A 113615-nucleotide genomic window follows, 5' to 3' on the forward strand; every position below is an offset into this window, starting at 1 on the left:
AACATGGAGCAACTCCCCAGCGGGTTCACCTTCACGGCGAAGCCGCCGAACAGATTCAGGCGCCAGCGCGTTTCGTCACCGCGTTGATATTCGTGGCGCGGGTCGCACTTGTTCGCGTAGAACAGCGCCGGATCGAAGATCAATTCGTCGTAGCGACGGCGGTCCGGGTGCCGCAGCCACCACTTTGCAGCGTCCTCCCACTTGCCACAATTGTTCAGGACGTAGCGCCCCGCGTGATCTGCGATGAAGTTGGCGCGCGTTCGAAACGCCATCTCCGGCCGCTGGAGCATATCGGCGTAGCGAAGATCATTGCCGACGCTGACCTGACCCGAGATGGTGTTGAAGAAGTTGAGGTTATCCTTCTGCGACTGAATAATTTCGCGTTCGGTCGGCTTGTTCTTGTCCTTTTGGACGTTCGTGTTAGTATTCTTTGACATACGTTAGCCTTCGCCCGTCGCCGTTTCCTCCGGCGGCGGGCGTTCTTGTTTTGGGATTAAAGGGCTAATGCTAATTGGACGCCCGGCGTCATCTCGACGTTGGGGCGTCATCTAACGCGCGGCTAAAAAGATACACCGCGTCTTCTAACTGGCGACCGTCGTAACCGCCGCTGGGGGCGTCGTGGGCGCCCTTGGGGTAATCCTCTCACAGATCGGGAAGCCTGCAAGAACTGCCTGAAAGAATCCCCTGGGGGTTGATGTCGGCGGCTGGCCCCCGTGTCAGGGAGCGGGCTGGGCGGGGGTGCCCCAGGGCGCGGCGGGCTCGCCGTCGAAGGTTTCAATCAGCGGCACCGGCGGCGGCCGGTGCGGCGTAGGTATCGACAGCGGGCGCGGCGTCGGGATGGTCAAGCCAGCGCCAGGGAAGCGGCGGCGCGGGAACCGCCGCTTCCGGCCGGTCGGGGTGGGCGCGCGCTCACACATTAGGCGGCCTCCATCGCGGCACCGCCGTCCAGCGACACCACCGCCACCGCGATCATCTGGCTCATGGCGGCGGTCAACGCCTCGCCCGCGTCGGACGCGCCCAGCAGGATCGTCATCGGCCGGATACCCAGCGACGCCGGGGGATGCAGTCGGAGAGTCTTCAACCCGCGCGCGGGCCAGCCCAGGCCAATCGTGACCGGCTCGCGGCCCTGCCTCGCCACGATCAAAGCGGACGGGCGCAGGGTGTCCAAGTCGGCGTCGTCGTCGGCGGGGTAGTCCAACCATACGTCGGCGTTGTGTCCGCCGATCCTCAGGGCGTCAGCAGCATGAAGTTCGACCAGCAGGCGCAGGCGGCTCTCGAAGCTTCGGGGAGCCGGGCCATTTTGGCGGCCCTGGAGGGCACCGTAGCCGAAGACGAAACGGCCGTGGAGGGCCACCACCGCATCCTCCAAGTAGGCCGCTAGGGCCTCGATGGGGGCAGTCACGACATGGACTCCGACACGGCCTGCTTAGCCACCTCGCGCCGCGCCTCTTCCCAGCGCTGACCGATCCAGAAATTCACCTGATCGGCGGACCAGCGGAGGCCGCGCTGACCAATTCGAAGGATCGGCTTGGGAGCGTCGTCCAGGCGGCCGAACGCCTGCGGCGTCAGACCCAGAGGCTTGAGGCGCCGCGCCAACTCGCGCGAGGCGATCAAGTTCAAGGACTCACTCACTTCGCGGCCCCCTTCCGAAAATCGCGAACCCAACCCGCCGTCACGCCCGCTTCGGCGTTGTTCGCGGCCTCCAGCCGCACCGCCGCCGGAAGCGCCGCCAGCTTGGCCCGAGTCGCGGCGGCGGCTTCCTGGGCGCTCGGCTCGGGCGCGTCGAACAGGTGGGGCGCCTGACCCCGCAAGGAGTCCAGCAGCGTGTTGAGGTCGGAGCCCGACGCCCAACGAAGCCCCCCGACGCTGGCGCCGGATTCGATGATCTCAGGCGCGTCGTCCTGAGCGATAATCCGTCGCGCGATGTCGCTGATTTGGCTGTCCGAGGCCGCCGGACAGGCGCGGGCCACGGCCGCACTTACGGCCGCGCGCAATACGGCGGCCTGGGTGGTGATGGTCATTTAAAGGGTGGACTCAGAAGGCGTCGCGGCCCGCAGGCGAAGCCTAGTAGATGAAGAAAACCGGGGGCGATGACTCGACAAAGTCGAGGGGGCGTCATCGCCCCCGGCCGCATCGGTCAGGCCCCCCAACCGACGCTCAGACCCTAAACGAAAATGCCTGAAAAGTCAAGATTTTATTCAATATAAACAAAATCCTACAGAGTCGATAAGGGAACAACAGTCGGAAAGAGTCACCTAAACGGCGGCCTTCACTTGATCGAATGTCGGACCACCAGCGGCGAATTCCCAGCGGATTACAGACCCGTCGCCACCGTAATACAGGCGAGGGCGGTCGGTGGGGGAAGACTCGTTGAAATTCGCGAATAAGAGGCCGTCCCGGAACTCGAATCCGAGGGGAACCGCGACCGCGATAAGGGCGGACATAGCGGCCCGCGCCTCATAGAGGGCGTCGCCCTGGGCGGTTTCCATCTGGACCTTGATTTCCGCCAGGCGGTCGCGCCAGTCGGGGGCGGCGGCTTGGGCGCGCTCTATTGCCGCTTCGCGCTCCAGGCGTGCGATTTCACGATCCAGGGCGTCGGCTTCGGCCTCGCGCTCAGTGAGTCGACCACTGACCCCGCGCCCCTCCTCCAGGGCGTCTAGGAGGGCGTCAATCCGCGTCTGTAGGGCTGCGCGCTCCAGCCGCGCCCGCGCGAGAGCCTGCACCGCCACCGCCTGGGCCGGGATTGCCGCCTGGGCCGCCGACAGGGCGGCAAGGAACGGCATAAGGTCGCGCTCTACGTCGCGGTTTCGCAGGCGGTGGCGGTTATCGCAGGCCCCACGGTTGATGTTGTTACACCGTAGGGCGCCGGTGGTGCGGTGTTCCTGGCCCGGCGGCGGCGTGAACGACTGATGATAGCCCACCGTCCCGCCGCAGGCGCCGCAAACGACCTGACCTATCAGCAGGTTTCGGAAGTGGCGCGAACGCGGCTGGGCGTTGGGATTCTGGCGTGACCGGACCACCGCCTGGGCGCGTTCAAAAAGGCCCGGCTCCACGATCTCAGGAAAGTAGCCTGGGATTGGCGGACCATCGGGAACGCTGGGCCAGCGTTCGCCTTGGGGCGGCGGGATGATCTCGCCGGACGCGGTGCGCCGGATACGCGTGTGCGGCTGGAACTCGCCCAGCACGGCCCGGTTGGCAATGATCTCCTTGACCGTCGTTTCGCTCCAGATGGCCGAACGTGGCTTCTCGCGCCCGGCCGCGTTCATGCGTCGGGCGATGGTGGCGTTGCCGAGTCCGGCGGCCTTCATCTCAAAAACCTCGACCACCGTTGCCGCCCTTTTCTCAATGATCTTCCACTTCTGATCTGCGCCCAGGGTCAGCCAATGGGGGCCGGTTTTAGTCGTCGGGCGTAGTGTTTCGCGTGCCAGTGTGCGCCCCGTGCGGCGTGCATCTGCGACCTTGCGGCCCTTCTCCTCCGACTCGCGTCTCGACCGTCCAGACTCGAACACAGCCCATATGAGATCAGTCTCAGAGGATTGTTTTCCGAAGACCTTTCCGCTACTTACGAAGATGACAACAACCCCAAGCCGGGTCAGGTCTAACAGAAGCCCAACCGCCTCTGTCGGCTCCTCCCGGCTGAATCTGTCGAAGGAATCGATAAGGAGTCGGCTACCCTCTGGGATCAGGCCAGCTTTCGCTTTCTGGACGAAGCCCGCCAGGGCGCCCTTGCGGCGATGGGTGCCGACGTAGGCCGAAATCCCTTCGTCACGAAGCTGGGTGTCGAGGGTCAGGCCGTGGGCGGCGGCGTAGGCTTCCGCATTCTCGACCTGACGCCGTAGGGAGTCGCCGCGCGCCTGGGGGGCGCTGCTGAAACGGGCGTAGCTGTAGGCTAGGACGGTCATATCCGCCCAATAGTGTATTAGGCGAGGCACGTCACGACAGCGGCGTCCCACAGGCGCTGGTCCAGCACAAAGGTCACTCGGCGGTCTGCGTCGTTGATCAGGCCCAGCGCCGTGACCGAGCCGGGGCGGACGCCCAGTGTCTCCCACAGCAGGGTCTCGTTTCCGAACGACAGCCGTCCCGACCCCATGGCGCCCGCCGCGCGCTTCAGGTCGATCACCGTGTCCTGGCGCGCGGAGATCAGCCACAGCCGGCCCTTGTGGTCCTTCAGGAACAGGTTCTTGGTGTGGGCGCCGGGCAGGTTAGCCTTGAGGTCCATCCCCTCCTCGACGCGGAAGACGGCCGGGTGGTCGTGGGTCACATGGTCCACGCCGGTGTCGGCCAGCCAGGCGGTCAGTCGGTCGCGGTCGAAAGCCGGCGTGGGCGCGGGTGCGTCAGTCATGGTTGAGCCATTGGATTTCGGACGTTAGGAAATGTCCATGGTCGATACCGTCAATACGCGCCCGCTGGAACTGGAATGCTATCCGATGTCGGCCCGGCCGCCGGACCTTGTGCCCGGCCGCCAGTCGCGCAACTGGATGGACGCCTTCATCAGCCGCCACCCCTATCGCTGCCTGCCGCTGAACATGGCCAACACCACGGGGTGGGAGATCCTGTGCCCGTTCGGCTTCTCGGCCGAGTGGAATGGCGGCCCGCGCCAGGAAGACATCGTCATCACGCCGGACCGGCCCCAGCACGACCTGGACCATTTCGTCACCTCGCACTTCTCGCGCGGGGTCATGACCATGCATCCCCAATATCTGTTCCGCACGCCGCCGGGCTGGGGGATGATGTGTTCGGGATCGCCGAACCATGTGAAGGACGGCATCCAGCCTCTGGTCGGCCTGATCGAGACCGACTGGCTGCCCTTCCCCTTCACGATGAACTGGATTTTCACCCGGCCGGGCCGGATCACCTTCGAGAAGGCCGAGCCCTTCTGCTTCATCAATCTGATCGAGCACAAGAAGGTCGAGCAGTTCCAGCCCATCATCCGCACCCTGGAATCCAACCCGGTGATGAAGGGGCAGTTCGAGGCCTGGAACCGCGCACGGACGGACTTCAACCAGCGGCTGGCTGGCGGCGATCCCGACGCGGCCAAGGAGGCGTGGCAGCGCTATTACTTCAAGGGCGAGGTGCCGGAGAACCTGGGCGCCGCCCCGGCCACCCACTCCAACAAGCGTCGGCTCAAGTCGCCGCGTGTCGGATAGACAAAAGCCCTCTCCCGTCGAGGAGAGGGCTTGATCATACGGCCGCGAAAGCCGTGGCTTACGAGGTCGGGCGCGTGACCTGCGGACCCAGGTTCTGGATCACCTCGCGCGCGTTGAAGGCGTTGGGGTCGTTGGCGGGCTTGGCGCCCCGACCCATGACGATCTCGGCGTTGGCCTCGAAACGGTCGACCTGGCGAACGTCGAAGTCGCTGGCGCCCCAGCCCCAACGATCCCACGGGCTCCAGAAGCCGCCGCGATAGTAGCGCCACGATGGACCCCAATAGGGGCCGTAGAAGCTGTTGTAGCGCGAGTAAAAGGGATCGGGCGTGCCGACGAAGCGGGTGTCGCGGTCGGTGGCGCGGTTGACGGTGGCGAACCAGTCATAACCGCTTTCGGCCGTCAGTTCGGCCGAGCGAAGCAGCAGGCCCATCTCGACCTGATCTCGCGAGGTGACGGAATTGCCAGAGAAGCTGACGCGGAAGCGGTTGTTCTCCAGCCGCTGTTCGGCATAGCCGCCGCGCTGGCCGTTCAGGCCGGCGGGTTGATACGGCGTGGCGGTGGCGCAGGCGGCGAGGGCCAGCCCTGCAGCCACCGTCATCGCCAGGGTCTTTAAGGGTAGGGCTTTCATGAAATCAAACTCCTTGATCGCCCATTCGGGCGCGCTGACGGCTGAACGGAGCATGAACGGCGGCGTTCCCGATCCAATCTAGGCCGAAGCGTCGCCATTTCTAGAGCCTTGCGACGATCAGCACCGCCGCGGTCATCAACAGCACGCCGACGAAGACGCCGAACCCCTTGCGAAAGCGGGGCTGCTGCATCCGCCGCGAGAGGGCCGCGCCGGACAGGGCATAGGCGCTCATCGACATCATATCCATCCCGATGGCGGCGACGGCGAACAGCGCCATCTGGGGCGCGACCGGCCGGCTGACGTCCACGAAGGGCGGCAGGACGGCGGTGAAGAACAGGATGGCCTTGGGGTTGGCGATCTGGACCGCGAAACCGTCGACCAGGGCGCTGCGCCCCCGGCGAACCACGACATGGTCGGGCTGGGCGGCGGTGGCGAAGGCGCCGCGCAACGCCTTGATCCCCAGCCAGGCGACATAGAGGGCGCCCAACACGGCGATGACCTTGAACGCCGCCGGAAAAGCCTTGACCAGGGCTCCCAGGCCCAGCGCCGCCGCGCCGAACCAGACCAGGGTCGCCGCATTCATGCCCAGCACCCCGACCAGGGCGGAGGCGCGGCCCTTCTCCACCCCCGTCGCCACCGCGAACAGATTGGCCGGACCCGGCGTGACGGCCATCACCGCCATGACGCCCAAGAAGGTCGAATACAGGTGCGGATCGACGGGCAGGGCGGACATGTGGCGCGATGTCGCTGGTCCGCCGTGCGCGGTCAAGCCGTGCGCGTCAGCCGCCCCCGGAAATCAGGCGCGCGGACGACGGGGCGTTTGGGGCGGTGCGGGCGGTTCTGGCGGCGCGGGGGCCTCAACCGCCTCGGGCGCTTCGACCGCTTCAGGGCCGACGGCGTCGGCGGCCTGGTCCAGCGCATACTGGGCGATCAGTCCATAGGTGACCATCTGTTCGGGGTCGGGATTGGCCCAGGTTCCGTTCTGCGCGATGCCGGTTCCGACAACCGAGCCATAGCGTGCGCCATCCTCGATCGCTTGTTTGACCTCCGGGTCGTTCAGGGCGTCGGCGACCAGGGTGTCGACGTCGATGTTCTTGAGCGCTTCGGCCGCCATTTCGCCGGCGTGTTTGGCTGTCTCAGTGGTGAAGGCGGCGACGTCCGGCGCGTATTCGCTCCACAGTGCGGCGATGCGGCTGCCCCGCTGCGTCTCGCTGAGACTGGGGTCTTCGGAAAGCGCCTCGGCTCGTTTGCCGAACTCCTCCATCCGCGCCTCGAAGGCGCTGGAGGCGGCCTCCAGACGGGCTTCGGCCGCCGAAGGCGGCGTGTCCTGAACGCGGGCTGCGGCGGGCGAGGCGAGGCTTATCAGCACCAGAGGCAGGGCGGCGCCGAGGCCGAGAAGACGGATCATGGGACAGCTCCCCCAAACATGACCCGCGCAAACTCCGCTCTCGGCGGCCCTGTCTCAAGTGAAATCGCGGTAAGGCGGCCTTACTGCGGTTGGGCCGGAGCGGCCGCCGCTTCCTCCGCCTTGGCGCGGACCATGGCGGGGATGGATTTGATCTGGGTGGCGGCCATGGCCATCTGATCGGCCGGGGCGCCCTGCGCGACCGCATAGGTCTGCAGTTCATTGGCGAAGGTGTCGGCCTGGCTCTGATAGCGCGCCTGCAGGGCGTCCAGATCGGTCTTGGCCTTGGCCTTGTCGGCCTGGGCCGCGGCCGCCTGCATTTCCGTCGCCATGGTTTCCATGCTGGTTTCGAAAGCCTCGCCTTTGGCTTCGAAGGCGGCGGCTTCCGGGCTTTCGGCGGCCTCGGCCGGGGCGGGAGCGGCGGGCTGGGCGGCGGGGGCCGGGGCGGTCGCCGTCTGGGCGAGGGCCAGGGTCGGGCCGCTCAGGACCAGGGCCGCGACGGCGGCGGTGCAGGACAGAAGACGCATGGAAGAACTCCGGGGCGAGGCCGAAAGCGGCCGCAAGGGGCCTGTGGTCAGGCCCAAGAGCGCTTACCGTGGACCACAAGTGTCAGATTTCAAAGACCCGATAGGGCGTGTCGCCCAGGGTTTTCAGCACCGGCAGGGCGACGTTGTAGACCGGAACGCCCCGGTTGGTCCGCCCCTCCGGCCCGCCGCGATGGGCGTGGCCGTGGACCACCAGGCTGACGTTGTCATAACGGTCGATGGTTTCGGCCAGGCGCGAAGACCCCAAGAAGGCATGGATTTCTGGCGGTTCGCCCATTACCGTCTCGACCACGGGCGCATAGTGCAGCAGGACGACCGAACGCTCGGTGCGCAGCTTGCGGATCGAGTTTTCCAGCAGATTGGCGTCCTCGACCGCCTCCTGCACGAACCGCTTGATCGAAGCCTCGCCGAAAGAGGACAGCATATAGCGGCCGAAGCCGCCGACGAACCCCTTGCCGCCGGCAAATCCCACGCCGTCGATCTCATACGCCTCGCCGTTCAGCATCCTGACCCCGGCGTCTGTCAGCATCCGTTCGACCTCTTCCGGCTGGCCGCATTCGTGCTCGTGATTGCCCATGACGCCGACCATGGGGATGGTGCAGAGCTTCAGATCCTCCAGCAGCCGCTCCACCTCGGGCGTCTTGCCGTAGTTGGTCAGGTCGCCGCACAGGCACAGGACGTCGGCGTCGTCCGCGACCCGCTGGAACAGGTCGCGATAAGGGCGTTCGCTGGTCTCCCCGACGTGCAGGTCGCCGACGGCCGCGACGCGCATCTTCTTGGCCGGGCCGGGTTCCAGGCCCGGCTGGGGCGTCTGCGGATCGACGGTCGCGTCGGTCATGGCGGCTCTCTCTCTTTCAGTGGCCCAGATTGACCGGGTCGTGGCGTTCCTCCAGCCCCTTGCCGACCACGTCGCCAAAGCCCCATTCGGCGACGTCGGCGACATAGTCGCGCGGACTGAAAAGCCGGCCGCGACACACCTTCACGCGCGGCGCCGGCAGGTCGATCTGAGCCGTCAGCCGCTCGACCAACTCCTCCATCAACCAGCGCGGAATGCGGTCGCGCTCGGTCGGATAGGCGAAGCGGAAGTTCAGCAGATGGGCCGCCAGAACCTCCCAATAGAGGTCCATCTGATCCAGCAGGCTCTTCCAGTCGATGGCGTCGGACTGTTTCAGGATGACGTGGTTCACGTCCGCCCCGTCATAGCGATAGCGGTCCTGGATGAAGACCTTGGACAGGATCAGGGCCGTGGGCGGGGTGATCTGGACCTGATGGCCATAGACGGTGATCCTATCTTCGCTGAACCAGCTGTCGGACACGGCGATGGTGCCGTTCGACATGGCGAATATGACATCGAAGAAATGTTTCTCGTCCTTCCAGACCTTGGCGATCCAGCGCTCGTCCTCGACGTCGGTGCGATAGCCGTGCTTCTGGAAGAAGGCCAGGATGCGGGGATAGTCGCCGGGCTTGCAGAAGACATCCAGATCCTTGGTTGGACGACGGATGCCCGTATAGGCCGTCACCGCATAGGTGCCGGACAGCAGGAAGGGGATGCCGCTTTCCTTCAGCAGGCCCAGGCTTTCCGCGTAGAAGGCCAGGGCGTCGGCTGGCGGTTCGAACGTCGGTTCGGCGATCACGTCGGACATCGGCTGCGCCCTCCCTGGCGAGGGCAAGGGAACGACGACGCCCCGCCCCGGTTCCGGGAAAATACCTAAGTCGGCGGCGCCGGGATCATTAAGACCTGCGTGCGATGTTCATTGCATGACCAGCACGACGCGCTTCATGAAACCCGTCCCGTGGCGCCTGTTTCGCCATGAAGCCGGCCGTGTCGCTGGCCCGCCCGCCTGGGCCTATCTGGCCCTGTTCGGCGTTTGCCAGTTGGCCGGTTTCTGGATGGCGCAGACCTTTTCCGTGACCATCCTATGGCCGGCCAATGCCGTGCTGGTGGCGGCCTTGCTGCAGTTGCCCCGCAAGCAGGCGGTTCAGGTGATGGGGGCGGCGGTCGCCGTGAATCTTCTGGGCAACCTGGTGCGAGGCGACCCAGGCGTGTTTCTGTGGGCCAACGCCCTGTTCAACCTTATCCAGGTTGTAGTCACGACCCTGCTGGCGCGTCGATTCGGCGGCGCGGCGCTGGACATGCGCCGCCCGCGCCGGCTGCTGCGGTTCGCCTTAGCCCTGATTCCCGCCGTCGCCCTCAGCACGGCGCTTTCGGGCCTTCTGATCCTGGTCATGGGGCACACGCCCTTTGGCGGACTGGCCTATCGGCTGCGTTATCTGTTCGAGATGGAGGCCTTGGCCATGCTGATCGTGGCCCCCTCTCTGTTGCTGATGGCGCGACAGCACAGGTTCCGCGCCGACGGCGTGGCGCGTCTGCCCGAGATTGCGCTGCTGGCTGGTCTGGTCGTCGGCTTGACGGCGGCTGTATTCAGCCAGAGCCAGGCGCCTGTGCTGTTCCTGGTCTTCCCGCCGCTCATTCTGCTGGCCTTCCGCCTGTCGCCGCCCTGGACGGCGACCGCGGTGATTCTGATCTCCGTCTGGGCGGCCGCTGCGACCCTGACAGGGCATGGGCCGATCACCCTGACAAGACTGGCGCCCACGCCCGAGATGCAGGGCGTTCCCATCGCGATGCGGCAGATGGGCGTTTTCCATCTGTTTCTGTTGGCGCTGCTGGGCACGGCCTTGCCCATCACCACCTTGTCCAGTGAACGGCGGCGTTTGGTCGAGCGCCTGAAGACGCGCACCGAGGTCGCACTGGCTGCGCGAAAGCGCGCCGAAGCGGATCGGGCCGCCAAAAGCCGGTTCCTGGCGATGATGAGCCACGAAATGCGTACGCCCCTGACCGGCGTCACGGGTTATGCCGACCTGCTGTCGCGCAACGCCAGCCTGGATGCCGAGGGCGTCCGTCAGGTCGACGCCGTTCGCCATTGCGGCGAGGCGATGCTGCGTCTGGTCGAGGATCTGCTTGAGGTGTCGCGCGGCGGGGTCGAGGTGGCGCCCAGGGTCAATGACCTGCGAGAGGTCATCGAGGAGGCCGTCGGACCCGCCCGCGAATGGGCCAGGGTCAAGGGGTTGGAGTTCGACGTCCGCATCGCGCCGGAAGCCGAGGGGCGCATCCTGATCGACGCTCGGCGGTTGCGTCAGACCCTGCACCATCTGGCGCAGAACGCGGTCAAGTTCACGGCGCGCGGTCGGGTGGGCCTGACGGTGCGCCGGACCGAAGACCGGCTGATCCTGGACGTGTCCGACACAGGCTGCGGCATGGACGAGGAGACGCGCGCGGGCGTGTTCCGTCTGTTCGAACAGGCCGACGCCACGACCAGTCGCGCCCATGAAGGCGCAGGGGTGGGGCTGGCCCTCGCCAAGACCCATATCGACTGTCTAGGCGGGACCGTGACGGTTGAAAGCGTCCTCTGGCAAGGTTCGACCATCACCCTGACCGTGCCGGCGCCGAGCGTCGCCACCGAGGAGGATGAGGCGATGGAGCCGCTCCACAGCCGGCGTACGCGGGTTCTGATCGTCGACGACCATCCCGCCAATCGCGATCTGCTGTGGATCATGCTTCAGGCGGCGGACTGCGAAACGGCCGAGGCCAGCGACGGCGAGCAGGCCCTGGAGGCGCTCCAGGACCAGGCTTTCGACCTTGTGCTGATGGACGTGCGGATGCCGGTGATGGACGGTCTGACCGCCACCCGCGCCCTGCGCGCTATGGACGCTCCGACCTGCGATGTGCCCGTTCTGGCGGTGACCGCCGAGGCCATGCCCGAGGATGCGGCCCGATGCCTTGCCGCCGGCATGGACGGCCATCTGGCCAAGCCCGTCACCCAGGCCAAGCTCTACGCCGCCATCGAGGCGGTGTTCGACACAGTCTCCAAGCGGGCGGATGCGGCGCGGGCGGCTTGACGCCTCAGCCTTCCCAACCGTCCTCGAATGGAAAGCGCGCGGCCCAGAAGTCGGCCAGTTCGGGCAGGGCGTCGATCCGCCGGACCACCTCGGACATTCGCGGCGCTTCGGCGTAGAAGCGCCGCCGCATCGGCCGCCAGCGGCTGACCACGGTCACATAGAGGTCCAGCATCGTCATCCGCTCGCCCAGCAGAAAACGGCCGGGCGACAACTGGTCCTCCATCGTGCGCCAGCATTCGGCGATCCGATCCGCCGTCCGCTCGAGGATGCGCGACTGATCGTCAGGGTCGTCGCCGGCCAGCCGCGCGGGAATGTCGCGCACCCAGTACATCGAATAGATCGAGGCCGGGATGAAGGTCATCCAGCGCAGGAACTGGCCGCGCTCAGGATCGCCCGCCGCCGGCGCCAGCCCCGCCTGCGGATGCCGTTCGGCCAGCCAGATCAGGATGGCCGCGCTCTCTGTCATGACTTCGCCGTCCGGCGCGATAACGGCCGGCAACTGTCGCATCGGATTGACGGGCGCCACGCGGTCGCGCTGATGATCCCCTTCCCAAGTGGGGGCGTCCACGACCACGTCATAGGGCGCGCCGATCAGGGTCAGCGCCGCTTCCACCGGGACAGAACCGGAACCGGCCGCGCCGTAGATGCGATATTTCATCCCCAGACCTCTCCCCAGTTTGCTGTGGCCAATCTACTATATGTAGCGGGTCGAACGAAATGTGATCGCAACATAGACCAATTTCGGCTTGGCGCCGAAGCGTGGGAGTCGCATGGTGAATGCGTCTTCAGAATCGCTCTCAGGTCCAGTTCGATGAACGCCATCACCCCGATCATCCATCCCGACCGCGCCGGTCTTCTGACCCCATCCGCCGCCTACAAGCCGTTCCGCTATCCTTGGGCGTTCGACATGTGGAAGAAGCAGCAGCAGGTCCACTGGATGCCCGAAGAGGTGCCTCTGGGCGAGGACGTCAAGGACTGGGCCTCGACCCTGAACGACAATGAACGCAATCTGCTGACCCAGATCTTCCGCTTCTTCACCCAGGCGGACATCGAGGTTCAGGACAACTACATGGAGCGCTACGGCCGGGTGTTCAAACCCACCGAGGTGAAGATGATGCTGGCCGCCTTCGCCAATATGGAGACCATCCATATCGCGGCCTACGCCCTGCTGCTCGAAACCATCGGCATGCCCGAGAGCGAGTTCGGCGCCTTCATGGAATACGAGGCCATGCGGGACAAGCACGACTATATGGGCCAGTTCGGAGTCGATTCCGACGCCGACATCTGCCGCACCCTGGCCATGTTCGGCGGCTTCTCGGAAGGGGTTCAGCTGTTCGCGTCGTTCGCCATGCTGATGAACTTCCCGCGCCAGAACAAGATGAAGGGCATGGGCCAGATCGTGTCCTGGTCGGTGCGCGACGAGAGCCTGCACTGCGAGGGCATCATCAAGCTCTATCACGCCTTCAACAAGGAGACGGGCGCCGTCACCAAGACCGTCGCCGACGACATCGTCGACTGCTGCAAGACGGTGGTGAACATGGAGGACAAGTTCATCGACCTGGCCTTCGAAATGGGTTCGGTCCAGGGCATGACGCCCGACGACATCAAGCAATACATCCGCTTCATCGCCGACTGGCGCCTGCGCCAGTTGAAGCTGCCGGAAGTCTATGGGGTGACGGAAAATCCGCTGCCGTGGCTGCAGTCCCTGCTGTCGGGGGTTGAGCACGCCAACTTCTTCGAGGCCCGCGCCACCGAATATTCCAAGGCGGCGACGCAGGGAAACTGGCACGGCGCCGACGGCGTCTGGACCGAGTTCGACCGCATGATGGCCCGGCGCGACATGAGCCTGGTCGCGGGCTGACACCCGTCGTCTTTCGGGCGTAGGCTGTCCTGAAAAGGGAGCCTGCGCCATGAACGATGCGTCGACCCTAGCGCGCCGGTCCGACCGGCGTGCAGCAGGCCGCGCGGACGCCGGACTGGCACAGGCGGACCCGTTCGCGCCAGGCGGCGTAGTCGCGGTCGTACTGGTCCTGGGCGGCGCGGGTCGCCTCGGCGGCGGCGCGAGCCTGCTCCTCGCCCTGGCGCACCGCGATCTCGTGACGCGCCAGGGCGGCGTCGTAGTCCAGGCGGGCGTCGGCGTCGGCCTTGTCGGCCAGGGCGTTCCGGGCGGCGATCTCGTCGTTCAGGGCGCGGGTGGCGCGCAGTTCCTCTTCGGTCTGCTTGTCGTCGCCCGCGCGGTGATAGGCCTCGCCGCGCGCCTTCAACAGGGCGTCGCGATCCGCCGGATCGGGCAGGGCGCGCTGGTCGCGATAGGCGTCCGCTCCGGCATAGGGGCGGGGCTGTGACGCGGTTTGGGCCAAGGTCGGCGACGCTGCGACCGCCAGGGCCAGAACCAGAAGCGGGGGGCGAAGGGTCATCGATCTACTCCTTGATGGAAGGCCGCTGCGGCATACAGCTTGGCCATATCCTGTCTGGTGGGACAACGCCGCACGCACGAAAAGGTGGCGCGCCGCGCCGCTTCGCGGCATGGTCGGTCCAGAGCCCTTCCGACATCCGATCAGAGACGACGCATGATCCTGAGCACCTCGTCCGGCGACTTCCCCATTCCCGCCGAAGTCGCGCGCCAGCTGCCCAATGTGCCGGCCCTGCCGGATTCGTCGGCGGCCGACGCCCGACTGCAGATCGAGGATTTCCGCCACTGGCTGGACGCCTCGCCCGAACACGCCATCGACTATGAGCGGCTGCGGCGCTGGCATCTGGTGCAGGAGGAGCTGGCCGCCCAGGCCAAGGCCGAGAACCGCGCCTTCGTCGTGTCCGACGACGGACTGGAATAGGCGCAACCGGCGCTCAGGACGGCAGGCGCAGTTCGAAGACCGCGCCTGCCCCGTCCGCCTCGACCAGCCTCAAATCCCCGCCGTGCAGGGCCGCCAGCTCGCGAGAGATGGTCAGGCCTAGGCCCGTGCCGTCCGAGGTCTTGGAGCTGACGAACGGCTCGAACAGGCGTTCGGCCAAACGCGGCGGAATGCCCGGCCCGTCGTCGGCTATGCGGACCACGCAGAAGCCGTCGTCGCCGAAGGCGCTGACTGTGATGGCGCCCCGGCCACGTCGCTCGGGCGGGCGGGCGGGATCGGCCTCGATGGCCTGACGGGCGTTGCGCATCAGATTGACCAGGATGCGATACAGCTGGTCAGGGTCGGCCTCCACCGCGAACCGCGCCGGCAGTTGTTTGACCAGACGCACGCCGTCGGGGTCCAGCCCTGCGTCCTCGGCCGCCAGGGTCAGGGCCTTGGTCAGGACGACGCGGGTCTTCTGCGGCGCCGGCTCTTCGCTCTTGCCGTATTCCAGCACGTTGCGCGACAGGCTGGCGGCGCGACTGAGGGCCCGCTCCAGTCGGGGCAGGGCCTTGGCGACCTGGGGATCGGCGGACGACGCCAGCCGGTCCGACGCCATCTGGGCCGAGGTCAACATGTTGCGCAGGTCGTGGTTGATCTTGGCCACCGCCTCGCCCAGAGCCACCAGACGCGCGCGTGAGCGCAGGGAATGGCGCACCTCCTCCTGCATCCGGCTCAGTTCGCGCTCGACCCGGCCGATCTCGTCGTGCCGGTCGGAAGGGGTTTCGGCCTCGCTTTCGGGATCGGCGGCGAACCGCTCCATCGACCGGGTCACGCGCCGCAGGGGGCGCAGCACCAGAAGCGCCAGACCACCATAGAGAAGCGCCCCCGCCGTCGCCGAGATCAGCAGCGACACCAGAAGGCTGTTCAGCAGAAAGGCCTTCAGCTCCAGCTTCAGCGGCTGGGCCGGGGTGACGATCTCGATGAAGTCGCCCGAGCGATAGCGCGGCTTGGCCTGGACCCGCAGCGAACGGTCGGGATGACCGAACAGGGTGCGCCAGGGGTCGGTCAGCCGCGCCCAGCTGTCCTGCTGACGCAGGTCGATCAGTTCGGGCGCGCGGGGCAGGTTGGGGGCCTGCAGCAGCAGGCGCCGCACCCCCTGTTCAGTCAGGGCCACGGCCTGGACCCCGCCGATCCGCATCAACTCGGCCGCCGTGTCGTCCTCCACCGCGCTATAGGGCAGGGCCTCGACCCCGACCGAGGCCAGTTCGGCGGCCTGCAAGCGGTCGCGCAGCCAGCGTTCGTGGAAGGCCGCCAGGTTCGGCCCCATGATCAGCGCCTCCACCGCCAGGGTGAAGGCGACCGTCAGCAGCAGCAGCCGCGCCGACAGGCCGTCGGGCGCGCGCGGTGTAAGGCGCTCGCGCCAGGTCGCCGCCTGTTCGGGCGACAGGTTCAGCCGCGCGGCGATCCGGTCGAACAGGGCGCTCATGCCGGCGTCTCCGCGATCCGCCGTGCACGGATCATCTGGAAAAGCTTGATGCCGATGGGCAGCAGCAGCGACAGGAAGACCACCCCCATCAACGGCCAGAAGAACTGGTGCAGCAGCAGCGGCAGGTCCGGCCGCACGCCCGCGCGCAACAGATCGCCCAGCTGCGATCCGATCCAGGTGTAGATGAAGGTCGATGGCAACAGGCCGATGAAGGTGGCGATCACATAGGGCCGCAAGGGCACGGCCATCATTCCCGCCGTGGCGTTGACCAGGACGAAGGGCACGCTGGGGATCACCCGCAGGGTGAACAGGGTGGTGAAGGCGTTGCTGTCGATCCCCTTGGCCAGCCGATCCATGAAGCCGGCGTCCGCCTCGAACTTGGCGCGCAGCCAGGTTCCGATCGAGGTGCGATAGACATAATAGATGACGACCGAGCCGATCGTCGCCCCCGTCGACTGGGCCAGGGCGCCGACATAGGGGCCGAACATCATCCCGCCCAGCAGGGTCAGGAAGACCGGCCCCGGAATGGTCGAGGCGGTCGCCAGGGCGTAGACGGCGACGAAGGCCGCCAGCGCGATCCACAAGTGATCCCGAGCATAGGCCTGAAGGTTCAATCCGTGTTCGCGGATCAGATCCATCGACAGATAGCGGTTCCAGCCCAGGACGAAGAAGGCGACCACAAGGCCGGCGATGGCCATGAGCGGCGCCAGCCGCAGGGCCCACTCCTTCGCCGTTCGTTTCGCCATAGGTCCGTCATTCCCGAATTGCCGACCGAGCGTTGACTCGCGCGATCATGCGACTTATACGCCCGCCCTTCCTGCGGCGGACGCCTCTTGCCCCGTCGCCCAACCTTTTAACGTCAGGAGCCGACCGTGAAGCGGACCTATCAGCCGTCGCGACTCGTGCGCAAGCGCCGTCACGGCTTCCGCAGCCGGATGGCCACCAAGAACGGCCAGAAGATCGTTGCGCGCCGTCGCGCCAAGGGCCGCAAGCGCCTGACGGCGTAAGCGGCTTATCGCGTCCCGGTCTCTGGACGCATGAGCGACCCTTTACAGATCAAGCGTCTGTTGCGGCGGCCCCAGTTCCTGGCGGCCGCCAAAGGCGTTTCCGAGGCGCGCGGCGCCGTGGTGATCCAGAGGCTGGATCGCGGCGACGGTTCGCCGCACATCGGCCTGGGCTTCACCGCCACCAAGAAGATCGGCGGGGCGGTTGTTCGCAACCGCGCCAAACGCCGTCTGCGCGAGGCCGCGCGGGCCATGCTGGCCCGTCACGGCGTGCCCGGCAGCGATTATGTCTTCATCGCCCGCATGGGCACGACGGAGCGCGCGTGGGACCGTTTGCTTGACGACGTGAAATCCACCCTTACAAGGCTGGCGACACCCAAGGCTGACAAGCCTTCGCCCGCCCGCGCCCCTTCCGGCCAGGACCGCCAGATTCCATGAAAAACGAGAACACGCGCAACACGATCACCTTCATCGTGTGCTCGGCCCTGATCATGGGGATCTATTATTTCGCCGTCCTGCGTCCGCAGGCCGAGCGTCGGGCGGTGCAGCAGCAGGCGCACGCCGAACAGTCGCAGACGGCCGAGAACGCCGCGCGCACGGCGCTGAGCCCGCAAGGCCCCACCTTCGTCACCGACCGCAGCCAGGCGCTGAGCAGCGCCGCGCGGGTGCCGATCCAGTCGGGCACGCTGAAGGGCTCGCTGTCGCTGCAGGGCGGGCGGATCGACGACCTTTTCCTGACCGACTACCGCGAGGTCCAGGACAAGCCACAGCCGGTGGAGCTGTTCCGCCCGCAGGGAATGCAGAACGCCTATTTCGCCCAGTTCGGCTGGACCGGCCCGAACGTGGCCGGCGGCGTGCCGGGGCCGAACACGGTCTGGCGCCTGACCAACGGCTCGACCCTGACGCCGACCACGCCGATCACCCTGACCTGGGACAACGGCCAGGGCCTGCGCTTCACCCGCGTCATGTCGGTGGACGACAGATACGTCTTCTCGATCCAGGACACGGTCCAGAACCTGGGAACCCAGGCCATAACCATCGCCCCCTACGGCAGCGTCCAGCGCCAGGGCGTGCCGCCGGCAGCCGGCTCCTCCCATATCGTCCACGAGGGCGCCATCGGCACCTTCGGCAAGCCCGGCGACTATCGGACCGAGCAGAAGAAGTACAAGGACTGGCTGAAGGAGCCCCGGATCGAGAACGCCTCGACCGGCGGCTGGCTGGGCATCACCGACAAATACTGGCTGGCGGCCCTGCTGCCCCAGCAGAACGAGGCGGTTGAAACCGAGTTCCGCGTGCGCGGCGAAGGCGCCGGCCAGCAGCTGGAAGCCAATCTGCTGGGCACGACCCGCACCGTCCAGCCCGGCTCCACCGCGACCGAGACCCAGCGCCTGTTCGCCGGGGTCAAGCGCGCCGAGGTGCTGAAATCCTATGAGCAGAGCCTGAACCTGCCGCGCTTCGTCTATGCGATCGACTGGGGCATGTTCTGGTTCCTGACGCGCCCGATCTTCTGGATCCTGGAGAACGTCTATGGCCTGGTCGGCAGCTTCGGCGTCGCCATTCTTGCCCTGACCGTCATCGTCAAACTGGTCATGTTCCCGCTGGCCAACAACGCCTACGCCTCGATGTCCAAGATGCGGAACCTCCAGCCCAAGATGGAGGAGATCAAGAAGAAGTTCAAAGACGACCCGCAGAAGCAGCAGCAGGAAACCATGGCGCTGTATCAGCGCGAGAAGATCAATCCGGTCGCCGGCTGTCTTCCGCTGGTGCTCCAGATTCCGGTCTTCTACGCCCTGTACAAGGTGCTGACCGTCACCATCGAGATGCGCCACCAACCGTTCCTGGGCTTCATTCACGACCTGTCGGCGCGCGATCCGTCGTCGATCTGGAACCTGTTCGGCCTGATTCCGTGGGATCCTTCGATGGCGCCGCTGATCGGCGGCCTCTTGGCCGGGCCGCTGCACCTGGGCCTGTTGGCCATCGCCTATGGCCTGACCATGTGGCTGCAGACGGCGATGAATCCGCCGGCGGCCGATCCGGTCCAGCGTCAGATCTTCCAGTTCATGCCGCTGATCTTCACCTTCATCATGGCGCCGTTCGCGGCGGGCCTGTTGATCTACTGGGCCTGGTCCAACGTCCTGACCATCCTGCAGCAGTACGTCATCATGCATCGCTACAAGGCCGAGAACCCCATCGACGCCTTCCTCGCCCGCTTCAAGAAATCGCCGGCGTGATCGACGAGACCGAGTTCACCCCTGAGGAGATCGAGGTCGCGCGCATCCTGTTTGCGCGGCCCGCGACCTTCGTCATGGGCGCAGCCAAGATCGAGCAACTGCCCGATCCCGACCTGCCCGAAATCGCCTTCGCCGGCCGATCCAATGTCGGCAAGTCCAGCCTGATCAACGGCCTAGTCGGCATGCACAAGCTGGCCCGCGCCTCCAACGAGCCGGGCCGCACGCGCGAGGTCAATTTCTTCGATCTGGACGGCAAGCTGCGTCTGGTCGACCTGCCGGGCTATGGCTGGGCCAAGGCGTCCAAGACCACGGTCAAGAAGTTCCAGGATCTGGGTCGCGACTATCTGCGCGGCCGGGTGACGCTGAAGCGGGTCTATCTTCTGATCGACAGCCGCCACGGGCTGAAGAGCGTGGACACGGAGGCGCTGGACGCCCTGGACCTGGCCGCGGTCAGCTATCAGATCGTCCTGACCAAGGCCGACAAGCTGAAGAAGGGCGAAGGCGAGAAGGTTCAGGAGGCCACGCTGAAGGCCATCTCCAAACGCCCCGCCGCCTTCCCGGTCGTGGCCCTGACCTCGTCCGAGAAGGGCCTGGGCCTGCCCGAACTGCGCGCCGAGATCATGCGCACGACCGGCGCGACGCTGGATTGAACGCCCCCGTCACCCTCGGGTCTAGCCCGAGGATGACGGGAACAGAGGGAAGCATGGAAAAAAGGCCCGGAGATCGCTCTCCGGGCCTTCGCCGTTTCGGTCTGCCGTCGTCTTTACTGGGCGGCGGGCGCCGCCGAGCGGACTTCGACCGGAATGCCCAGGGCATCCAGCTGCGGCTTGACCACCGAGGCGTCGCCGACCACGATCCAGACGAACTTGGACGGGTCGATTGCGGCCTTGGCGGCGGCGTCCAGCTGGGCCGCCGTCAGGGCGTTGGTGCGCGCCGCGACCGTCTCGGGATAGTTGTCGGGCCGACCCAGCAGATCGTTCTGACGCATGGCCGCCAGCACCGCCGACGACGTCTCGTAGCTGCCGGCCAGACGGCGGGTGTTGCCGTTGATGGTGCGTTGCAGCTCTTCGGCCGTCACACCCTTGCCGCCCGACAGGAAGTCTTTGAACTGCTGGTTCAAGGCTTCGATGGCGGGGCCGGTCTTGTCGGCCTGGACCGGGGCGGTCACCAGATAGGGCACGCGCCCGGCGAACGGATTGACCGAGGCGTTGACGCCGTAGGACCAGCTCTTGGTCTCGCGCAGGTCGGTGTTGATGCGCGACAGGAAATCGTTGCCCAACACATTGTTGGCCGCGTTCAGCACCAGAAGATCATCCTTGCCCGAGACGCCCAGAACCTCGCCGCCCATGATGTAGGACTGGGGCGACTGTGGACGGTCGATCAGCACGATCTTGGGTGTCGCGGCCGGGATGGGGGCCGAGAAATCCTTGACCGGCTTGGCGGACGCCGGCGGCACCCACTGGCCGAAGGCGGCGTCCAGGATCGGGGTCACTTCGGACAGCGGCTTGTCCGAGACGATGAAGATCTTGGCGTTGTCCGGCCGGATCCACCTGGCGTAGTCGGTGCGGATGTCCGCCTCGGTGATCGCCTTGACGCTGGTTTCGTCGCCCGCGCCGCTGAACGGACGGCCGTAGGGGCTGTCGGCGCCATAGATCAGTTCGGGCAGGGCGCGGCTGGCCAGCGCCGCCGGCTGGGTGCGCTCTGCGGCGATGCGCGACAGGCGGGTGGCGCGCAGCCGCTCCAGCTCGGCCGGGGCGAAGGCGGGGCGGCGCACGACGTCGGCCATCAGGGCCACCGACGGCTGAAGGTTGGGCGTCAGGGCCGACAACTGGATCAGCGAGCTGTCCATGGTCGCGCCGGTGGTGATGGTGGCGCCCAGGGCCTCCTGCGCCTCGGCCAGCTGGGTGGCGTTCAGCGTCTGGGTGCCCTCGTCCATCAGGTCCAGCATCAGGGTCTGCAGACCCAGTTTGGCCCGGTCGTCGGCGGCCAGGCCCGCGTCGAAGTCGATGGCGATCTTGGTGGTCGGGGTGGCGTCGCGATGGGCGTAGATCACCTCCATGCCGTTCGACAGACGGGTGCGCTCGACCGCCGGGAAGTCGACGTTGGCGACTTGGCCGATCTCGGGCTTGGCCATGCGCGCCTTGCGCTGGATTTCCGGCGCCGGGATATGGTTGGCACCGGACGGCGAGGCGGCCGCCTCCTGATAGGCTTCGCGCTGGCCGGGCAGGGTGGTCAGCGTATAGGCCGGACGGGTCAGCCACTTCTGCATGGCGGCTTGAACCTGGGCCGGCGTGACGGCGGCGTAGGCGGCCAGCTGCTTCTTGTAGAACTCGGGATCGCCGGCATAGAGCTGGCCCTCGGCGAGCGCCGTGGCCTTGCCGCCAAAGCCGCCCACCTGTTCCAGGCCCTGGATGCGGCGCGAGGCGTATTGGGTGACAACGCGGTTGATCTCGTCCTGGGTCGGACCGTTGGCGATCAGCCCGTTCAGGATCTCGCGCATGCGCGCCTCGACAGCCGCGGGATCTTCGCCGGGCTTCACCATGGCGCTCATCTCGAAGATGCCGACCCGGTGGAAGTCGCTGTTGTTGGCGCTGACCGAGACGGCGGTCTGTTCGCCGCGCACCAGTTCGTTATCAAGGCGCGAGGAGGCCAGGCCGCCCAGCACTTCGGCGCCGACGCTCAGAGGCACGGAGTCGGGGTCCAGCATGCCCGGCACCGCCCAGTTCACCCAGACACGGGCGTTGGAGACGCGATCGTGAGAGGTCTCGTTGATCGGCGCCGCCAGGGTCGGCACCGATGCTTGAGCCGGATTGTTGACCGGGCCGCGCGCGATAGGGCCGAAATATTTCTCGGTCAGTTCGCGCGCCTTGGCGGGCGTGATGTCGCCGGCGAGCACCAGGACCGCATTGTTCGGGCCGTAGTTGGAGGTGAACCAGTCGCGGACCGTCTGCATCGAGGCGGCGTCCAGGTCGGCCATCGACCCGATGGTGGTGTGTCGATACGGGTGGCCTTCGGGGAACAGGGCCTCCAGCCGCTTGTATTGGCTCAGGCCATAGGGCTGGTTGTCGCCCTGACGCTTTTCGTTCTGGACGACGCCGCGCTGCAGATCCAGCGTCTCCTGGCTGATGGCGCCCAGCATATAGCCCATGCGGTCGCTTTCCATGAACAGGGCCTGTTCCAGCGCCGGGGTCGGGACCGTCTCGAAATAGTTGGTGCGGTCGAAATAGGTGGTCCCGTTCATGTCGGTCGCGCCCATGTTGCGCATCGGCGTGAAATAGCTGCCCGGGGCATTCTCCGACCCGCCGAACATCAGGTGTTCGAACAGGTGGGCGAAGCCGGTCTTGCCCGCCGGTTCGTCCTTGGAGCCGACATTGTACCAGACGGACACGGCGACGACGGGCGCCTTGTGGTCCTCGTGAACCAAGACGGTCAGGCCGTTGTCCAGCGTGAACCTGGTGTAGGGAATGTCCACGGCGGCGACCAGGTCGGCGACCGGCGCGGCGCGCGGGGCGGGCGCGGCGGCCTGGACGGCGGGCGCGGGCGCGACGGAGGCCCAGACGGGGGTGGACACCGCCAGAAGGGCGGCGGCGGCGACGAGAGAGCCGGTGCGGCGCATAGATCATCCTCGGATTTCAGGTGAACGGACCATAACGCGGGTCGATCGGCTGGCAACGCGACGGAATGAAACATGACCAAAGCTTCATGTTCGACGTCCGACCTTGCTTGGAAAAGGTTGCATCGCCGGACCCCCGGTCTTATGCGCGCGTCAACTCCCCGACTGACCGCCCCTTGCTGAAAGAGCCGCCATGTCCGCACCCGCCGACAAGCCCGTCAAGAAAGTCGTCCTCGCCTATTCGGGCGGTCTGGACACCTCGATCATCCTGAAGTGGCTGCAGACCGAATATAACGCCGAGGTCGTGACCTTCACCGCCGACCTGGGCCAAGGCGAGGAACTGGGCCCGGCGCGAGAGAAGGCGCTGAAGCTGGGCATCAAGCCCGAGAACATCTTCATCGACGACCTGCGTGAAGAGTTCGTGCGCGACTTCGTCTTCCCCATGTTCCGCGCCAATGCGCAGTACGAAGGCGACTATCTGCTGGGCACCTCCATCGCCCGCCCGCTGATCTCCAAGCGCCAGATCGAGATCGCGCGTCAGGTCGGGGCCGACGCCGTCTGTCACGGCGCGACCGGGAAGGGCAACGACCAGGTCCGGTTCGAGCTGGGCTACTATGCGCTGGAGCCCGACATCCGCGTCATCGCCCCATGGCGCGAGTGGGAGTTCCGCAGCCGCGAGGCTCTGCTGGACTTCGCAGAAAAGAACCAGATTCCGATTTCCAAGGACAAGCGCGGCGAGGCGCCCTTCAGCGTCGACGCCAACCTTCTGCACTCCTCGTCCGAGGGCAAGGTGCTGGAAGACCCGGCGGTCGAGGCCCCCGAGTTCGTCCACCAGCGCACCATAAGCCCTGAAGACGCGCCGGACGTGGCGACCGTCATCGAGATCGGCTTCGAAAAGGGCGATCCCGTCTCGATCAATGGCGAGGCCATGTCGCCCGCGACGATCCTGACCGCGCTGAACCAGTACGGTCACGACAACGGCGTCGGCCGTCTGGACCTGGTCGAGAACCGTTTCGTCGGCATGAAGTCGCGCGGCGTCTATGAGACCCCCGGCGGGACCATACTGATCGCGGCGCACCGCGGCATCGAAAGCATCACCCTGGACGGCGGCTCCATGCACCTGAAGGATCAGCTGATGCCGAAATACGCCGAGCTGATCTACAACGGCTTCTGGTTCTCGCCTGAGCGCGAGATGCTGCAGGCCGCCATCGACAAGAGCCAGGAAAAGGTCTCCGGCTCGGTCAAGGTCAAGCTGTACAAGGGCAATGTCTCGGTCATCGGCCGCGAAAGCCCCAACAGCCTTTACGACCAGGATCTGGTGACCTTCGAGGAAGGCGTCCAGGCCTATGACCACAAGGACGCGGCGGGCTTCATCAAGCTGAATGCGCTGCGTCTTCGTGTCCTGGCCAAGCGCGAGGCGCGCGAGGGCTAGGGTCTCAATCGGCCCGGGCGATCCTGAGGATCGCCCGGCTGCGGTCGTCGGCGATGCAGATCGACCCGTCGGCCGCGACCGCTAGGGCGACAGGCGAGCCGCGCGGCTGACGGCCCGCGACCGCGTCCCAGCCCGGCGTCAGCACCTTGCCGCGTATGCTGGGCGCGCCGGCCGGATAGGACAGGGCGCCGCGCGGATAGATGGCGTAGCGGCCGCCGATGTCGGTCAGGGGCCGCCCCTCGCCGTCCGTCTCGGCCGCCACGATCCGTCCGCCCGTGCGGCGATAGCCATGCCAGCTCATCAACAGCCGGCCGCGCAGTTCAGGGAACATCGCCCCGTCGTAATAGATCAGGTCCAGCGGCGCGGCGTGCGGCGGCAGCAGGGCCAACGGCCGATCCCTCTGGCCGCACCGCGCCTGCGCCGCGCTCCATCCCGGCAGGGGCGTCGCCAGGTCCATGCAGTAGGGCCAGCCGTAATGGCCGCCTGGGCGCAGCACATTGATCTCGTCATAGGGATGATCCGGCGTGGTCAGGTCGACCGAATTCTCGCCCTGCAGGATCGTGCCCGACGAATGCCGGACCAGGGCGATGGAGTTCCTCAGGCCCGAGGCGAAGACCGCGCCGGCCTCGTCCCACCGGCCGTTCCCCAGATAGGCGTGACGCCGAACCTGGGCCGTCTCGGCGCTGTCGGCGCAGGCGCCCGAGGTCGTCGTGCGCGGCCGGCCCCTGTCGTCCAAGCACCTATCGCTGGGCGCGCCGACATTGACCAGCAGCGCCCCGTCGCCATCGAAAACGAAGCTGGACAGCGGGTGGCGGTTGTCGTGCAGCCGGTTGTCCGGCAGGCCGCCGATCACGGTCCGCACCGTCGCCGCCGGATCGGCCGCCTCCGGGTCCAGCGTCAGGATGCGGTTCATTTCGGACACATAGATGCGGCCGTCCGGCCCGCGCGCCACGGTGTGGGGCATGGACAGACCCTGGGCCAATCTGCGCCAACGCGGCGATCCGTCCGGTGTGAACGCCAGGCGCCAGACGGAGCCCCGCCCGGCCTGCCAACCGCCCAGGTCGGTGACCAGCCAGTCGCCGCCGGACAGGGCCAGCAGCCCGCGCGGCATTCGCGGCCCGTCCGCCCCGTCGCCCTGCCACACCAGGCCCAGGCAATAGCCCGGCGCCATCCGCACCGTGGTCATCGGCCGCCCGGCGCAGTCGCCTTGCGTCGCATAGGCTCTCTGGGCCGCGCCCGCGCCGACTGGCGTGGCGATCAGAGCCAGGATCAGAAGGAAGGGGCGCAGCATGAAGTTTCCAGCTTCTCCCTTTCGTCCTCCTCCGGCAAGCCGCCGCAGGACGCTCCGCTTCAATCCAGATGCGCCCAGAACCAGTCGCCGCGTCGTTCGACCGTGGTCGGCAGGCCGAAGAGGTCGCTGAGGACCGGACGGGTCAGCAGGTCGTCCTTGGCGCCGTCCGCCAGCACCTGGCCATCGCGCAGCAGGACGAGATGGTCGATCTCGGGCAGGATTTCTTCGATGTGGTGGGTGACCAGCACCAGGGTCACGCCCGACCGCCCCACGTCGCGCAGAGCCTCCAGAAACTGTCGCCGCGTCGCCGGGTCCAGCCCGCTGCAGGGTTCGTCCAGCAGCAGGGCGCGGGGCTGGTGGACCAGGGCGCGGGCGATCAGCACGCGGCGCGCCTCGCCGGTCGACAGGGTGGCCATCGTCCGCCCGGTCAGGTGGCCAGCGCCCATCCGCTCCAGCGCCTCGCGGCTGGCCCGACGCATCGGCTCCGTCACCTTGTGCTTCCACACCCCCCGTGCGGCGAAGAAGCCGGACACCACCGCATCGAACACCTCCAGCCCCTCGTCGCTGGTGAAGTCGGACTGGACGGCGGGCGACACGACGCCCAGCAGGCTGCGCAGCTCGAAGACGTCCCAATGGGCGCGGCCCAGAATGCGGACCTCGCCCAGACCGCCGTCGCCGCCCACGCCGGCGGTGGGATAGAGCTGTCGGGTGATCAGTTTGACCAGGGTCGACTTGCCCGACCCATTGCGGCCCAGGATGGCGGTGTGGCGGCCTTCGGGGAGGATCAGGCTGACGCCGTTCAGCAGTGTGCGGTCTCCGCGTGCGACGCTGACGTGGTCCATCGACAGAAGCGGTTGGGTCATGGCCGAAAGCCTAGCCGTCGTCGGCAAGAAGTGGAACCCAAGGGCGCGAGCTCAGATCAGGCCCTGAGCCTGGGCCTCGCGCGCCAGGCCCTCGCGGAACTCGGGCGCCGCCAGGGCGATGAGGGCGCGCGCCCGTTCGCTGGTCGACCTGCCCTTCAGATTGGTCCAGCCGTGTTCGGTGACGACGATGTGTGTGTCGTTGCGCGGCGTCGTCACCGGCCCGTCCAGACGCGCCACGATGCGCGACGCCGCGCCCTTCGCCGCCGTGGAATGGCAAGCGATGATCGACTTGCCGCGCTCCGACCCATAGGCGCCGCGCACGAAGTCCAGCTGGCCGCCCGCCGCCGTGAACTGGCGACCGTTCAGGAACTCCGAACAGCAGGCGCCGGACAGGTCGATCTGAAGCGTGGCGTTGACCGAAATCATCCTGGCGTTTCGGGCGATCACCGCCGGATCGTTCACATAGGAGACCGGATGGGCCTCCATCTCGCGATTGCCGTCCAGGAAGTCGTAGGTGTTCTGGTCGCCCATCGAGAAGGCGAAGACGCCGACGCCGGGGTGCAGGGTCTTTCGGCCGTGATTGGCCGCTCCCGCCTGCATCAGCTCGACCAGGCCGGGCGTCAGCATTTCGGTATGGACGCCCAGGTCACGGTGGTCCTTCAGGGCGTCGCAGACGGCGTTGGGCAGGGCGCCGATGCCCATCTGCAGCGTGGAGCCATCCTCGACCAGATCGGCGATGATCCGGCCGATGATGCGGTCGGCGGGCAAGGGCTGGGCCTTGGGCACGACCAGCAGCGGAGCGGCGTGTTCGACAATGCCCGCGACCTTCGACACATGGACGGTGCAGTCGCCGAACACGCGCGGCATGTGCGGATTGACCTCGACGATCACCGTCCGGGCCGTCTCTGACACCGGCTTGGAATAGTCGGTGTTCGTGCCGAACGAGAAGAAGCCGTCCTCGTCCATCGGCGACACGGCGCAGATCAGCGTATCCACCCCCACCTCATGACACAGCAGGCGCGGCGACTGCTGAAACCCTGTGGGGATGAACTGGACCGGATTGGGTCTGCCCGCGTCGCGCGCCCGCTGCTCCAGCCCGCGCTCGATGGCAGTGTGGAACAGGCTCCAGGGACGGATGCGGCCCATCAGTTCGTCGCGCAGCACCGTCTGGCCGGCGATGGCGGTGCTGAGCAGATAGTAGAGGTTGACGTCCTCGACCTCGCCGCGCTCGGCCCGGTCGGCCAGGGCCTGGAGCAAGGCCGGCGGCTGGGACACGCCCAGGCCCATGGCCACCTTGGCCCCCGAAGCGATCAGGGCGGCGGCCTGATCGGGGGTTTTCAACCGTTCGGCGTAGAGGCGGGCGGCGTCGTCCATGGCGTGTCTCCGTCTGCGCCCCTCTCGTGACCCTTGCGGGGGCGTCCAGGCCCAATATCCTCTGTCGTGGAGGGAGAGGGGCCTTAGACTTTGGTCGGGGCCTCGGTTCGGTCCAGCATCTCGTGGTCCTGCAGCGCGGCGTGACGCCCCCGCTGCAGCCGGGCCACGCCATAAGCGATCAGCCACAGCGCCATGGCCCAGGCCGCGCCCACAGCCCATCCGGCTAGCACGTCCGACGCCCAGTGCGCCCCCAGATAGATGCGGGTCAGCCCGACCAGCAGGGCCATCAGTATGCCCACGCCCAGGACGAAGGCCTTGAACCGCCGCTTGGGAAAGGCGCGGGTCAGCATGACCGCAACCGACAGATAAAACACGGTGGAAAGCAGGGCATGGCCCGAGGGGAAGCTGGCGTTGATCGTCTCCACCGCCTGCATGGCCGCGGGCGGCCGTTCGCGCTCGAACACCGCCTTCAAGCCTTCGCTCAGCCCTACCCCGCCGGCGAGCCCCAACACCAGTAGAAGCGACGACAGCCATTTCCTCTGGCTCAGCAGAAAGACGATCACGATCAGGGCGAACAGACCCAGCACCGATATGCCGCCCAGGGAGGTGATGTCGGCCGCCGCCTCCTTCAGCCACCACGGACCCCACGGCCGGCCGGGATCGTCGGCATAGGGTCGCATCAGCGCCAGGACGTGCTGGTCGAAGGCCTGGCCGTCCGTCTCACTCATGTCGTCGGCGATCTCGACGAAACTCCACACCCCGCCCGCCATGACCAAAAGGGCGGTCAGGGCCGCGACCTCGGTGCGAGCGACTGTCAGGATACGTCTCAAAACGGCGCGAACGTCTGCGAGTGTCATGGGCAGGCGAACGGCCAAGCTGGCGGGATGTTCCGATCACGCGGTCGTGATCTCGCTGTCGCGAGGATGCAAAAGGGGCGTGCTGGCTTGCTTGCTGGCTTTTCCACATGCCTGCGCGACTTGTTCGACCGATTCGCTCATAAACCGACCGTCAAGCCCGTTGACGGGTCATTAGGCATATGCGCCCTATATGTGGGCTCAGGGAGCGCCGAACCCACAAGATGATGTGGTTATGGCGCAGGTGGCTCTAGGCGATTTCTGTTCAGGACGCGGATGATCATGGCTGGCGGCGAGGCATTGAAGACGACGGAATTCCAAGGCGTTGCGGCGACGCCGACGCCTGAACGCCCCCATCTGACCGTCGTGAAATCGGTGCAGGTGGACCGTTCGCGCGACGCCCTGCTGACCGACTTCGGCAAGAAGACGCTGGAAGACCGCTACCTTCTGGCGGGCGAAAGCTATCAGGACATGTTCGCCCGCGTCTCGACCGCCTTTTCGGACGACGCCGAACACGCCCAGCGGCTGTATGACTATATGAGCCGCCTGTGGTTCATGCCCGCCACACCCGTCCTGTCGAACGGCGGCGCGGATCGCGGCCTGCCCATCTCCTGCTTCCTGAACGCGGTGGGGGACAGTCTGGACGGCATCCAGAACGTCTGGAACGAGAACGTGGCCCTGGCCTCGAACGGCGGCGGCATCGGCACCTACTGGGGCGGCGTCCGTTCCATCGGCGAGAAGGTCAAGGGTGCGGGCAAGACCTCGGGCATCATCCCCTTCATCCGCGTGATGGACTCGCTGACCCTGGCGATTTCGCAAGGCTCGCTGCGCCGTGGTTCGGCCGCTGTGTACCTCGACATCCACCACCCTGAGATCGAAGAGTTCCTGGAAATCCGCAAACCCTCGGGCGACTTCAACCGCAAGTCCCTGAACCTGCACCACGGCATCAACGTCACCGATGAGTTCATGGAGGCGGTCAAGGTCGGCGGAACCTTCGATCTGAAATCGCCCAAGGACGGCGCGGTTCTGAAGACCGTAGACGCCCGCTCGCTGTGGACCAAGCTGCTCGACATCCGCATGCAGACCGGCGAGCCCTATCTGATCTTCTCCGACACCGTGAACCGCCAGATGGCGCCGCACCAGCGCGACCTGGGCCTGAAGGTCAAACAGTCGAACCTGTGCGCCGAAATCATGTTGCACACCGGCAAGGATCATCTGGGCGTGGACCGCACCGCCGTCTGCTGCCTGTCGTCGGTCAACGCCGAGACCTTCCTGGAGTGGCGCGAGGAGCCCCGCTTCATCGAGGACCTGATGCGGTTCCTGGACAATGTGCTTGAGGACTTCATCCGCCGCGCCCCGCCCGCCATGGCCGCCGCCGTCTATTCGGCCAAGCGCGAGCGTTCGGTGGGTCTGGGTCTGATGGGCTTCCACTCCTTCCTGCAAGGTCAGGGCGTCGCCTTCGAAAGCGCCATGGCCAAGTCGTGGAACATGCGCCTGTTCAAGCATCTGCGCCGCGAGGCCGACAAGGCCAGCCGCACCCTGGCCGAAGAGAAAGGCCCCTGCCTGGATGCTCAGGACCGTGGCGTCATGGAGCGGTTCAGCCACAAGCTGGCCATCGCCCCGACCGCCTCGATCTCGATCATCTGCGGCGGCACGTCGGCGGGCATCGAGCCGATCCCCGCCAACATCTATACGCACAAGACCCTGTCCGGCTCGTTCGCGGTCAAGAACCCCTATCTGGAGCGTCTGCTGGACGAGAAGGGCATCAATACCGAGGCCGTCTGGAACTCGATCCTGGAGCATGAAGGTTCGGTCCAGCACATCGACGACCTGAACGAGGACGAGAAGGGTGTGTTCAAGACCGCCTTCGAACTGGACCAGCGCTGGGTGGTCGAACTGGCCGCCGACCGCGCGCCGGAAATCTGCCAGGCCCAATCGCTGAACCTGTTCATTCCCGGCGACGTCAACAAGTGGGACCTGCACATGCTGCACTGGTCCGCGTGGGAACGCGGCGTGAAGTCGCTCTACTATCTGCGCTCCAAGTCGGTTCAGCGCGCCGCCTTCGCCGGCGCCGAGGACAAGGCCGAAGAGGTGGTCGATCCGAACCAGCCCGACCTCTTCTCCATGCCCAAGACCGACTACGACGAGTGCCTGGCCTGCCAGTAAGGCTGGCGCACCAACGCCCTTGGAAAGGCCCTGCGACCGCAGGGCCTTTTTCGTTCTGGAACCCTCCGCTCGGGATCGCCGTTGAAAAGCGACGAAACCGTGTCGAAAACTCCGTTGGACTCCTGCGTCTCTTGGTTGCAGGGTGATCGCCAGCGGATCGGTGGGGAGACCGAATGCGTTCCAAGGTGTTGATGATGGGGGCCTGCGGCGTCCTGGCTTCGGTCGGGATGGGCGCGGATGTCGCCTACGCCCAGACCTGGGCGCCCAACGCCTTCGACACGCCCGCCGACAACGCCGTCGCCCGCCTGACCGACCAGATCCGTTTCCGCGTCGCGCCCGACGCCCGCTTCGGCGGCGACATCGAACTGCCGCCCGTCTTCCAGCATGATGATCGCTCGGGGCTGGAGGCGGCCAGCCGCCGCGACGTCTGGATCGACCGCGCCGCTTTCACCGACCGGGTCACGCTTGAAACCGCCGGCCGTCTTCGCCGCGCCGACGGCTCGCCCCTGCCGGTCACGCCCATCGACCGGGCCGAACTGTCCCCCGACGCCTACGACCTGCGCTATGTGCGCGGCTTCCGCGGCGCCCACGGCCATACCGCCTCGGGCCTGGAAGTCAGCCTGACCCCCCACGCCGGCCTCGGCGTCGGCAGCGAGGGGCGGTCGGCCGAGGCGGGCGTAACCCTCAAGATCGGCGAAGGATTGGAGCGTCTGGCCCCCAGCGGCGCCGAACGCTTCGGGGAACGTCCCCGCTGGTATGTCTACGCCGCCGGTTCAGGCCGAGCCGTGGGCTACAACTTCGCCCGCACGCGCGACGGCGACTACGCTCGCTCCGGCTACACCCAGGACAAGGGCAGCTTTCTGGGCGACGCCTCGGTCGGCGTGGCCTATCGCAAGGGCGACATGCAGACCTCCATCGGCGTCGTCTATCGCGAGATCGACGCCGGCAAGGGCCTGCGCGGCATGAACGGACTGGACACCGACGTCAGCGAGGGCCTGCTGGCCTTCCAACTGTCGATCCGCCCCAGTCGCTAAGGCTTCAGCGCGCCTCCGCCTCCGCCACCGCCACGCCTTCGCGACGCGGATCCGCCCCCGCATCCCACCGTCCATTGCGCCAGATCGCCCCGTGAAGGCCCGACGTCTCGGTTGCGTTCGGCCGCAACGACATGCCCGCCGCGTCCAGGGCGTCACGGACGTCCGGCGACATCATCTGGGTGTCGGCGCCCACCATATCGCCCCGCACCACCAGATTGGGCAGGGCGATGGCGTCCTGCATCGACAGTTTCCACTCCAGCGTCCCGACCAGGGCCTTGGCCACATAGGCCAGGATGCTGGACCCGCCGGGCGAGCCGATGGCCCCGATCAGCCGCCCCTGCCCATCCAGAATCAGAACCGGCGTCATCGATGACCGGGGCCGCTTGCCCGCCGCCACCGCATTGGCCGCCGGATGCCCGTCCTCGGTCGGGGTGAAGGAGAAATCCGTCAACTGGTTGTTTAGGAAGAAGCCGTCGACCATCCGTCCATTGCCGAACAGGCTCTCGACCGTGGTGGTCATGCTGACCGCATCGCCCCAGGCGTCGACGACCACGAAGTGCGAGGTGCCGCCCGGCTCGGCGGTCCGGTCGGCGCCGCGCGGCGGCGATCCGGTGGGCGCTCCGGCCTCGACCGGACCGTTCACCTGGGGCGCCAGCGCCGCGCGCCGCGCCACATAGTCGGGATCCAGCAGGCCCGCTATGGGCACGCCGACGAAATCGTTGTCGCCGATATAGCGGTCGCGATCCGCATACATCAGCCGCTGCAGACGCCCGAACGCCACCCAGGCCTCGGGGCTCTGCGCGCCCTTGTCCAGATCGGGCGTATCCTCCGCCATGCCCAGGAATTGCAGCAGGGCCACGCCGCTGGACGGCGGCGGCGGCACGCAGACCACATAGGCCTGATAGGGCCGGCACAGGGCGTCGCGACGCAAGGGGCGATAGGCGGCGATGTCCGCCTCGGTCAGGCCGCCGGGACGCGGCCCCTCCTGCACCGTGGCCGCGATCCGCCCCCCGATCGGTCCGCCATACAGAACCCCCGGTCCCTGGGCCGCCAACCGCGCCACCGTCTCGGCGTAGGCGGGGTTCCTAAGCGTGTCTCCCGCCTGATAGCGTCGTCCGTCCGGCCGGGTGAAATAGGTCGTCGCCCATCGGGTCTTCGCCTGGGGCGCGTCGCCGTTGATCATGCCGGCCAAACGCGGGCTGACCGTGAAGCCGTCGCGCGCCAGCCGTTCGGCGTCCCCGAAAAGATCGCGCCAGGCCAGTTTGCCGTGATCCTTCTGGGCCATGGCCAGCATGGCCACCGCCCCCGGCGCGCCGGTCGAACGCCCCGACAGCACCGCGTCGATGAAGGGCAGGGGTTTGCCGTTCTCATAGAACAGCTCCGGCGTCGCCGACGCCGGCGCCGTCTCGCGCCCGTCATAGGCCGTCACCGCGCCGGTCCCGGCGTCATAGGCCATCAGGAAGGCGCCGCCCCCCAGTCCCGACGACTGCGGCTCCACCAGCCCCAGCACCGCCTGGATGGCCACCGCCGCATCCACCGCCGACCCGCCGCGCCGCAGCACCGCCATCCCCGCCTCCGCCGCCACCGGATTGGCCGCCGCCACGAAGGGTCCACGCGCCGTATCGCTTCTGACCTGGGCGGACGTCGGAACGGTCGCGACCGCGCCCGCGTTCGGCGCCGCGCCCGTCTGGCATCCCGCCAGGATCACGGGAACGAGCAGGGCGGCCAGTCGGCGACGAAGAGGGCGCATGGGATATTCCAGGACAAGGCGAAAAAGACCGGGCGGCCGGCCATCGCCCTAACGCCTAAGCGGTCCGCCGCCCCGCGCCAACCGTTCGATGTACAGAAACTGCATTCCCCCGCTTGCGTCCGGCCGATCCACCCGCTAAAGACCCGCCCTCGCCGCAAGGCAGCCGCACCCGTAGCTCAGCTGGATAGAGCATCAGACTACGAATCTGAGGGTCGGGCGTTCGAATCGCTCCGGGTGCGCCACTTGCTTTCTCTTTTGAAAGCAACTTCTTAGCTCTGAAGCGAGCTCCCTGAAATTCCGAAGCGCCCGGCCGTTTTTACAGTGGTTTTACAGTCTTTTTTACAGGGCTATCGTCGCGCCGATTTCCGATGCGCTCAGGCGTCTTTTTTCGACATCGCGCGCACAGACTGATCGATCCGGTCCTGAGCCGCGTCCGCGAGGCGGCGGCGGCTCGCTTGGCGACGATAAATCCGCGCCGCCCTATCGGTCGCGTGTTCAAGATGGCTCATGATTTCGGCGTCGGAGCCGCCCGACTCGGCGATCTCGTTGCCGCGCGCATGTCGCAGGCCGTGAATGTCGAGCGGGCAAGTGGTCTCGCCTTTAGCGTTGAAGCCGGCTCGGACCTTCCCTGCTTTTGCTAAACTCAGCAGAACTCGATCGAGCGACTGGTTCAGCCCGCGTTCGCGGAAAGGCTGTCCCCGATCGTTGTAGGCGACTGTAGGGCCGCGATTCGGCGTGCTGTCGATCAAGGCTGTAAGGCGCGGATCCTCCCGCTTGTCGCAGGCCACCTTCCGCTTCTCTGTGAGCCATAGAAGGCGGATGTGCTCAGAGCCGTCCGCAGCGCGTGTAGGCACTCGAGCGGAGAGGGGGAGGGCGCAGATCGTCTGGCGTCTGAATCCGGCGTACCGGCCAAGAGCGACCGCCCTCGCTAGCCCGGGAAGGCCCCGCCTGAGGCACTCCTCGAGCACTGCGGACACTTCGTCGTCCATCCAGGTCGGATGCGGCTCGCCGAGGACGTGAGGGCGTTTGACCTTCGCCAGCTTCAGAAAGGGGTCGCCGGAGATGCGGTCGTCGGTCTGATCGTCGATCGCCGGAGCCAGGGCGTTCTTCAGCACCTGCATTCTGAGATTTGCGGCCCGGTGGCCACGCGGCGCCCAGGCGTCTCTGAGGCTTCGCAACCATGCCTGCGACACCTCAAAGAGCATGACCTCACCAAGGTCTGTGATCATCTCGTCGATGTAGTCCTGATAGGCGCGTCGAGTGGACGAGGCCTTCATCCGGAACTCGGCGGACTGGTTGTAGCTGGACAGCATTCCACCAATGGTATTGGGGCGGGGCGTCTTTGCGGCGGTCTCAGCCGCCCCACCTCGGCGCCCGCTACGGCGTGCTGGGCGCGCTCATATTGGCCCAAGACGGTGTACGAAGCCGCTTTGTCTTCAAGCGCGGTCGTTTCGCGAGAGGGTTTTCCAGCATGCTTGGGTGAAGCCTTAAGACGACGCCATACCTTTGAACTTAATGCTGTTTGCAGCTTCCTGCCGCGTATTTGCGGCCGATCGAGGAGGCCGTAGCGCACTGGCGACCGCAGGTTTCGGGCATTCGAAACAGCGCATCGCCTTAAGTCAGGTCATGTCTCGGCCTGTAAACCCAACGGCCACACGAACTCTTAACCGTGAGCGCTTTACAACCTGAGGGTGATCTTGAGGTTGGGATGCGTATGTATCGCTTCAGTCTTCACGAAAGACGGTTCCAGGGGCGTCAAGGCGCGGCGGCGGTGGAGTTCGCCCTGGTGGGGCCGGTCCTGATCCTGCTGCTGATTGGGATCGTCGTTTATGGCGGTTGGTTTCTGACGGCGCAGACGGTTCAGGCGGTGGCGTCGGAGGGGGCGCGGGCGGCGATCGGGGGGCTGAATGCGGCCGAGCGCGAGGGACTGGTGCGTGGCGAGGTGGCAGGCGCCGTGCATGGCGTGGCGCTGAAGCCTGAACGCACGACCGTACAGGTGGCGGAGGAGGCCGGGCGGCTGCGTGTCGTCGTGGTCTATGACGCCAGCGACAGTCCCCTGATGCTGATGGGCGGCATGCTGCCCCGGCCGCCGGCGGTCATCCGCCGCGTCGCCGTGATCCAGGTCGGCGATCCGTCGTGATCCGTTTCTCCGCCCGTTTCGCCCAGGATCGGCGCGGCGCGGTCGCGGTGATAGCGGCGGTTGCGGGCGGGCTTTTGTGTCTGTTGACTGCTGCGGTCATCGATCTGGGCGTTCTGGTGCTGCACATCCGCAGGGTGCAGGGCGCTGCGGACCTGGCGGCCTTGTCGGCCGTGCGTGTGCTGGATCGTGGCGAGGGCGCGGTGCGGGATGCGGCGGACCGGACGGTCCAGGCCAATGTCGCGCCCGAGGCGGTGGTGTCCGTCTCAACCACGTTGGGCGTCTATACTCCCGATCCAAAGATCGACCGCGCCCAGCGCTTTCGGCCCGGCGGCGCGGCGAACGCCGCGCAGGTGGAGGCGACCAGCCCCGCGCCGATGTTCTTCGCCTCTCTGCTGCTGGGTCGGGACAAGGTCGTGGTCAAGCGCCGCGCCGTCGCTGCGCGCATGGGCGGGGCTCCGCCCAAGGCCATGTTCTCGATCGGGTCTCGCCTGGCGCGGTTGGACGGCGGCGTGGCCAACCAGCTGTTGAGCGGCCTGACCGGATCGAAGGTGTCGCTCAGCGTCATGGACTATCGCCGGCTGGTGGATCTGGACGTCAATCTGCTGGGATTCACCGACGCCCTGGCGACCGATCTGGGGGTCAAGGTCGGCGACTACGACCGATTGCTGGCGACCCAGGTTGATGCGGGCCGCGTGCTGAAGGTGCTGGAGGGGCTGGCCGGCGGATCCGATGGCGGGGTGCTGGGCCGTCTGGCCTCGGTTTCGGCGGGGGTGAAGGTCGAACTGGGCGATCTGATCGGGGTCGACGCCCAGGCGCCGGACGGCATCCGCCAGGGGCTGGACGCCTCCGTTTCGGCCATGGACCTGATTTTCGCGATGTTGGAGATCGGCGGGGGAGAGCGCCAGGTCGCGCTGAATCTGGATGTGCCGGCCGGTCTGGCCGACCTGAAGACGACCCTGGCGATCGGCGAGCGGCCCAATCGGTCCCCGTGGCTGACGGTCACGTCCGATGGTCAGCCGGTCATTCGAACCGCCCAGACGCGGCTCTATGTCCGTGCGCGGACGGCTCAGGCTCTATCGGGCCTGGCCCGGGTCGAACTGCCGATATTGGTGCAGTTGGCGCCGTCCGAGGCGCGGCTGAAGTCCCTGGCGTGCGATCCGGCGCGGCGCGTCGATGTCGATGTGCGGCCCGGGCTGGCGCGCGCTTCGGTCGGGGTGGTGGACGAAGCGCGGGTCTCGGACTTCAAGACCGCTCTGACACCGCGTCCGGCGACCCTGCTTTCCGTGCTGGGACTGGTGTCGATCACCGCCAAGGCGGATATCGAAATCGCCGATGTCGGGTTCCGCCCCTTGAGGTTCGATGCGGCCGACATCCAGGCCCAGCGGACCAAGACCATGACTTCGCGCGGTCTGGCGACCGGCCTGGTGTCCAGCCTTTTGCAGCGGCTGGAGGTGACGGTGAATCTGGCTGGCCTAGGCCTGGGTTTGGGCGACCTGACCAAGGCCCTGGGGCTGTTGCTGACGCCATTGGGCCCGGTTCTGGACGGGGTGCTGAACCCGGTCCTGGATCTGCTGGGCCTGAAGCTGGGCGAGGCCGACGTCACCGTCCACGGCCTCTCCTGCCCGGATCAACAGAGATCCACGCCGCGTCTGGTCGGCTGAAGTGCGGGTTTAGCCGCGTGCGGGACGCAGACCCTCGGCCGAGGCCTGCTGCAGCGCGGGACGCTTCTGGCCGCCCGAGGCGATGATGCGGTCGATGCGGCTCTTTTCGGCCCGGAAGGCGGCCAGGTCGGCGCCGGCCAGTTCGGTGCCTTCCTGGGTGCGGACGCCGGCGGGATTGATCCGCTGGCCGTTGCGCCACAGTTCATAGTGCAGGTGCGGACCGGTCGAGGCGCCGGTGGAGCCGACATAGGCCACGATCTGGCCCTGGCTGACCCGCTGGCCGGCGCGGATGCCCGAGCCGTAGCGCGACAGGTGGCCGTAGCCGCTTTCCAGCCCGTTGTTGTGGCGGATGCGCAGCCAGTTGCCATAGCCGCCCCAGCGTCGCGCCTCGACCACAACGCCGTCGGCGGGGGCCACGACCGGGGTGCCGGTGCCGGCCGCGAAGTCGATGCCCTGGTGCATCTTCTTGTAGCCCGAGATCGGATGGGTGCGGAAACCGAAGTTGGAGCTGACCCGGCGGAAGCTTTGCAGCGGGGTGCGCATCATGGCCGAGCGCAGGTTCTTGCCGTTGGCGTCGAAGAACTGGGGCTCCTTGGCGCCCGCCGGCTTGAACCGATAGAAGGTCACGCCGCGCAGTTCGGCGTACATCAGGTCGCCCACGTTCACCGTGCGCCCGGCCTCGGTCACCTCGCGGTCGAAGACCATGGTGAACTCGTCGGTCGCGCGGATGTCGCGCTGCATGTCGAACTTGGTGGCGAACAGGCGGCTGGCCGAACGCACGATGGAGGCGGTGGCGCCCAGTTCGCGCGCGCTGGCCGACAGGCTGCGTTCCACGTCGCCTTTCACCACGACGGTCTCGTGGGTGACCTTTTCCTCCAGCGAGCGCAGGCGAAGCGCGCCGTCGAAGCTGCGCGACACGGTCAGCTGGGACGCCGGGCCGGTGCGCATGGTCAGGCCGATCAGGCGGGCGTCGCCCCGGCCGTCGCGGGGACGGGCGATGGCGGTCTCGAACTTCAGCCCGGCGCGCAGGTCGGCGAGATCGAAGGCGTTGGCGACGGTGGCGGCGACGGCGCTGGCTTCGGCGGGGGCGACGCCGGTGCGGCGCACGGCCTGTTCGAAGGTCTCGCCACGGCGGATCTGGACGGGAACGGCTTCCGGCGCGGTCAGGCCGGCGGGGGCGTTGGCGGCGGCGAAGGCCCTGGCCTCCATGGCGGCCATCTGGGCCGAACTCATGGCGGGAACTTCTTCGGCCTGCGCGGGTTGATAGGCTCTGCCGGCGATCATCGCGACCGAGATCGCGGCGACGGCGGTAAGTGCATGCGGCGCCAGGCGCATAGGCTGGCGGCGTGGGTCGAACTGAGCCATCGGTCCCCGTCGTATTGCGACGCCCAGCGGCGCCAAAGCTTTACTCGTTCTCGAAGTCCGCGCCTATCGCCCGTGGCGCGAAAGGCGGTCGTATAGCGTGCTCGACTCATTTTGGGAAGCAGACTGTTACAAAGCGTTAACGCGGCGCTTACCATGATCGCGCCTCTGGCGACGGCCGTGCCGGACCACGCCCCTTTCTCGCCCAGCTTGGCGGCCATTCACTCGCCCGCTTTCGACCAAGGGGCGCGCTTTGATCTTGTGCTTGGGGTCAGGATGGCGATGGTGGTCGCAACGCCGTTATAAAAAGCTGCCGATCGACCCGTTTGACCGACGCCCCGACATCCTCCGCCGATCCATCGTTCCCGCCCGCCCCCAAGCGCGGTTCCGGGCCGCGTCGCCCGCGCCGGGCCGCTCGCGTCGCCGCGACCGTGGGGCTGATCCTGATCCTGCTGATCGGCGTGGCGGCGGCCCTGCTGTATCTTAACCGCCGGGCGGTGGCGCGCGACGTGCTGGTCGGCTGGCTGGACCAGCGCGGCATTCCCGCCGACGTCGAGGTCGAGCGGATCGAGCTTGACGGCTTCGTGGGCCGCATCCGTATCGGCGATCCCGACAATCCCGACGTCACGGTGGAGCGGGCCGAGGTCGATTACGCCGTCGCCCTGCCATGGTCCAAGACCGGCCTGGGCGTCACCCCCAGCCGCATCCGCCTGGTCCGTCCGGTGGTCCGCGCCAGCTGGAAGGGCGGAAAGCTGTCTCTCGGGTCGCTGGACCCCTTGGTGAAAGAGTTCACCGGCGGTCCGCCCCGCCCGGATTCGCGCAGCCCCCTGGTCATCGTGGAGGGTGGGCGCGGGCGGCTGTCGACCGAATACGGGACAGTGGATCTGCTGGCCGACGCGCGGGTCGACAACGGCAAGCTGATGCGCCTGGCCGCGCGCTTGCCGACCAGCGCCCTGAAGAGCGGGCAGGTGGAGGCGTCCGGCCTGGCCGCCGCCCTGGATCTGACCACCACGGGCGACCGCGTCGCTGTGCGGCTGAACGCGACCGCCGACCGGTTCCGCACCCCTGCCGCCGACGGCCAGACGGCCGCCCTGACCTTGACCGGCGACCTGCCCTATCCCGATCTGAAGATCCGACGCGGCGACGGGCGCGCGGTGCTGGACGCGCGTCTGACCGGCGATGTCCTGGGCGCGCCGTCCGCCCGGGCGCGCGACGCCGAACTGACCGCGCGGTTCGCGGGCGCGGTGTCCGGCTGGATAGAGACCTTCCGCGTGGAGGGCGCGGCCGACGCCCGCCTGAACGCCCGCGCGGTCGAGGGGGCGGACCTCGGCGCCGGCGCCGTTTCGGCGGCGGTGTCCCAGGCGCGCGTCGAGATTTCCCGCGACGACGCCCTGCGCTGGAGCGTTCGGGCGCCGCTGTCCCTGACCGCCGGCTCGGCCCGCTCGGGCCAGACCCAGGTGCAGAATCTGGTCCTGTCGTCCGGCGGCCTGACCCTGGGCGGAAAGGATGCGGCCTTCGAGGCCACGGGCCCCCTCGCCGCCGCCTTCGACCGTTTCGGCTTCGGCGATCTGGCCCTGAAACGCGGTCGCGTCGATCTGGACCTGGATGTCGTCAGCGACGGCGCCGTGCATATCGACGCGCAAGGATCGCTGCGCGCCGCCGACGGCGCCTGGCCCCTGTTCGGCCCGGCCGCCCGCGACGACATCGTGGAGCTGGGCGAGATGAAGCGCGCCCTGTCCGCCTTCGCTCTGAACGCCCCGTCCATCCGGCTCTCGACCGGCTCTGGCGGAACGTCGGTGCAGTTGCCGCGTCCCGTGACGCTGGCGCCCGCCAACGGCGGGGTGCTGACCATCGCCCAGGCGGGGCAGGGCGTCTATCAGGCCGAGCCGGGCCGGCTGGGCGGCGGCGCCCTGACGTTGACGGCGACGCGCGGCAAGGGGCTGCCGGAACTGGCCGTCGCCGTGCCGGACTGGCGCCTGACCGAGGGTGGGTTCGAGGCGACGCTGGACGGCCGGGCGCGGCTGGACTTCGACCTGGCGCGCGGCGTCGACGCCCGCACGCGCGGCGTCCTGGCCCTGAACGACGGCCGCCTGACCTATTTCGCCAGGGACTGCGTGGACCTGACCGTCGAACGGCTGGAGATGGACGAGAACGACGTGCACCAGGTCGCGGGCCGGCTGTGCCCCGACGCGGGGCCGTTGCTGACGTCCAGGGACGGGGTATGGCGCGTCTCCGGCGGTTTCGACCGGCTGTCGGCCCAGGCGCCCTTCCTGGGGATGCGGTTCGCCGACGCCGCCGGCCGTCTGACCGTGGACGGGGCCAAGTCGGGCGTCGGCCTGCGCGCCAGCGTGGCGGACGGGCGGGTGATCGACGCCGAGACCCCCGAACGGTTCGAACCGCTGGCCGCCAACGGCGAGGTGGCCCTGGCCAATGAACGCTGGAGCGGCGCCTTCGACCTGAAGGGAACGGGCAAGGCGGCCGCCTATACGCTGGGGCGGCTGACCCTGGCCCATGACGGACGCATCGGCGCGGGCGGCATCGTGATTTCCGCCCCGAACGTGGTCTTCGCCGAACACGGCCTGCAGCCCGCCATGCTCAGCCCCCTGGTCGCCGACTTCATCCAGTCGCCGGTCGAGGGCTCGGTCGGGTTCGAAGGCCGCTTCGACTGGACCAAGGACGCCGAACCGACCTCCAGCGGCCGCCTGACCACGCCCGGCCTGGATTTCGTCAGCCCGGCCGGCGCGGTGAAGGGGCTGAAGGGCGATGTCGCCTTCACCAGCCTGACGCCCCTGATCACGGCCCCGAACCAGCATTTGACGGCCGACAGCCTGTCGGTCGGCGCGGAAGTCACGGCCCTGGACCTGACCTTCTCCATCGACCAGGCGGGCATCGTCATCGACGGCGCCCAGATCGTCGCCGGGGGCGGGTCCATCTCCATCGAGCCCCTGACCATCCCGCTGGACGCGACCCAGGCCTACAGCGGCGTGATCGTGCTGGATCGGGTGCAGCTGGGCGACCTGATCGCCGACACCGGCTTCGACGACAAGGTGCTGCTGGACGCGGTGGTCTCGGGCCGGCTGCCCTTCATCATGGACCCCAAGCGCGGCCTGAAGATCACCGCCGGCAAGCTGGAGGCGGTCCAGCCCGGTCGTCTGTCGATCAAGCGCGAGGTCCTGACCGATGTCGCGGCCAGCGGCGGCGGCGAGGAGGTGTCGGAGAACATGGTCGAGGACCTGGCCTATCAGGCCATGGAGAACCTGTCCTTCGATCAACTCAGCGCCGATGTGAACAGTTTGGACGGCGGCCGGATCGCGGTCCTGTTCCATATTCGCGGCCGACATGATCCGCCCCAGCGCCAGGAACTGCGCCTGACCCTGTCCGAACTGGTCAGCCGCAGCTTCCTGAACCGCAAACTGCCCCTGCCGTCCAATACCCAGATCGACCTGACGCTGGACACGACCCTGAACGCCAACCAGCTGATCTCGGACCTGATGGCCGTCAATCGCGCCCGCCAAGGCCAGCAGGAGGCCCAGCAGCAGGCCCAGCCCGACGCGCCCGCGCCTGTCCCGGCGGGTCGGCCGTGATCGCCGTGCGGCATCGCGGTCATTCAGCGCGCGTTCACCCCTTGGCGTGCTATTGAGCTTCATCAACCTTGGCCGAACCGGAGCCTATGTCATGATCAACAAGCGCCAGTTGGCGGGCCTTGGCTTTGGGGCTGTCGTCGTCGCCGTGTCGGCCTGCGCCCCCACCATTCGTCTGGAGGTCGCGCCGATCCAGATCTACGCCAAGCTGGACGCCGACGTGCGCGTCCGCCTGGACCAGGAGCTGCAGCAGCTGCTGCAGCAGAACCCCAATCTCTTCTGATCGCCGTTTTTTCTTGAAAGGACAGGCTGACATGACCTTACGCAAAATCTTCGTCGTCGGCGCCGCCCTGGCCGCCCTCGGTTTCGCCGGCGCCGCCATCGCCCAGACCAGCGCCCAGAAGGCCCAGATCGACCAGGCCAAGGCCGCCGGCGTCGTGGGCGAACAGGCGGACGGCTATTTGGGCTTCCGCACCTCGACCTCGGACGCCGGCCTGCGCGCCGCCGTGGACGCCACCAACGCCGGCCGCCGCGCCGCCTATGCTCGCAGCGCGACCGATGCCGGCACTTCGGCGGACGTGGCCGGCGCCCGGATGTTCGAGGCCCAGCTGCTGCCGCGCATCTCGTCCGGCCAATGGTACCGCAACGCCCAGGGCCAGTGGGTCCAGCGCTAAAACCAGAAACCCGTCACCCTCGGGCTCGTCCCGAGGGGCCACGGCCGGTTCAGCTATCCCGCGGGTCCGCTCATCCCGGCGACCGCCGGGACTCCGTGCTTTCGCATCGCTCGGCGTCGGATGACCGCCGTGATCTCAGGCGTCTTTCGGCCAGACGATGAGATTCCGGCCTTCGCCGGGATGGGCCGGAAAAGCGCGAGTGGGTGGGCGCACATGGTCGCCAAAGCTCCAGCCATCCTATTTGACGAAAGAGACAGCCGCCTTTTCAGACAGTTGAGCCGCCGGATCGTCATCTTTCCCGCCACACCTTCAAACCGGGTTATAATCTCGCCCGGTCTTTGACATCGCCATCTGCACGACTGGGACACTTGGACTCGTTGGACTGTTTTTTTGGAGTCCAACTTCCGCGTGAAACTGCGCCATCTTGCACTCGTGCAATTCAGGCCCATGAAATATCCGATAAAAAACAATGCGCTGTCGTAAGATTGCACGCATTGCACTGTTTTTTCTCAAGGGTGCAATTTCACCGCCGTCAGCGGTTCAGGCCGCCGCCGGATGTCCGGTCAGCGCGGGCGCCAGCAGGCCCTCGGTCAGAGCGCGCACCACCGGCACGGCCACCGCATCGCCCATCAGCTTCAGCGCCGCGCTTTCGCTGGCGGGCAGGCGATAGGCGTCCGAAACCCCCATCAGACGCGCCGCCTCGCGCCCGGTCAGGCGTCGCACCCTGACCCGGCCCTGGTCGCACACCACCACATATTGTCGCGACGATCCGCCCGCCGGCGTTCTCAGGCATCCGGCCAGGCCGTCGAAGCGGATCTCCAGCCGCTGCACCTTGCGGCCGTCCTCCATGCGAACCCGGCGATAGGCGGCGCCGACTGTGCGCTGGCCCGACGCCAGGGCCGCCGCGATCCGCGCCTTATGCAGGGGCGCGGCCAGCGCCAGGATCGCCTCGGGATCGTCCAGCCAGGCGACCGCCGCGTCCAGCTCCAGCACGGCGGCCAGATCAAGGTTGCGCCGGGGCGGGCGGGGCAGGGACCACCAGGCCCAGGCCGCCTTGACCATCTCGGGCAGGCGGGCGTGGGCGGCGACCAGACGGGCCGAATGGAAGGGGGCGGCAGGCCCGGACGCGCGCGGCGCCTCGCCCTTGACGGCCACCACGAACAGGCGTGGCCGCGACTGGGGCAGCCAGTGGGCGGCATCCATCTCCAGCGCCCCGACCGTATAGCCCGCCTCGACCATGGCGGCGCAGACGGCCGCGAAGTCCCGACCCTGGCCAGAGGTCAACAGGCCGATCACATTCTCCAGCACCACGAGGCGCGGCCCGCGCCCCTCGGCCGACAGCCCCTGCATCAGCCGCCAGAACCCCCAGAAGGCGCCCGACCGCCCAGCCTCTAGCCCGCCGCGCGCGCCCGCCAGGCTGACGTCCTGACAGGGCGAAGAGGCCCAGGCCAGGTCCGGTCGTCCGGGCAGGTCATCGACCGTCAGGCCCCAGACGTCGCCCTGCCGAAACGGCGTCTCGGGGTGATTGGCCGTGAAGGCCCTCGCCTTGGCCTGATCCATGTCGTTGGCGAAGATCGTATCGATCCCGGCCATGCCAAGACCGGCCAGGCCGCCGCCGGCGAAGAACTCATATGCGGTCGGGCGAATCGACATGGCCGCACCATAACCCGGCGTCGCCCCTTGACCGAGGCCGTCCGGCTTCTCACCTGCGGCCTGCCTTCATAATCCTTAACCCGGCGTCGCCCCTTGACCGAGGCCGTCCGGCTTCTCACCTGCGGCCTGCCTTCATAATCCTTGGTCGTTCGTCGAGGAGACCGCCATGCGCCCCATCCCGTTCGCCCTCGCCCTGTCCGCCGTCCTTGGCGGCCTGACCCTGGCGGGCTGCTATGACCGTGACGACGCCAAGCCCAAGGCCGCGCCGGAGCCTCAGGTCGCCGCGGTCCTGGCGGGTGTGGACCTGGGCAAGCCGGTTCGCGCCCTGGGCACGGAACCCTTCTGGAGCGTCGAGATCACCCCCGACGCCCTGATCTACACCCGCGTCGATCAACCGACCCAGCGCGCCCCCAATCGCGGCGCGACGGTCCAGGGGACGGTGGCGACCTTCGCCAGTTCGACGGATCTGAACCAGGCGCTGAACGTCACCCTGATCGCCACCGAATGTTCAGACGGGATGAGCGACCGCACCTATCCGCTGACCGCGCGGGTCGAAATCGGCGCCGACACCCTGACGGGTTGCGCCGCCTCCGTTTCGGCCATCATGAGCGCGGGCGAAAGCGGCCCCGTCGTGGATCGCCCGGCTGGCTAGGCTGTTCACCACCAGTCGGCGTCGCGCAGCATCCGGGCGTAACGTCGGCTGACCGGGGCCGACAGGCCGCCGTCCAGCGTCAGGGTGGCGCGGCCGTCGCCGCGCTCGACCCCCCGAACGGCGTCCTTGGCCACCCACCAGCTGCGGTGCGTCTGGGCGCCTTCCAACCCCTCCAGCTCCTCCACGGCGTCCGACAGCCGCATCAGGATCAGGTCCGACCCCCGGTCGGTGTGGATGCGCAGATAATGGTCCTCGGCCTGGACCGCGCGGATCGTCGCTCCTCTCAGCTTCATCGGCATCCGATCCAGAAACCGCACGGGTCGGGCCGGCGTCTCGGGCGGGGTGGCATAGGTCTGGATCGGCCGGGCGCGTCCCAGGAAGACGTTCAGCGTCGTCACCGCCGCCGTCACCACCAGGACCGGCACGACCAGTTGCGGCAGGGCCGCCAGCGGGTACAGTTGCTGGGCGAAGAACAGCCCCGTCGCCGCCCAGACGATGACGCACAGCGGCCCTGTGATCACCATGACCATGACCGCGATAGTCAGCCACGGCCGCTCGTCCGTATCCAGGAACCGGCCGACCAGCGCGCTGCACAGATGGCCCCACAGCCCGCCCAGCACCATGACCACGACCCAATAGGCCAGCCGTGGCCCGAACGCGGCGCCTGCGGATCCGAACGCCCCGGTCATCGCCAGGAAGACGCCGCCCAGAACGGCGACGATCAGGCCGCGCAGGAAGGTTCGGCGGCGCTCGGCGGCAAGGGTCGTCATGGCGGCTTTCGGCATCGGAGGATCGCGCCTTGAGATCACGATTTCTCGCCGGGCGAAAGATGGGTGGGCGTTGGCGCAAGCCGGATGGCCGTTGGCGCAATCGAGGATGCGGCGGTGGGCATGGCGGATCAGGGCGGTGCAAACGGAGATTTCCCCCATGCCTCGCCTATCCCGTCTCTGGCCGTCCGTCCTGGCCCTGTTGCTGCTGATCGTCCCGCTTGTCGCCTATCTGGTGATCGACAACGGACGGCGGGCGCGGATGGGGTTCAGCCTGCGCGTCCCGCGCTGGGACCTGTTTGCGGCTTCGCCGACGACGATCCAGATCCATGTCGCGGCGGCCGTGACGGCGCTGGCGATCGGCATCGTCCTGCTGGTCGGGGTCAAGGGGAACCGGCTGCATCGGACGTTGGGCTGGGCCTGGGTGCTGGCCATGGGCGCGACGGCGATCAGTTCGTTCTTCATTCACCAGCTCAATCCGAACGGGCCCGGCGGCCTGTCGCTGATCCATCTGCTCAGCGGCTGGACCGTGGTCGCCCTGCCGATGGCGGTCTACGCCGCGCGCCGCCACCGCGTCGCCGTCCATCGGCGCGCCATGACGGGCATGTTCGTCGGCGGGCTGATCGTCGCCGGCGCCTTCACCTTCCTGCCTGGCCGGCTGATGTGGGCGATCTTCTTCAGTCCGAACTGATCAGTCCAGCCGCGGCGACATCCCGACCACGGCCCGGAATCCCGCCGCCGCGAACCGGACCATATAGTCGCCCGCCGTCTCCAGATCGCCCGAGCGCGCCCGCCCGTTCGACAGCCGGTCCAGCCGCCCCGTCTCGCCCAGCGTCAGGGTCAGGGCGCCCGACAGATTGTGATAGCCCCAGTACAGATCCACCTCGCTGGCGTCCGGCAGGACCCGCGCGATCAGTTCGATCAGCCGGTGGATGGCCGGGTCGAAATACCGGGCCATGGTCTCGCCGCCGAAGCTGGGGTTGGCGTTGGTCTGGGCCACCAGGGCGGCATAGTGTTTCCACCCCGGCCCGCCCTTCAGCGACCATTCGAACGGCGGCCGCAGGAAGGCCTCCAGCAGCCCCTCCAGCGTCATCGCCTCGCCCGCGCCTTCGGCGTAGCGGTCGATGGCGGCGACCCGGTCTGCGTTCCACACTTCGGCCCGGCGCAGGAAGACCGCGTCGAACAGCGCGCGCTTGGCCCCGAAATAATAGTGGACCAGGGCGGTATCCACGCCCGCCTCGCGCGCCACCTCGCGGATGGTGACGCCATAGAAGCCGTGTTTGGAGAACAGGTCCTCGGCCGCGTCCAGGATCAGGTCGCGTGTCTCCCCGGCCGCCTGGGCCTTGGCCTTGGGCGGGCGCCCGCGTCTGGTCGGCGCCGCGCCCGCCGCCTTTCGACGCGCGGCGGCCACGGGGCGAGGGGCGGGCAGGGCGGCGTCGGTCTTGCTCATCCGCAGAGGCTAGGCGCGCCCCCGCGAAGGCGCAACGACCATGGCAACGGCGCCACGCTCGACCGGCCAGATGACGTCACGTCAGCACGGCGTTTGACAGCCGGGCGAAACCGGGTCAGTTTCCATGAAAATCATTGAACGCTGAATAAAAGCGTCCACGGGCTGGAAAACGACAAGGGGTTGAGATCATGAACCGTCATGTGAAGTGCGCGCTGCTGGCCGGGGCGGCGTGGGGCGTGCTTGCCGGGGCCTCTGTCGCCCAGGACGCCGAAACGAGCGCCCAGGCGGCGAGCGCCAACCAGGACACGGCGACCGTCGACGACATCGTCGTCACAGCGCGCCGCCGCGACGAACAGCTGAAGGATGTGCCGATCGCGGTTTCGGCCCTCAGCGCCGAACGTCTGGAGCAGACGGGCGCCGTCAACATCACCGCGCTTCAGCAGCAGACGCCCAACGCCACGGTCCAGATCGCGCGCGGCTCCAACTCCACCCTGATCAGCTTCATTCGCGGCGTGGGCCAGCAGGATCCGCTGTGGGGCTTCGAGCCCGGCGTGGGCCTCTATGTCGACGACGTCTATGTGGCCCGTCCGCAGGGGGCGGTGCTGGACATCTTCGACATCTCGCGCATCGAGGTGCTGCGCGGTCCGCAGGGCACGCTGTACGGTCGCAACACCATCGGCGGCGCGATCAAATACGTCACCAAACGTCTGGGCCAGGATCCCAGCCTGACGGCCCGCGCCGAGGTGGGCGCCTATAACGAGCACAACTTCCTGCTGTCGGGTTCGGTCCCGGTCGGTCAAACCTTCGCCATCGGCGGGGCGGTCGCCACCTATCAGCACGACGGCTACGGCAAGAACCTGAACACCGGTCAGGATCAGTACGACAAGGACGTCACCGCCTATCGCGCCAGCGCCGAGTGGACGCCGAACGACAACCTGTTCTTCCGCCTGGCATGGGATCGTGTCGAGGATGACTCCAGCCCCCGCCACGGCCACCGTGAAGTCACGTCTTCCGACGGCCTGTGGCGCGCGCCCGCCGGCAAGTACGACACCTATGCCGGCATCACCGGCGAGCAGAAGGTCGTGACCGAGGGCGTGGCCCTGACCGGCGAATACCGCGTCAACGACAGGCTGACGCTGAAGTCGATCACCGCCTATCGCTCGGGCGACACGGCGACGGTCATCGACTTCGACCAGACGCCGAACCCGACCCTGGACGTGCCGGCCATCTATGCCGACCACCAGTTCACCCAGGAATTCCAGGCCTTGTTCACTGGCGGGCGCTGGTCCGGCGTGGCGGGCGTCTATTATCTGGACGGAACCTCGTCCGGCGTATTCGACACCATCGCCGGCAATCTGGGCCTGTCGATCGCGGCGGCCGGTTCGGTGGACACCAAGTCCTTCTCGATCTTCGGCGACTTCAGCTACGACCTGACGGACCGCCTGCACCTGTCGCTGGGCGGCCGCTACACCCGCGACGACAAGGACGCCTCGGTCCTGCGCCAGTTCTATCTGGGCGCCACCCGCAGCCCGCTGACCGGCGGCGCGCCGCGCGCGGTCTTTGCGACCCGCACCAACTACACGGCCTCCGACACCTTCGAGAAGTTCACGCCGCGCGCCAGCCTCTCGTATGACTTCTCCGACCAGATGACCGGCTACGCCTCGGTCAGCCAGGGCTTCAAATCGGGCGGCTGGGACATGCGCGGCGACGCCGCCCTGGTGCCTCAGACGGTCAACGGCTACCAGCCCGAGACGGTCACGACCTATGAAGTCGGCCTGAAGGGTTCGGCTTTCGACCGGCGTATGAACTTCGCCTCGGCCATCTTCTACTCCGACTACAAGGATCAGCAGATCACGACCCAGCAGGTGGCCACGCCGCCCGCCGTCGGCATCGCCTCGGTGGTCGACAACGCCGGCGCCTCGACCATCTACGGCTTCGAGCTGGAAGGCTCGGCCTATCTGACCGGCGACATCACCGCCAACTTCTCACTCGGCTATCTGAAGAACGAGTTCGACGAGTTCATCACCCTGGTCACGGGCGCGCCGGTCGATATCTCGGACCAGCGCAAGCCCCAGAACTCGCCGGAATGGTCGGCCTACTACGGCATGACCTGGCGCGGCGATGTCCTGGGCGGCGAGATCCGCGTCACCCCGTCGCTGTCGTATCGCTCGGACTACCATCTGTTCGATGCGCCCGATCCGATCCTGGACCAGAAGGGCTATGTCCTGGCCGACGCCAGCGTGATCTGGACCGCGCCCAGCAAGCGCTGGGAAGTGGGTCTGTTCGGTCGCAACCTGACCGACGTCCGCTACAAGGTCGGGGGCTACAGCTTCCCCGGCGCGACCTACAACAACTCGATCAGCGCCTTCTACGGCCCGCCGACCACCTATTCGGCGCGCCTGACCTATCGGTTCTGATCGCGATCAGAGACGCCTGAGGACGAGGGGCGGCGGTTTCCGGGCCGCCGCCCCTTTGCTTTGCAGCAGGCCGAGTTACGGCTAGGCTCGCCTCAACAAGAAGAACATGCCCAGGGAAACGCCGATGACGACGGATACGCTGACGGTCGAGGACAAGGTGCGCCCGGAGCGGCCCGGCTACCGCTACTATGTGTTGGCGGTCCTGATCCTGATCTACATGCTGAATTTCCTGGATCGCCAGATCATCGGCATTCTGGCCGCGCCGCTGAAGGCCGAGTTCGGCATGTCGGACAGCCAGTTCGGTCTGTTGGGCGGCATCGCCTTCGCCTCGGTCTATTCGACATTGGCCATTCCCCTGGCCTGGCTGGCGGATCGATTCAGCCGGGTCTGGATCATGACTGGCGCCCTGGCCGTATGGTCGGGCTTCACCGCCCTGTGCGGCATGGCCGGGTCGTTCGGCCAGCTGTTCCTGTGCCGGATGGGCGTCGGTATCGGCGAGGCGGGCGGAGTGGCGCCGGCCTATTCGCTGATCGCCGACTACTTCCCGCCGCATCAGCGGGCGCGAGCCATGGCGGCCTTCGCCTTCGGCATTCCGCTGGGCATGGCGGCGGGCACGCTTGTCGGGGGGCTGCTGGCGGCGACCTATGGCTGGCGTACGGCCTTCATCGTGGTCGGCCTTCTGGGCGTGCTGGTTGCGCCGCTGCTGCGCCTGACGGTGCGCGACCCCAAGCGGGGCGGGACCGATGTGGCCAAGACCGAAGCCCAGGTCGCGGCTCTGGCCGCCGCCCCCCTCGGCGTGGACCGGGCCGGCAAGATCGCCGCCCAGATCATGCTGGGCCTGGGTGTCGGCCTGCTGGTGCTGGCCGCCCTGAACTGGCTGATGGGAATGTCGCTGGGCAATCCGCTGGTGCTCGCCTTTGGCGGCCTGCTGGCCGTGGTGATCGGCGTCTCGCTGATGATCGCGCGGCGCACGGCCTCGCTGGTGATCAGGAAGCCCAGCTTCTGGCTTTTGGCGCTCGGCGCGGCCTCGTCTTCGGTGTGCGGCTACGGCGTCGCCGGCTGGTTGCCCCTGTTCTTCATGCGCAGCTTCGACCTGACCCTGAAACAGACCAGCGTCTATTACGCCGGCATCGCCCTGATCGGCGGCATCCTAGGAATCTGGTTGGGCGGCATGATCGCCGACAAACTGTCGAAAAGGGGCAAGGGCGCCTATCCGCTGACGCCCGCCGTCGCCTTCCTGATCTCCGCGCCCTGTTTCATCCTGGCGATGAACTCGCCTTGGCTGATCGGCCTGGTCCTGCCCGGCGGCGGCAGCCATGTGCAGCAACTGACGCTGGCCTTCTTCATCTTCCTGCTGCCGACAGGGCTGAACCTGGCTTGGCTGGGTCCAATCACGGCGGCGATCCAGCATCTGGTGCCGGCGGCCATGCGCTCGACCGCCTCGGCCCTGTTCCTCTTGCTGAACAATCTGCTGGGGATCGCGGTCGGCTTCTATTATTTCGGCTGGATGAGCGACCTTCTGGCGCCGCGCTTTGGCGAGGAGAGCCTGCGCTGGGCCATCTACACCGGCATGGGCTTCTATGTGCTGGCGGCGATCCTGCTGATCGGGGCCTCACGCACGCTGAAACGCGACTGGGTCGACTAAATTCCCGCTTCACATACTGTTGCACCCGCGAAGGGGCGGGGCCTATAAGCCCCGCAACTCTCCCCAGCGAAGATTGCGGCGGTTTCCATGAACATCCACGAATATCAGGCCAAGCAGGTCCTCAAAGGCTTCGGGGCCCCCGTCGCCGAAGGCGTCGCGGTGACGTCGGTCGATCAGGTCGAGGCGGCCGCCAAGTCCCTGCCCGGCCCGCTCTATGTCGTGAAGTCGCAAATCCACGCCGGCGGACGCGGCAAGGGCAAGTTCAAGGAACTGCCGGCCGACGCCAAGGGCGGCGTGCGCCTGGCCTTCTCGGTCGAGGAAGCTGTCGCCCACGCCAAGGAAATGCTGGGCAACACCCTGGTCACCGCCCAGACGGGCGAGGCCGGCAAACAGGTCAACCGCCTCTATATCGAGGACGGCGCCGACATTGATCGTGAACTGTACTGCTCGCTGCTGGTCGACCGCGCCTATGGCCGCATCGCCTTCGTCGTCTCGACCGAGGGCGGCATGGACATCGAAACCGTCGCCCACGACACGCCCGAAAAGATCCAGAACATCGTGATCGACCCGAGCGCGGGTGTGACCGACGCCGACGTCGCCGCCATCACCGCCGCCTACGGCCTGACGGGCGCCGCCGCCGAAGACGCCAAGTCGCTGTTCCCCGCCCTGTACAAGGCCTTCGTCGAGAAGGACATGGACATGTTGGAGGTGAACCCGCTCATCGTCATGAAGGACGGCCATCTGCGCGTCCTGGACGCCAAGGTCAGCTTCGACGGCAACGCCCTGTTCCGCCACGACGACATCAAGGCCCTGCGCGACGAGACCGAGGAAGACGCCAAGGAAATCGAAGCGTCCAAGTGGGACCTCGCCTACGTCTCGCTGGACGGCAACATCGGCTGCATGGTCAACGGCGCCGGCCTGGCCATGGCTACGATGGACATCATCAAGCTGTACGGCAAGGAGCCGGCCAACTTCTGCGACGTCGGCGGCGGCGCCGGCAAGGAGAAGGTCGCGGCGGCCTTCAAGATCATCACCGCCGATCCGAACGTCCAGGGCATTCTGGTCAACATCTTCGGCGGCATCATGAAGTGCGACGTCATCGCCGAGGGCGTGGTCGCGGCCGTGAAGGAAGTGGGCCTCAAGGTGCCGCTGGTCGTGCGTCTGGAAGGCACCAACGCCGAGCTGGGCAAGAAAATCCTGAACGAGTCGGGCTTGACCATTCAGGCCGCCGACGACCTGGACGACGCCGCCCAGAAGATCGTCGCCGCGGTCGGCTGACCCTTCGATAACCGGCGGCCGGGACCAGACGATGACACGGTTCGATGTCGTCGCCATGGCCCTGGCCCCCGAACGGCACATCGGCGTCTTCGTCGATCATTACCGGGCGAGGGGCGCCCAGCGTGTGCGGGTCTATTTCGACGGGCCCGCCTCGGCCGCCCCCCGGCCGAACGCCGTCGGCCTGTCCGACGATGAACTGACCCTCTGCGACGACGCCTTCTGGGGCGCGCGCGGCGGTCGCCCCGCCTCGGTCGAGGCCCGCCAACGCATTGTCTATGCCGACGCCTATCGCGACCTGCAGGCCGACTGGCTGGTGGTCGTGGACATCGACGAACTGATCTTCGGGCCGGTCGACCTGGCCGCCGCGCTTCAGGCCGTGCCCGCCGGGCGCGGTCTGGCGGTCTTTCCCACGGTCGAGGCGGTGTGGCGGGCCGGCGACGACCTGAACCGCGAGTACGGCGCCGTCCTGGCGCGCAAATCCTATAGCGGGCCGTGCTGGTCCGAGCTTGGCCATCTGCTCTATCCGGGCGGGGGCGCCTTCTTCGTGCGCGGCCTGCTGGGCCACCACATGGGCAAATATGCGGTGCGGCGCGGTCTGGACTGCACCACCCCCTGCATTCACGAAGCCAAGCGGAACGAGGTTCCGTTGAAGGCCGCGCGACTCCGCGACCCACGCACCAATCGGCCCGTGTGGTTGCTGCACTACGACGCCATCAGCCTGGACGCCTGGCGGGCCAAGTGGGATCGGCGCCTGGCCGCTGGCGACACGGTCGAGATCGGGCGCCGCCGTTGTCGCCAACAGGCGACCTATGCCGCCGCGCGCGAGACCGGCGGAGAGTGCGCCCTGTTCTCCCGGCTTTACAGCATGAACCGCGTGCAGGAGGCGGCCCTGCGCGTCCTGGGCCTGCTGCTGGACATCCCGCCGTCCCCGCGTTCCGTGCGCGACTGACTTGCCTGTACAGGCTCCACGGCCTATGTGCTCCACATAACCCGTGTAACCCATGACCCGAAACATCACCCTCGCCATCGACGACGCCCTGCTCGACAAGGTGCGTGTTCTGGCCGCCATGAAGCGGACGACGGTCAACGAGGCGGTGCGCGGTTTCCTGACCCAGTGGGTCGAGCAGGAAACCTCGAAGGACGAGGCGCGCGAGGCGCTGTTGAAGCTGATAGACGAATCCGAGGGCCGTATGGGCGATTGGCGTCCCGGAAAGCGCGACGAAATCTACAGTGGGGATCGTCGGTTTGATCGCTAATTCCGAGGTCTTTCTCGACACCAACATCCTGCTTTACGCCGCCTTGGGGCAGCAGCACGCGGGCCGTCGTTGGGAGCGGGCGCGCGAGATCGCGCTGACTGAGGACTATTGCACCTCGGGCCAGGTGCTGGCCGAATTCTACAATATCGCCACGCGCAGGGGCGCCCCGCCGCTCACCTTGGATCAGGCGCGGGAGTGGATTCGCGTCATCGCCTTGAAGCCCTGCCAGCCGATCACGCCCGAAGTGGTCGTGGCGGGCGTCGACAACGCGCGTCGCTACCAACTGTCCTACTGGGATGGCGCGATCATCGCCGCCGCCGAGAAGATCGGAGCCAAAATTCTCTATTCCGAAGATTTGAATCACGGTCAGACCTACGGGTCGGTCCGCGTTGAAAACCCTTTCCTTCCCGCCTGACCAAAGAAGCGAGCCAATATGTCCATCCTCGTCGACAAGAACACCAAGATCATCGTTCAGGGCCTGACCGGCAAGACCGGCGGCTTCCACACCGAACAGGCCCTGGCCTATCACGGCACCCAGATGGTCGCCGGCGTGCACCCGACCAAGGGCGGCACGAACTGGACGGGCTCGCACGGCGAAACCCTGCCGATCTACGCCTCGGTCGCCGAAGCCAAGGACGCGACGGGCGCTGACGCCTCGGTCATCTACGTCCCGCCGTCGGGCGCGGCGGCCGCCATCATCGAGGCCATCGACGCCGAGATTCCCTTCATCACCTGCATCACCGAAGGCATCCCGGTGGTGGACATGGTCAAGGTGAAGCGCCGCCTGGAAGGCTCCAAGTCGCGCCTCCTGGGTCCGAACTGCCCGGGCATCCTGACGCCGGACGAGTGCAAGATCGGCATCATGCCGGGCAATATCTTCAAGAAGGGCTCGGTCGGCATCGTGTCGCGTTCGGGCACCCTGACCTATGAAGCCGTGTTCCAGACCACCAATGAAGGCCTGGGCCAGACCACGGCCGTCGGCATCGGCGGCGACCCGGTCAAGGGCACCGAGTTCATCGACGTGCTGGAACTGTTCCTGGCCGACGAAGAGACCACCTCGATCATCATGATCGGCGAAATCGGCGGCGGGGCCGAAGAAGACGCCGCCCAGTTCCTGATCGACGAAGCCAAGAAGGGCCGCAAGAAGCCGATGGCCGGCTTCATCGCGGGCCGGACCGCTCCGAAGGGCCGCACGATGGGCCACGCCGGCGCCGTCGTCTCGGGCGGCAAGGGCGATGCGGAATCCAAGATCGCGGCGATGGAAGCCGCCGGCATCCGCATGTCGGAATCGCCGGCTCGCCTGGGCAAGACCCTGGTGGACGTGCTGAAGGGCTGATGCTCTCTGCCTGATGGCGTTTCGGCATCAAAAATGCCGTGTGACGCATCGATGGACGCCCTCGGCTCAGGCTGGGGGCGTTTTTTCTTGGGCCTGCGACCAAATTCCTACCAAAATGCCCCGTTTCGGTCATGACCCATAAGGAAACGACGCCTATATGACGGGCGCGCCCCTCACGGAGATGTGTCCGTCGGGCCCAGGGATTGCGAAACGATGGCGGACGATGCCGGTCGGCTGAACCAGGTCTTTGCCGAGACCTCCTTCCTCTACGGGTCCAATGCGGCCTATATCGAGGAGCTTCACGAGAAATGGGCCAACGACCCTGGCTCGGTCTCGGCGGAGTGGAAGGCCTTCTTCGACCAGCTTCGCGACAACGCCGCCAGCGTGAAGGCCTCGGCCGAGGCCGGCGCCTGGGGCCGCGACACCGCCACGGAGCCCAGCGAGGCGACCGCCGTCTTCGACGGCCGCTGGCCGGCCCCCAAACCCGATCCCAAGAAGCCTGCCGCCGCCGCTGCTGCGCCCGCCGCCGCCGCCGCTGCGCCGGCCGAGGTTTCGGCCGACGTCATCCGCGCCGCCGCTCATGATTCCATCCGCGCCCTGATGCTGATCCGCAGCTATCGGGTGCGTGGCCACCTGCAGGCCAAGCTGGACCCGCTGGGCATCGAACAGCCGGTCGAGAACCCCGAGCTGACGCCTGAATTCTACGGTTTCACGGGCGCCGATCTGGACCGCCCGATCTTTCTGGACGGGGTGCTGGGCCTGCAGACCGGCACGATCCGTGAAGTGCTGGACATCCTGAAGCGCACCTATTGCGGCACGGTCGGCATCCAGTTCATGCACATCGCCGAGCCGGAGGAGAAATCCTGGCTGCAGCAGCGGTTCGAGGGCGCCGACAAGTTCGAACAGAACGCCTTCTCCAAGGAAGGCAAGCTGGCCATCCTGTCCAAGCTGGTCGAGGCGGAAGGCTTCGAGCGCTTCCTGCACAAACGCTTCCCCGGCACCAAGCGGTTCGGCCTGGACGGCGGCGAGGCCATGGTCCCGGCGCTGGAGCAGGTCATCAAGCGCGGCGGTTCGCTGGGCGTCGACGAGGTCGTGCTGGGCATGGCCCACCGGGGCCGCCTGAACGTGCTGGCCGCCGTGATGGGCAAGCCTTACAAGGTCATCTTCCACGAGTTCCAGGGCGGTTCGGCCGTGCCGAGCGACATCGAGGGTTCGGGCGACGTCAAATACCACATGGGCGCCTCGTCGAACCGCGAGTTCGACGGCAATCACGTCCACCTGTCGCTGACCGCCAACCCGTCGCACCTTGAGATCGTCAACCCGGTCGTGCTGGGCAAGGCGCGCGCCAAACAGGCGTTCGACATCCGCGAGGCCAACGAGGGCGTGCCGGAAGGCCAGTGGGCGCTGGATCGCTCCAAGGTCGTGCCGCTGCTGATCCACGGCGACGCCGCCTTCGCCGGCCAAGGCGTGGTGGCCGAATGTTTCGCCTTGATGGGGCTGAAGGGCTACCGTACCGGCGGCACGCTTCACTTTGTCATCAACAACCAGATCGGCTTCACCACCAGCCCGCGCAACTCGCGCTCGTCGCCCTATCCGTCGGACGTGGCGCTGATGGTCCAGGCGCCGATCTTCCACGTGAACGGCGATGACCCTGAAGCGGTTGTCTTCGCCTCCAAGGTGGCCACCGAATACCGCCAGAAGTTCCACAAGGACGTGGTGGTGGACATGTTCTGCTACCGCCGCTTCGGCCACAACGAAGGCGACGATCCCACCTTCACCCAGCCGCTGATGTATTCGAAGATCCGCGCCCAGCCCTCGACCCGCGAACTCTATTCGCAGCGTCTGGTCGCCGAGGGCGTGGTCACCCAGGAGCAGGTGGACGCCGAGGTCGAGCGGTTCGAGAAATTCCTCGACGAACAGTTCGAGGCCGGCAAGACCTGGACCGCCGAGAAGGCTGACTGGCTGGACGGCCAGTGGCAGGGCTTCCAGACGCCCAAGGACGAGCTGCGTGGCGACACCGCCGTGCCGCTGGCCAAGCTGACGGATCTGGGCCACCGCCTGACCACCATTCCCAACAGCGTCGACATGCACAAGACGCTGAAGCGGGTCATCGACGGTCGGCGCGAAGCCATCACCTCGGGCCAGGGCCTGGACTGGGCCACGGCCGAGAGTCTGGCTTTCGCCAGCCTTGTCGACGAAGGCTTCCCGATCCGCCTGTCGGGCCAGGATTCGGTGCGCGGCACCTTCTCGCAGCGTCACTCGGGCATCATCGATCAGACGACCGAAGAGCGCTACATCCCGCTGAACAACCTGCGCGAAGGCCAGGCCAATTTTGAAGTCATCGACTCGGCCCTGTCCGAAGAGGCGGTGCTGGGCTTTGAATACGGCTACTCGCTGGCCGATCCGAATACGCTGGTCATGTGGGAAGCCCAGTTCGGCGACTTCGTAAACGGCGCCCAGGTGGTGATCGACCAGTTCATCTCGTCGGGCGAACGCAAATGGCTGCGCATGAGCGGCCTGACCATGCTGCTGCCCCACGGCTACGAAGGCCAGGGGCCGGAACACTCCTCGGCCCGTCTGGAGCGCTTCCTGCAGGCTTGCGCCGAGGACAATATGCAGGTCGCCAACTGCACGACCCCGGCCAACTATTTCCACATCCTGCGTCGCCAGCTGCACAGGCCGTTCCGCAAGCCGCTGATCCTGATGACGCCCAAGTCCTTGCTGCGCCACAAGAAGGCGGTCTCGTCCATGGCGGAGCTGGCGGAGGGCTCGGCCTTCCACCGCGTCCTGCACGATGACGCACAGACGCGGCCCGAGATCGCCGGGATCACCATCAAGGCGGACAAGGACATCCGTCGCGTCATCCTGTGCTCGGGCAAGGTCTATTACGACCTGCTAGATGCGCGCGAGAAGAAGTCCAAGGACGGTCAGGCGGTGGACGATGTCTACATCCTGCGTCTGGAGCAGTTCTATCCGTGGCCGATGCAGTCGTTGCGCAAGGAACTGGCCCGCTTCCCCAACGCCGAACTGGTCTGGTGCCAGGAAGAGCCGAAGAACATGGGGGGCTGGACCTTCGTTGATCCGTGGCTGGAGCTGACCCTGGACAAGCTGGACATCAAGGCCAAGCGCGCCCGCTACGTCGGCCGTCCCGGATCGGCCTCGACCGCCGCCGGGCTGATGAGCCGACACCTTAAGGAACTGGAAGCCTTCACCACTGAAGCCTTCGCCTGATACACGTACAAAAGACCGAACTAGAGACGAGCTGGACCTGACATGGCCGACATCCTGACCCCCGCCCTCGGTGAATCCGTCACCGAAGCCACCATCGCCAAATGGACCAAGAAGGTCGGGGATGCGGTCAAGAAGGACGAACTGCTGGTCGAGCTTGAGACCGACAAGGTCTCGCTGGAAGTCGTCTCGCCCGCAGACGGCGTGTTGGGCGACATCAAGGCGGCCGAGGGCGACACGGTCGTCCCCGGCGCGGTCCTGGGTTCGGTGACGGAAGGCGCGTCCGCGGCCGCCGCTCCGGCCGCTGCGCCGGCGAAGGCTGCCAAGGCTGACACCAAGGCCGCGCCGGCCGCCGCCGCTCAGGCCGCTGCCGCCGCGATCGACATCACCGTGCCGGTCATGGGCGAGAGCGTCGCTGAAGGCTCGATGGGCAAGTGGGTCAAGAAGAACGGCGACGCGGTCAAGAAGGACGAACTGCTGGTCGAGATCGAAACCGACAAGGTCGCGGTCGAGGTGTCGGCCCCCGCTGACGGCGTCCTGACCATCGCCGCCGATGAAGGCGCGACCGTCACGCCGGGCCAGAAGATCGGCTCCATCTCGGGTTCGGGCGCCGCCTCGGCTCCGGCCGCGTCCGCTCCGACCCCCGCTGCCGCACCGGCCAACACCGGCTCGGCCCAGGTTTCGGGCTCCAAGAACGAAACCCTGTCACCCGCCGTGCAGCGTGTCGTCGGCGAAAACAACCTTGATCCCAAGGCCATCGCCGCCACGGGTCCGAAGGGCAACATCACCAAGGCCGACGCCATCGCCGCCATCGGCCAGGCCTCGGCTCCAGCCCCTGCCGCCGCTGCGCCGGCCGCGCCGCGCGCCGACCAGCCGCGCGAGGAGCGGGTGAAGATGACGCGCCTGCGTCAGACCATCGCCCGTCGCCTGAAGGAATCCCAGAACACGGCCGCCCAGCTGACCACCTTCAACGAGGTGGACATGACCAACGTCATGGCCCTGCGCGCCCAGTACAAGGAAGTGTTCGAAAAGCGCCACGGCGTGAAGCTGGGCTTCATGTCCTTCTTCACCAAGGCGGTGGTCGCGGCCCTGCACGAGATTCCGGCCGTCAACGCCGAGATCGACGGCGCCGACATCATCTACAAGAACCACTATGACATCGGCGTCGCCGTCGGCACCGACAAGGGTCTGGTGGTCCCGGTCCTGCGTGACGCCGACACCCTGTCGCTGGCAGGCATCGAAAAGGGCATCGGCGCCCTGGGCAAGGCCGCCCGCGACGGCGCCCTGACCATGGACCAGATGCAGGGCGGCACCTTCACCATCACCAACGGCGGCACCTATGGCTCGCTGATGTCCACGCCGATCCTGAACGCGCCGCAGTCTGGCATTCTGGGCATGCACAACATCGTCCAGCGCCCGATGGCCATCAACGGCGAGGTCAAGATCCGCCCGATGATGTATCTGGCCCTCAGCTACGATCACCGCATCGTGGACGGCAAGGAAGCCGTGACCTTCCTGGTCCGCATCAAGGAGCTGCTGGAAGATCCGCAGCGCGCCCTGCTGGACCTGTAAGACCTGGAAAGGCGGCGAGGCTCTCGCCGCCTTTTCTCTAGTTCACATCTCGCCAGAGATCAGATGCTCAAGGCGACGATCAGCGACAGAGCGATAATGCCTGCGATCAACGCCACGCCGATCCAGTGGATGGTCCGCAGCCGCTGAGGAAGGCTGTTTCCCCAGAAGGCGCCCATGACCGCCAGCGTCAGGGCCAGGCCCCGGCCAAGATTGCGGGTCGTCGGGCTTGGGGCGACCAGATCATCTTCGTCTTCAGTGGCGAATTCACCCCCCGCAGCACGCGCCAGCAGATCACGCGCCGTCTCCACCTGATCCGACGGCGCCATGAGCCGCAGTCCCAGCGCGCGCTGCATCAAAGGGTCGACGGTGGTCTGGAAGCGTTCGGTCACTTCGACCTGAATGCCTTGATCCGCCAGAAACGCCGCCGCCAGACCGGCTTCGTAAACATCCGGGAAACGGGTGATCTCGACCAGGGCCATGGGGCGCTCGTGTCACTTGGAGGGCGGGTGACAGATTATGCCGCCGGGGCAGGGAGCGCACCATGCGAAAGCGCCGGGGTGCGCATCATGACGGCAACAACGATAAACAGCGATTAGTTGTAGGGTTGTGCACCCGCTCCCATATCGTCGGTTGTGTCTTTAAGGCTTCGATCCATCGTTGATCGATCATCTTGTGTATTTTGTTGGATTACAGGGCGCAGAAACGGTGGCCATATTCTCGCCATGGAATGGGCTGCGCGCGCAATCGGGGTGTTCTATGTCATGGGCGGGCTGCTGCTGTTGAGCCAGTCCTGGCTGAACTGGCGCCTGCAGGCGGAGCTGTCGCGTTTCGTGCGGATTCGCCTTGATGACTATGTCGAAGAACTGGCGACCGCCCTTGGCGGGCTGATGGTGCTGGCGTCGGGTGTGTCTCTCGCCCTGCTCAGCACCTGGGCGGTGTCGGCCTTTGTCGCAGGCTGGACTGTACAGGCCGTCTATCTGTTGTGGGCCAGCCGGGGCGCATGGAGCCGCAGCGCCTTTGTGGTCCGCTGTCGCCGCCAAACCGTTCACGCCTTCGCCGGTTTCACCGCCGTCACCGCACTGGTTCTTTGTCTGCCCACGCTGGGGCTGCTGCGCTGATCAGCCGAACTCGGCTTCCAGGTCGGCCAGGCGGGCGGCCTGATCCTCTGCGATCAGGGCGTTCAGCAGCGGGTCGATGTCGCCTTCCAGAATCTGCGGCAGGCTGTGCAGGGTCAGGCCGATCCGGTGGTCGGTCACCCGACCCTGGGGGAAGTTGTAGGTGCGGATGCGCTCGGATCGGTCGCCAGATCCCACCTGGGATTTGCGGGAATCCGCCCGCGCCAGATCCTTGGCCTGGCGTTGCATGTCGTACAGGCGCACCCGCAGGTTCCTCATCGCCTTGTCGCGGTTCACGTGCTGGGACTTTTCCGAACTGGTAGCCACGATCCCGGTCGGCAGGTGGGTGATGCGCACTGCCGAATCCGTCTTGTTGACGTGTTGCCCGCCCGAGCCGGAGGCGCGGAAGGTGTCGATGCGTATGTCCTTGTCCAGGATTTCGATCTCGACGTCCTCGACCTCGGGCAGGACGGCGACCGTCGCGGCCGAGGTGTGGATGCGGCCGCCCGCTTCGGTCGTCGGCACGCGTTGCACACGGTGGACGCCGCTTTCGAACTTCAGTCGTCCGAACACGCCTTCGCCGGTGACGGTGGCGATGATTTCCTTATAGCCGCCCGCGTCGCCCTCGGTCGCGGAATCCAGTTCGATCCGCCAGCCGCGCGTCGAGGCGTAGCGCGAATACATGCGAAACAGGTCGCCCGCGAACAGGGCCGCCTCGTCGCCGCCGGTTCCGGCGCGGACTTCCAGAACGGCCGAGGCGTTCTCGTCGGCGTCGCGCGGCGCCAGCAGCAGGGCGACGTCGCGCTCCAGCCCCGGCAGGGCGTCGTTCAGAAGCTGCAACTCGTCCTGGGCCATCGCGGCCATTTCCGGATCGGCGGTCATGGCCTCCAGGTCCGCCATTTCGGCGCGGGCGCGGGCCAGGCCCTGAACCGCGTCGGCCACCGGCTTCAGTTCGGCGTGCTCCTTGGACAGGCGCACGATCTCGGCCCCGTCGGTCGCCGCGCCCATGCGGGCCTCGACCTCGTGAAAGCGGTCGAGCACCTGATCAAGACGGGCCTGGGGCAGACGCAAAAGACGGTATCCTGGAAGCGGGCGACAGGGCGCCTGTCCTTAGCCGCCAGGCGCGGTCGTGTCGATTGCAAGCCGCTTCGCCGCCCAGCGCCGGTCGATAAGGCGTTCGTGATCGGCGATAACGTCCCGGTCACGATGGCGTCAGGCGCGGTTACGAAATCCGCCTTGGCCGTTTAGCTGGTTCGAAGGCAAGGCTGTTAGGAGGACTTTTCATGTTCGATCGCCCGCCCGTAACCGAACCCGATCACGCGCCCACCCAAACCGACCCGGTCGCCGACAGCGTGGAGCGTCTGTGCCGGCTGTACGACACACGCTTGGCCGACACCGGCGGCGACCTGTCGCCCGAGGATACGCGCGAACTGAAGGCCATGGCCGCCATCTACGACCTGGACACCGACCGGCCGTCGGCCGAGGTGTGGCGCGATCTGCGGGCCGTGGTGACGCGCCAGGCGCCGGCCGCCTCGAGCGACGCACCGCGCTCTGACGCCGAAGCGCTGACGCTTCTGGTGGTCGAGGACGACGCCGACGCCGCCGCCAGCCTGACCGAGCTTCTGACCGAGGCCGGGCACAGCGTCGTCGGACCGTTCCACAGCGCCGCCGCCGCCGAGGCCGCCGCCGCGCTCCACGCCATCGACGCGGCTCTGCTGGACATCAACCTGTCCAGCGAGATGACAGGCGTGGAGTTGGCCGAGGTCCTGACCTCGCGCTGGGACGTCCGGGTCATCTTCATCTCCGGCGACGTCAGCGCCGCCGCCCGCCACGCCGATCTTGCGGAGGCCCTGGTGCTGAAACCCTACAACGGCGCACAAATCCTGGAGGCCGTCGCTCGCCTGGGCCAGACCGGGTGAAGACCGCCTTGCGCCCGTCGGCGCGGCGCGCCATCTCAGGCCATGCTGTCGAACCGGTCCCGCTATGCGCTGCGCGCCATGGTCCATCTGGCCGGCCTGCCGGGGGGCGGGCCGGCGACCATCGCCGAAATCGCAGAGGCGTCGGCGGCCCCGCGCAAGTTTCTGGAGGCCATTCTTCTGGACCTGCGCCGACAGCACCTTCTGGTGTCCCGGCGCGGGCGATCGGGCGGCTACGCCTTGGCGGCGCCGCCCGACGGCATCAGCTTCGCCGATGTGATCCGCGCTCTGGAGGGGGCGCTGGCCTTGGCGCCCTGCGCCTCGCGCACCGCCTATGGCCCGTGCGAGACCTGCCCGGATGTCGAGACTTGCCCGCTGCAACCCGTGCTGCGCGACGGGCGCGACGCCCTGGCGGCGGTGTTCGAGGCGCGAACGCTTCTGCAAGCGGCCGCCATTTCTTCTCCTATTGACCCACTAGGGAAATAGACCGCACCGTTCGCGCGTCTTTGGGGCCGCCATGCAAGATTTCCTTCTCTTCCTCGCCGTCGGATTCCTGGCCCAGATCGTCGATGGCGCCCTGGGCATGGCCTATGGCGTGATCTCCTCGACCGTGCTGCTGTCGTTCGGCGTGCCGCCCGCGACCGCCTCGGCAAGCGTGCACGCCGCAGAGGTCTTCACCACCGCCGCATCCGCCGGGTCGCACACGGTCAACAAGAACGTGAACTGGAAGCTGTTCGTGCCCCTGGCCCTGGGCGGCGTGGTCGGCGGCGGGATCGGGGCCTTCGTCCTGACCAGCATCGACGGCGACGTCATGCGGCCCTTCATCACCGCCTATCTGGCCGTCATGGGCCTGGTCATCATCTGGCGCGCCACCCGCCAGACGCGCGAACGGATCTTTCCCAGAAAGTTCGCTGGTCCCCTGGGCTTGGTCGGCGGCTTCTTCGACGCGATCGGCGGCGGGGGATGGGGCCCGACCGTCACCACCACCCTGGTCGGTACGGGCCAGGACCCGCGCGCATCGATCGGCACGACCAATACGGCCGAGTTCTTCGTCACCTCCGCCATTTCCGCCACCTTCCTGGTCGCCCTGCTGACCGGCCATTGGCAGGAGGCCGAGGGCATCTCCAGCCACGCCATGGCCGTGCTGGGTCTGGTTGCCGGCGGCCTGATTGCGGCGCCCCTGGCCGGCGTCATCGCCCGCATCGCCCCCCGCCGCGTCCTGACCTACGGCGTCGGCACGGTGGTCCTGCTCTCGGCCGGCTATCAGGCCCTGCGCCTGTTCAAGGTGATCTGAAACGAGAAACGGCGGCGGACTGGCGTCCGCCGCCGCGTCGTCGCCGTCGTCAATGGCGCGTCAGGGGTTGCTGGCGGCCGGCGCCGCTGTCGCAGCGGCCCGCGTCGCCGCGGCCTCTTCCGCTGGGGTACGCAGGGTGACGACCAAAGGGTTGGGCTTGAGATCGTTCATCGCGCCTGAGGTGGCGTCGATGGCTCCGCCGATGATGCCGCCGATCAGGATGTTGCCCGCCATGGCCGTGCCGCCTGCGCCTGAAACGCTGCTGGTGATCTCGTGCGTCTGGGCGACATAGCCGTCCTTGGCCACCGTGATGCTGAAGCCGTCCTTGCGCGGCATGCGGAAGGTGCAGGGCGTAGCCTGGCATTCGAAACCGTTCGACGTGCTGACCTGGGCGCCGGGCGGCGTGCTTTCGACGGTGAACTGCTGGCTGGATCCCCGCGTCATGGTGGCGCACGCAGGCAAGAAAAGCGCCACGCCGATCAGCGTGAACGCACGCGCGCCAAGGCACGCGACAGTCTTGGAAATCATGGAACCCCTCGGTGAAACAGGGTCCGATCTCCCCAGGCGGACCTATAGCCTAGGTTGCATTTTCAATATCGAGCGTCAATCACGGAACGGTGAAGGTTGAGCGCCGCCGTGAGGCGAGATGACGCAGTCCTACTCCGCCGCCTGAAGGGCCGCCGAGCGGGCCGCATCCAGTTCGGCCGCCTTTTCCTCGACCAGGGCGACGATGTGGTCGATCATGCCGTCGTTGGCCTGTTTGTGGGCGATCTTTCCGTTCAGATAGATCATGCCCGCGCCCTTGCCGCCGCCGGTGAAGCCGATGTCGGTATAGAGGGCCTCGCCCGGTCCGTTCACGACGCAGCCGATCACCGACAGGCTCATGGGCGTGGAGATATGGGCCAGCTTCTCCTCCAGCACCGCCACCGTCTCGATGACGTTGAAACCCTGACGGGCGCAGGAGGGGCAGGCGATGATGTTGACGCCTCGGTGACGCAGGCCCAGCGACTTCAGGATGTCGAAGCCGACCTTGATCTCCTCGACCGGATCGGCGGCCAGCGACACGCGGATGGTGTCGCCGATCCCCGCCCACAGCATGGAGCCCATTCCGATGGCCGACTTGATCGTGCCGGTGCGCAGGGGGCCCGCCTCGGTCACGCCCAGGTGCAGGGGGCAGTCGATGGCCTCGGCCAACTGATGATAGGCGGCGACGGTCAGGAAGGGGTCGGACGCCTTCACCGAAATCTTGAACTCGTGGAAGTCGTTGTCCTGCAGGATGCGGGCGTGGTTCAGCGCGCTTTCGACCATGGCGTCGGGGCAGGGCTCGCCGTACTTCTCCAGCAGTTCCTTTTCCAGCGAGCCCGCGTTGACGCCGATCCGCATGGAGCAGCCGTTGTCGCGGGCGGCCTGGATGACATCGCGCACCCGGTCGGGGCTGCCGATATTGCCCGGATTGATCCGCAGGCAGGCGGCCCCGGCCTCGGCCGCCTCGATGCCGCGCTTGTAGTGGAAATGAATGTCGGCGACCAAGGGGACCTTGGCCTCGCGCGCGATGGTCTTGAAGGCCGCCGTCGATTCCACGTCGGGGCAGGAGACGCGCACGATGTCGGCGCCGGCCTCTTCCAACTGGCGAATCTGGTCGATCGTCGCGGCGGCGTCCGACGTCGGCGTATTGGTCATGGACTGGACGCTGATCGGGGCGTCGCCGCCGACCAAAACCGAGCCCACCCTGATCTGGCGGCTCTTGCGACGCTCGATATGGCGCCAGGGACGGATGTGAGAATGGTCGCTCATCGCGTCCTCATATAGGCCGATGATGACGGCGACGCCACGGCGGACCGATCAGTTCGGCGCCGTCGGCATGGTCGGGGAAACGGAGGCGGATGTGGTGTTCGGCGGCGAAGAGGGGGAGGCTGAGGCGGGTCGCTCGCCGGTCTGGGCGCGGGCCTGGGCCGCCTGGGCCTGGGCCTGAGCGCGCGCCTGGACCGCCGCCAGGGTCTTGGCCGCCTGGTCGGCGCGGCTGTTCAACTGGGCCAGCGGCGTCAGAACACCGGCCAGCGGCCCGCCGTATTCGCCGTTCAGATAGACGTCGAAGGCCGCCGGATCGGACACGTCAACGGTGGCGGAGACGCCAGCAGGGGCGCGCCAGGCCTCGCCCGGCGACATCTGGCGCGCAAACAGGGCCTGTCCGTCGCCCAGCCGCACGACCAGTGCGCCGGCGGTGCGGGCCTGGATCACCACCATGGAGGCGTTGGCGGGCGCCCCATAGACGGCCCCGCGCGGGTTGAATGCCTTCTGCACCGGCGCGGCGTTGGCGGCGGCGGCGGCCAAGGCCGCGGGATCGGCCGGATCGACGCCGGTCAGCTCCGCCTCCAGGCCGCGGGTGATATAGGGCGCAGGCGTGGTCTGATCGGGCGGGGCGGCCATCGGCGCGCTCAGCGCGAACCGGGGATCGGTCATATCTCCGCTGGCCCAGGTCTTGGGGGCGACGGCGATATCGGACGGATGGGCGATCTGGCGCAGATTGATCCGCTGGAACACGTTCCAGCCGATCACGGCGACGGCCACCACCGCGATGCCGGCGACGATGCGCGGCGAATGTCGGCGCACATCCTCGAAGGCGATCCCGATGGGCGCCTTCAGCGGCACGGAGGTGTCCGGGCTTTCGCGCTTGAACCGCTCGACCGCCAACTGTTCGTCCAGCGCCAGGGCCGAGGCGTAGGCCCGCACATAGCCCAGAGCGAACACGCGCGAGGGCAGGGAAGACCAGTCCCCCTGCTCCAGGGCGGTCAGGAAGCGACGGTGCACCTTGGTCTCGGCGGCCAGCTCCGCCATCGACTTGCCCGAGCGTTCGCGGGCGTGGCGCAGACCCTCGCCAAAGGTGGCGGCGTCGGCGAAGGCGGCGGTCGGGTCCGCCGCGTCCGCATGGGTCTTCAACGCATCGGGGGCGATCCCCGCATTCGACGCCATCAGGCCAGAACCCCTGTCCGGGAAGGACCGCCTTCGAGCGGTCGTGCAACAGCCGCCGAGATAGACGATTGCGCCCTCGCCAGCAACGCCGCCGATGCGGCCCAGCCCGAGGTCAGACCGAGACGTTCAGCTTGCGCGCCAGGGATTCGATCTCGTTCCTGACCGAGCCGGTGGACAGGTTCAGAAGATTGGTCATGCCCCGCCGCGCCGCCGTCAGGTCCGCCGAGAGGATCATCCGCTTGACCGGCCCCACTCCGCCCGCCGGCGCCGACAGACGGGTGAAGCCCAGGGTGATCAGGGCGAAGGCCTCCAGCGGCCGCCCGGCCAGTTCGCCGCAGATGGAGACGGGTGTGCCGGTGTCGGCGCAGGCCTTCTGAATGGTCTGGAGCGCGCGCAGGGTCGGCGGCGACAGGGGGTCGTAACGGTCCGACACTAGCGGATTGGTCCGGTCGGCCGCGTACATATACTGGAACAGGTCGTTGGTGCCGATAGAGACGAAATCCGTCAGCGGCAGCAGGGCGTCCAGGTGCCACAGCAGCGACGGGCATTCGACCATGGCCCCGACCCGCAGCAGGGCCGGCAGCGCCCGCCCGCGACGCCGCGCCCAGGCGCATTCGATGTCGACCAGTTCGCGCGCGGCCCGGAACTCGTCCACCGTGGCGATCATCGGAAACATGACGCGCAGCTCGCGCCCAGCCCCGGCGGCCAGAAGCGCGCGCAACTGCATCCGCAGCAGGGACGGCCGGTCCAGGCCCAGGCGGATGGCGCGCCGCCCCAGGGCGGGGTTCTCCTCGCGCTCGGCCTCCAGATAAGGCAGCACCTTGTCGCCGCCGATGTCCAGGGTGCGGAAGGTGACGGGGCGGTCGCCGGCGGCGTCCAGCACCAGCTTGTACAGGGCCGTCTGGGCGTCCAGCCGGGGCAGTTCGTCCGACACCATGAACTGGAACTCGGTGCGGAACAGGCCGATGCCCTCGGCCCCCGTCTCATTCAGGTTCTCCAGGTCCACCGCCAGGCCGGCGTTGGTCAGCAGGCTGATGCGCTGGCCGTCCAGGGTGACGGCGGGGGTGTCGCGCAACTGGGCGAACTCGGCCTGACGCTGTTCGCGCACGGCCATCCGCGACTGCACCGCCTCCAGCATGTCGGGGCGCGGGCGCAGATAGGTCTCGCCGGTCTCGCCGTCGGCGATGACCATGTCGCCTTCCGACAGCCGGTCGCGCAGGCCCATCAGGCGCCCGACGCACGGGATCTGCAACGCGCGGGCCACGATGGCGGCGTGGCTGGCGGCCGAACCTTCCTCCAGCAACAGCCCCTTCAGCTTGTCGCGCGGATATTCCAGCAGGTCGGCGGGGCCCAGGTTGCGCGCCACAAGAATGGCGTCGTCGGGCAGTTCGCGCTCGCCCGGCTTGTCGCCCGCCAGCACCCGCAGCAGCCGGTTGGCCAGATCCTCGAAATCGTGCAGCCGCTCGCGGATATAGGGGTCGCGCGCCTGGGCGAAGCGGGCGCGGTGTTCGTTTCTGACCCGGTCCACCGCCGCCTCTGCGGTCAGGCCGTTGCGGACGGCCTCCTCCAGCGACCGGTTCCAGCCCCGGTCGTCGGCGAACATCCGATAGGTCTCCAGCACCTCGAACGAGGGACCGGCCAGGCCCTGGCCCTTGTCCAGCATGACGTCCAGCCCGGTCTTCAGCGTGGCCAGGGCCAGCTTCAACCGCGCCTCCTCCATCGCAGGATCGTCGGACAGCAGGCGCTCGGGGGCCAGCGGCGCCTCGTGCAACACCACATGGCCGAAGGCCAGGCCGTCGGCGAACTTCTGGCCCTTCAGCCGCTCGGGCCGATGGGGCGCCAGTTCGACGTCGCGCAGTTCGTCCTGGGCCAGCAGTTCGCCGGACGCCACCGTCTCGGACAGGACCATGGCGATGGTCTGGATGTCCTCGACCTCCTCCTCGTCATAGCGCCGCTCGGTGCGGTTCTGGACGACCAGGACGCCGATGGCCCGTCCGCCGCGCAGCAGGGGCGCGCCCAGGAAGGCGTGATAGGGATCTTCGCCCGTTTCCGGCCGGTAGGAGAAGGCCGGGTGCGACGGCGCGTCCGACAGGCTGATCGGCTGGGCCATGCGCGCCACCTCGCCCACCAGGCCCTCGCCGGGCCGCAGCCGGGTGGTGTGCACGGCCTCGGGGTTCAGACCCTCGGTGGCGAACAGCTCCAACTCGCCCGAGGCGCGCCGCAGATAGATGGAGCAGACCTCGGCGACCATCGAACGGGCGATGATGCGAACGACCATGTTCAGCCGGTCCTGAGCCGGCGTGGCGCCCGCACCCGCCCCGCCCAGAGCCTCGCGGATCTGGCGCAGGAGGATCCGAGGTCCCCTGGTCATCGCGCCGCCTGCCGGCATCATGTCTCCCGCGCCCTTTGGTCTGATGTAGGCGCTTTCTTCAGATCACCTATAGCGCGTCCAGGCCGTAGGCCGAATGCAGGGCGCGCACGGCCAGTTCGGCGTAGGCGGCGTCGATCAGGACGCTGATCTTGATTTCCGAGGTCGAGATGGCCTGGAATTTGACCCCCTTGTCGGCCAGGGCCTTGAACATGGTCTGGGCCACGCCCGCATGGCTTCTCATGCCCACGCCCACGACCGAAACCTTGGCCACGTCCTCGTCGACGCGGATTTCCTCGAAGGGCAGGTCGCCCTGGGCCGCCTTCATGATGTCGGCGGCGCGCACGGCGTCGCGGCGGCCGGTGGTGAAGGTCAGGTTGACGGTACCTGCGGTCCGCGCCTGGCTCTGGACGATCATGTCCACGTTCACATTGGCCTCGGCCAGGCGGGTGAAGACGTCGGCGGGGGCGTCGACGCGATCCGACAGTCCCAGCAGGGTGATGCGGGCCTCGTCGCGGCTCATGGTCACGCCGGACACGATGCGTTTTTCCACGATCTCCTCCTCGTCGCAGATCAGGGTGCCGGCCTCGTGGGGCAGGGCGCCGTTTTCGTCAGGTTCGATAAAGCTGGACAGCACGCGGACCGGCACCTGTTTGGCCATGGCGAGCTCGACCGAGCGGGTTTGAAGCACCTTGGCCCCCAGGGAGGCCATCTCCAGCATCTCCTCGAAGGAGACGCGGTTCAGTCGGCGGGCGCGGCTCTCGATGCGCGGGTCGGTCGTATAGACGCCGTCCACGTCGGTATAGATGTCGCACGGGCATTCCAGCGCCGCCGCCACCGCCACCGCCGACGTGTCGGAGCCGCCGCGGCCCAGGGTGGTGATCTTGCCGTCGGTCGTCACGCCCTGGAAGCCGGGGATGACGGCGATCTCGCCCGCGTCCACTGCGGCGCCCAGCGTCTCGCCCGGAATGTCGATGATGCGGGCGCGGGCGTGGGCGTCGTCGGTGATGATCGGCACCTGCCAGCCCATCCAGGAGCGGGCGTTCAGACCCATGTTTCGCAGGGTCATGGCCAGGAGACCCGACGTCACCTGCTCGCCCGAGGCGACCACCACGTCATATTCGTCGTCCGACAGCGGCAGCCCCGCGCCGGCGGGGCCGGCCCCGTCGGTCCAGGCGACCAGTTCATTGGTCTTGCCCGCCATGGCCGAAACGACGACGGCCACCTTCTTGCCGGTCGCGGCCTCTGCGGCGACGATGCGCGCCGCACGACGAATGCGTTCGAGGTCGCCCATGGAGGTGCCGCCGAACTTCATCACCAGTCGTGTCGTGTCGGGCCGCGTCATCGTGGCGTTTCGCCCCCTGCTTGCGTGAAAGGCCGCAAAGGTTCATCCCTCGCGTCATGACCGCTTCTAACGGCGCCGCCTCGCCTCGCCTACCCCGTTCGGGGCAGGGTTTTTCGCAAAATTCGTCGGAAGGCGCGTTCGGCGCATCGATCGACCCCGCCGACGTGGCCCGCTTCTCGGCCCAGGCGGCGGAATGGTGGGATGCGAGGGGACCGTTCGCGCCGTTGCATCGGTTCAATCCGGCGCGGCTGAAGCTGATCCGCGAACAACTGTGCGTCAGGCTGGGCCGCGACGCCGGCGCGATCCGACCGTTCGAGGGGCTGACCCTGCTGGACGTCGGCTGCGGCGGGGGACTGATCGCCGAGCCGATGCGGCGGATGGGATTCGAGGTCTCGGCCATCGACGCCTCCAGTGAGAACATCGGCACCGCGCGCGCCCACGCCGACATGGTCGGCCTGGATATCGCCTATCGCGCCGCCACGGTCGAACAGATCGAGGCCGAAGGCGCCGGCCCGTTCGATGTCGTGCTGACCATGGAGGTGATCGAACATGTCGCCGACCCGGAAAGCTTCGTGCGCGCCTGTTCGCGCCTGGTCCGGCGGCGCGGGGTGATGATGGTCGCCACCCTGAACCGAACGCTGAAGTCCTTGGCCCTGGGCAAGGTTGCGGCGGAGTACATCCTGCGCTGGGTTCCGGCCGGGACGCACGACTGGCGCCAATTCCTGAAGCCCGACGAGATCCGCGCCATGCTGGCCGCCGAGCCGGTGACGGTCGAAGGCCCCTATGGGTTGAACTACGACCCGCTGAACGACCGCTGGAGCCAGTCCGACGACGCGGGCATCAACTATATGATGGTCGTGACGACAGGCGCATGACCGGCGTTGTTCTGACCGGCGGTCCAGGCTCGGGCAAGACCACCTTGCTCGAGGCCTTGGCGCAGGAAGGATATGCGGTCGAACCCGAGGCCGGGCGGGCCATCATCCGCCAAGAACGGGACAGGGGCGGCGACGCGCTGCCGTGGCGGGATCGCGCCCTGTTCGCCCGAAAAATGCTGGACCACGACGTCGCCGCACACGGTCGCAGCCGAACAAGCGCCAGGCTGACCTTTCATGATCGCGGCGTGCCGGATGTGGTCGGCTATCTGACGCTGTGCGGCCTGCCGATCCCGGAGGACATGGATCGGGCCGCTCGGGCGCTGCGCTATCATCGCAAGGTCTTCATCGCCCCGCCCTGGGCCGAAATCTTCGGCCAGGATGCGGAACGACGGCAGGATTTCGATGAGGCCGAACGGACCTTCGCCGCCATGGTCGCCGTCTATCCAAGCTACGGATACGACCTCGTAGAATTGCCGAAGGCGACCCTCGTCGAGCGGGTCGCCTTCGTTTTGGATCAGCTTGATGCGGGCTTGACCTAGACCTTCTGCGCCCGGCTTCGGGTCCAGGCGTAAAGGCCGAACACCGCCGCCGCGAAGCCGACGATGCCCGCCAGCATGGCCGGCCAGGCCGAACCGGCCGGCAGCATGGCGAAGGGCGCGTCGTCCCTGGTGGCCACGATGACGCCGGCGGTGAAGACGCCGAACAGGCTCTCGCCCACGATCAGGCCCGACGCCAGCAGCACGCCCATCCGACGCGCCACGTCGGCGTAGCGGGTGCTGGAGACGGCCTTGTCATAGACCCAGCCGCAGACCGCGCCGATCACCAGCATGGTGGTCGCGGCGGCCGGCAGATAGAAGCCGATGCCGACGGCCAGCGGCGGCAGTTTGACCTTGCCGTTCGTGGCCTTGGAGACCACGGCGTCCAGCACGATGATGATCACGCCGATCACCGCGCCCAGGCCGATCAGGTCCCAGCGCAGGTCGCCGCCGATGACGCCGCGCGCCAGGGCCGAGATCAGGGTGGCCTGGGGCGCCGCCAGGGTCTTTGCGCCTTCGACGATGGCGGGCGGGCCGCCCTCGAAGCCGAAGGCCTGGTTCAGCAGGTTCAGGATGAAGGGAATCACCAGGGCGCCCGCGCCGACGCCGACGATCAGCGCGACCTGCTGGCGCCACGGCGTGGCCTCGACCAGCTGGCCGGTCTTCAGGTCCTGGAGATTGTCGTTGGCGATCACGGCCACGGCGAAGACCACCGCCGTCACGATCAGGGCGAAGGCGATGATCGACGGGTCGGCCGGCACGCCCGCGATGGCCATGACGCCCAGCATCAGAAGCGAGGCGATCACCACGGCCAGGATGCCGACGCCCGACACCGGGCTGTTCGACGAACCGATCAGACCGGCCATATAGCCGCAGATGGCCGCCACGGCGAAACCGATCAGCACCACATAGACCAGGCCGCCGATCACCAGCAGCGGGGTCGAGGACGCCAGAGCCGGCGCGCTCTGGGCGAACCAGGCCAGGAGGCCGGCGATGCCGACCAGGCAGGCGACCGAAACCGCCCCGACCAGCTTGATCGGCAGGTCCTGTTCGGTCAGGTCCAGAACCTCGCCGTGCGAGCGGCGAGCATTGGCGGCGAGCGCCGAGGTCAGGCCGCCGATCAGCGGCCCGGCCAGCTTGATCAGGGTCCAGATCGCCGCCACGCCGATGACGCCGGCGCCCATGAAGCGAACCTCGCGCGCCCAGACGGTGGTGGCCAGCTCCTCGGCCGGGACGCCGGCGGGCAGGGTCGAGGCGATGGAGGGGATGCCGTGCGCCGTCAGCCAGGCGATGGTGTCCGGGCTGGTCAGGATCGGCACGGCGATGGCCCAGGCCAGCACCAGGCCGAACAGTTGCGCCAGGCCCACGGTCAGGCCGATCAGATGGCCGGCGCCGAGAAGCGCGAACTGCATCCCGAAGCCCATGCCGGTCGCGCCGCCGCCCAGGGCGGCCGGCAGCTTGAAGAACTTGGCCGCCTCGCCGGCGAACACCCGGCCGGCCACCAGAAGGGCGTAGCCGGCCGAGACCACGGCCCCGGCGACCACGACCCAGAGACCCGACTTGTTCTCGCGCACCGCGCTTTCGGTCTGTTCGGCCCCGCGCGAGCCGACCTTCAGCACCTCGGCGGCGGCGACGCCTTCGGGGTAGGGCAGGCCGCCGTTGACGACCAGCGCCCGACGCAGCGGGATGGAGAAGGTGACGCCCAGCACGCCGCCCAGTATGCAGATGGCGACCGACTGCCAGAACGGAAACTCCAGCCACCAGCCGATCATCACCAGACCGGGCAGGACGAAGATGATCGAACTCATGGCCCCGCCGACCGAGGCCACGGTCTGGACCGTCATATTCTCCCAGATGGTCGAGGTGCGGAACGCCCGCAACACGGCCATGGAGATCACCGCCGCCGGAATGGCCGAGGCGAAGGTCAGGCCGACCAGCAGGCCCAGATAGGTGTTGGCCGCGGTGAAGATCACCGCCAGCAGGCAGCCCAGCACCAGGGCGCGGAGCGTCAGTTCAAGCCGGCCCTTCGGGGCGGCGGAGGCGTCTGTCATCGAAGGGTTCCCACGTTCGGCGGGACCGTAAGCGCATTATGTCGCAGGCGGCAACAGGTCTCGCGGGTGGGAATGCAGCCGCTGTCTCGCCTTGGCCTCGCCGCGCGAGCGAGCTACCACGCCTTCATGCCCGAACTTCCCGAGGTCGAAACCGTCCGACGCGGCCTGACGCCGGTGCTGGAGGGCGCGCGTCTGTCGCGCGTCAGGATCAACCGCCCGGACCTGCGCTTTCCCTTCCCCGAGCGGTTCGTGGAGCGGCTGGAGGGCGCGACCGTGCTGCGGATCGATCGTCGTGCCAAATATCTCCTGATGCCCCTGTCCACCAACGAGACCTGGATCACGCACCTGGGCATGACCGGCCGCTTCACCCTGGACGGGACGTTGCTGGGCGAGTTCGAGGAGGCGGCGCCCATCGCCGGCAAGCATGAGCATTTCAGCGGCTGCGCCATCCGCGACGGCTCGGCGACCCGCATCGGCTACGCCGACGCCCGCCGGTTCGGCTTCATGGGCCTGATCGCGACCGAGCAGATCGAGACCCACCCCTGGTTCGCGGCCCTGGGGCCGGAGCCTCTGGGCAACGGTTTTTCCGGCGCCCATCTGGTCGAGGCCTTCGCGGGCAAGATGCAGACCATCAAGGTCAGTCTGCTGGACCAGCGGATCGTCGCGGGCCTGGGCAACATCTATGTGTGCGAGGCGCTTTACCGCGCCCGTATTTCGCCCCTGGCCAAGGCCGGATCGGTGTCCAAGACGCGGCTGGAACGGCTGGCGGGCGAGGTCCGCAACGTGCTGAACGACGCCATCGCGGCGGGCGGCTCGACCTTGCGCGATTTCGCCAACGCCGAGGGCGGCCAGGGCTATTTCCAGCATCGGTTCGACGTCTATGGCCGCGAGGGCGAGCCGTGCCGGGGCGAGGGCTGCACCGGCGTCGTCGCCCGCATCGTCCAGGGCGGCCGCTCCACCTTCTACTGCCCCAGTTGCCAGAAAAAATAGGCCGGAAAGGTTCGACCCATGCGCAAGATTCATCTCTGGATCAGTCTGGTGGTCGGCGTCCTGGTCTGGGGCGCCTATTTCGTCCACTTCGCTCAGGGGATGCGCGCCGGCGATCTGAGCGGCCTGATCTGGTGGTTCGTGGCGGCCGTGGCCATCGCCGCCGTGGCCGAGGCCGCCGCAACCGGCTTGATCGCGCGGCTGTTGCGTCGGCGTTGCCGCGTGCTGGACGACGGGCCGACGCTCCAGGCGGCGTTGAAGGCGGGTCATGTGGCCCTGATGCTGCTGGTCGGCCTGATCCTGATCTCGGCGCTGATCCTGGCCCTGTCTTCCGTCTTCGGCTGGACGCTGGACCTTTCGGGCGCGCGCGGCCAGGTGATCGCCGCCAATCTGCTGCTGGCCATGGTCGTCATGGTCGAACTGGCGCGCGCCGCCCTGACCCTGGCGCTGATGCCGCGCCGCTAGCGGGTCTCGCCTCGCGCCTGTATGACCGCCGTAGAAGGAGACCGACCATGTCCGACGCCTATTCCAACCTGCTGATCGAGCGCCACGAAGACGGCTATGCGGTGGTGACCCTGAACCGGCCCGAGGCGCTGAACGCCTTGAATTCGGCCCTGTTCAAGGACCTCGCCGACTTCCTCGACAGCGTCGAGCATGACGACAGCGTGCGCTGCCTGATCCTGACAGGCTCGGGCGAGAAGGCTTTCGCCGCCGGCGCCGACATCAAGGAGATGGCGGATCAGACCTACGCCCAGATGTACACGGCCAACTATTTCGCCCTCGGCCACGACCGCGTCACCCGGTTCAGGAAGCCGATCATCGCGGCGGTGAACGGTTTCGCCCTGGGCGGCGGGTGCGAACTGGCCATGCTGTGCGACTTCATCGTCGCCAGCGACAAGGCCAAGTTCGGTCAGCCCGAAATCAATCTCGGCGTCGCCCCCGGCATTGGCGGATCGCAGCGCCTGACCCGTCTGGTGGGCAAGTCCAAGGCCATGGACATGGTCCTGACCGCCCGCATGATGGACGCGGCCGAGGCGGAACGCGCGGGTCTGGCCTCGCGCGTCTTCCCGCACGAGACCCTGCTGGACGAGACGCGCAAGATCGCCGCCCGCATCGCTTCGCAAAGCCCGCTGGCGGTCATGGCCAACAAGGAGATGGTCAACGCCGCGCTGGAGACCACCCTGACCCAGGGCGTCCAGTTCGAACGCCGACTGTTCCACTCCCTGTTCGCCTTTGAGGACCAGAAGGAAGGGATGTCCGCCTTCGTCGAAAAGCGCAAACCCGAGTTCAAGGGGCGCTAGACGTCAACCGATCGCCGTGATCGGGCGTTAGGCGGGAATGATGAGCCGTCTGTTCGCCGCCTTCGCCGCCTGCCTGTTCCTGGTCGTCCCCGTCGCTGTCCAGGCCCAGCCGCAGACAGCGCCCGCGCCGGCCTTCGCCTCCGACCGGATCATCGTGGAGACGCGCGGATCGGGGCCGGACGTGGTCTTCATTCCGGGGCTGGGATCGACGGGCGCGGCCTGGCGGTCGACGGCGGATCGGTTGGACGATCGCTACCGGGTGCATCTGGTCACGCTGCGCGGCTTTGGCGGCACGGACATCCAGGGCAACGCCACGGGCGGCCTGGCCGGCCCGGCGGCCGCCGAAATCGAACGCTACATCCGCCAGCAGGGGCTGGTGCGTCCGGCCCTGATCGGTCACTCGCTGGGCGGCCAGATCGCCCTGCGCGTCGCCGCCGACATGGGCGACGGCGTCAGCCGGGTGATGGTGGTCGATTCCTCGCCCTTCTTCCCGTCCCTGGTCGATTCTCGCGCCACCTCGGCCCAGGTCGAGCCGCTGGCCCGGCTGGGCTATCAGGCCCTGCTGCTGTTCGGCGACCAGGCGTTGAAGAGCCAGGCGGCGACGCTGGGCGTGGACATGGGTCTGGCCGGGGACATGGTGTTTCAGGGGCTGGGGCTTCAAGGCGGAGATCGCCGCGTCCTGGCCCAGGGTCTGTACGAAGCCCTGACCGTGGACCTGAGGCCGCGCCTGTCGCAGATCACGGCGCCGGTGACGGTGGTTTATGGCTGGACCCGCGATCCAGAGAACCCGCGCAACCGGCTGGAGGGCCTATATCGCTACGGTTTCCAGGGCCTGCGCCAGCCGCCCCGGTTCGAGCGGATCGAGGGTGCGGGGCACCAGGTCATGATCGAACAGCCGGGACCGTTCCTGTCGGCGGTGCGACGCTTCCTGTCCTGATCTTAGGGCTTGAGAGCCTCGATCACCACGCCTTCCGTCAGCAGTTGCGGCAGGATGTCCGGTTCGGCGCGGCCCGGCCGATAGACCAGATAGAGCGGCACGCCCGAGCGGCCGTGCGCCTGAAGCTCCCGCGTGATGGCGTCGTCGCGGCGCGTCCAGTCCCCGACCAGATAGATGGCGTTCGCCTGTTTCATCGCCTGGGCCACGCGCGGCGACGAGAGGGCGGCGCGCTCGTTTATCTTGCAGGTCACGCACCAGTCGGCTGTCAGATTGACCAGCACTGGCCGCCCTGCCGCCGTCGCCTGGGCGACCGCCGCTTCGGACCAGGGCTGGGCGTCCAGCGCACCGTCCTCCCTGCGAGGTCCGATGTCCGCCGTCCGCGCCGCGCCGGCTGCGGCGCCGGCTAGTCCCAACGCCAGCACCCCCGCGATGGTCGCGCAGGTCGCCGCCATCACAGGCCGTCGGCCGCTCTGACGCGCGTCCTGCGCTATACCCGCCAGCCAGGCGGCGAAGGCCAGCAGCAGCGCGGCCGTCAGCAACAGGCCCAGGGCGTTTACGCCGCCCTGCTTCGTGAACACCCAGACCAGCCATAGGGCCGCGCCATACATGGGAAAGGCCAGCACGCCCTTCAGTCGCTCCATCCAGGCGCCGGGCCGGGGCAGGCGCGACAAAAGCCCGGGCGACAGGCTGATCGCCAGATAGGGCAGGGCAAGGCCCAGCCCCAGCATCAGGAACACCGCCAGCGCCAGGGGCCAGGCCAGCACCAGGGCCGCGCCCAGGGCCGCCGCCATGAAGGGGGCGGTGCAGGGCGCCGCCACCACCACGGCCAAAACGCCGGTGAAAAAGGCGCCGGCCGCGCCGGGCAGGCGCGACAGAGGCCCGGAACCAGCGCTCTGCAACCCCGCCCCGATATGGAAGACGCCCGACAGGTTCAGTCCGACCAGCAACATGACCAGGGCCAGCGCCGCCACCACACCCGGCGACTGCAACTGGAAGCCCCAGCCGATGGCCTGGCCGGCCGCCCGCAACGCCAGAAGCGCGCCGGCCAGCGCCAGGAAGCTGATCACCACCCCGGCGGTGAAAGCCAGGCCGTCCCGGCGCGCGCGCCGCGGATCGTGCGCCGCCGCCGACAGCGAGGCCGCCTTCATCGCCAGCACCGGAAAGACGCATGGCATCAGGTTCAGCACCAGCCCCCCCAGCAGGGCCAACCCCAGGGCCCGGACAAAGGTCCAGACGCCGCCGCCCGGCGGCCTGGCGTCGGCGTCCGCAAGCGGGGACAGGCCGCCGCGACCCTGGGCGCCGGGCAGGGGCGGGCCGGGGCGCGCCTCGATCTCCCACGCGCCCTTGTCGGTCGCCAGAACGCCCGACAAGGCGGCCTCCGCCCCGCGCTTTCCGGGGGCAAGGCCCAGGGTTAGGCCATCGGGGCCGACATGGCCGGTCTGGGCCGCCGCATGGTCGATGCGGTCGCCGTCATAGGGAAAGAAATAGGCCCGGCCGACATCGCCGCCCGCCAGCGGTCCACCGGTGGCGGTCAGGGTCAGCCGGTCGCCCTGGGCGGTCAGACGCGCCTTGATCCCGGCCGGGCGCGGCGCGGTCTCGACCAACCGTTCGATCTCGGGGCCCCAGGATCGGGCCAGGGGGGCCGCGCCGTCGCGCACCGGCAGGGCCAGCGACAGGGTCATGGGCTGGGGCACGCACATCTGGTCGCTGCACACGAGAAACAGCGCGTCCGTCGTCAGGGTCAGGATTTCGCCGGGCCGAGCCGAGGCCGGGGCATGGATCGGCACGGGCAGCAGCACCTCGCCCGAATAGCCGTAGTTCATCAGGCTCATCAGCCGCTGGCGGCTGGGCAGGGGCCACAGGATGGGATCGGCCGTGACGCCCTGGGGCAGGGTCCATGTCAGGCTGGTGGCCCCGCCGGAATCGCCGGGATTGCGCCAATAGGTGTGCCAGCCGGGCGCGATCTTCTGGCGCACCGCCACGACGGTGGTCGATCCCGGCGCGACCCATTGCGACATCGGGACCAGTTCGGCCTCGATCCGCTCGGTCCGCTGCGGGCCGAAGGCGATCTGGCCGGACGCCGGCCCGGCCATAGGCTGGGCCTGTGCCGAGACGGCCGTCAGAAGCAGAGCAAGGCCGAGGACGAAGGCGAAGGGTCGCACGCGCAGTTTCCGACAGGGAAGAAGGCGCGCAACCTAACGTCTTGCGCGCCGCTCGGCCATCGCTGGTCCGTCCTCCGCGTCGATCAGCGCGGATAGGCCTCGTAGACGACCTCGGCGCGACGGCGCAGCGGCTCGTCCTTGCCCGAGGCGGTCACGGCGCCCGCATCGCCCGCCGCGCTCAGTTCAAAGATCGGCGCCGGCAGCCCCGCCTCGGTCAGGGCTGCGACAACGGCTCGCGCGCGACGTTGCGACAGGGTCAGATTGGCCTCGGCCGCGCCCGTGGCGTCGGCCAGGCCCATCACGCGCACGCGGCGCACGTCGCAATCCTTGGCCTTGGCCGCCGCCGCGCGCAGGACCATGGCCGCCGGTTCGGTCAGCCGCGCCTGATTCTCGACGAAATAGATGTCGAACCGACCTGGCGTGCACAGCGATTCGCCCACCACCAGGGCGGTGCGTTTCGGCGTCGGCGCGCACGCCGCCACGATCCCCGTCGCCAGGATCGCCGCAGCCGCCAGTCCTTTTGCAAATCCGATAGGTCGCATCATCTCAGCCCTCCCGCCGGCGAACCGGCCCTTTACGCAAAAGAGGCGGCCTGTCCGTGGACAAGCCGCCTCTTCAACCTAGCGCCGGTCGGCGAGTTCCGCGACCGACAAGTTTTCAATAGCGATCAATAACGACGCTGACCGTTGTCCCAGTAGCACTCGTCCTGGCGGTTGTCGTAGCAGTAGTAGTAGCGACCTTGGCTGTCGCGATAACGCTGCTGGTTGTTGCGGTCCTGGTTGGAGCCGCGGATGGCGCCCGCCGCGCCGCCCAGAGCGCCGCCGATCAGGGCGCCGGTGGCTGCATTGCCGCCGCCGACGTTGTTGCCGATGATGGCGCCGGCGACCGCGCCGAGGCCGGCGCCGACGGCGCCTTGGCGAACAGTCTGGTTCGGGCCGCTGTTATAGCCGTAAGGGTCGCTGGCGCAGGCCGAAGCCAGCAGGCCGGCGCCGGCAATCGCGATAATCGCCTTGTTCATGGTGAAATCCTTTGTCCCTGGGTGTCTGCCCCTGAGGTCCGAAACGTGATGTCGCGGCATAGGTTCCGCAGCGAAAGCGAAATATGGCCACGCTTGTTCGGAACGGGCGCGGCCACGGGGCGTTCGGCCGTCATGAGCGCTCCATCGACCGAAATCTCGACCCCGCAGCCCGACGCCGAGGCGCGATCCCTCACGCCGCACGCGCCGCTTCGCCATGCGGTGGTCCTGGTCAATCCGCTGTCCGGCAGCGTGGGGCCGCGCGCGGCCGGCGAGGTCGAGGCGATCATGGCCGACTACAAACTGGAGGCCCAGGTCGTCACCCTGGAGGGCGGCGGCTTCGACGAGGCCATCGCCGAGGCCTTCGCGGCCAAGCCTGACGTGATCTTCGTCCTGGCCGGCGACGGCACGGCGCGCTCGGTCGCGTCCAAGGCCCGGCCCGACGGCCCCATGATCGCCCCCCTGCCGGGCGGGACCATGAACATGCTGCCCAAGGCGCTTTACGGCACGGCCGACTGGAAACTGGCGCTGAAGCGGGCGCTGGAGGAGGGCGAGGCCCAGCCGGTGTCGGGGGGCGAAGTGCAGGGCGAATATTTCTATTGCGCGGCCATCCTGGGTTCGCCGGCCCTGTGGGCGCCGGCGCGCGAGGCCATGCGGACCGGCAAGATCAAGCTGGCCTGGCAGTATGGACGCCGCGCGCTGAAACGCGCCTTCTCGGGGCGGCTGCGCTTCACGCTGGATGGCGGCGAAAAGCGCCGAACCGAGGCTCTGGTCCTGATCAGTCCGATGATCTCCAAGGCGATGGAGGATCCTATCGGACTGGAGGCGGCCGCCATGGATCCCAGCGACACGACCCAGGCCTTCCGCCTGGCCGCGACGGCGCTGTTCAGCGACTGGCGCCAGGATCCAGCCGTCTCGACCCGCCCAGCGAAACTGATCGAGGTGCGGGCCCGCTCCAAGATTCCGGCGGTTATCGACGGCGAGCCCCTGCTGCTGAAACCCGACGCCGTGGTCCGCTTCGTGCCCAAGGCCTTCAAGGCCCTGGCGCCCAAGCCCCCCTCGGCCGAGGACAGCCTCTGATGGGCCGCGTTCTTCAGTTCTCCGACGTCCATTTCGGCTGCGAGCACAAGAAGGCGTGCGCCGCCGCCCTGGATTACGCCCACGCCACGCCCAACGACCTGGTTCTGATCACCGGCGACATCACCCAGAAGGGCTATCCCGACGAGTTCAAGGCCGCCGGCGCCTGGATGCGCGCCATGCCCGAGCCGCGCTTCGTCATCGTGGGCAATCACGACGTGCCCTATTGGGACGCCGTGGCGCGTGTCTTTCATCCGTGGCGCGCCTTCGAGACCGAGACCGGCTTTCCCGCCCATGACGGCCAGTTCCGCAGCGATGCGGTCATGGTGCGGGGCGTCGTCACCGCGCGCGGCTGGCAGGCGCGGCCCAACTGGTCCAAGGGCGTCATCGACCTGGACCAGACGCGCCGCGCGGCCGAGGCCCTGCGCCAGGCGCCCATCGGCGCGCTGCGCATCCTGGCCTGCCACCATCCGCTGATCGAAATGGTCGGCACGCCGATGACCGGCGACGTCAAGCGCGGCGACGAGGCGGCCCTGATCTTCGCCGAGGCGGGGGTCGATCTGATCATGACGGGCCATGTCCATGTGCCCTTCGCCATGCCGATCCCGCTGGCGGATCACTGCTCCTATGCGGTGGGATGCGGAACCCTGTCGCATCGCGAAAGGGGCGCGCCGCCAGGCTTCAACCAGATCGACTGGGACGCCAAGGCCATCACGGTCACGGCCCTGGCCTGGGATGGCGCCAGCTATCGGTCGCACCAGGTCTGGCGCCTGCCGCGCCGCCAGGACACCCGCAAGGCCGCGACGGCACCCAGCCCGGTCGAGCCGGGCGCACTGGAAAAGGCGGCGGTTTGAGACTGTCTCCTCCCCATTTCATGGGCAGGTGGCGCGGCGCGCCTTCGCGCCGCGACGCAGGGGGGCTTTGCCGCATCGCGGGCGCCTGTTGAACTTCGCGAGCCCCTCCACCACGCTTCGCGTGGTCCCCCTCCCCACAGGTGGGGAGGAGACTTGTCCCTATCGGAACGGCGGCTCGTCGAAGGCGCGAAGCTTGCGCGAATGCAGCCGCGGGCCTTCGTTCCGCAGCAGGTCCACGGCCTGGATGCCGATCTGAAGGTGTTCGGAGATCGAACCTTCGTAGAAGCGGTTGGCCTGGCCTGGCAGTTTGATCTCGCCGTGCAGGGGCTTGTCGGACACGCACAGCAGCGTCCCGTAGGGCACGCGGAACCGGTACCCCTGGGCGGCGATGGTGGCGCTTTCCATGTCGATGGCGACGGCCCGGCTCTGGTTGAAGCGCAGCGCCGATTTGGAATAGCGCAGCTCCCAGTTCCGATCGTCGGTGGTGACCACCGTGCCGGTGCGCAGGCGCAGCTTGACCTCGTCGCCCGGCATGCCGCTGACCGACTTGGTGGCGTCGTACAGGGCGCGCTGGACCTCGGCGATCGAGGGGATGGGGATGTCCGGCGGCAGGACCGCGTCCAGCACATGGTCGTCGCGCAGATAGGCGTGGGCCAGCACATAGTCGCCGATGGTCTGGCTGGCGCGCAGGCCGCCGCAGTGACCGATCATCAGCCAAACGTGCGGGCGGGTGACGGCGAGGTGATCCGTGATCGTCTTTGCGTTCGAGGGCCCGACGCCGATGTTGACCAGGGTCACGCCCTTATGGCCCGGCGCGGTCAGGTGATAGGCCGGCATCTGGTGCTTCTTCCAGGCCGTGTCGCTGATCGCGGCCTCGGGGTTTGGCGTGTCGCGCGTGATGACGACGCCGCCGGCGCAGGACAGGGTTTCGTAGGGACTGTCCCGCGTCTGCAGCTGTTCGATGGCCCAGCGCACGAACTCGTCGACATAGCGGTTGTAGTTGGTGAACAGGACATAGGACTGAACATCGTCGACCGGCGTGCCGGTGTAGTGTTTCAGCCGCGCCAGCGAGAAGTCCGTCCTGAGACCGTCGAAGTGCGACAGGGGAAAGTCGCCGCCCATCTCGAACAGACCGTCCGCGATCTCGTCGCCGATATGGGCCAGATCCGTGGTGGGGAACCAGCGCGCCAGTGCGGCCGTCATCGATCGGTCCAGCGCGACCTCAAGACCGTCGGTTACATAGGGAAAAGGGATTTCCTGACGCGACACGCCGACTTCGAAGGTGGCGTTATACTCCTGCTCCAGCAGGCCCAGCTGTTCGGTCAGATAGGGCCGGAATAGGTCAGGCCGCGTGATGGTGGTGGCGTAGCTGCCCTGTTTCGACAGCCGAGCGTAGGCGCGCGGCTCCAGGTCCTGGGGACGATCCCCGTCCCAGCGGATGCGAAGTTCGGGATAGGCGAACACCCCTTCGGCGCGTTTCAGCGGATCGGGCCGCGCGCCGGTGTTGACGAAATCCCGCACGGCCTCGCGCAGGTTGGTCACGGATTGGGTGTAGAGGGTTTCGAGGCGGTCCAGCGCCGCCTGTGCTGTCATCTGTTCTGTCATGACTTCCTCTAGCGAAGCTTCTTGGCTTTGGCGAGGCGCCCGCCGTTCAAACCCGATTTCGTTGCATTGCAGCAATTTATGACAGGGCTGCGGTTGCGGAGGGCGGCGTGGGGGCGCATCTGGCCCGAATGTCCACTTCCCTCGCGTCAGCGCCCGCCAAGAAGGAGCTCGGCTTCGTCGAGTTCGTCTGTCTTATCGCCCTGATGATGGCGCTGAACGCCCTGGCCATCGATTCCATGTTGCCAGCCTTGCCGCATATCGGCGACGACCTGGGCGTGGCCAACGCCAACAGTCGCCAGTGGGTGGTCACGGCCTATCTGCTGGGCTTTGGCGGGGCGCAGCTGATCTATGGTCCGCTGGCGGATCGGTTCGGACGCAAGCCCGTGTTGCTGGTCGGGGTAGGCCTCTATGTGGTGTTCAGCCTTCTGGCGACCCTGGCGCCGACCTTCGACATGCTGATCCTGGCGCGCATCGGCCAGGGGCTGGGCAGCGCCTGCACCCGCGTTCTGGCCGTCTCCATCGTGCGTGACCGCTACGAGGGCCGCACCATGGCGCGGGTCATGTCCTTCAGCTTCCTGGTCTTCCTGGGCGTGCCGATCCTGGCGCCGTCCATCGGTCAGATGATCATGCTGGTCGGCCCGTGGCGGTGGATTTTCGCGGGGCTGGGCCTGGTGGGCGTGGGCCTGATCGTCTGGGCCTGCTTGCGTTTGCCCGAGACGCTGAAGCCCGAGGATCGGCTGCCGATCCAGATGCGTCGCCTGGCCTCGGCCTACAAGGTCGCCGTCACCGACCGCACGGCCGTCGGCTATACGCTGGCCATGACGGCGATCACCGGGGCGCTGTTCGGCTTCATAAACTCGTCCCAGCAGATCTTCGCCGACGTGTTCGACGCCGAGGCGGCCTTTCCGGCCGTCTTCGCCCTGATCGCGGGCGGCATCGCCGTGGCCTCGCTGGTCAACGCCCGGCTGGTGGTCAGGCTGGGATCGCGCAGGATTTCGCACACCGCCCTGATCGGCTTCACCGCCATCTCCGCCGTCCACGCCGTCGTGGCGATCAGCGGCCATGAATCGATCTGGACCTTCGCGGTGCTGCAGACCCTGACCATGTTCTGTTTCGGGCTGATCGCCGGCAACTTCGGCGCCATGGCCATGGAGACGATGGGCCATATCGCCGGCACCGCCGCCTCGATCCAGGGCTTCGTCTCCACCATCGCCGGCTCCCTCTTGGGCTTTGCGGTGGGCCAGCAGTTCAACGGCACCACGGTTCCGATGGCGGCGGGCTTCACCCTGTTCGGCCTGGCCGCCCTGGGGTGGGTCCTGTTCGCCGAGCGCGGGCGGTTGTTCCGGGCGCACCATTCGGCGCCGGCCTGATCGGGCATGGCCCAGACTTGATCTTTTCGGCGTTTCCGCGCGTTGTCCGGCCAATCGTTACGGTCAGCCCAGGAAAATCCCGATGAAGCGCAAAGCGCTCGGCCTCGTCTCCGCCCTCGCCCTCGCCGCCGCCCTGGGGGTCAGCGCCTGCTCCACCACGTCGGGCGGCGCGTCCCTGGCCCCGCCCGCCATCGCCCCGGCGCCGGGCCCGGAAGCGGTCGACAGTCACACCTACGCCCGGCCTGAGATCGCCCGCGTCGTCGATGTGGCGCTGGACCTGACCGCCGACTTCCAGGCCAAGACCCTGGCGGGCACGGCGACCCTGGACATCCTGGCCATCCCCGGCGCCAACGAGGTGATCCTGGATATCCGCAACCTGGACATCCAGGACGTGCGCGACGCGGCGGGACAGCCGCTGCGCTTCGTGGTCGGCGAGAACGACGCCATCAGGGGCCAGCCCCTGACCGTCTATTTCCCGGCCTTCACCGCCAATGAACGCCGCAAGATCACGATCCGCTATTCGACCCGGCCCGACGCCGCGGCGCTGCAATGGCTCAGCCCGGCCCAGACGGCCGGCGGCCAGAAGCCCTATTTGTTCAGCCAGGGCCAGGCGATCCTGACCCGCACCTGGGTCCCGACCCAGGACAGCCCCGGCATCCGCCAGACCTATTCCGCCCGCATCACCGCGCCCGCCGACCTGACCGTGGTCATGAGCGCGGATCACCTGACGCCCAATGGCGAACCGGCCGGAAACGGCATGAAGACCTGGCGCTTCCGGATGGACAATCCGATCCCGCCCTATCTGATCGCGCTGGGCGTCGGCGACATCGCCTTTGCGCCGTTCGACGGCCGCACCGGGGTCTGGACCGAGCCCAGCCGCCTGCGCGCCGCCCAGTGGGAGCTGGAGCCGACCGCCCAGATGGTGACGGCGGCCGAGAAGCTGTATGGCCCCTATCGCTGGGGCCGCTACGACCTGCTGGTCCTGCCACCCTCCTTCCCGTTCGGCGGGATGGAGAACCCCAAGCTGACCTTCGCAACCCCGACCATCATCGCCGGCGACCGGTCGCTGGTGTCGTTGGTGGCGCACGAACTGGCGCACTCCTGGTCAGGCAATCTGGTGACCAACGCGACCTGGAACGACTTCTGGCTGAACGAAGGCTTCACCGTCTATTTCGAGAACCGGATCATGGAGTCCGTCTACGGTCACGACCGGGCCATGCAGGAGCAGGTTCTGGGCTGGGACAGCCTGCAGGACACGCTGAAGTCGCTGCCGGCGGCGGACACCCGCCTGCATCTGGACCTGAAGGGCCGCGATCCCGACGACGGCATGAACGACATCGCCTATGAGAAGGGCGCCCTGTTCCTGCGGACCATCGAGCTCACCGTCGGGCGGGATCGGTTCGACGCCTGGCTGCGCGGCTACTTCGACCGCAACGCCTATCGCCCGATGACCACGGCCATGTTCCTGCAGGACATCCGCGACAATCTGATCAAGGGCGACCCTGCGCTGGAAAGCCAACTGCAGATGGACGCCTGGGTCTATCAGCCCGGCCTGCCGTCCAACGCCGTCGCGCCGGTGTCCCACGCCTTCGAGCCGGTGGATGCGGCCGCCGTCGCCTTCTTCAAGAACAAGGGAGCGGCCTCGGCCATTCCGTGGACGGACTGGAACACCCAGCAGCGCCAGCGCTTCCTGGGCTGGCGTCCCGACGGCCTGCGAACCGGCGCTGACTGGCTGACTAATGCACAGCTGGCCGATCTTGAGCGGACGCTGAACCTGTCGAACGAGGGCAATGCCGAACTGACCTTCGCCTGGCTGCAGATCGCCCTGGCCCATCGCTATCAGCCGTCGGTCGCCACGGCCGAGACGTTCCTGACCAGCCAGGGCCGCCGCAAGTTCGTCCTGCCGCTGTTCCAGACCCTGTGGAACGAAGGCGACTGGGGCCGCCCGATCGCCCGCCGCATCTACGCCGAGGCCCGTCCGCTGTATCACCCGGTCACCAGCGGCTCTGTCGACCAGCTGGTCGGTCGTCCGTAAGCCTAGAGGTCCACGACCGCCACGCCGGTTTCCTCCGCCAGCCGTTCCGCCAGGACGGCGCGGTGGCAGCCGGCGTGGTCGGCCTCGAAGCACAGCAGGGCGACGGGTTTGTCGGCCGCCAGCGCCTTCAGCCGCTCGTACTCGATCTGGGCCTGCGGCTCGGCGAGGTGACCGGCGAAGATGGCGCGCATCTCGTCGACACGGCCCTTGCGCGCCGCATCTCGTCCGGCCTTGGGCGTGCCCAGGCCGCGCAGGTGGAGGTAGTCGATCCCTTCGGCCTTCAGGCTTTCGCCCAGGATCGTCTTGGAAAAACCGGCGCGGCGCGAGGCGGCGACGGCGCGGACATCGATCAGGGTCTGGACCCCGGCCGCTTTCAGCCGCGCGATCACCTCCGCCTGGGTCGCGCCCTCGTAACCAATGGTGAAAAGCTTCATCGGCCTCAGATGGGCGGCCGCCGGTAGAACGCCAGCGTGGCCGTGAAGGCCCGCGTTGCGGTGCGGCGCCCTATCGTCTATCCCGCCGACACGGATTTCGACAGGAGCTTTTCCCATGGCTGACCTCGCCCCCGGCGTCGTGACTCTCTTCGGAGGGTCGGGCTTCATCGGGTCGCAGGCGGTGCGCGCCCTGGCGCGGCGCGGCTGGCGCATCCGCATCGCCGTGCGCAACCCGGTCCTGGCCATCGAGATCCAGCCGCTGGGCGATCCCGGCCAGATTCAGTTCATGCGCTGCGACGTCACCAACCCGGCGGAGGTGGCCGCCGCCGTGCGCGGCGCGGACGCCGTGGTCAATCTGGTCGGCGTCCTGCATGACGCGGGCGGCAAGCGCGGCTTCGACGCCGTCCACACCCAGGCGGCCAAGACCATCGCCGAGGCGGCCAAGGCGGCGGGCGTTCAGCGTCTGGTCCAGATGTCGGCCATCGGCGCCGACGCCGCCAGCCCCTCGGCCTATGGCCGCACCAAGGCCCAGGCCGAGCAGGCGGTGCGCGCCGTTTATCCCGATGCGGTGATCCTGCGTCCGTCGCTGGTGTTCGGCGCCGGCGACGGCTTCCTGAACCGCTTTGCGTCCATGGCGACGATGTCGCCCTTCCTGCCGTTGATCGGCGGCGGCGACACCCGGTTCCAGCCGGTCTATGTCGGCGATGTCGCCGAGGCGATCGCGCGCGGCGTGACCCGCGCGGACGCCGCCGGCCGCACCTATGAACTGGGCGGGCCGAGCGTCTTCACCTTCCGCGAGGTGTTGGAGCTGGTGCGGCGCGAGACGGGCCGTGACCGGATGCTGGTCTCTTTGCCCTTCGCGGTCGCCAAACCTCTGGGTTCGCTGCTGCAGCTGAGCCGGTTCGTCGGCGTCACGCCGCCGCTGACGCGCGATCAGGTGCTGATGCTGGAGCGCGACAATGTCGTGGCGCCCGAGGCTCTGGGGCTGGCGGCGCTGGGCGTGGATCACGCCACCGGCATGGCGGCCATCGCCCCCTCCTATCTGTGGCGCTACCGCGTCGGCGGCCAGTTCGCCGAAGCCCCGGCGCACTGAGCGGACTGCGGATCAATCCCCATCCGATGGGGCCGCAGGCCGCGTTTCGCCGCCTGCGGGACTTCGCGTGCGGGAACAAAGAGTGCACAGCTTAAGGATGCCGGCCACGCAGCCCCAATTCTTCCCGATGCAGACGCCTGACCTGAACGACGCGCGGGCCCTGCTGTCGCGCGTCTGGGGTCACGCCGATTTCCGGGGGCTGCAGGGTCAGGTGGTCGAACAGATCCTGTCCGGCGGCGATGTGCTGGCCGTCCTGCCGACCGGCGGCGGAAAGAGCGTCTGTTATCAGATCCCCGCCATACTGCGGCCCGGCCTGGGGCTGGTGGTCTCGCCCCTGATCGCCCTGATGACCGATCAGGTCGAGGCGCTGAAACAGCAGGGCGTGGCGGCGGCCCGGCTGGATTCGGGGGTGTCGCTGGACGAGCGTTCGGCCATTTGGGCGGCCGCGCGGTCCGGTGAACTGGACCTGCTGTACGTCTCGCCGGAAGGTCTGGCGGCGGGGGCCATGATGGATCGCCTGGCCGAACTGCCGCTGAGCCTGATCGCCATCGACGAAGCCCACTGCGTGTCTCAGTGGGGCCACGACTTCCGCCCCGACTATCGCAATCTGGGCCTGCTGGCCGAGCGGTTCCCGAACACGCCCCGCATCGCGGTGACGGCGACCGCCGACGCCCGCACCCGCGACGACATCCTTCGCTCGCTGCGGCTGGAGGAGGCGCAGGTCTTCGTCGACAGTTTCGCGCGTCCGAACCTGCAGCTTTCGGCCGAACGCAAGGAGAGCGCGTCGCGCGCCAAGACCGATGCGCGGGTCATCGAACTTGTACGCGAGCGGCGCGGCAAGTCGGGCGTGGTCTATTGCGGCAGCCGCGACGGCTGCGACCGCGTGGCCCAGGCGCTGCGTGACGCCGGAACCAAGGCCATCGCCTATCACGCCGGCATGGAAACGCGCGAACGCGACAGGCGGCTGGAGCGGTTTTTAGCCGAGGAGGGCGCCGTTATGGTCGCCACCATCGCCTTCGGCATGGGGGTGGACAAGGCCGACGTCCGCTTCGTCATCCACGCCGATCCGCCCGGTTCGCTGGAGGCCTATTGGCAGGAGATCGGGCGGGGCGGGCGCGACGGCGAACCGGCCGAGGGCATCACCCTGTATGGCCCGTCCGACATCGCCTGGTCGCTGCGTCGGCTGGACAGCCGCCCGATGGCGGAAGAGGTCAAACAGGTTCAGGTGCGCAAGACCCGCCAGCTGTTCGCCATGCTGGACGGCGCCGTCTGTCGGGCCCAGGCCGTGCGGCGATACTTCGGCGAGCATGACGCCCAGCCCTGCGGCGTCTGCGACATCTGCGGCGACCCGCCCCAGCTTTATGACGCGACCGTCCCGGCCCAGAAGGCCCTGGCGGCGGTGCAGCGGCTGGGCGGTCGGTTCGGGCGCAACCGGGTGGTCGATCACCTGACCGCCCGCACCAAGGACGTGCAGCCCTGGGAGCAGCAGCTGTCCACCTGGGGCATCGGGCGCGACATCTCCCTGACCTCATGGCGCGAGATCGTCGACCATCTGCTGTTCGAAGGTCTGCTGGCCGAGGATCCCAATGATGGCAAGCCTCTGGTCGGGCTGGGCGATCCCGAGGCGGTGCGCGCCGTCTATCGGGGCGAACGTCAGATCGAGGTGCGTCGCGCGCCGTTGAGAGCCGATACGGCGCCGCGCCGTCGCGACCGTTCCGGCGAGGGGCGCAATGCGGCGCTGGAGACGATGGACGCCGACGTGCGCGCCCGGTTCGAGGCCCTGCGCGCCTGGCGCCGCGACCGCGCCTCGGAGCAGCATGTCCCGCCCTATGTCATCTTCCAGGACAAGACCCTGCTGGAGATCGCTTATGCAGAGCCGGGCGACCTGAACAGTCTGGGCGCCATTTCCGGCGTCGGCCAGTCGAAACTGGACCGCTACGGCAAGGGCGTGCTGCAGGCGCTGAACGCTCTGTAGCGACAGTCTCTCGTCGTCGTTCCGTGGGCGGAATCACGACTGTCGTGGTCGGGTCAGACGGCCGGTTTCGGCGGGGCGGTGATGACTTCGACGTTGTCGTTCAGCAGATAGGATAGTTCCGACAGGGCGACCGCGCGGTCCGCCGGGGTGGCGGCGGCCTGCACCGCCAGAACCTTGCGGGGCATGTCCTCGGAAATGCCGCGCAGGATGCATTTCAGGTCGCCGTCGGTGCCGCGCTCCTTGAGGATCAGGTGGCCCTGCATATCCAGCGCAGCCAGTTGGTCCGTTTGCGCTTTGAAGCCGGTGAAGGCCTGGCTGGTGAAGAAGGCGGCGTCGTCGGCGGACTTGGCGGCGGCCCAGCCGTCCACCACGGCCTTCAGGCTGGTCGAGCGCGAGATGATGTCGGCGAACAGCGGCTCGCCCGCCACAGAGATCGGCGCGCCGGGAACCGCCGCCGGCTGTTCGGCGGCCAGGGCGACGGCAGGATTGGACATCGCCAGGGCGATCGTGAGAGCAAGGCCGCAGGACATTGAGGTGACTTCCTGTTTCAGCGTCCGCTGGGACGTTGAACCTGAATACGCCCCAGCCGTAAACGAGTGTTTACCCTGTCATTCCCGATGGAGACGACGATGACCCGCGACGCCGCCTGGACCGCCTTCGACCAAGCCGCCGCCGAGGCCGCCTCTGCGCGGATCGTGGATCAGTTCGCCGCCGATCCCGACCGGTTGGGGCGGATGTCGGTCGAGGCGGCGGGGCTTTATGTCGATCTGTCCAAGCAGAGCTGGACCCGCGCGGCGTTCGAAGCCTGTCTGGACCTGGCGCGCGCCAGCGACGTCGAGGGGCGGCGCGCGGCCCTGTTCGCCGGAGAGGCCGTCAACCTGACCGAGGGGCGGGCCGTGCTTCACCCGGCGTTGCGCGCCGCGCCCGGCGCCGGCTTCAAGGCCCTGGGCGAGCCGGTCTCGGCCGAGGTGGATGCGGTGCGGGCGGACATGAGGGCCTATGCCGAGGCTGTGCGGTCGGGCGCCGAGGGGGGCGCGACGGGAAGAAGGTTCGAGGCCATCGTCCATGTCGGCATCGGCGGATCGGACCTGGGGCCGCGCGTGGTATGGGATGCGCTGCGTCCGCTGGACCCGGCCATCGACCTGCGGTTCGTGGCCAATATCGACCCGCGCGACATGGCCGAGGCCCTGACCGGCCTGGACCCCGAGACGACCCTGGTCGTGGTGGTGTCCAAGACCTTCACGACGCAAGAGACCCTGGCCAACGCCGAGGCGGCCAAGACCTGGCTGGCCGCTTCCCTGCCTTCTGAAGGCATGACGAAACACTTCATCGGGGTGACGGCGGCGCCGGATCGGGCGGCGGCCTTCGGCTGCGGCCGCACCTTCGCCTTCCGCGACTGGGTCGGAGGGCGCTATTCGCTGTGGTCGGCGGTCAGCCTGTCGTGCGCCATCGCCCTGGGCTGGGACGTGTTCGAACAGATGCTGGCCGGCGCCGCCGAGATGGACGATCATTTCGTCAAGGCGCCGCCGGAGCGGAACGCGCCGATCCTCCTGGCCCTGGCCCAGGTGTTCAACGTCGATGGGTTGAACCGCCCGGCGCGCACGGTCGCGCCCTATGCCCATGCGCTTCGCCGCCTGCCGTCCTTCCTGCAACAGCTGGAGATGGAATCGAACGGCAAGCGGGTGCACCGGGACGGAAGCCCCGTCACGCGCCAGACCTGCCCGGTGGTGTTCGGCGAACCCGGCACCAACGGTCAGCACGCCTTCTTCCAGCAGATCCATCAGGGGCCGGACGTCGTGCCGGCCGAGTTCGTGATCGTAGCCCGCACCCATGAGGACGCGCCGGAATCGCCGCTCTGGTCCAACGCCCTGGCGCAAGGGCAGGCCCTGATGCTGGGCAAGACGACCGAGGCGGCCAGGGCCGAAGGGCTGGCCCAGGGCTTGTCGGAGGAGGAGGCCGCGCGCCTGGCGCCCCACCGCACCTTCACCGGAAACCGCCCCTCGACGGCCATCGTCATGGACCGGCTGACGCCCGATACGCTGGGCGCCCTGCTGGCCCTCTATGAGCACAAGACCTTCGTCGAGGGCGTGATCTGGGACATCAACAGCTTCGACCAGTGGGGCGTCGAACTGGGCAAGGTGCTGGCCAAGGCCATCTTGAAGGACGTTGATGCGGGCGGTCCGTCCGCCGATCTGGACCCGTCCACGGCGGCCTTGATGACGCGTTTGATGGGCTGATGCGAAAAAGGCCCGACCGGGCGGTCGGGCCTTCAGCTCGATTTGACGATCGCTTACCAGCGACGGTCGTAGCGATAGTCGCGGCGGTCGTCCCGACGATAATCGCGACGGTCGTAACGCGAGTCGTAGCGGCGGCCGTCGTAGCGGTAGTCATAGCCCGAGCGGTTGCGGTCGATGCCGTGTTCACGCTCCCAGTGACCCTGGTTCCGGTAGCACTGGCCGCCGCGATAGTATTCGCAGCTGGAGCCTCGGTTCGAGGCCACAGCCCCCACCGCCGCGCCAGCCAGTGCGCCGCCCGCGATATAGTTGCCGTCGCCGTTGCCGTAGATGGCGCCGGCCAGGCCGCCCACCGCCGCGCCGATCAGGGCGTTGCGGCCGGTGTTGTCGCGATCCCGCGACTGGGCCGAGGCGGGAGCCGCCATCAGGGTCATGGCCACGACCGGGGCGGCGACGACGGCGGTGATCTTCAGCAGCTTGGACATTTTGGTCTCCTTTCGCTTGCCGATCTGCGTTCCGGGGCGGGAAGGCATCCAGCGTTGGATGGTTTGTACCGCTCCCAAATTGAACGACCCTGTAGGTCGGCATTCATTTTCGGTTCATTTGTCACAGACAATTCGCGCGACGAACGGGCGGCACCGCTTGACGGTCGCACCACCTCTGCCTAACTCCCGCTCGCGTTAGCACTCTCGCTGGTCGGCTGCCAAAACGGCGATGGCGAGAGCGCCGCAAACCGTTTCAGAACGCCCCGATCCGGGGGTTTTAAGGGAGAAGTCCGATGGCGTTCCGTCCGCTCGGCGACCGCGTGCTGGTCAAGCGCGTTGAAGAAGAATCCAAGACCAAGGGTGGGATCATCATCCCCGACACCGCCAAGGAAAAGCCGCAGGAAGGCGAAGTCGTCTCCGTCGGCCCCGGCGCCCGCGACGACAAGGGCGTGGTCAATGCTCTTGAGCTGAAGGCCGGCGACCGCATCCTGTTCGGCAAGTGGTCGGGCACGGAAGTGAAGATCGACGGCGAAGACCTGATCATCATGAAGGAATCCGACGTTCTGGGCGTGCTGTCCTAAGCACCCGCGTCGACGACCTTCTTCAATAAAATCTAGATAGGAGCAGCCCGCATGGCCGCTAAAATCGTACAGTTCAACACCGACGCCCGCGACAAGATGCTCAAGGGCGTCAACGTCCTGGCTAACGCCGTCAAGGTGACCCTGGGTCCCAAGGGCCGCAACGTCGTGATCCAGAAGTCCTTCGGCGCCCCGCGCTCGACCAAGGACGGCGTGTCGGTCGCCAAAGAGATCGAGCTGGAAGACGCCTTCGAGAACATGGGCGCCCAGATGATCCGCGAAGTCGCCTCGAAGACGAACGACAAGGCGGGCGACGGCACCACCACCGCAACCGTTCTGGCTCAAGCCATCGTGCAAGAGGGCCTGAAGGCCGTCGCCGCCGGCATGAACCCGATGGACCTGAAGCGCGGCATCGACAAGGCTGTCGGCCTGGTCCTGCAAGAGATCAAGGACAAGTCCAAGCCGGTCTCGAACAACTCGGAAATCGCGCAAGTCGGCACCATCTCGGCCAACGGCGATAGCGAAATCGGCGAGCTGATCGCCCAGGCCATGGCCAAGGTCGGCAACGAAGGCGTCATCACCGTCGAAGAAGCCAAGACCGCCGACACCACCGTCGACGTCGTCGAAGGCATGCAGTTCGACCGCGGCTACCTGTCGCCCTACTTCATCACCAACGCCGACAAGATGGAGGTTCAACTCGAAGAGCCGCTCATCCTGCTGTTCGAGAAGAAGCTGACCTCGCTGCAGGCCATGCTGCCGATCCTTGAAGCCGTGGTGCAGTCGGGCCGTCCGCTGCTGATCATCGCCGAGGACATCGAAGGCGAAGCCCTGGCGACCCTGGTCGTCAACAAGCTGCGCGGCGGCCTGCGCGTCGCCGCCGTCAAGGCTCCGGGCTTCGGCGACCGCCGCAAGGCCATGCTGGAAGACATCGCCATCCTGACGGGCGGCCAGGTCATCTCGGAAGACCTGGGCATCAAGCTGGAGAGCGTCACGCTCGACATGCTCGGCAAGGCCAAGAAGGTCTCGATCACCAAGGAAGACACCACCATCGTCGAAGGCGTTGGCGGCAAGGAAGAGATCGAAGCCCGCGTGGCCCAGATCAAGCGCCAGATCGAAGACACCACGTCCGACTACGACAAGGAAAAGCTGCAGGAACGTCTGGCCAAGCTGGCCGGCGGCGTCGCGGTTCTGCGCGTCGGCGGTTCGACCGAAGTCGAAGTCAAGGAAAAGAAGGATCGCGTCGACGACGCCCTGAACGCCACGCGCGCCGCGGCTGACGAAGGCATCGTTCCCGGCGGCGGCATCGCGCTGCTGAAGGCGTCGAAGATCCTGGCCGAGGTCAAGGGCGACAACGCCGACCAGAACGCCGGCATCGCCATCATCCGTCGCGCCCTGCAGGCTCCGATCCGTCAGATCTCGGAAAACGCGGGCGTCGAAGGTTCGATCGTCGTCGGCAAGGTGCTGGAGAACGATCAGGCGTCGTTCGGCTTCAACGCCCAGACCGAAGAATACGGCGACCTGGTGCAGATGGGCGTCATCGACCCGGCCAAGGTTGTCCGCACGGCTCTGCAAGACGCCGCTTCGGTCGCCGGCATTCTGATCACGACGGAAGCCGCTGTCGCCGACGCCCCCAAGAAGTCGGGCGGCGCTGCGGCTCCCGACATGGGCGGCATGGGCGGCATGGGCGGCATGGACTTCTAAGTCCGAGCTGACCACTGCTGAACTGCAGAAGGGCGGGGCCGCAAGGCTCCGCCCTTTTCTGTTTGCGCCCCTCTCTGTGAATGGGAGGGACACAACCATTGGATACATATTGTCACCCAGTGTGTCCCGGCCGCGCTTGCGGATTGGGGCGGCAATCGGGCAAGGCGTCTGGATATGGATCCGTCCCTGTCGAACGTCCTGTCTAGCGCCGAGGTGCAGGCCTTCGCCTCGGGCTTTCCGGTCATGGTGGTGCACCTGATCGTGACCCTGCTGCTGCTGGCGGCGGGGGCGTCGGTCTATGCGATGCTGACGCCGTGGAAGGAGGTGGCGCTGATCCGTCAGGGCAATACGGCGGCGGCCATCGCCTTTGCGGGCATATTGGTGGGCCTGGCCGTGCCGCTGGCGGTGTCGCTGGCGGTGTCGACCTCGGTGCGCGACATCGCCATCTGGGGCGTGGCGACGGTGGTGCTGCAGCTTCTGGCTTTCCGGGTCGTGGACCTGTTGCTGACCGGCCTGCCCGAACGGATCCGGCACGGAGAGATTTCGGCGGCGGTGGTGCTGCTGGGCGCCAAGCTGGCGACGGCGGTGATCCTGTCCGCCGCCCTGACCGGCTGATCGGCCGGCCGACGATCATGCAGTTTCCGCGCCTGCCGGACTGGGCCATCTACGGGGCGGTGGCGGCCGTCTTCCTGGCCGTGTCGCTGGGCCGGCGCGAGAACGCCGATGCCCCGCCCGCGCCCGCGGCGACGGACGTCGAGGAGGGACCGCTTCTGGGGCCGATCACGCCGTTCGACACGGCCGTGACCATCGAGGCGGGCGAGACGCCGTTCCAGCCGTCGTCCGGCACCGCCTTCTCCATCGCCGGGCGCGGACGCTGGATAACCGCGCGCCATGTGGTCGAGGGCTGTCGCAAGCCGGCGCTGGTGGTCGGGCCGGGGCGGGCGGTGGCGGCGGATGTGCGCCTGGCGCCGCGCGCGGACGTGGCGTTGCTGATCACCGACGGGGGACCGGCGGCCCTGCCCGTGGCGGTGCGCGATCCGCTGAGAAAGGGTCAGAGGGCCTTCCACCCCGGCTTTCCTCAGGGGCGGCCGGGCGAGGTGACGTCGCGCCTGCTGGGCCGCGAGACGCTGAAGGTGTTCGGGCGCGGCGCGCGCGAGGAGCCGGTGCTGGCCTGGGCCGAGGTGGGGCGCACCGATGGACTGGAGGGGACGCTGTCGGGCCTGTCGGGGGCGCCGGCGCTGGATTCCCAAGGGCGCGTCGTGGGGGTGACCATCGCCGAGGCGCCGCGTCGGGGCCGGATCTATACGACCGCGCCCGAAACCTTCGGTCGCGCCATCCGGGGCGAACAGACCCTGGCGGAGGCGGCGCGCGGACCGGCGGTGACGACCGAGGACTATGGTCAGGTGTCGAACGCCCTGCGGCGCGACCTGCGCGTGGCCCAGGTGGTTTGCCTGGCGGTATAGATGGTGAAATTGCACTCGGCGAAAACAGTGCAACGCCGTGCAATTCGGCCTTAGTCGTTGAGACTAAAGCTTAAAATGCCGGGTCGAAATTGCACCGTGCAATTCGGTCGCGTTTGAAAGGGAAAGTCGGTCTCGGAAAAAAACAGTCCAACGAGTCCAAGTCGGCGCATCGCGATGTCAAAGACCACGGGCCATCATAACCCCGTTTCGGACGGGGTATGGTCGAATGACGCTGCTGGCGGGCAAGCCTTTGAAAAGGCGAGGCGGCGGGGGGCGGATTGCGATGGTTGGCGAATAGACGGCGCCTCGCCCTCCCCGACAGGGGTAGGGGGCGAGTGAAGCGCGGTCGGGTGGGGAGGGCAGGTGGACGCCTCGCCGTCCTGTATTGCAACCGGGAAGGTGCGGCCTTGCCGGGCCGCCCCCGCCCGTTCGTTTTACGATCACCCTCCCCAAAGGGGGAGGGAGATCTGTTTGCTTCTGGCGCCCCTTACTTCAACGCGCCGGTGTTCAGGTTCAGGGCGCCGGCCTCGATGACTTCCAGGTTCGGGTGTTTGGCCCGCAGGGCGTCCAGGAATTTGGAGCCGTCGCCGACGATGACCAGGCTGGCGCGATTGGCCGGCAGGTGTTCGGCGAAGGCGGCCTGGACCTGATCCGGGGTGACGGCGCGAACCCGGCCGGCGTAGTCGGCCAGATCGCTCATCGGCAGGTCGTAGAGGGCCAGGTTGGCGACCAGGGTCCCCAGGCCGTCCACCGTCTCCAGCGAGCGGCCGAAGCCGCCGATCAGGGTGGCGCGGCGCGGGGCCAGGTCGGCCGGGGTCGGGGTCTCGGTTCCCAGCTTGGCGATTTCGGCCAGGATCAGGTCGGCGACCTCGTCGGCGGTCTCGTTCTTGGTCTGGGTCGAGGCGGTGAAGACGCCCGCATCGGCCCGCGCGCCCAGCGACGAGGAGGCGCCGTAGGACAGGCCGCGCTTGATGCGGATTTCCTGGTTCAGCCGCGACGAGAAGCCGCCGCCCAGCAGGCTGTTGCCCAGGGTCAGGGGGAAGAAGTCCGCATCGGTGCGGGCGACGCCGCGAACGGCGGCGACCACGGCGGCCTGGCCGGCGCCGGGCTGATCCACCACGACGATGCGCGGCGCAAGCGGCTGGCCGGCCGGATCGGCGGCGGCGGCCGGGGCGGCCCCGCTGGGGCGCCAGTCGCCGAACGCCTGCTGGGCCAGGGCGCGGGCGGCGTCAGGCGTGATGTCGCCCGAGAAGACCAGGGTCGCGTCCGACGGGCGATAGCGAGCCGCGTGGAAGGCGGCGACGTCGGCGGGCGTGATGGTCGGCACCGTCTGGGGCGTGCCCGATCCCGGCGCCCCATAGGGGGCGTCGCCATAGATGACGCGGCCCACGGTCATGCCGGCGATGGCGGCCGGCTGGCTGAGGGCGACGCGCAGGCCGTCCAGCGTCTGGGCCTGCTGGCGCTCCAGCTCTTCGCCGGCGAAGGCGGGGTTCTTCACCAGGTCGGCCATAAGGGCGACGGTCGCGGGGAAGGCGTTCGACGGCGCATTGGCGTAGACGTTCGAGAAGTCCACGCCGGCCGAGGCGCCGACAGCCGCGCCCAGCTGTTCGATCTGGGTGGCGATCTGGGGCGCCGTCTTGGTCTTGGTGCCCTGGGTCAGCAGGGAGGCGGTCAGGGCGGCGACCCCGGCCTTGCCCGCCGGGTCGTCGGACGACCCGGCCTTGAAGCCGAGGCGGGCCGAGACCAGCGGCAGGCCGTCGGTCGGGGCGACCAGGACGCGCAGGCCGTTGGACAGGCGGAAGTCGGCCACGGCCGGGGTGGTGGGCGCAACCTCGGGTCCCGGCTGGGGCAGGCGGGCGCGCTCGGCCTCGGGCAGCAGGACGGCGGGCTCGCCGGCGGGGGCCAGGTCGGCGACCTTGACCGGCGCATCCACGTTCATCTTCTGGACCGAGGCCGGGTTCTTGTCGTCGGCGGCCAGGAAGGTGATCGTCGACTGGCGTTGCGGCGTCAGATATTTGCGGGCGACGCGCTGGATGTCGGCGGCGGTGACGGCCTGGATCTGGGCCACCTCCTGGTCGGCGGCCTCGGCCGATCCGGTGTTGATCAGCGAGAAGCCCAGCGCTGTGGCGCGGTCGTCCACCGTTTCGCGGCTGCGCAGGGTGTTGGCGACGATCTCGTTCTTGGCCTCGGCCAGCTCCTCGGCGGTGACGGGGGCGTCCCGCAGCTTGGCGATTTCTTCGTTCAGGGCGGCGACGCCTTCCTCGGCCGTGTGGCCCTGGGCCATGATCGCCAGGGCCGACAGATTGCCGGCTTGCTGGGCGAAGTCGGGGGTGGAGCCGATCTGGGCCGCGATCTGCTTGTCATAGACCAGCGAGCGATAAAGACGGCTGGATTCGCCGGTCGAGAGCACGCCGTCCAGAACGGTCAGGGCCGCGCGGTCGGCGTCGGCGTATTTGACGGTCGGCCAGGCGATGACGGCGGCCGGCAGCGGCACGTTCGGCGCATAATAGGTCACGTTGCGCGGCGCGGTTGGCTCGGGCTCGACCACATGGTTGGCCGGGATCGGCGTGGTCGGGTTCTTCAGCGGGGTGAAATACTGGTCGACCCAGCGGTCCAGCTGGGCCTGGTCGAAGTTGCCCGCCACGATCAGATAGGCGTTGTCCGGCCGATAATAGGTGGCGTGGAAGCGGCGAACGTCGTCCAGCGACGAGGCCTCCAGCTCCTCGATCGAGCCTATGCCGGGACGGCGATAGGGGCTGTCCTGATAGATGGTCTCCGGCACGAACAGGCCGAACAGCCGGCCATAGGGATTGGCCAGGATGCGCTGGCGATATTCCTCCTTCACCACGTCGCGCTCGGCGACGAAGGTTGGTTCGTCCACGACCAGCGAGCCCATGCGCTCGGCCTCGGCGAATAGCATCCGCTCCAGATGGTTGGCGGGCACGGTCTCGAAATAGGCGGTGGTGTCGTCGGCGGTGAAGGCGTTGTTGGAGCCGCCCACGTCCTCGGTCAGCCGGTCGAAGGTCTCGGGCGGCAGGTTCTTGGTGGACTTGAACATCAGGTGTTCGAACAGGTGAGCGAAGCCCGAACGGCCAGCCGGATCGTCCTTGGAGCCGACCTTGTACCAGACCTGGACCGTCACGTTGGAGGTGTCGGCGTCGCGCGCCGTATAGACCTCTAGCCCATTGGGCAGCACGCGCTTGGTGAAGCCCAGCGGGGGCACGGTCACGCCCTGCGGCGCCTGCATCGTCGCTGGGGCGAGGGCGGGGGCGGTCTCGGCCAAGGCGGGGGCTGCGAGGCCGAGAAGGAGGGCCGAGGCGGCGGCCCCGGCTTTGAGCGTGGCGGTCAGGCGGAATTTCATGGGGGGCTCCGAAGCCCGGAACGCCGGGCGCGCCGACCCTACCAGCGATTGGCCGTCTTGCACCTTACTGAGATGTAATGAAGCAGCCTGCCCGATCAGTCGGGGAAGACCCGCACGCCGATCTCGCCGGCGGGGGTCAGCCAGGCGTGCTTCATGCCCTGGCTGTTGAAGGGGGCGGCGATGTTTCCAGCGGCGTCCAGGGCGATCATGCCGCCGTCGCCGCCCATGCCGCCGATCTGGTCGATCACGGCCTGGGTCGCGTCGGCCAGGGTCTGGCCGGCGGCGACGCGCCAGGCCGCCTGGGCGGCGGCGGCGACGCGGATGAAATACTCGCCCTGGCCCGTGCAGGAGGCGGCGGCCCGGTCGTCAGCCCAGGTTCCGGCGGCGGGGATCGGCGTGTCGCCCACGCGGCCCGGCATCTTCCCGAAGACGCCAGCGGTGGAGGTGGCGGCGGCGAGACGGCCCTGGCTGTCCAGCACGCAGGCGCCGACCGTGCCGTGGCTGAGGGTTCCGGGCGGATGATTGTCCTCGCCCTTGCCGGCGCCGGTGAACCAGCCGGCCTCGTCGGCGATCATCTCCAGCCCCTGCTCGTGGGCGAACAGGGCCGCCCCTTCGCCCGCCAGCATGACGTGAGGGGTCTTGTCCATCACCGCGCGGGCGGCGACGACCGGGTTGCGGAAGCCCTGAAGCGCGGCGACCGATCCGGCGCGGCGCGTCGATCCGTCCATGATGCTGGCGTCCAGCTCATAGGCCCCGGCCAGGTTGGGCGAGGCGCCCTTGCCGGCGACATAGAGGCCCGAATCCTCCAGCATGACCACGGCGGCCGTGGCGACGTCCAGGGCGCTGTCGCCCGCGTCCAGCCGGACCTTCATGGCCTCGACCACTTCGCGCATATGCACGACCTCGGCGTCGTAGTTGCGTTCGCGCCGGGCGCCGGCGCCGCCGTGGAGGATGAGGGCGGTCATGGGGGCTTTCTGATCCTGCTTTCGTCGCCTCTTTCAATCGGGCGTGGCGCTGTTTAGCGTCGCGATGAAGGCCGCGCCATGTCGGCCAAGGAGGAAAGATGCGCGCTGTTCTGTCCAAGACGCCTGGCGGTCCCGAAACCCTGGTCGTGGAGGAGGTGCTGGATCCCACGCCCAAGCCCGGCGAGGTCGTCATCGAGGTCAAGGCGGTGGGGATCAACTTCCCGGACACCCTGATCATCGCGGACAAATACCAGTTCCGGCCCGAACGCCCCTTCTCGCCGGGCGGCGAGGTGGCGGGCGTGATCGAGGCGGTGGGCGAGGGCGTCAAGGGCGTGCGCAAGGGCGACCGCGTCATCGCCGTGCCGGGCTGGGGCGGCCTGGTCGAACGGCTGGCGGTGCGGGCCGGGACGGTCGTCCCCATCCCCGAGGCCATGAGCTTCGAAGAGGCGGCGGCCCTGATCATGACCTATGGCACCAGCTATTACGCGCTGAAGGACCGGGCGCAGCTGAAGGCCGGCGAGACGCTTCTGGTGCTGGGCGCGGCCGGGGGCGTGGGCGCCGCCGCCGTGGAACTGGGCAAGGCGATGGGCGCGCGGGTTGTCGCGGCGGCCTCGACCAACGACAAGGTGCAGTTCGCCCTGGACCTGGGGGCCGACAACGGCCTGATCTATCCGTCGGGACCGATGGACAAGGCGGCGCAGAAGGAGTTGTCGGGCGAGTTCAAGCTGGCCGCCGGCCGCGACGGGGCCGACGTGGTCTATGACGCGGTGGGGGGCGACTACGCCGATCCGGCGCTCAGGGCCATGGACTGGAACGGGCGCTATCTGGTGGTCGGCTTCCCGGCGGGCATTCCGTCCCTGCCGCTGAACCTGACGCTGCTGAAGTCAGTGTCGGTGATCGGGGTCTTCTGGGGCGCGGCCGTCGCGCGCGATCCCAAGGGCCACGCCGCCAACATGGCCGAACTGATGCAGATGTACGCCGATGGCAAGATCAAGCCGCACGTGTCCAAGACCTATCCGCTGGAAAAGGCCGGCGAGGCGATCCAGGCGCTCGGCGACCGCAAGGCCATGGGCAAGATCGTGGTGACGGTGGAGAGCTGACAGGCGACTTCCACCCGTTGTCGCCATCCCGGTATGGATGCTGGCCACAAGGGCGAGGATGACCGCCGGCGTTTCAGACCGCCTATTTCGCCTTCAACCGCTGCAGGGCGTCTTCGGCCTGGTCGCGGTGGCGGCGTTTGATGTTGGCGCCCAGGGTGGCGATGATGGCGGCGATCACCGCAGCGTCGTCCGTATAGCCGATGCCGGCGAAGACATCGGGAATGGCGTCGATGGGCATGACGAAATAGGCCAGGCCGGCGAAGATCATGCCCTTGGCGGGCAGGGGGGTCTCGGGATCGCGCGCCGCATACCAGGCGGCCAGGGCCTGGTCCGCGAAGGGGATGCGGGCGGCCGTGCGCCGGATCTTGGGCCAGAAGCCGCGCGTCACACGCATTTCGTTGACCTTCACGACGGACGGGACCAGCGCCTTGTTCGGGTCGATGGCGTCGGCGGGATCGGCGGGTTTGGCTTTGGCGGTCATGGCCGCTAAATCCTCAAACGAAACTCAGGTTCAACCTAATATAGGAACGATCAGGATGAAACTCGACAGCAGCATCGCCGCGGTGGTCACGGGCGGGGCCTCTGGACTTGGCGAGGGCACGGCCCGCGCCATCGCCGCCACCGGCGCCAAGGTCGCCCTGTTCGACCTGAACGAAGAGCGTGGCGAGGAGGTCGCCAAGGAAATCGGCGGCGTCTTCTGCAAGGTGGACGTGACCGACGACGCCTCGGTCGCGGCCGCCTTCGAAAAGGCGCGCGCCGCCCACGGCCAGGAGCGTCTGACCGTCAACTGCGCCGGCATCGCCACCGGCCAGAAGACCGTGTCGCGCAAGAAGGACACCGGCGAGATCCGCGCTCACGACATGGCGGCGTTCGAGCGCACGGTTCGCGTCAATCTGTTCGGCACCTTCCGCGTCCTGTCGCAGTCGGCGGCGGGCATGGTCACGCTGGAGCCGATGACGGACGGGGAGCGCGGCCTGATCGTCAACACCGCCTCGGTGGCGGCTCAGGACGGCCAGATCGGCCAGGCGGCCTATTCGGCGTCCAAGGGCGGGGTGTACGCCATGACCCTGCCGGTCGCGCGCGACCTGGCCCAGGAAGGGGTGCGCTGCAACACCATCCTGCCCGGCATCATGTGGACGCCGATGATGGCTGGCATGGACCAGAAGGTTCAGGACAGCCTGGCCGCCGCCATCCCCTTCCCCAGCCGCCTGGGCACGCCGGCCGACTATGCGTCTCTGGTGCTGGAGCTGGCCCGCAACGTCTATATCAACGGCGAATGCATCCGCCTGGACGGGGCCATCCGACTGGCGCCGCGCTGAGGCGCAGGGGGCGAGCGCAGGGGCTGGTCGTTTTTTGCAAATTCACTCTTGCAGGACCGATCAACCCTCCGCTATACGCCCCCTCCTCGACGGGGCGCACACGTAGCGCCTTACGGATTGCGGGCGTAGCTCAGGGGTAGAGCACAACCTTGCCAAGGTTGGGGTCGAGAGTTCGAATCTCTTCGCCCGCTCCAGTCGAGATAGCTAAGGCTATCAAGAGGTTAGGCAGAGGCGGTCCTTCGGGATCGCCTCCCTCCTTTTTCCCTGCCGCTACCACACCGCTACCAAATGCCCCTTGGTTTCCCGTGTCTGCCTGCTTGGGCCGGAGTGGATTGCAGTGAAATCGGGTGAAGCGCCCTGAAAAAGCATGCCGTCTCGTTTGTCGAACTCGAGCCTCGCCTCGCGTGAAGGCGCGGCACTGTTGCCTCCCTGGTGGGGCTGCTGCGTTCCTGCCTAGACCGTCGCGGGGTGCGATCAGATCCGATGGCCGTCACCAACTTCGCCTTGCGCTCGGGTTGAAATGGCTGCTCTCGGCACCCTGCCCTGAGCTCTGACGCTCGCGCTACTTTGGGCCAGCGCGAGATTCGATGACTGAAGTACCCTGATCCCGAAGAGCTTGGGCCTAAACGACGAAGAGCGGAGCAAAGCCGCCGCCCGGGGTTCTGAAATTTGTGGTCTGGCCCTGATAGAGACGCGCCGCGTTCGCCAAGGCTGCGCCCTCGTAGGTATAGAGCCGGACGTCCAGCTTCAGGGATTGAATTTCGCCGTCGACCTTGACCAGACGTTCACTGGGCTTGGCGAGTTCCTGGGCGATGTAGCCGCCGAGCTGGATGTCCGCCCATACCCGCCTTGTGATCTTGTCGCCCCGATAAACGGCTTTCCCGCCATGACCTCCGGCCGGCTTAAAGAAATGCCGGTTGCGTTCCGCCCAGAGTTCCTCCGCGTTTTCGGCTGTCACCAGGCGTGTCCGCGGGATCGCCGAAAGGCTGCGCTGGTGGTGGGTCGCGAGCCCCCAACCGGCGACCATGACCGCGTCCGACAACAGGCTGAGATTCCGCTTGTCGGCGAACAGAGCGTGATTGCGGGGGTTAGGGGTCAGCACGACGGCGTCGTCGAGATAGGCCTGGCGCAAGGCTTCGTGCCCGGCGGCGTCGAGGGCGAAATCCACCAGGCGGTTGTAGACAAGATCCACAACTTGGCCGTCATGCTCCAAGCGACCCTCGCGCATGCGGAGTTCGGAGGGATCAACGATCCAGGCCTTCACACCGTGCCGCTCTAGGACACCCTGCGCCAGCAGAAACTCCGGGAACAGAAACTGATCCTTGGGGGCGTCATCAACGATAGCGACCGTGCGCGGCTGTCCGGACCGTCCCTGCAGAGACCATTCGTGCAGGAACATTCGCCAGGCAGCGGTTTCAAACGCGACGGACGGGCTGGAGCCCGTGGCTTCACGGGCCTCCCGGCAGCATGCGCCCTGGGCGCGAGCGAACAAGGCGTTCAGGAATGCGCCCCCGGCGTTCGTATTCACCTCGATAAGTTTGGGGCCGTCCCCGCCCAAGTGAAAATCATAGCCCATGAAAACTCCGCGCGGGCCGAAGTCCGGGCGAGCGATCGCCGGCGCCCAGCGCAGAACCCCGTCTTGATACGCCGGGATCGTCGCTGCGGCTTCGATGGCGGCGACGACGTCGAGCATTGCCCTGAGGTCGACCGCCGATATGAAGACGGGTCCGCCCGAGAACAGGTTGGGCGTCGAAGCGAGAAGCGCACCGACGAGCTCCGCATTGTCGGCTTCCGCGCTGACGGCCGCCATCAAGCTGGTCTGGTCCAGGGTGACGCAGAAACAATCCCTGTTGAGCCTAGCGACACGGTCGCCTTCGTCCAGGTCTCCGATTTCACTCATCAGGGTGCTGTGGCCCTCTGACGTGAGAAAGCAAGGCTTAGCCCGAGACGGTGGCCTCAAGATAGGCGTTCTGCGAATTTGAACCGCCCTTCCGTGAGAGTGATCCGGAACCTCGCCGGTGCGCTAAAATTGCCCTTGATAAAAATGATCGCGACAGCCGACTTTTTTGGAGGGGCCGGGCGTCGCCCTGCGTAAAGCTATGTTCAACGCCAACGTCTTGAGCTCTGTGGCTTTTGCGCTGCACCATCGCTTTTGCGAACAAGTTTGGCCACGCCTTGAAAAAGCCACGTCCAACCCTTGGTTCCGATAAGGCGGGAGTTTTATTGCGCATTATCGTCTTTCCGAGCAATTATTTTATCGTATTTGCTTCCTTTTAGCAAGGCGAAGAGAACTTCTGACCTCTTAATATGTCTATACATGTCTTGACTCGACGTAGTGAGGGTCGGAGCTTTGTCCGCACAGGGACGGCTATCGGGAGCTGAACCGGCAAGGGGAACCACGATGAACCGTATGAGAAAGAGGCTTTTGTTCGCAGGTGCGGTCATCACCTCGACCCTGGGTGCTGCGGCCGCCTCGGCCCAGGATGCGACCACCAATATCGATGAAGTCGTCGTGACAGGGACCCGCATTAAACGGGCGGACATCAGCGGCGTCGGCCCCGCCACGGTGATCACCGAAGAGCAGATCGCCAACACCGGGATCACGAATCTCGAGAACCTACTGCAGCGCTTGCCGGCCTCTGCAGGCAACGCCGGGGGGCAGACCAACGCCTATTGGACCGGCAACGGCTACGGCACCGCACAGGTTAATCTCCGCGGCCTCGGCATCAACCGAACTCTGACGCTCATCAACGGCCGTCGCGTGGTCAATGGGGGTACCGGCGCCAACAGCGCACCCGACCTGAATATGATCCCCACCGCGATCATTCAGCGTATCGACGTCCTAAAGGACGGTGCCTCGGCGATCTACGGCGCCGACGCGGTCGCAGGCGTGGTCAACATTATCACAGCCAACGACTTCGAAGGCCTCAAGCTCTCCGGCAAGTACGGCATCACAGACGAGGGCGATGGCCAAGACTACACTCTAGACCTGCTCTGGGGAATCCACAGCGACCGGGGTCGGGTCGTCGCCGGCCTGTCTTATCAGCAAACCGAAGCGGTCAATCTGGCTGATCGCGCCGCTTGCGGACTCGGCGAAGTTGGCGGTCAGCTGGTCTGCGTATCGAGCGCCTCGACGATCGGCGGGCGGGCCGTATTGCCAAACGGTCAGCAGATCAACTTCAACCAGACGCCGGGCGGAAACGGGAATTTCTACGAGCCGTATGACGCCGCCAAGCACAACTTCAACTCCAACTCTTATCTGAACGCGGTCTCCCCGATCGAACGGTTCAGCACGGCCTTCCTTGCCGACTACCGGTTGACCGACAACGTCACCCTGTTCGGAGAAGCCTTCTTCACCCATCGCAAGAGTAATCAGGTGGCCTCGCCCGGAACGCTGCGAAACCTGGCCATCCCCGCCACGAACCCGACGAATCCGACGGGTCAGAACATCACGCTCATCCAGCGCCGACTTCTGGAACCCGGCCCGCGCCAGTTCTTCCAGGAGACGGACACCTATCGTTTCGTAGGAGGCGCGCGGGGCGACTTCATGGGCGACTGGAGCTGGGAAGTCGCCGCCAACTGGGGACGTAGCACCGGTGTCGACGGCAGCACCAACGTCGCCAACCTGGAGAGGGTTCGCAACACGCTCAACACGGCGGTTTGCAGTTCCGCCGCCGGCGCGGCCATTCCCTGCGGCGACTACCTCGGCTTCGGAGACATCAGTCCCCAGGTCCTCAACTATATCCTGTTCACCTCTCGCGACACCGGCGGCAACGAGCAGCGCAGCGTCACCGCCGACGTGACCGGCACGGTGCTGCAGCTTCCCGCCGGCCCTCTCGCCATGGCCGCAGGCCTCGTCTACCGTGAGGAGGAAGGCTACCGGAATCCGGATGCGCTGACGGTGCTCGGCATCGCCAACACCAACCAGCAGTCGCCCATTGCGGGCAGCGTCACCGCCAAGGAAGCCTATCTGGAGCTGTCCGCACCTCTGCTAGCGGACTTGCCCTTCATCCAAGCGCTCGATCTGGACGCCGCCGTTCGCTATTCGGACTACAACCTGTTCGGCGACAACACGACCTACAAGCTGGGTCTCAACTGGACGGTCATCAACGACCTTCGGTTGCGGGCGACCTTCGGCACGGGCTTCCGTATCCCGAGCGTTCCGGAACTGTTCGGCGGTGTCGCCGAGGGCAATCTGACGACGACCGATCCGTGCAGCCGCTATTCCACCAGCGCCAACGCCACCCTGGTCGCCAACTGTCGAGCTTCCGGCGTGCCGGCGAACTATGTGCAACTGGGCAACTCTATTCTGACGACGGTGGGAGGCAACTCCGCTCTTCAACCGGAATCGACCGAAACCCTCACGCTCGGCCTGGTCTGGCAACCCTCGCAGCTGTCAGGCCTGTCGATGACCGTCGACTATTTCGACATAAAGATCACCGATGCGATCCGCTCCATCCCGGGGTCGACCCGCCTGGCGGTCTGCTACGCCTCGGTCGGACTGAGCCATCCATTCTGCGGCCCGACGAACTTCACTCGCAGCACCCTAACGGGCGAGGTCAACTATCTGTCGGCTCAACCCTCCAACGCGGGTGAGGAACAGATGACGGGCGTCGATATCGGGTTGCGCTACGCCTTTGACCTCTGGGACCGTCAGGTCAGCCTCGACTGGAACACAACCTATCTCGACGAGTACACGATCACGCCGTTCCAGGGCGGGGCCCCCATCGAATTCGCCGGCCATATCGGCGGTGGCAACGGCGGCTATCCGCACTGGCGTTCGCTGGCCAGCGTCTCGGTGACAGACGCGCGTTGGACGGGCGCCTATTCGGTGCAGATGATCGGGGAAGCGACCGACTTCAACGCCGCACCGACGGACATCGGCTACACCTCGCCGAATGTCTTCTATCACAATGCGCAGTTCGCCTATCGCCTGGGAGAAAGCGCCGATATCGCCTTCGGCGTCGATAACCTGTTCGACAAGAAGGCTCCGTTCATCAAGAGCTGGACAGACGGCAACACCGACACGATGACCTATGATCTCCTGGGTCGCCGCGGCTATGTCCGTCTGACCTACCGCTTCAACTAAGTCTTGTGCCCGCCGGGTGGCTTCCAGCCGCCCGGCGGGTGCGTTTTGCGACCTAGCTTATCGAGAGACCGCCCATGCGATTGCCGGCCCTTGCCAGAACATCCCACAAGTGGCTCGGCCTTTTGCTCGCCATCCAGGCCGTGTTCTGGACGGCGGGCGGCCTCTACATGACGGCCGTCCATATCGACATTATCCACGGCGACCGTCTCGTGCGGCCTATCCCGGCCACGCCGTTGAACCTCGCTTCGCTGGTCGAGCCAAGCGCGCTCGCGGCGGGCGCCGAAACCGTCAGGCTCGAAACCCAGTTGGGGCGCCCGGTCTATATCATTGGCGGGTCCGGCGGGTCTCGACTGGTCGATGCGCAGACCGGCACGCAGCTATCGCCGCTGGGCGAGGCCGCCGTTCGGGCGCGCGCCAACGCGCATTTCGCCGAGCAAGGCGAAATCGTAGACGCCGAGCTCCTCAGCGAAGCGCCCGGGGAGTTGCGCGGCCGGCCCGCGCCCTTGTGGCGCGTGCAGTACGAAGGAGCGTGGAAGCCGACCCTCTACATCTCGCCCCAGACCGGGGAACTGATGGCCAAGCGCCACGACCTCTGGCGGACGTTCGACTTCGTCTGGATGCTGCACATCATGGACTACGAGACCCGGGACAATGTGAACAACATCCTGTTGCGCATCGCGACCTGGATGGCCTTCATCACCTCTCTCACCGGGGCCTGGCTTCTCTTCTACAGTTTCCGTCGTCGGCGCCGCGCGCGTCCGGCCAAAGCGTGAGGCCGCACCGATGTTCCTGATCCGCACACTCCACAAATGGGTCGGCCTCATCCTGGGCCTCCAGTTCATCCTCTGGAGCTTCAGCGGGGCCATGATGGCGCTGCTTGACACCGACAAGGTCTCGGGCGCGACCTCGGTGCGTGAACCCGCCGCCGTCGTCATTCCTGGCGCCGTTCTGCCGCTGGGCCAGGTGGCCGAGAGGATCGGCCAGCCGATCACCAGTCTTCGCTTGAAACCGCTGGGCTCAGCCTATGTCTACCAGGCGGCGACGCCCACCGGCGTCCGGTTGATCGACGCCGTAACAGGCGCGCCCCTCGCCATCGACGCCGGCCGGGCGTCCGCGCTGGCGACAGCCGCCTTCAGCGGCGCCCAGGCTGTCGCCTCCGTGCGAAGGGTCACCGAAGGCGACGTCGAAACGCGCAAACTGCCGCTGCCCTTGTGGCGGGTGGAGTTCGCCGATCCTGAGAAGACAACCCTTCTGCTTTCCGAGGCGACCGGAGAGGTATTGGAGCGACGCACCGACACCTGGAGGCTCTGGGACGTGTTCTGGATGATCCACATCATGGATTACACCAAGCGCGAAAGCTTCAACCACCCTCTGATCATCACCGTCGCCACGGGAATCCTCTGGCTGGCGATCAGCGGGCTGATCCTGCTGTTCCGCGCCTTCCGTCCCTCCGATTTCAGCTATGTCACGGAGCCTGTCGCCCGGGCGCGCACCGCCATCGCCTCCCGTCGTCGGTAAGCGAGGATTCGCCAAGTATCACAGGGCCGATATCGACACGCCGAGAGCGCGGCCGCCGACCTGAAGCGTTGGAGCCGCAGGGGCGAAGCCGCAGATCAGTCCGTCGAGGGCCCCCAAGGTGGTCCTTTGGTCTGACCTGGTCTCCTCGATGACACTGAGGGGTTCGAGCGCAATCAGGAGTGCGACGTCACCAATGGGGCGCCATCGGGCGTTTGACAGCCGCTCGACCTGCGAGCGAAAACGGCCTCGACGAACCATCACATTGAGGTCCACCACCGGCCCCCCGACAGGCAGGCCGTGACAGGCCCGATCGCCCGGAAAGATTGACGGCTCGGAGCGTGCGTTTATCGACACGGCGTGCCCTCCGCCGAAGGTAAGGCGCAGTCCGCCCTCGATCACCGTCAGGCAGCGTTCGACGCCGGGGAAGAGGGAGAAGGCGCCCGGCTCCCTGACCTCCGCCATGCTGACGCGCCAGTCGAAATCGTCGAGGCCGGCGCCCGGGGGCCACACCGCGACCTCGCGGGTGACGCCGCCCCCGTTCTTCCAAGGTGTGGCGGTCCGTTCCGATGCGGGAAGGACCGTGGTGATCATCCGAGAACGCCGGGCAGGTCGAGCCCTTTCTCGCGGGCGGTGTTCAGGGCGATGTCGTAGCCGGCGTCGGCATGGCGCATGACTCCGGTCGCCGGGTCGTTCCACAGCACGCGCGCGATCCGCCTGGCCGCCGCCTCGGTCCCGTCGGCGACGATCACCATTCCGGCGTGCTGGGAAAAGCCCATCCCGACCCCGCCGCCATGGTGCAGCGACACCCAGGTCGCGCCTGATGCCGTGCTGAGCAAGGCGTTCAATAGCGGCCAGTCCGACACCGCGTCCGAGCCGTCGCGCATGGCCTCGGTCTCGCGGTTGGGCGAAGCGACTGAGCCGGAATCAAGATGGTCGCGACCGATGACGATCGGGCCCTTCAGCTCGCCCGAGGCCACCATTTCGTTGAAGGCGAGACCGAGCCGGTCACGGTCGCCCAGTCCGACCCAGCAGATGCGGGCGGGAAGTCCCTGGAACTTGATCTTCTCGGCCGCCATGTCGAGCCAGTTGTGCAGGTGAGGATTGTCGGGGATCAGTTCCTTCACCTTGGCGTCGGTCCTGGCGATGTCCTCGGGATCGCCGGACAGGGCCACCCAGCGAAACGGGCCGATGCCCCGGCAGAACAGCGGGCGGATATAAGCGGGGACGAAGCCGGGGAAGTCGAAGGCGTTCGCGACGCCGGCCTCCTTGGCCATCTGGCGGATGTTGTTGCCGTAGTCGACGGTGGGCACCCCAGCCGCCTGAAAATCGAGCATCGATTGGACGTGTTCAGCCATGGAGGCGCGCGCCGCCTGTTCGACCTGATCGGGCGCCTGGGCGCGCATGGCGTTCCAGCGATCCACGGTCCAGCCCTTGGGCAGATAGCCGTTGATCGGGTCATGCGCGGACGTCTGGTCGGTCAGCAGGTCAGGCCGGACGCCGCGCCGGAACAGTTCGGGCAGAAGCTCGGCCGCGTTGCCAAGCAATCCAACCGAGATCGGAGTCTTCGCTTCGCAGGCTGCCTTGATCAGCGCCAGCGCCTCGTCGAGGTCCTCGGTCGATTGATCGAGATAGCCGGTCCGCAGACGCATGGCGATCCGGCTCGGGTCACACTCGATGGCGAGGCACGACGCCCCCGCCATCACCGCCGCCAGGGGCTGGGCTCCGCCCATGCCGCCAAGACCCGCCGTCAGCAGCCAGCGGCCCGACAGGTCGCCGTCGTAGTGCTGGCGACCCATCTCGACGAAGGTCTCATAGGTGCCCTGAACGATGCCCTGCGCCCCGATGTAGATCCACGACCCGGCCGTCATCTGGCCGTACATGGCCAGGCCCTTGCGATCGAGTTCGTTGAAATGCTCCCAGGTCGCCCAGTGGGGCACGAGGTTGGAGTTGGCCAGCAGGACGCGCGGGGCGTCGGCGTGGGTGCGGAACACCCCGACCGGCTTGCCCGACTGGATCAGCAGGGTCTCGTCGTCCTCGAGCCTGCGCAGGGTCTCGACGATGGTGTCGAAACTCTTCCAGTCGCGGGCGGCGCGACCGATACCGCCATAGACGACCAGTTCCTCGGGCCGTTCGGCGACATCCGGATCGAGGTTGTTCATCAGCATCCGCAGCGCCGCCTCGGTCAGCCAGCTCTTGCAGGTGCGCTCGGGGCCGCGGGGGCTGCGGATGACGCGGGTGGGGTCGTTGCGGTTCATGACGGG

The 113615-nt window shown here is 67.5% G+C and carries 101 protein-coding genes, 2 tRNA genes and 1 pseudogene (2 of these 104 only partly in view); 55 read left to right on the forward strand and 49 right to left on the reverse strand.

Annotated elements, in window-relative coordinates:
• From KZX42_RS13250 to KZX42_RS13275, 6 genes and pseudogenes are all read right to left on the reverse strand, one after another.
• On the reverse strand, positions 1 to 437 hold the 5' end (the start) of the coding sequence (locus KZX42_RS13250; protein WP_248119950.1) for a primase-helicase family protein. Its footprint begins 1093 nt before the window's first position; 437 of the gene's 1530 nt are visible here — the first part of the coding sequence; it begins with the start codon at positions 435 to 437; the stop codon falls past the left edge of the window.
• A gap of 479 nt (positions 438 to 916) precedes the next feature.
• Positions 917 to 1402 (reverse strand): hypothetical protein, encoded by a 486-nt coding sequence (locus KZX42_RS13255; RefSeq protein WP_248119952.1) that lies wholly within the window; start codon positions 1400 to 1402, stop codon positions 917 to 919.
• Complete coding sequence (locus KZX42_RS13260) at positions 1399 to 1620, reverse strand: hypothetical protein (RefSeq protein WP_248119954.1); 222 nt, start codon at positions 1618 to 1620, stop codon at positions 1399 to 1401. Before KZX42_RS13260 ends, KZX42_RS13255 begins: the two co-directional genes overlap by 4 nt.
• A gap of 8 nt (positions 1621 to 1628) precedes the next feature.
• Positions 1629 to 2021: a hypothetical protein gene (locus KZX42_RS13265; RefSeq protein WP_248119956.1), complete on the reverse strand. Its 393-nt coding sequence runs from the start codon at positions 2019 to 2021 to the stop codon at positions 1629 to 1631.
• A 234-nt stretch (positions 2022 to 2255) separates the two neighbouring features.
• Positions 2256 to 3902 carry a recombinase family protein gene (locus KZX42_RS13270; protein ID WP_248119958.1) on the reverse strand — a complete coding sequence of 549 codons (1647 nt, stop codon included), beginning with the start codon at positions 3900 to 3902 and terminating at the stop codon, positions 2256 to 2258.
• Between the two features lie 32 nt (positions 3903 to 3934).
• A pseudogene (locus tag KZX42_RS13275) lies at positions 3935 to 4342 on the reverse strand (prolyl-tRNA synthetase associated domain-containing protein); the annotation flags it as partial.
• Positions 4343 to 4379: 37 nt separating this feature from the next.
• Here KZX42_RS13275 and KZX42_RS13280 point away from each other — a divergent pair.
• Entirely contained in the window at positions 4380 to 5147 is a 768-nt protein-coding gene (locus KZX42_RS13280; protein ID WP_248119960.1) for a DUF6065 family protein, read from the forward strand.
• 58 nt (positions 5148 to 5205) lie between these two features.
• On the opposite strand, the gene KZX42_RS13285 is transcribed toward KZX42_RS13280, so the two are convergent.
• The 6 genes from KZX42_RS13285 to KZX42_RS13310 form a co-directional block, all read right to left on the reverse strand.
• Positions 5206 to 5775 carry a hypothetical protein gene (locus KZX42_RS13285; RefSeq protein WP_248119962.1) on the reverse strand — a complete coding sequence of 190 codons (570 nt, stop codon included), beginning with the start codon at positions 5773 to 5775 and terminating at the stop codon, positions 5206 to 5208.
• A gap of 100 nt (positions 5776 to 5875) precedes the next feature.
• On the reverse strand, positions 5876 to 6508 hold the full coding sequence (locus KZX42_RS13290; protein ID WP_248119964.1) for a LysE family translocator: 633 nt from the start codon (positions 6506 to 6508) through the stop codon (positions 5876 to 5878).
• Positions 6509 to 6571: 63 nt separating this feature from the next.
• Positions 6572 to 7183 carry a hypothetical protein gene (locus KZX42_RS13295; RefSeq protein WP_248119966.1) on the reverse strand — a complete coding sequence of 204 codons (612 nt, stop codon included), beginning with the start codon at positions 7181 to 7183 and terminating at the stop codon, positions 6572 to 6574.
• A gap of 80 nt (positions 7184 to 7263) precedes the next feature.
• Positions 7264 to 7707 (reverse strand): hypothetical protein, encoded by a 444-nt coding sequence (locus KZX42_RS13300; protein ID WP_248119968.1) that lies wholly within the window; start codon positions 7705 to 7707, stop codon positions 7264 to 7266.
• An 82-nt stretch (positions 7708 to 7789) separates the two neighbouring features.
• On the reverse strand, positions 7790 to 8563 hold the full coding sequence (locus KZX42_RS13305; RefSeq protein ID WP_248119969.1) for a metallophosphoesterase: 774 nt from the start codon (positions 8561 to 8563) through the stop codon (positions 7790 to 7792).
• 16 nt (positions 8564 to 8579) lie between these two features.
• On the reverse strand, positions 8580 to 9368 hold the full coding sequence (locus tag KZX42_RS13310; protein WP_248119970.1) for a nucleotidyltransferase family protein: 789 nt from the start codon (positions 9366 to 9368) through the stop codon (positions 8580 to 8582).
• A gap of 115 nt (positions 9369 to 9483) precedes the next feature.
• On the opposite strand from KZX42_RS13310, the gene KZX42_RS13315 reads away from it, so the two are divergent.
• Entirely contained in the window at positions 9484 to 11622 is a 2139-nt protein-coding gene (locus KZX42_RS13315; protein WP_248119971.1) for a response regulator, read from the forward strand.
• Positions 11623 to 11626: 4 nt separating this feature from the next.
• Here KZX42_RS13315 and KZX42_RS13320 read toward each other — a convergent pair whose 3' ends face one another.
• A complete protein-coding gene (locus tag KZX42_RS13320; protein WP_248120217.1) occupies positions 11627 to 12286 on the reverse strand; it encodes a glutathione S-transferase family protein in 660 nt (219 codons plus the stop codon).
• Between the two features lie 147 nt (positions 12287 to 12433).
• Here KZX42_RS13320 and KZX42_RS13325 point away from each other — a divergent pair, with 147 nt between their 5' ends.
• The gene (locus tag KZX42_RS13325; RefSeq protein ID WP_248119972.1) at positions 12434 to 13483 is read left to right on the forward strand and encodes a ribonucleotide-diphosphate reductase subunit beta; all 1050 of its coding nucleotides are present in this window, start codon (positions 12434 to 12436) and stop codon (positions 13481 to 13483) included.
• A gap of 67 nt (positions 13484 to 13550) precedes the next feature.
• Here the strand turns inward: KZX42_RS13325 and KZX42_RS13330 are convergent, their stop codons facing one another.
• On the reverse strand, positions 13551 to 14039 hold the full coding sequence (locus KZX42_RS13330) for a hypothetical protein (RefSeq protein WP_248119974.1): 489 nt from the start codon (positions 14037 to 14039) through the stop codon (positions 13551 to 13553).
• 153 nt (positions 14040 to 14192) lie between these two features.
• On the opposite strand from KZX42_RS13330, the gene KZX42_RS13335 reads away from it, so the two are divergent.
• On the forward strand, positions 14193 to 14456 hold the full coding sequence (locus KZX42_RS13335) for a hypothetical protein (RefSeq protein WP_248119976.1): 264 nt from the start codon (positions 14193 to 14195) through the stop codon (positions 14454 to 14456).
• Between the two features lie 13 nt (positions 14457 to 14469).
• On the opposite strand, the gene KZX42_RS13340 is transcribed toward KZX42_RS13335, so the two are convergent.
• Both KZX42_RS13340 and KZX42_RS13345 read right to left on the reverse strand, forming a co-directional pair.
• A complete protein-coding gene (locus KZX42_RS13340; RefSeq protein ID WP_248119978.1) occupies positions 14470 to 15942 on the reverse strand; it encodes a HAMP domain-containing sensor histidine kinase in 1473 nt (490 codons plus the stop codon).
• Positions 15939 to 16688 carry a TVP38/TMEM64 family protein gene (locus KZX42_RS13345; protein WP_248119980.1) on the reverse strand — a complete coding sequence of 250 codons (750 nt, stop codon included), beginning with the start codon at positions 16686 to 16688 and terminating at the stop codon, positions 15939 to 15941. The genes KZX42_RS13340 and KZX42_RS13345 overlap by 4 nt, the downstream gene beginning before the upstream one ends.
• Positions 16689 to 16814: 126 nt before the next feature.
• Here KZX42_RS13345 and rpmH point away from each other — a divergent pair, with 126 nt between their 5' ends.
• The 4 genes from rpmH to yihA are packed head-to-tail and all read left to right on the forward strand — an operon-like array spanning position 16815 to position 19827.
• The gene (gene rpmH, locus KZX42_RS13350; RefSeq protein WP_003164000.1) at positions 16815 to 16949 is read left to right on the forward strand and encodes a 50S ribosomal protein L34; all 135 of its coding nucleotides are present in this window, start codon (positions 16815 to 16817) and stop codon (positions 16947 to 16949) included.
• A 30-nt stretch (positions 16950 to 16979) separates the two neighbouring features.
• Complete coding sequence (rnpA, locus tag KZX42_RS13355; RefSeq protein WP_248119982.1) at positions 16980 to 17384, forward strand: ribonuclease P protein component; 405 nt, start codon at positions 16980 to 16982, stop codon at positions 17382 to 17384.
• Complete coding sequence (gene yidC, locus KZX42_RS13360; RefSeq protein WP_248119984.1) at positions 17381 to 19177, forward strand: membrane protein insertase YidC; 1797 nt, start codon at positions 17381 to 17383, stop codon at positions 19175 to 19177. The genes rnpA and yidC overlap by 4 nt, the downstream gene beginning before the upstream one ends.
• Positions 19174 to 19827, forward strand: coding sequence for a ribosome biogenesis GTP-binding protein YihA/YsxC (gene yihA / locus KZX42_RS13365; RefSeq protein WP_248119994.1), 654 nt, complete (start codon positions 19174 to 19176; stop codon positions 19825 to 19827). Before yidC ends, yihA begins: the two co-directional genes overlap by 4 nt.
• A 113-nt stretch (positions 19828 to 19940) precedes the next feature.
• Here yihA and KZX42_RS13370 read toward each other — a convergent pair whose 3' ends face one another.
• Positions 19941 to 22793, reverse strand: coding sequence for a pitrilysin family protein (locus KZX42_RS13370; RefSeq protein WP_248119995.1), 2853 nt, complete (start codon positions 22791 to 22793; stop codon positions 19941 to 19943).
• 190 nt (positions 22794 to 22983) lie between these two features.
• Here KZX42_RS13370 and KZX42_RS13375 point away from each other — a divergent pair, with 190 nt between their 5' ends.
• A complete protein-coding gene (locus tag KZX42_RS13375; protein ID WP_248119998.1) occupies positions 22984 to 24222 on the forward strand; it encodes an argininosuccinate synthase in 1239 nt (412 codons plus the stop codon).
• A gap of 4 nt (positions 24223 to 24226) precedes the next feature.
• On the opposite strand, the gene KZX42_RS13380 is transcribed toward KZX42_RS13375, so the two are convergent.
• From KZX42_RS13380 to KZX42_RS13395, 4 genes are all read right to left on the reverse strand, one after another.
• Positions 24227 to 25513 (reverse strand): PQQ-dependent sugar dehydrogenase, encoded by a 1287-nt coding sequence (locus tag KZX42_RS13380; RefSeq protein WP_248120000.1) that lies wholly within the window; start codon positions 25511 to 25513, stop codon positions 24227 to 24229.
• 59 nt (positions 25514 to 25572) lie between these two features.
• Positions 25573 to 26376, reverse strand: coding sequence for an ATP-binding cassette domain-containing protein (locus KZX42_RS13385; RefSeq protein WP_248120002.1), 804 nt, complete (start codon positions 26374 to 26376; stop codon positions 25573 to 25575).
• A 51-nt stretch (positions 26377 to 26427) separates the two neighbouring features.
• Complete coding sequence (locus KZX42_RS13390) at positions 26428 to 27750, reverse strand: acetyl-CoA hydrolase/transferase C-terminal domain-containing protein (protein ID WP_248120004.1); 1323 nt, start codon at positions 27748 to 27750, stop codon at positions 26428 to 26430.
• A gap of 83 nt (positions 27751 to 27833) precedes the next feature.
• Positions 27834 to 28580 (reverse strand): phosphatase PAP2 family protein, encoded by a 747-nt coding sequence (locus KZX42_RS13395; protein WP_312571283.1) that lies wholly within the window; start codon positions 28578 to 28580, stop codon positions 27834 to 27836.
• A gap of 300 nt (positions 28581 to 28880) precedes the next feature.
• On the opposite strand from KZX42_RS13395, the gene KZX42_RS13400 reads away from it, so the two are divergent.
• Positions 28881 to 30770, forward strand: a complete 1890-nt coding sequence (locus KZX42_RS13400) for a ribonucleoside-diphosphate reductase subunit alpha (RefSeq protein ID WP_248120007.1) — start codon at positions 28881 to 28883, stop codon at positions 30768 to 30770.
• A 173-nt stretch (positions 30771 to 30943) separates the two neighbouring features.
• A complete protein-coding gene (locus KZX42_RS13405; RefSeq protein ID WP_248120009.1) occupies positions 30944 to 31804 on the forward strand; it encodes a lipid A-modifier LpxR family protein in 861 nt (286 codons plus the stop codon).
• A 4-nt stretch (positions 31805 to 31808) separates the two neighbouring features.
• On the opposite strand, the gene KZX42_RS13410 is transcribed toward KZX42_RS13405, so the two are convergent.
• Positions 31809 to 33554: a gamma-glutamyltransferase family protein gene (locus KZX42_RS13410; RefSeq protein ID WP_248120011.1), complete on the reverse strand. Its 1746-nt coding sequence runs from the start codon at positions 33552 to 33554 to the stop codon at positions 31809 to 31811.
• 165 nt (positions 33555 to 33719) lie between these two features.
• On the opposite strand from KZX42_RS13410, the gene KZX42_RS13415 reads away from it, so the two are divergent.
• Positions 33720 to 33796, forward strand: a tRNA-Arg gene (locus KZX42_RS13415).
• Positions 33797 to 33928: 132 nt separating this feature from the next.
• Here KZX42_RS13415 and KZX42_RS13420 read toward each other — a convergent pair.
• Positions 33929 to 34867, reverse strand: coding sequence for a site-specific integrase (locus tag KZX42_RS13420; RefSeq protein ID WP_248120012.1), 939 nt, complete (start codon positions 34865 to 34867; stop codon positions 33929 to 33931).
• Between the two features lie 395 nt (positions 34868 to 35262).
• Between KZX42_RS13420 and KZX42_RS13425 the strand changes: the two genes are divergently transcribed.
• Together KZX42_RS13425 and KZX42_RS13430 are read left to right on the forward strand one after the other, a co-directional pair.
• On the forward strand, positions 35263 to 35694 hold the full coding sequence (locus KZX42_RS13425) for a TadE/TadG family type IV pilus assembly protein (protein WP_248120014.1): 432 nt from the start codon (positions 35263 to 35265) through the stop codon (positions 35692 to 35694).
• The gene (locus KZX42_RS13430) at positions 35691 to 37355 is read left to right on the forward strand and encodes a TadG family pilus assembly protein (protein ID WP_248120016.1); all 1665 of its coding nucleotides are present in this window, start codon (positions 35691 to 35693) and stop codon (positions 37353 to 37355) included. The genes KZX42_RS13425 and KZX42_RS13430 overlap by 4 nt, the downstream gene beginning before the upstream one ends.
• A 9-nt stretch (positions 37356 to 37364) precedes the next feature.
• On the opposite strand, the gene KZX42_RS13435 is transcribed toward KZX42_RS13430, so the two are convergent.
• Positions 37365 to 38720, reverse strand: a complete 1356-nt coding sequence (locus KZX42_RS13435) for a M23 family metallopeptidase (protein WP_248120017.1) — start codon at positions 38718 to 38720, stop codon at positions 37365 to 37367.
• Between the two features lie 323 nt (positions 38721 to 39043).
• On the opposite strand from KZX42_RS13435, the gene KZX42_RS13440 reads away from it, so the two are divergent.
• The 3 genes from KZX42_RS13440 to KZX42_RS13450 all read left to right on the forward strand — a co-directional run bounded on the left by KZX42_RS13440 (position 39044) and on the right by KZX42_RS13450 (position 42972).
• Positions 39044 to 42301 carry a YdbH domain-containing protein gene (locus tag KZX42_RS13440; RefSeq protein ID WP_248120019.1) on the forward strand — a complete coding sequence of 1086 codons (3258 nt, stop codon included), beginning with the start codon at positions 39044 to 39046 and terminating at the stop codon, positions 42299 to 42301.
• Between the two features lie 91 nt (positions 42302 to 42392).
• A complete protein-coding gene (locus KZX42_RS13445; RefSeq protein WP_248120021.1) occupies positions 42393 to 42581 on the forward strand; it encodes a YnbE family lipoprotein in 189 nt (62 codons plus the stop codon).
• Between the two features lie 31 nt (positions 42582 to 42612).
• Positions 42613 to 42972: a YdbL family protein gene (locus KZX42_RS13450; protein ID WP_282438951.1), complete on the forward strand. Its 360-nt coding sequence runs from the start codon at positions 42613 to 42615 to the stop codon at positions 42970 to 42972.
• 540 nt (positions 42973 to 43512) lie between these two features.
• Here KZX42_RS13450 and KZX42_RS13455 read toward each other — a convergent pair.
• Positions 43513 to 44625 carry a DNA cytosine methyltransferase gene (locus tag KZX42_RS13455; RefSeq protein WP_248120023.1) on the reverse strand — a complete coding sequence of 371 codons (1113 nt, stop codon included), beginning with the start codon at positions 44623 to 44625 and terminating at the stop codon, positions 43513 to 43515.
• A gap of 166 nt (positions 44626 to 44791) precedes the next feature.
• Between KZX42_RS13455 and KZX42_RS13460 the strand changes: the two genes are divergently transcribed.
• A complete protein-coding gene (locus KZX42_RS13460; RefSeq protein WP_248120025.1) occupies positions 44792 to 45277 on the forward strand; it encodes a hypothetical protein in 486 nt (161 codons plus the stop codon).
• Between the two features lie 5 nt (positions 45278 to 45282).
• On the opposite strand, the gene KZX42_RS13465 is transcribed toward KZX42_RS13460, so the two are convergent.
• Positions 45283 to 46047, reverse strand: coding sequence for a LytTR family DNA-binding domain-containing protein (locus tag KZX42_RS13465; RefSeq protein ID WP_248120027.1), 765 nt, complete (start codon positions 46045 to 46047; stop codon positions 45283 to 45285).
• A 157-nt stretch (positions 46048 to 46204) separates the two neighbouring features.
• On the opposite strand from KZX42_RS13465, the gene KZX42_RS13470 reads away from it, so the two are divergent.
• Positions 46205 to 46735 carry a DUF2306 domain-containing protein gene (locus KZX42_RS13470; protein WP_248120029.1) on the forward strand — a complete coding sequence of 177 codons (531 nt, stop codon included), beginning with the start codon at positions 46205 to 46207 and terminating at the stop codon, positions 46733 to 46735.
• Here KZX42_RS13470 and KZX42_RS13475 read toward each other — a convergent pair whose 3' ends face one another.
• Entirely contained in the window at positions 46736 to 47494 is a 759-nt protein-coding gene (locus tag KZX42_RS13475) for a TetR/AcrR family transcriptional regulator (RefSeq protein ID WP_248120031.1), read from the reverse strand.
• A 188-nt stretch (positions 47495 to 47682) separates the two neighbouring features.
• Here KZX42_RS13475 and KZX42_RS13480 point away from each other — a divergent pair, with 188 nt between their 5' ends.
• The 9 genes from KZX42_RS13480 to odhB all read left to right on the forward strand — a co-directional run bounded on the left by KZX42_RS13480 (position 47683) and on the right by odhB (position 60226).
• Positions 47683 to 49911: a TonB-dependent receptor gene (locus KZX42_RS13480; protein WP_248120033.1), complete on the forward strand. Its 2229-nt coding sequence runs from the start codon at positions 47683 to 47685 to the stop codon at positions 49909 to 49911.
• Positions 49912 to 50035: 124 nt separating this feature from the next.
• Positions 50036 to 51556 carry an MFS transporter gene (locus tag KZX42_RS13485; protein ID WP_248120035.1) on the forward strand — a complete coding sequence of 507 codons (1521 nt, stop codon included), beginning with the start codon at positions 50036 to 50038 and terminating at the stop codon, positions 51554 to 51556.
• 87 nt (positions 51557 to 51643) lie between these two features.
• Complete coding sequence (sucC, locus tag KZX42_RS13490) at positions 51644 to 52834, forward strand: ADP-forming succinate--CoA ligase subunit beta (RefSeq protein WP_248120037.1); 1191 nt, start codon at positions 51644 to 51646, stop codon at positions 52832 to 52834.
• A 31-nt stretch (positions 52835 to 52865) separates the two neighbouring features.
• Positions 52866 to 53783, forward strand: a complete 918-nt coding sequence (locus tag KZX42_RS13495; protein WP_248120039.1) for a hypothetical protein — start codon at positions 52866 to 52868, stop codon at positions 53781 to 53783.
• Between the two features lie 52 nt (positions 53784 to 53835).
• The gene (locus KZX42_RS13500; protein ID WP_248120041.1) at positions 53836 to 54090 is read left to right on the forward strand and encodes a hypothetical protein; all 255 of its coding nucleotides are present in this window, start codon (positions 53836 to 53838) and stop codon (positions 54088 to 54090) included.
• Positions 54080 to 54505, forward strand: a complete 426-nt coding sequence (locus tag KZX42_RS13505; protein ID WP_248120043.1) for a PIN domain-containing protein — start codon at positions 54080 to 54082, stop codon at positions 54503 to 54505. Before KZX42_RS13500 ends, KZX42_RS13505 begins: the two co-directional genes overlap by 11 nt.
• A gap of 18 nt (positions 54506 to 54523) precedes the next feature.
• Positions 54524 to 55426 (forward strand): succinate--CoA ligase subunit alpha, encoded by a 903-nt coding sequence (gene sucD / locus KZX42_RS13510; RefSeq protein ID WP_248120045.1) that lies wholly within the window; start codon positions 54524 to 54526, stop codon positions 55424 to 55426.
• Positions 55427 to 55639: 213 nt separating this feature from the next.
• Positions 55640 to 58657, forward strand: a complete 3018-nt coding sequence (locus tag KZX42_RS13515; RefSeq protein ID WP_248120047.1) for a 2-oxoglutarate dehydrogenase E1 component — start codon at positions 55640 to 55642, stop codon at positions 58655 to 58657.
• A gap of 42 nt (positions 58658 to 58699) precedes the next feature.
• Positions 58700 to 60226 carry a 2-oxoglutarate dehydrogenase complex dihydrolipoyllysine-residue succinyltransferase gene (gene odhB, locus KZX42_RS13520; protein ID WP_248120049.1) on the forward strand — a complete coding sequence of 509 codons (1527 nt, stop codon included), beginning with the start codon at positions 58700 to 58702 and terminating at the stop codon, positions 60224 to 60226.
• A gap of 59 nt (positions 60227 to 60285) precedes the next feature.
• Here odhB and KZX42_RS13525 read toward each other — a convergent pair whose 3' ends face one another.
• Positions 60286 to 60705 (reverse strand): hypothetical protein, encoded by a 420-nt coding sequence (locus tag KZX42_RS13525; protein WP_248120051.1) that lies wholly within the window; start codon positions 60703 to 60705, stop codon positions 60286 to 60288.
• A 243-nt stretch (positions 60706 to 60948) separates the two neighbouring features.
• Between KZX42_RS13525 and KZX42_RS13530 the strand changes: the two genes are divergently transcribed.
• Positions 60949 to 61344, forward strand: coding sequence for a hypothetical protein (locus KZX42_RS13530; RefSeq protein WP_248120053.1), 396 nt, complete (start codon positions 60949 to 60951; stop codon positions 61342 to 61344).
• Here KZX42_RS13530 and prfA read toward each other — a convergent pair whose 3' ends face one another.
• Positions 61345 to 62412 (reverse strand): peptide chain release factor 1, encoded by a 1068-nt coding sequence (gene prfA, locus KZX42_RS13535; protein WP_248120055.1) that lies wholly within the window; start codon positions 62410 to 62412, stop codon positions 61345 to 61347.
• A gap of 212 nt (positions 62413 to 62624) precedes the next feature.
• On the opposite strand from prfA, the gene KZX42_RS13540 reads away from it, so the two are divergent.
• From KZX42_RS13540 to KZX42_RS13550, 3 genes are read left to right on the forward strand one after another with little or no spacing between them, the layout of a single operon-like run.
• Entirely contained in the window at positions 62625 to 63260 is a 636-nt protein-coding gene (locus KZX42_RS13540) for a response regulator (RefSeq protein ID WP_248120057.1), read from the forward strand.
• Positions 63261 to 63302: 42 nt separating this feature from the next.
• On the forward strand, positions 63303 to 63743 hold the full coding sequence (locus KZX42_RS13545) for an Rrf2 family transcriptional regulator (RefSeq protein WP_248120059.1): 441 nt from the start codon (positions 63303 to 63305) through the stop codon (positions 63741 to 63743).
• A 31-nt stretch (positions 63744 to 63774) separates the two neighbouring features.
• On the forward strand, positions 63775 to 64551 hold the full coding sequence (locus KZX42_RS13550) for a sulfite exporter TauE/SafE family protein (RefSeq protein WP_248120060.1): 777 nt from the start codon (positions 63775 to 63777) through the stop codon (positions 64549 to 64551).
• Positions 64552 to 64611: 60 nt separating this feature from the next.
• Here the strand turns inward: KZX42_RS13550 and KZX42_RS13555 are convergent, their stop codons facing one another.
• The 5 genes from KZX42_RS13555 to KZX42_RS13575 form a co-directional block, all read right to left on the reverse strand.
• Entirely contained in the window at positions 64612 to 64995 is a 384-nt protein-coding gene (locus tag KZX42_RS13555; protein ID WP_248120062.1) for a PEGA domain-containing protein, read from the reverse strand.
• Positions 64996 to 65208: 213 nt separating this feature from the next.
• The gene (ispG, locus tag KZX42_RS13560) at positions 65209 to 66345 is read right to left on the reverse strand and encodes a flavodoxin-dependent (E)-4-hydroxy-3-methylbut-2-enyl-diphosphate synthase (protein WP_248120064.1); all 1137 of its coding nucleotides are present in this window, start codon (positions 66343 to 66345) and stop codon (positions 65209 to 65211) included.
• Positions 66346 to 66393: 48 nt separating this feature from the next.
• Entirely contained in the window at positions 66394 to 67521 is a 1128-nt protein-coding gene (locus tag KZX42_RS13565; RefSeq protein WP_248120066.1) for a helix-turn-helix transcriptional regulator, read from the reverse strand.
• A 112-nt stretch (positions 67522 to 67633) separates the two neighbouring features.
• The gene (ptsP, locus tag KZX42_RS13570; protein ID WP_248120221.1) at positions 67634 to 69910 is read right to left on the reverse strand and encodes a phosphoenolpyruvate--protein phosphotransferase; all 2277 of its coding nucleotides are present in this window, start codon (positions 69908 to 69910) and stop codon (positions 67634 to 67636) included.
• 49 nt (positions 69911 to 69959) lie between these two features.
• A complete protein-coding gene (locus KZX42_RS13575; protein ID WP_248120069.1) occupies positions 69960 to 71234 on the reverse strand; it encodes an aspartate kinase in 1275 nt (424 codons plus the stop codon).
• Between the two features lie 56 nt (positions 71235 to 71290).
• Between KZX42_RS13575 and ubiG the strand changes: the two genes are divergently transcribed.
• Positions 71291 to 72109 carry a bifunctional 2-polyprenyl-6-hydroxyphenol methylase/3-demethylubiquinol 3-O-methyltransferase UbiG gene (ubiG, locus tag KZX42_RS13580; protein ID WP_248120071.1) on the forward strand — a complete coding sequence of 273 codons (819 nt, stop codon included), beginning with the start codon at positions 71291 to 71293 and terminating at the stop codon, positions 72107 to 72109.
• Positions 72106 to 72648 (forward strand): AAA family ATPase, encoded by a 543-nt coding sequence (locus KZX42_RS13585; RefSeq protein WP_248120073.1) that lies wholly within the window; start codon positions 72106 to 72108, stop codon positions 72646 to 72648. Before ubiG ends, KZX42_RS13585 begins: the two co-directional genes overlap by 4 nt.
• Here KZX42_RS13585 and KZX42_RS13590 read toward each other — a convergent pair.
• Positions 72645 to 74696: an oligopeptide transporter, OPT family gene (locus KZX42_RS13590; RefSeq protein WP_248120075.1), complete on the reverse strand. Its 2052-nt coding sequence runs from the start codon at positions 74694 to 74696 to the stop codon at positions 72645 to 72647. The genes KZX42_RS13585 and KZX42_RS13590 overlap by 4 nt on opposite strands.
• Before the next feature lie 126 nt (positions 74697 to 74822).
• Here KZX42_RS13590 and mutM point away from each other — a divergent pair, with 126 nt between their 5' ends.
• From mutM to KZX42_RS13610, 4 genes are read left to right on the forward strand one after another with little or no spacing between them, the layout of a single operon-like run.
• Positions 74823 to 75686, forward strand: a complete 864-nt coding sequence (gene mutM, locus KZX42_RS13595) for a bifunctional DNA-formamidopyrimidine glycosylase/DNA-(apurinic or apyrimidinic site) lyase (RefSeq protein WP_248120077.1) — start codon at positions 74823 to 74825, stop codon at positions 75684 to 75686.
• Positions 75687 to 75704: 18 nt separating this feature from the next.
• The gene (locus KZX42_RS13600) at positions 75705 to 76148 is read left to right on the forward strand and encodes a hypothetical protein (RefSeq protein ID WP_248120079.1); all 444 of its coding nucleotides are present in this window, start codon (positions 75705 to 75707) and stop codon (positions 76146 to 76148) included.
• Between the two features lie 47 nt (positions 76149 to 76195).
• The gene (locus KZX42_RS13605; protein ID WP_248120080.1) at positions 76196 to 76984 is read left to right on the forward strand and encodes an enoyl-CoA hydratase-related protein; all 789 of its coding nucleotides are present in this window, start codon (positions 76196 to 76198) and stop codon (positions 76982 to 76984) included.
• 40 nt (positions 76985 to 77024) lie between these two features.
• Positions 77025 to 77921 (forward strand): alpha/beta hydrolase, encoded by an 897-nt coding sequence (locus tag KZX42_RS13610; protein ID WP_248120082.1) that lies wholly within the window; start codon positions 77025 to 77027, stop codon positions 77919 to 77921.
• Between the two features lie 2 nt (positions 77922 to 77923).
• On the opposite strand, the gene KZX42_RS13615 is transcribed toward KZX42_RS13610, so the two are convergent.
• The 3 genes from KZX42_RS13615 to KZX42_RS13625 form a co-directional block, all read right to left on the reverse strand.
• Positions 77924 to 80083: a thioredoxin family protein gene (locus KZX42_RS13615; protein ID WP_312570580.1), complete on the reverse strand. Its 2160-nt coding sequence runs from the start codon at positions 80081 to 80083 to the stop codon at positions 77924 to 77926.
• Positions 80084 to 80166: 83 nt separating this feature from the next.
• The gene (locus tag KZX42_RS13620) at positions 80167 to 80628 is read right to left on the reverse strand and encodes an OmpA family protein (protein WP_248120084.1); all 462 of its coding nucleotides are present in this window, start codon (positions 80626 to 80628) and stop codon (positions 80167 to 80169) included.
• A 122-nt stretch (positions 80629 to 80750) separates the two neighbouring features.
• A complete protein-coding gene (locus KZX42_RS13625) occupies positions 80751 to 81101 on the reverse strand; it encodes a glycine zipper domain-containing protein (protein WP_087120902.1) in 351 nt (116 codons plus the stop codon).
• A 132-nt stretch (positions 81102 to 81233) separates the two neighbouring features.
• Between KZX42_RS13625 and KZX42_RS13630 the strand changes: the two genes are divergently transcribed.
• Together KZX42_RS13630 and KZX42_RS13635 are read left to right on the forward strand one after the other, a co-directional pair.
• Entirely contained in the window at positions 81234 to 82178 is a 945-nt protein-coding gene (locus tag KZX42_RS13630) for a diacylglycerol kinase family protein (RefSeq protein WP_248120086.1), read from the forward strand.
• On the forward strand, positions 82178 to 83029 hold the full coding sequence (locus tag KZX42_RS13635) for a metallophosphoesterase (protein WP_248120089.1): 852 nt from the start codon (positions 82178 to 82180) through the stop codon (positions 83027 to 83029). The genes KZX42_RS13630 and KZX42_RS13635 overlap by 1 nt, the downstream gene beginning before the upstream one ends.
• Positions 83030 to 83188: 159 nt before the next feature.
• Here KZX42_RS13635 and KZX42_RS13640 read toward each other — a convergent pair whose 3' ends face one another.
• Positions 83189 to 84634 carry an AMP nucleosidase gene (locus KZX42_RS13640; RefSeq protein WP_248120090.1) on the reverse strand — a complete coding sequence of 482 codons (1446 nt, stop codon included), beginning with the start codon at positions 84632 to 84634 and terminating at the stop codon, positions 83189 to 83191.
• Positions 84635 to 84762: 128 nt separating this feature from the next.
• On the opposite strand from KZX42_RS13640, the gene KZX42_RS13645 reads away from it, so the two are divergent.
• Both KZX42_RS13645 and KZX42_RS13650 read left to right on the forward strand, forming a co-directional pair.
• Positions 84763 to 86004 carry a multidrug effflux MFS transporter gene (locus KZX42_RS13645; RefSeq protein WP_248120092.1) on the forward strand — a complete coding sequence of 414 codons (1242 nt, stop codon included), beginning with the start codon at positions 84763 to 84765 and terminating at the stop codon, positions 86002 to 86004.
• A gap of 82 nt (positions 86005 to 86086) precedes the next feature.
• Positions 86087 to 88039: a M1 family metallopeptidase gene (locus KZX42_RS13650; protein ID WP_248120094.1), complete on the forward strand. Its 1953-nt coding sequence runs from the start codon at positions 86087 to 86089 to the stop codon at positions 88037 to 88039.
• A gap of 2 nt (positions 88040 to 88041) precedes the next feature.
• Here KZX42_RS13650 and KZX42_RS13655 read toward each other — a convergent pair whose 3' ends face one another.
• The gene (locus tag KZX42_RS13655; RefSeq protein ID WP_248120102.1) at positions 88042 to 88473 is read right to left on the reverse strand and encodes a DUF488 domain-containing protein; all 432 of its coding nucleotides are present in this window, start codon (positions 88471 to 88473) and stop codon (positions 88042 to 88044) included.
• Positions 88474 to 88588: 115 nt separating this feature from the next.
• On the opposite strand from KZX42_RS13655, the gene KZX42_RS13660 reads away from it, so the two are divergent.
• Both KZX42_RS13660 and recQ read left to right on the forward strand, forming a co-directional pair.
• Positions 88589 to 89566 carry a complex I NDUFA9 subunit family protein gene (locus KZX42_RS13660; RefSeq protein WP_248120110.1) on the forward strand — a complete coding sequence of 326 codons (978 nt, stop codon included), beginning with the start codon at positions 88589 to 88591 and terminating at the stop codon, positions 89564 to 89566.
• Positions 89567 to 89663: 97 nt separating this feature from the next.
• A complete protein-coding gene (gene recQ / locus KZX42_RS13665) occupies positions 89664 to 91541 on the forward strand; it encodes a DNA helicase RecQ (protein ID WP_248120112.1) in 1878 nt (625 codons plus the stop codon).
• A gap of 53 nt (positions 91542 to 91594) precedes the next feature.
• Here the strand turns inward: recQ and KZX42_RS13670 are convergent, their stop codons facing one another.
• Positions 91595 to 92071, reverse strand: a complete 477-nt coding sequence (locus KZX42_RS13670) for a hypothetical protein (RefSeq protein WP_248120114.1) — start codon at positions 92069 to 92071, stop codon at positions 91595 to 91597.
• A gap of 99 nt (positions 92072 to 92170) precedes the next feature.
• Between KZX42_RS13670 and pgi the strand changes: the two genes are divergently transcribed.
• Positions 92171 to 93778, forward strand: coding sequence for a glucose-6-phosphate isomerase (gene pgi, locus KZX42_RS13675; protein ID WP_248120116.1), 1608 nt, complete (start codon positions 92171 to 92173; stop codon positions 93776 to 93778).
• Positions 93779 to 93831: 53 nt separating this feature from the next.
• Here the strand turns inward: pgi and KZX42_RS13680 are convergent, their stop codons facing one another.
• Positions 93832 to 94260, reverse strand: a complete 429-nt coding sequence (locus KZX42_RS13680) for a hypothetical protein (protein WP_248120118.1) — start codon at positions 94258 to 94260, stop codon at positions 93832 to 93834.
• A gap of 293 nt (positions 94261 to 94553) precedes the next feature.
• Between KZX42_RS13680 and KZX42_RS13685 the strand changes: the two genes are divergently transcribed.
• The 4 genes from KZX42_RS13685 to KZX42_RS13700 all read left to right on the forward strand — a co-directional run bounded on the left by KZX42_RS13685 (position 94554) and on the right by KZX42_RS13700 (position 98002).
• Positions 94554 to 94841: a co-chaperone GroES gene (locus KZX42_RS13685; protein ID WP_122466564.1), complete on the forward strand. Its 288-nt coding sequence runs from the start codon at positions 94554 to 94556 to the stop codon at positions 94839 to 94841.
• A gap of 51 nt (positions 94842 to 94892) precedes the next feature.
• Positions 94893 to 96539: a chaperonin GroEL gene (groL, locus tag KZX42_RS13690; protein WP_248120126.1), complete on the forward strand. Its 1647-nt coding sequence runs from the start codon at positions 94893 to 94895 to the stop codon at positions 96537 to 96539.
• A 174-nt stretch (positions 96540 to 96713) separates the two neighbouring features.
• Complete coding sequence (locus KZX42_RS13695) at positions 96714 to 97154, forward strand: DUF350 domain-containing protein (protein WP_248120128.1); 441 nt, start codon at positions 96714 to 96716, stop codon at positions 97152 to 97154.
• Between the two features lie 17 nt (positions 97155 to 97171).
• Positions 97172 to 98002: a serine protease gene (locus KZX42_RS13700; protein ID WP_248120130.1), complete on the forward strand. Its 831-nt coding sequence runs from the start codon at positions 97172 to 97174 to the stop codon at positions 98000 to 98002.
• A 487-nt stretch (positions 98003 to 98489) separates the two neighbouring features.
• Here the strand turns inward: KZX42_RS13700 and KZX42_RS13705 are convergent, their stop codons facing one another.
• Entirely contained in the window at positions 98490 to 101363 is a 2874-nt protein-coding gene (locus KZX42_RS13705) for a pitrilysin family protein (protein WP_248120132.1), read from the reverse strand.
• A 95-nt stretch (positions 101364 to 101458) separates the two neighbouring features.
• Positions 101459 to 102328, reverse strand: a complete 870-nt coding sequence (locus KZX42_RS13710) for an isoaspartyl peptidase/L-asparaginase (protein WP_248120134.1) — start codon at positions 102326 to 102328, stop codon at positions 101459 to 101461.
• Between the two features lie 98 nt (positions 102329 to 102426).
• Between KZX42_RS13710 and KZX42_RS13715 the strand changes: the two genes are divergently transcribed.
• Complete coding sequence (locus KZX42_RS13715) at positions 102427 to 103428, forward strand: NADPH:quinone oxidoreductase family protein (protein ID WP_248120136.1); 1002 nt, start codon at positions 102427 to 102429, stop codon at positions 103426 to 103428.
• A gap of 82 nt (positions 103429 to 103510) precedes the next feature.
• On the opposite strand, the gene KZX42_RS13720 is transcribed toward KZX42_RS13715, so the two are convergent.
• Positions 103511 to 103909 (reverse strand): YkvA family protein, encoded by a 399-nt coding sequence (locus KZX42_RS13720; protein ID WP_248120138.1) that lies wholly within the window; start codon positions 103907 to 103909, stop codon positions 103511 to 103513.
• Between the two features lie 55 nt (positions 103910 to 103964).
• Between KZX42_RS13720 and KZX42_RS13725 the strand changes: the two genes are divergently transcribed.
• Positions 103965 to 104747 (forward strand): SDR family NAD(P)-dependent oxidoreductase, encoded by a 783-nt coding sequence (locus KZX42_RS13725; protein WP_248120139.1) that lies wholly within the window; start codon positions 103965 to 103967, stop codon positions 104745 to 104747.
• A 119-nt stretch (positions 104748 to 104866) separates the two neighbouring features.
• Positions 104867 to 104941 (forward strand) — tRNA-Gly (locus KZX42_RS13730).
• A 428-nt stretch (positions 104942 to 105369) separates the two neighbouring features.
• Here the strand turns inward: KZX42_RS13730 and KZX42_RS13735 are convergent.
• Positions 105370 to 106647: a hypothetical protein gene (locus KZX42_RS13735; RefSeq protein ID WP_248120141.1), complete on the reverse strand. Its 1278-nt coding sequence runs from the start codon at positions 106645 to 106647 to the stop codon at positions 105370 to 105372.
• Positions 106648 to 107148: 501 nt separating this feature from the next.
• Here KZX42_RS13735 and KZX42_RS13740 point away from each other — a divergent pair.
• From KZX42_RS13740 to KZX42_RS13750, 3 genes are all read left to right on the forward strand, one after another.
• Positions 107149 to 109836, forward strand: a complete 2688-nt coding sequence (locus tag KZX42_RS13740) for a TonB-dependent receptor (protein ID WP_248120143.1) — start codon at positions 107149 to 107151, stop codon at positions 109834 to 109836.
• Positions 109837 to 109910: 74 nt separating this feature from the next.
• Complete coding sequence (locus KZX42_RS13745; RefSeq protein ID WP_248120145.1) at positions 109911 to 110609, forward strand: PepSY domain-containing protein; 699 nt, start codon at positions 109911 to 109913, stop codon at positions 110607 to 110609.
• Positions 110610 to 110619: 10 nt separating this feature from the next.
• Positions 110620 to 111354: a PepSY domain-containing protein gene (locus tag KZX42_RS13750; RefSeq protein WP_248120147.1), complete on the forward strand. Its 735-nt coding sequence runs from the start codon at positions 110620 to 110622 to the stop codon at positions 111352 to 111354.
• A gap of 18 nt (positions 111355 to 111372) precedes the next feature.
• Here the strand turns inward: KZX42_RS13750 and KZX42_RS13755 are convergent, their stop codons facing one another.
• The 3 genes in view from KZX42_RS13755 to hutG are tightly spaced (each overlapping or abutting the next) and all read right to left on the reverse strand, a layout consistent with a single transcriptional unit that may run on beyond the window.
• The gene (locus tag KZX42_RS13755) at positions 111373 to 111945 is read right to left on the reverse strand and encodes a HutD family protein (RefSeq protein ID WP_248120148.1); all 573 of its coding nucleotides are present in this window, start codon (positions 111943 to 111945) and stop codon (positions 111373 to 111375) included.
• Entirely contained in the window at positions 111942 to 113609 is a 1668-nt protein-coding gene (hutU, locus tag KZX42_RS13760) for a urocanate hydratase (protein WP_248120150.1), read from the reverse strand. The genes KZX42_RS13755 and hutU overlap by 4 nt, the downstream gene beginning before the upstream one ends.
• Positions 113606 to 113615, reverse strand: the 3' end of a protein-coding gene (hutG, locus tag KZX42_RS13765) for an N-formylglutamate deformylase (protein WP_248120152.1). It continues 812 nt past the right edge of the window; the window shows 10 of its 822 coding nt (coding positions 813–822); its start codon lies beyond the right edge, outside the window; its stop codon occupies positions 113606 to 113608. The genes hutU and hutG overlap by 4 nt, the downstream gene beginning before the upstream one ends.

The organism is Brevundimonas sp. EYE_349, from assembly GCF_023147505.1.
GTDB lineage: Bacteria > Pseudomonadota > Alphaproteobacteria > Caulobacterales > Caulobacteraceae > Brevundimonas.

Coding starts and splice junctions, on each gene's coding strand:
- KZX42_RS13750 (WP_248120147.1), top strand. CDS start 110,620: ATGTTCCTGATCCGCACACTCCACAAATGGGTCGGCCTCATCCTGGGC.
- KZX42_RS13575 (WP_248120069.1), bottom strand. CDS start 71,234: ATGACGCGGCCCGACACGACACGACTGGTGATGAAGTTCGGCGGCACC.
- KZX42_RS13445 (WP_248120021.1), top strand. CDS start 42,393: ATGATCAACAAGCGCCAGTTGGCGGGCCTTGGCTTTGGGGCTGTCGTC.
- KZX42_RS13325 (WP_248119972.1), top strand. CDS start 12,434: ATGAACGCCATCACCCCGATCATCCATCCCGACCGCGCCGGTCTTCTG.
- KZX42_RS13285 (WP_248119962.1), bottom strand. CDS start 5,775: ATGAAAGCCCTACCCTTAAAGACCCTGGCGATGACGGTGGCTGCAGGG.
- KZX42_RS13310 (WP_248119970.1), bottom strand. CDS start 9,368: ATGTCCGACGTGATCGCCGAACCGACGTTCGAACCGCCAGCCGACGCC.
- yidC (WP_248119984.1), top strand. CDS start 17,381: ATGAAAAACGAGAACACGCGCAACACGATCACCTTCATCGTGTGCTCG.
- KZX42_RS13410 (WP_248120011.1), bottom strand. CDS start 33,554: ATGCGCCCTCTTCGTCGCCGACTGGCCGCCCTGCTCGTTCCCGTGATC.
- KZX42_RS13735 (WP_248120141.1), bottom strand. CDS start 106,647: ATGAGTGAAATCGGAGACCTGGACGAAGGCGACCGTGTCGCTAGGCTC.
- pgi (WP_248120116.1), top strand. CDS start 92,171: ATGACCCGCGACGCCGCCTGGACCGCCTTCGACCAAGCCGCCGCCGAG.
- KZX42_RS13295 (WP_248119966.1), bottom strand. CDS start 7,183: ATGATCCGTCTTCTCGGCCTCGGCGCCGCCCTGCCTCTGGTGCTGATA.
- KZX42_RS13370 (WP_248119995.1), bottom strand. CDS start 22,793: ATGCGCCGCACCGGCTCTCTCGTCGCCGCCGCCGCCCTTCTGGCGGTG.
- KZX42_RS13720 (WP_248120138.1), bottom strand. CDS start 103,909: ATGACCGCCAAAGCCAAACCCGCCGATCCCGCCGACGCCATCGACCCG.
- KZX42_RS13290 (WP_248119964.1), bottom strand. CDS start 6,508: ATGTCCGCCCTGCCCGTCGATCCGCACCTGTATTCGACCTTCTTGGGC.
- KZX42_RS13420 (WP_248120012.1), bottom strand. CDS start 34,867: ATGCTGTCCAGCTACAACCAGTCCGCCGAGTTCCGGATGAAGGCCTCG.
- KZX42_RS13545 (WP_248120059.1), top strand. CDS start 63,303: ATGCTGTCGAACCGGTCCCGCTATGCGCTGCGCGCCATGGTCCATCTG.
- ispG (WP_248120064.1), bottom strand. CDS start 66,345: ATGAGCGACCATTCTCACATCCGTCCCTGGCGCCATATCGAGCGTCGC.
- ptsP (WP_248120221.1), bottom strand. CDS start 69,910: ATGCCGGCAGGCGGCGCGATGACCAGGGGACCTCGGATCCTCCTGCGC.
- KZX42_RS13550 (WP_248120060.1), top strand. CDS start 63,775: ATGCAAGATTTCCTTCTCTTCCTCGCCGTCGGATTCCTGGCCCAGATC.
- ubiG (WP_248120071.1), top strand. CDS start 71,291: ATGACCGCTTCTAACGGCGCCGCCTCGCCTCGCCTACCCCGTTCGGGG.
- KZX42_RS13330 (WP_248119974.1), bottom strand. CDS start 14,039: ATGACCCTTCGCCCCCCGCTTCTGGTTCTGGCCCTGGCGGTCGCAGCG.
- hutU (WP_248120150.1), bottom strand. CDS start 113,609: ATGAACCGCAACGACCCCACCCGCGTCATCCGCAGCCCCCGCGGCCCC.
- KZX42_RS13405 (WP_248120009.1), top strand. CDS start 30,944: ATGCGTTCCAAGGTGTTGATGATGGGGGCCTGCGGCGTCCTGGCTTCG.
- KZX42_RS13530 (WP_248120053.1), top strand. CDS start 60,949: ATGGAATGGGCTGCGCGCGCAATCGGGGTGTTCTATGTCATGGGCGGG.
- KZX42_RS13480 (WP_248120033.1), top strand. CDS start 47,683: ATGAACCGTCATGTGAAGTGCGCGCTGCTGGCCGGGGCGGCGTGGGGC.
- KZX42_RS13475 (WP_248120031.1), bottom strand. CDS start 47,494: ATGAGCAAGACCGACGCCGCCCTGCCCGCCCCTCGCCCCGTGGCCGCC.
- KZX42_RS13515 (WP_248120047.1), top strand. CDS start 55,640: ATGGCGGACGATGCCGGTCGGCTGAACCAGGTCTTTGCCGAGACCTCC.
- KZX42_RS13380 (WP_248120000.1), bottom strand. CDS start 25,513: ATGCTGCGCCCCTTCCTTCTGATCCTGGCTCTGATCGCCACGCCAGTC.
- KZX42_RS13315 (WP_248119971.1), top strand. CDS start 9,484: ATGACCAGCACGACGCGCTTCATGAAACCCGTCCCGTGGCGCCTGTTT.
- KZX42_RS13375 (WP_248119998.1), top strand. CDS start 22,984: ATGTCCGCACCCGCCGACAAGCCCGTCAAGAAAGTCGTCCTCGCCTAT.
- KZX42_RS13435 (WP_248120017.1), bottom strand. CDS start 38,720: ATGGCTCAGTTCGACCCACGCCGCCAGCCTATGCGCCTGGCGCCGCAT.
- KZX42_RS13305 (WP_248119969.1), bottom strand. CDS start 8,563: ATGACCGACGCGACCGTCGATCCGCAGACGCCCCAGCCGGGCCTGGAA.
- KZX42_RS13695 (WP_248120128.1), top strand. CDS start 96,714: ATGGATCCGTCCCTGTCGAACGTCCTGTCTAGCGCCGAGGTGCAGGCC.
- KZX42_RS13635 (WP_248120089.1), top strand. CDS start 82,178: ATGGGCCGCGTTCTTCAGTTCTCCGACGTCCATTTCGGCTGCGAGCAC.
- KZX42_RS13590 (WP_248120075.1), bottom strand. CDS start 74,696: ATGACAGACGCCTCCGCCGCCCCGAAGGGCCGGCTTGAACTGACGCTC.
- KZX42_RS13540 (WP_248120057.1), top strand. CDS start 62,625: ATGTTCGATCGCCCGCCCGTAACCGAACCCGATCACGCGCCCACCCAA.
- KZX42_RS13565 (WP_248120066.1), bottom strand. CDS start 67,521: ATGGCGTCGAATGCGGGGATCGCCCCCGATGCGTTGAAGACCCATGCG.
- KZX42_RS13645 (WP_248120092.1), top strand. CDS start 84,763: ATGTCCACTTCCCTCGCGTCAGCGCCCGCCAAGAAGGAGCTCGGCTTC.
- KZX42_RS13500 (WP_248120041.1), top strand. CDS start 53,836: ATGACCCGAAACATCACCCTCGCCATCGACGACGCCCTGCTCGACAAG.
- sucD (WP_248120045.1), top strand. CDS start 54,524: ATGTCCATCCTCGTCGACAAGAACACCAAGATCATCGTTCAGGGCCTG.
- mutM (WP_248120077.1), top strand. CDS start 74,823: ATGCCCGAACTTCCCGAGGTCGAAACCGTCCGACGCGGCCTGACGCCG.
- KZX42_RS13640 (WP_248120090.1), bottom strand. CDS start 84,634: ATGACAGAACAGATGACAGCACAGGCGGCGCTGGACCGCCTCGAAACC.
- KZX42_RS13685 (WP_122466564.1), top strand. CDS start 94,554: ATGGCGTTCCGTCCGCTCGGCGACCGCGTGCTGGTCAAGCGCGTTGAA.
- KZX42_RS13585 (WP_248120073.1), top strand. CDS start 72,106: ATGACCGGCGTTGTTCTGACCGGCGGTCCAGGCTCGGGCAAGACCACC.
- KZX42_RS13265 (WP_248119956.1), bottom strand. CDS start 2,021: ATGACCATCACCACCCAGGCCGCCGTATTGCGCGCGGCCGTAAGTGCG.
- odhB (WP_248120049.1), top strand. CDS start 58,700: ATGGCCGACATCCTGACCCCCGCCCTCGGTGAATCCGTCACCGAAGCC.
- KZX42_RS13525 (WP_248120051.1), bottom strand. CDS start 60,705: ATGGCCCTGGTCGAGATCACCCGTTTCCCGGATGTTTACGAAGCCGGT.
- KZX42_RS13485 (WP_248120035.1), top strand. CDS start 50,036: ATGACGACGGATACGCTGACGGTCGAGGACAAGGTGCGCCCGGAGCGG.
- KZX42_RS13390 (WP_248120004.1), bottom strand. CDS start 27,750: ATGGACGACGCCGCCCGCCTCTACGCCGAACGGTTGAAAACCCCCGAT.
- KZX42_RS13630 (WP_248120086.1), top strand. CDS start 81,234: ATGAGCGCTCCATCGACCGAAATCTCGACCCCGCAGCCCGACGCCGAG.
- KZX42_RS13725 (WP_248120139.1), top strand. CDS start 103,965: ATGAAACTCGACAGCAGCATCGCCGCGGTGGTCACGGGCGGGGCCTCT.
- KZX42_RS13745 (WP_248120145.1), top strand. CDS start 109,911: ATGCGATTGCCGGCCCTTGCCAGAACATCCCACAAGTGGCTCGGCCTT.
- KZX42_RS13620 (WP_248120084.1), bottom strand. CDS start 80,628: ATGATGCGACCTATCGGATTTGCAAAAGGACTGGCGGCTGCGGCGATC.
- KZX42_RS13300 (WP_248119968.1), bottom strand. CDS start 7,707: ATGCGTCTTCTGTCCTGCACCGCCGCCGTCGCGGCCCTGGTCCTGAGC.
- KZX42_RS13610 (WP_248120082.1), top strand. CDS start 77,025: ATGAGCCGTCTGTTCGCCGCCTTCGCCGCCTGCCTGTTCCTGGTCGTC.
- KZX42_RS13655 (WP_248120102.1), bottom strand. CDS start 88,473: ATGAAGCTTTTCACCATTGGTTACGAGGGCGCGACCCAGGCGGAGGTG.
- KZX42_RS13670 (WP_248120114.1), bottom strand. CDS start 92,071: ATGTCCTGCGGCCTTGCTCTCACGATCGCCCTGGCGATGTCCAATCCT.
- sucC (WP_248120037.1), top strand. CDS start 51,644: ATGAACATCCACGAATATCAGGCCAAGCAGGTCCTCAAAGGCTTCGGG.
- groL (WP_248120126.1), top strand. CDS start 94,893: ATGGCCGCTAAAATCGTACAGTTCAACACCGACGCCCGCGACAAGATG.
- KZX42_RS13705 (WP_248120132.1), bottom strand. CDS start 101,363: ATGAAATTCCGCCTGACCGCCACGCTCAAAGCCGGGGCCGCCGCCTCG.
- KZX42_RS13340 (WP_248119978.1), bottom strand. CDS start 15,942: ATGAGCGCCCTGTTCGACCGGATCGCCGCGCGGCTGAACCTGTCGCCC.
- KZX42_RS13700 (WP_248120130.1), top strand. CDS start 97,172: ATGCAGTTTCCGCGCCTGCCGGACTGGGCCATCTACGGGGCGGTGGCG.
- KZX42_RS13425 (WP_248120014.1), top strand. CDS start 35,263: ATGCGTATGTATCGCTTCAGTCTTCACGAAAGACGGTTCCAGGGGCGT.
- rnpA (WP_248119982.1), top strand. CDS start 16,980: ATGAGCGACCCTTTACAGATCAAGCGTCTGTTGCGGCGGCCCCAGTTC.
- KZX42_RS13605 (WP_248120080.1), top strand. CDS start 76,196: ATGTCCGACGCCTATTCCAACCTGCTGATCGAGCGCCACGAAGACGGC.
- KZX42_RS13455 (WP_248120023.1), bottom strand. CDS start 44,625: ATGTCGATTCGCCCGACCGCATATGAGTTCTTCGCCGGCGGCGGCCTG.
- KZX42_RS13270 (WP_248119958.1), bottom strand. CDS start 3,902: ATGACCGTCCTAGCCTACAGCTACGCCCGTTTCAGCAGCGCCCCCCAG.
- KZX42_RS13710 (WP_248120134.1), bottom strand. CDS start 102,328: ATGACCGCCCTCATCCTCCACGGCGGCGCCGGCGCCCGGCGCGAACGC.
- KZX42_RS13280 (WP_248119960.1), top strand. CDS start 4,380: ATGGTCGATACCGTCAATACGCGCCCGCTGGAACTGGAATGCTATCCG.
- KZX42_RS13660 (WP_248120110.1), top strand. CDS start 88,589: ATGGCTGACCTCGCCCCCGGCGTCGTGACTCTCTTCGGAGGGTCGGGC.
- KZX42_RS13555 (WP_248120062.1), bottom strand. CDS start 64,995: ATGACGCGGGGATCCAGCCAGCAGTTCACCGTCGAAAGCACGCCGCCC.
- KZX42_RS13345 (WP_248119980.1), bottom strand. CDS start 16,688: ATGGCGAAACGAACGGCGAAGGAGTGGGCCCTGCGGCTGGCGCCGCTC.
- KZX42_RS13680 (WP_248120118.1), bottom strand. CDS start 94,260: ATGTCCAAGCTGCTGAAGATCACCGCCGTCGTCGCCGCCCCGGTCGTG.
- KZX42_RS13650 (WP_248120094.1), top strand. CDS start 86,087: ATGAAGCGCAAAGCGCTCGGCCTCGTCTCCGCCCTCGCCCTCGCCGCC.
- KZX42_RS13715 (WP_248120136.1), top strand. CDS start 102,427: ATGCGCGCTGTTCTGTCCAAGACGCCTGGCGGTCCCGAAACCCTGGTC.
- KZX42_RS13335 (WP_248119976.1), top strand. CDS start 14,193: ATGATCCTGAGCACCTCGTCCGGCGACTTCCCCATTCCCGCCGAAGTC.
- KZX42_RS13625 (WP_087120902.1), bottom strand. CDS start 81,101: ATGAACAAGGCGATTATCGCGATTGCCGGCGCCGGCCTGCTGGCTTCG.
- KZX42_RS13400 (WP_248120007.1), top strand. CDS start 28,881: ATGATCATGGCTGGCGGCGAGGCATTGAAGACGACGGAATTCCAAGGC.
- KZX42_RS13495 (WP_248120039.1), top strand. CDS start 52,866: ATGACACGGTTCGATGTCGTCGCCATGGCCCTGGCCCCCGAACGGCAC.
- KZX42_RS13600 (WP_248120079.1), top strand. CDS start 75,705: ATGCGCAAGATTCATCTCTGGATCAGTCTGGTGGTCGGCGTCCTGGTC.
- KZX42_RS13470 (WP_248120029.1), top strand. CDS start 46,205: ATGCCTCGCCTATCCCGTCTCTGGCCGTCCGTCCTGGCCCTGTTGCTG.
- KZX42_RS13460 (WP_248120025.1), top strand. CDS start 44,792: ATGCGCCCCATCCCGTTCGCCCTCGCCCTGTCCGCCGTCCTTGGCGGC.
- recQ (WP_248120112.1), top strand. CDS start 89,664: ATGCCGGCCACGCAGCCCCAATTCTTCCCGATGCAGACGCCTGACCTG.
- KZX42_RS13755 (WP_248120148.1), bottom strand. CDS start 111,945: ATGATCACCACGGTCCTTCCCGCATCGGAACGGACCGCCACACCTTGG.
- KZX42_RS13740 (WP_248120143.1), top strand. CDS start 107,149: ATGAACCGTATGAGAAAGAGGCTTTTGTTCGCAGGTGCGGTCATCACC.
- KZX42_RS13385 (WP_248120002.1), bottom strand. CDS start 26,376: ATGACCCAACCGCTTCTGTCGATGGACCACGTCAGCGTCGCACGCGGA.
- KZX42_RS13465 (WP_248120027.1), bottom strand. CDS start 46,047: ATGACGACCCTTGCCGCCGAGCGCCGCCGAACCTTCCTGCGCGGCCTG.
- KZX42_RS13450 (WP_282438951.1), top strand. CDS start 42,613: ATGACCTTACGCAAAATCTTCGTCGTCGGCGCCGCCCTGGCCGCCCTC.